General features: G+C 70.5%; 79 protein-coding genes and 1 tRNA gene (1 of these 80 running past the window's edge). 27 read left to right on the top strand and 53 right to left on the bottom strand.

The features are described from left to right. Positions 1-171 precede the first annotated feature (171 nt). The 5 genes from orn (at position 172) to ACFC1W_RS15920 (ending at position 2062) form a co-directional block, all read left to right on the top strand. Entirely contained in the window at positions 172-798 is a 627-nt protein-coding gene (gene orn / locus ACFC1W_RS15940) for an oligoribonuclease (RefSeq protein ID WP_375994566.1), read from the top strand. Positions 799-835: 37 nt separating this feature from the next. Next, positions 836-911 (top strand) — tRNA-His (locus ACFC1W_RS15935). Between the two features lie 25 nt (positions 912-936). After that, positions 937-1278: a metallopeptidase family protein gene (locus tag ACFC1W_RS15930; RefSeq protein WP_241110463.1), complete on the top strand. Its 342-nt coding sequence runs from the start codon at positions 937-939 to the stop codon at positions 1276-1278. Continuing rightward, complete coding sequence (clpS, locus tag ACFC1W_RS15925) at positions 1278-1577, top strand: ATP-dependent Clp protease adapter ClpS (RefSeq protein WP_375994563.1); 300 nt, start codon at positions 1278-1280, stop codon at positions 1575-1577. Before ACFC1W_RS15930 ends, clpS begins: the two co-directional genes overlap by 1 nt. Further along, complete coding sequence (locus tag ACFC1W_RS15920) at positions 1574-2062, top strand: DUF2017 family protein (protein WP_375994560.1); 489 nt, start codon at positions 1574-1576, stop codon at positions 2060-2062. The genes clpS and ACFC1W_RS15920 overlap by 4 nt, the downstream gene beginning before the upstream one ends. Here ACFC1W_RS15920 and ACFC1W_RS15915 read toward each other — a convergent pair whose 3' ends face one another. Genes ACFC1W_RS15915 through gatC form a run of 6 tightly spaced genes read right to left on the bottom strand, consistent with a single transcriptional unit; the run spans position 2063 to position 7657 of the window. Beyond that, a complete protein-coding gene (locus ACFC1W_RS15915; protein ID WP_375994557.1) occupies positions 2063-2656 on the bottom strand; it encodes a hypothetical protein in 594 nt (197 codons plus the stop codon). Further along, a complete protein-coding gene (locus tag ACFC1W_RS15910) occupies positions 2631-2951 on the bottom strand; it encodes a hypothetical protein (RefSeq protein ID WP_191766842.1) in 321 nt (106 codons plus the stop codon). Before ACFC1W_RS15910 ends, ACFC1W_RS15915 begins: the two co-directional genes overlap by 26 nt. 32 nt (positions 2952-2983) lie before the next feature. Continuing rightward, positions 2984-4246 carry a DNA polymerase IV gene (locus ACFC1W_RS15905; RefSeq protein ID WP_375994553.1) on the bottom strand — a complete coding sequence of 421 codons (1263 nt, stop codon included), beginning with the start codon at positions 4244-4246 and terminating at the stop codon, positions 2984-2986. A gap of 59 nt (positions 4247-4305) precedes the next feature. Continuing rightward, entirely contained in the window at positions 4306-5823 is a 1518-nt protein-coding gene (gene gatB, locus ACFC1W_RS15900; RefSeq protein ID WP_375994550.1) for an Asp-tRNA(Asn)/Glu-tRNA(Gln) amidotransferase subunit GatB, read from the bottom strand. After that, positions 5823-7349, bottom strand: coding sequence for an Asp-tRNA(Asn)/Glu-tRNA(Gln) amidotransferase subunit GatA (gatA, locus tag ACFC1W_RS15895; RefSeq protein WP_375994547.1), 1527 nt, complete (start codon positions 7347-7349; stop codon positions 5823-5825). The genes gatB and gatA overlap by 1 nt, the downstream gene beginning before the upstream one ends. A gap of 8 nt (positions 7350-7357) precedes the next feature. Further along, positions 7358-7657: an Asp-tRNA(Asn)/Glu-tRNA(Gln) amidotransferase subunit GatC gene (gatC, locus tag ACFC1W_RS15890; protein WP_375994544.1), complete on the bottom strand. Its 300-nt coding sequence runs from the start codon at positions 7655-7657 to the stop codon at positions 7358-7360. A 67-nt stretch (positions 7658-7724) separates the two neighbouring features. Here gatC and ACFC1W_RS15885 point away from each other — a divergent pair, with 67 nt between their 5' ends. After that, positions 7725-9425: a long-chain-fatty-acid--CoA ligase gene (locus ACFC1W_RS15885; protein ID WP_375994541.1), complete on the top strand. Its 1701-nt coding sequence runs from the start codon at positions 7725-7727 to the stop codon at positions 9423-9425. Here ACFC1W_RS15885 and ACFC1W_RS15880 read toward each other — a convergent pair. Further along, on the bottom strand, positions 9403-12372 hold the full coding sequence (locus tag ACFC1W_RS15880) for an AAA family ATPase (protein ID WP_375994590.1): 2970 nt from the start codon (positions 12370-12372) through the stop codon (positions 9403-9405). The two genes, ACFC1W_RS15885 and ACFC1W_RS15880, sit on opposite strands and share 23 nt — an antisense overlap. Before the next feature lie 21 nt (positions 12373-12393). Here ACFC1W_RS15880 and ACFC1W_RS15875 point away from each other — a divergent pair, with 21 nt between their 5' ends. Beyond that, positions 12394-12624 carry a hypothetical protein gene (locus ACFC1W_RS15875; RefSeq protein ID WP_375994538.1) on the top strand — a complete coding sequence of 77 codons (231 nt, stop codon included), beginning with the start codon at positions 12394-12396 and terminating at the stop codon, positions 12622-12624. A 72-nt stretch (positions 12625-12696) separates the two neighbouring features. On the opposite strand, the gene ligA is transcribed toward ACFC1W_RS15875, so the two are convergent. The 3 genes from ligA to ACFC1W_RS15860 all read right to left on the bottom strand — a co-directional run bounded on the left by ligA (position 12697) and on the right by ACFC1W_RS15860 (position 17442). Beyond that, positions 12697-14967, bottom strand: a complete 2271-nt coding sequence (ligA, locus tag ACFC1W_RS15870) for an NAD-dependent DNA ligase LigA (RefSeq protein WP_375994588.1) — start codon at positions 14965-14967, stop codon at positions 12697-12699. Positions 14968-15146: 179 nt separating this feature from the next. Then, entirely contained in the window at positions 15147-16244 is a 1098-nt protein-coding gene (gene mnmA, locus ACFC1W_RS15865; protein WP_375994535.1) for a tRNA 2-thiouridine(34) synthase MnmA, read from the bottom strand. A gap of 10 nt (positions 16245-16254) precedes the next feature. Next, complete coding sequence (locus ACFC1W_RS15860) at positions 16255-17442, bottom strand: cysteine desulfurase family protein (RefSeq protein ID WP_375994532.1); 1188 nt, start codon at positions 17440-17442, stop codon at positions 16255-16257. 109 nt (positions 17443-17551) lie between these two features. Here ACFC1W_RS15860 and glgX (ACFC1W_RS15855) point away from each other — a divergent pair, with 109 nt between their 5' ends. The 3 genes from glgX (ACFC1W_RS15855) (at position 17552) to glgB (ending at position 23959) form a co-directional block, all read left to right on the top strand. Further along, a complete protein-coding gene (gene glgX / locus ACFC1W_RS15855) occupies positions 17552-19636 on the top strand; it encodes a glycogen debranching protein GlgX (RefSeq protein WP_375994530.1) in 2085 nt (694 codons plus the stop codon). A gap of 163 nt (positions 19637-19799) precedes the next feature. Next, positions 19800-21785 (top strand): maltotransferase domain-containing protein, encoded by a 1986-nt coding sequence (locus tag ACFC1W_RS15850; protein WP_375994586.1) that lies wholly within the window; start codon positions 19800-19802, stop codon positions 21783-21785. Beyond that, the gene (gene glgB, locus ACFC1W_RS15845; protein WP_375994527.1) at positions 21782-23959 is read left to right on the top strand and encodes a 1,4-alpha-glucan branching protein GlgB; all 2178 of its coding nucleotides are present in this window, start codon (positions 21782-21784) and stop codon (positions 23957-23959) included. The genes ACFC1W_RS15850 and glgB overlap by 4 nt, the downstream gene beginning before the upstream one ends. 17 nt (positions 23960-23976) lie before the next feature. Here the strand turns inward: glgB and ACFC1W_RS15840 are convergent, their stop codons facing one another. Both ACFC1W_RS15840 and ACFC1W_RS15835 read right to left on the bottom strand, forming a co-directional pair. Next, complete coding sequence (locus ACFC1W_RS15840) at positions 23977-24921, bottom strand: tetratricopeptide repeat protein (protein ID WP_375994524.1); 945 nt, start codon at positions 24919-24921, stop codon at positions 23977-23979. Then, positions 24918-26777 carry a glycosyl transferase gene (locus tag ACFC1W_RS15835; RefSeq protein ID WP_375994521.1) on the bottom strand — a complete coding sequence of 620 codons (1860 nt, stop codon included), beginning with the start codon at positions 26775-26777 and terminating at the stop codon, positions 24918-24920. Before ACFC1W_RS15835 ends, ACFC1W_RS15840 begins: the two co-directional genes overlap by 4 nt. A gap of 177 nt (positions 26778-26954) precedes the next feature. Here ACFC1W_RS15835 and ACFC1W_RS15830 point away from each other — a divergent pair, with 177 nt between their 5' ends. Then, positions 26955-28016 carry an AI-2E family transporter gene (locus tag ACFC1W_RS15830; protein ID WP_241110447.1) on the top strand — a complete coding sequence of 354 codons (1062 nt, stop codon included), beginning with the start codon at positions 26955-26957 and terminating at the stop codon, positions 28014-28016. A 36-nt stretch (positions 28017-28052) separates the two neighbouring features. On the opposite strand, the gene ACFC1W_RS15825 is transcribed toward ACFC1W_RS15830, so the two are convergent. From ACFC1W_RS15825 to rpsB, 9 genes are all read right to left on the bottom strand, one after another. Further along, a complete protein-coding gene (locus ACFC1W_RS15825) occupies positions 28053-28781 on the bottom strand; it encodes an alpha/beta hydrolase (protein WP_375994518.1) in 729 nt (242 codons plus the stop codon). 26 nt (positions 28782-28807) lie between these two features. Continuing rightward, positions 28808-29092 (bottom strand): hypothetical protein, encoded by a 285-nt coding sequence (locus tag ACFC1W_RS15820; RefSeq protein ID WP_375994516.1) that lies wholly within the window; start codon positions 29090-29092, stop codon positions 28808-28810. 5 nt (positions 29093-29097) lie between these two features. Next, entirely contained in the window at positions 29098-29838 is a 741-nt protein-coding gene (locus ACFC1W_RS15815) for a lytic transglycosylase domain-containing protein (RefSeq protein ID WP_375994513.1), read from the bottom strand. 57 nt (positions 29839-29895) lie between these two features. Continuing rightward, on the bottom strand, positions 29896-30459 hold the full coding sequence (locus ACFC1W_RS15810; protein WP_241110443.1) for a DivIVA domain-containing protein: 564 nt from the start codon (positions 30457-30459) through the stop codon (positions 29896-29898). Further along, on the bottom strand, positions 30456-31622 hold the full coding sequence (locus ACFC1W_RS15805) for a phosphatidate cytidylyltransferase (RefSeq protein WP_375994510.1): 1167 nt from the start codon (positions 31620-31622) through the stop codon (positions 30456-30458). Before ACFC1W_RS15805 ends, ACFC1W_RS15810 begins: the two co-directional genes overlap by 4 nt. 5 nt (positions 31623-31627) lie before the next feature. Then, positions 31628-32182, bottom strand: a complete 555-nt coding sequence (gene frr, locus ACFC1W_RS15800) for a ribosome recycling factor (protein ID WP_241110441.1) — start codon at positions 32180-32182, stop codon at positions 31628-31630. 51 nt (positions 32183-32233) lie between these two features. Beyond that, entirely contained in the window at positions 32234-32953 is a 720-nt protein-coding gene (gene pyrH, locus ACFC1W_RS15795; RefSeq protein WP_241110440.1) for a UMP kinase, read from the bottom strand. 83 nt (positions 32954-33036) lie between these two features. Then, entirely contained in the window at positions 33037-33864 is an 828-nt protein-coding gene (gene tsf / locus ACFC1W_RS15790; protein WP_375994505.1) for a translation elongation factor Ts, read from the bottom strand. Positions 33865-33976: 112 nt separating this feature from the next. Further along, on the bottom strand, positions 33977-34900 hold the full coding sequence (rpsB, locus tag ACFC1W_RS15785) for a 30S ribosomal protein S2 (protein WP_375994503.1): 924 nt from the start codon (positions 34898-34900) through the stop codon (positions 33977-33979). Positions 34901-35206: 306 nt separating this feature from the next. On the opposite strand from rpsB, the gene ACFC1W_RS15780 reads away from it, so the two are divergent. Continuing rightward, positions 35207-35755 carry a murein hydrolase activator EnvC family protein gene (locus ACFC1W_RS15780; RefSeq protein ID WP_375994500.1) on the top strand — a complete coding sequence of 183 codons (549 nt, stop codon included), beginning with the start codon at positions 35207-35209 and terminating at the stop codon, positions 35753-35755. Positions 35756-35817: 62 nt separating this feature from the next. Here ACFC1W_RS15780 and ACFC1W_RS15775 read toward each other — a convergent pair whose 3' ends face one another. The 9 genes from ACFC1W_RS15775 to ACFC1W_RS15735 all read right to left on the bottom strand — a co-directional run bounded on the left by ACFC1W_RS15775 (position 35818) and on the right by ACFC1W_RS15735 (position 42995). Then, a complete protein-coding gene (locus tag ACFC1W_RS15775) occupies positions 35818-36729 on the bottom strand; it encodes a tyrosine recombinase XerC (RefSeq protein ID WP_375994497.1) in 912 nt (303 codons plus the stop codon). Positions 36730-36804: 75 nt separating this feature from the next. Continuing rightward, positions 36805-37995: a DNA-processing protein DprA gene (gene dprA / locus ACFC1W_RS15770; protein ID WP_375994494.1), complete on the bottom strand. Its 1191-nt coding sequence runs from the start codon at positions 37993-37995 to the stop codon at positions 36805-36807. Beyond that, the gene (locus tag ACFC1W_RS15765; protein ID WP_375994492.1) at positions 37992-39518 is read right to left on the bottom strand and encodes a YifB family Mg chelatase-like AAA ATPase; all 1527 of its coding nucleotides are present in this window, start codon (positions 39516-39518) and stop codon (positions 37992-37994) included. Before ACFC1W_RS15765 ends, dprA begins: the two co-directional genes overlap by 4 nt. Beyond that, on the bottom strand, positions 39515-39883 hold the full coding sequence (locus ACFC1W_RS15760; protein ID WP_375994489.1) for a YraN family protein: 369 nt from the start codon (positions 39881-39883) through the stop codon (positions 39515-39517). Before ACFC1W_RS15760 ends, ACFC1W_RS15765 begins: the two co-directional genes overlap by 4 nt. Before the next feature lie 101 nt (positions 39884-39984). Continuing rightward, positions 39985-40308, bottom strand: coding sequence for a DUF2469 family protein (locus ACFC1W_RS15755; RefSeq protein WP_191766815.1), 324 nt, complete (start codon positions 40306-40308; stop codon positions 39985-39987). A gap of 65 nt (positions 40309-40373) precedes the next feature. Beyond that, entirely contained in the window at positions 40374-41033 is a 660-nt protein-coding gene (locus ACFC1W_RS15750) for a ribonuclease HII (protein WP_375994487.1), read from the bottom strand. Next, on the bottom strand, positions 41030-41812 hold the full coding sequence (lepB, locus tag ACFC1W_RS15745; protein WP_241110416.1) for a signal peptidase I: 783 nt from the start codon (positions 41810-41812) through the stop codon (positions 41030-41032). The genes ACFC1W_RS15750 and lepB overlap by 4 nt, the downstream gene beginning before the upstream one ends. A 174-nt stretch (positions 41813-41986) precedes the next feature. Continuing rightward, positions 41987-42334, bottom strand: a complete 348-nt coding sequence (rplS, locus tag ACFC1W_RS15740) for a 50S ribosomal protein L19 (protein WP_109210763.1) — start codon at positions 42332-42334, stop codon at positions 41987-41989. Positions 42335-42503: 169 nt separating this feature from the next. Then, positions 42504-42995 carry an MFS transporter permease gene (locus tag ACFC1W_RS15735; protein WP_375994484.1) on the bottom strand — a complete coding sequence of 164 codons (492 nt, stop codon included), beginning with the start codon at positions 42993-42995 and terminating at the stop codon, positions 42504-42506. 118 nt (positions 42996-43113) lie between these two features. On the opposite strand from ACFC1W_RS15735, the gene map reads away from it, so the two are divergent. Further along, on the top strand, positions 43114-43896 hold the full coding sequence (map, locus tag ACFC1W_RS15730) for a type I methionyl aminopeptidase (RefSeq protein WP_191766811.1): 783 nt from the start codon (positions 43114-43116) through the stop codon (positions 43894-43896). 11 nt (positions 43897-43907) lie between these two features. On the opposite strand, the gene treZ is transcribed toward map, so the two are convergent. The 3 genes from treZ to glgX (ACFC1W_RS15715) are packed head-to-tail and all read right to left on the bottom strand — an operon-like array spanning position 43908 to position 50201. Further along, positions 43908-45641 carry a malto-oligosyltrehalose trehalohydrolase gene (gene treZ / locus ACFC1W_RS15725; protein WP_375994480.1) on the bottom strand — a complete coding sequence of 578 codons (1734 nt, stop codon included), beginning with the start codon at positions 45639-45641 and terminating at the stop codon, positions 43908-43910. Beyond that, positions 45638-47980, bottom strand: a complete 2343-nt coding sequence (treY, locus tag ACFC1W_RS15720; RefSeq protein WP_375994478.1) for a malto-oligosyltrehalose synthase — start codon at positions 47978-47980, stop codon at positions 45638-45640. Before treY ends, treZ begins: the two co-directional genes overlap by 4 nt. A 7-nt stretch (positions 47981-47987) precedes the next feature. After that, positions 47988-50201: a glycogen debranching protein GlgX gene (gene glgX, locus ACFC1W_RS15715; RefSeq protein WP_375994476.1), complete on the bottom strand. Its 2214-nt coding sequence runs from the start codon at positions 50199-50201 to the stop codon at positions 47988-47990. A gap of 332 nt (positions 50202-50533) precedes the next feature. On the opposite strand from glgX (ACFC1W_RS15715), the gene nirB reads away from it, so the two are divergent. Genes nirB through ACFC1W_RS15695 form a run of 4 tightly spaced genes read left to right on the top strand, consistent with a single transcriptional unit; the run spans position 50534 to position 55394 of the window. Continuing rightward, complete coding sequence (gene nirB, locus ACFC1W_RS15710; RefSeq protein WP_375994474.1) at positions 50534-53113, top strand: nitrite reductase large subunit NirB; 2580 nt, start codon at positions 50534-50536, stop codon at positions 53111-53113. Beyond that, on the top strand, positions 53110-53493 hold the full coding sequence (gene nirD, locus ACFC1W_RS15705) for a nitrite reductase small subunit NirD (RefSeq protein WP_375994473.1): 384 nt from the start codon (positions 53110-53112) through the stop codon (positions 53491-53493). Before nirB ends, nirD begins: the two co-directional genes overlap by 4 nt. After that, on the top strand, positions 53490-54245 hold the full coding sequence (cobA, locus tag ACFC1W_RS15700) for a uroporphyrinogen-III C-methyltransferase (RefSeq protein WP_375994470.1): 756 nt from the start codon (positions 53490-53492) through the stop codon (positions 54243-54245). Before nirD ends, cobA begins: the two co-directional genes overlap by 4 nt. 3 nt (positions 54246-54248) lie before the next feature. Then, on the top strand, positions 54249-55394 hold the full coding sequence (locus ACFC1W_RS15695) for a uroporphyrinogen-III synthase (RefSeq protein ID WP_375994468.1): 1146 nt from the start codon (positions 54249-54251) through the stop codon (positions 55392-55394). 18 nt (positions 55395-55412) lie between these two features. On the opposite strand, the gene trmD is transcribed toward ACFC1W_RS15695, so the two are convergent. Beyond that, the gene (trmD, locus tag ACFC1W_RS15690) at positions 55413-56090 is read right to left on the bottom strand and encodes a tRNA (guanosine(37)-N1)-methyltransferase TrmD (protein ID WP_375994583.1); all 678 of its coding nucleotides are present in this window, start codon (positions 56088-56090) and stop codon (positions 55413-55415) included. Positions 56091-56255: 165 nt separating this feature from the next. On the opposite strand from trmD, the gene ACFC1W_RS15685 reads away from it, so the two are divergent. Then, positions 56256-57677 carry an MFS transporter gene (locus tag ACFC1W_RS15685; RefSeq protein WP_375994466.1) on the top strand — a complete coding sequence of 474 codons (1422 nt, stop codon included), beginning with the start codon at positions 56256-56258 and terminating at the stop codon, positions 57675-57677. 159 nt (positions 57678-57836) lie between these two features. Here the strand turns inward: ACFC1W_RS15685 and ACFC1W_RS15680 are convergent, their stop codons facing one another. The 4 genes from ACFC1W_RS15680 to rpsP all read right to left on the bottom strand — a co-directional run bounded on the left by ACFC1W_RS15680 (position 57837) and on the right by rpsP (position 63395). Further along, the gene (locus ACFC1W_RS15680) at positions 57837-61961 is read right to left on the bottom strand and encodes a molybdopterin-dependent oxidoreductase (RefSeq protein ID WP_375994464.1); all 4125 of its coding nucleotides are present in this window, start codon (positions 61959-61961) and stop codon (positions 57837-57839) included. Positions 61962-62079: 118 nt separating this feature from the next. After that, positions 62080-62727, bottom strand: coding sequence for a ribosome maturation factor RimM (gene rimM, locus ACFC1W_RS15675; RefSeq protein WP_375994461.1), 648 nt, complete (start codon positions 62725-62727; stop codon positions 62080-62082). Between the two features lies 1 nt (position 62728). Next, positions 62729-62959: an RNA-binding protein gene (locus ACFC1W_RS15670; RefSeq protein ID WP_055965452.1), complete on the bottom strand. Its 231-nt coding sequence runs from the start codon at positions 62957-62959 to the stop codon at positions 62729-62731. 4 nt (positions 62960-62963) lie between these two features. Continuing rightward, a complete protein-coding gene (gene rpsP / locus ACFC1W_RS15665) occupies positions 62964-63395 on the bottom strand; it encodes a 30S ribosomal protein S16 (RefSeq protein ID WP_375994457.1) in 432 nt (143 codons plus the stop codon). A 194-nt stretch (positions 63396-63589) separates the two neighbouring features. On the opposite strand from rpsP, the gene ACFC1W_RS15660 reads away from it, so the two are divergent. Next, positions 63590-64753, top strand: a complete 1164-nt coding sequence (locus tag ACFC1W_RS15660; protein WP_375994455.1) for a glutamate--cysteine ligase — start codon at positions 63590-63592, stop codon at positions 64751-64753. A gap of 11 nt (positions 64754-64764) precedes the next feature. Here ACFC1W_RS15660 and ACFC1W_RS15655 read toward each other — a convergent pair whose 3' ends face one another. The 4 genes from ACFC1W_RS15655 to ACFC1W_RS15640 form a co-directional block, all read right to left on the bottom strand. Beyond that, the gene (locus tag ACFC1W_RS15655; RefSeq protein WP_375994453.1) at positions 64765-66468 is read right to left on the bottom strand and encodes a glycosyltransferase; all 1704 of its coding nucleotides are present in this window, start codon (positions 66466-66468) and stop codon (positions 64765-64767) included. Beyond that, a complete protein-coding gene (locus ACFC1W_RS15650) occupies positions 66465-67625 on the bottom strand; it encodes a hypothetical protein (RefSeq protein WP_375994450.1) in 1161 nt (386 codons plus the stop codon). The genes ACFC1W_RS15655 and ACFC1W_RS15650 overlap by 4 nt, the downstream gene beginning before the upstream one ends. 98 nt (positions 67626-67723) lie before the next feature. Next, positions 67724-69280, bottom strand: a complete 1557-nt coding sequence (ffh, locus tag ACFC1W_RS15645) for a signal recognition particle protein (RefSeq protein ID WP_375994447.1) — start codon at positions 69278-69280, stop codon at positions 67724-67726. A gap of 50 nt (positions 69281-69330) precedes the next feature. Beyond that, positions 69331-70320 (bottom strand): TetR family transcriptional regulator, encoded by a 990-nt coding sequence (locus tag ACFC1W_RS15640; protein ID WP_375994444.1) that lies wholly within the window; start codon positions 70318-70320, stop codon positions 69331-69333. A gap of 87 nt (positions 70321-70407) precedes the next feature. Between ACFC1W_RS15640 and lipB the strand changes: the two genes are divergently transcribed. Next, on the top strand, positions 70408-71049 hold the full coding sequence (gene lipB, locus ACFC1W_RS15635; RefSeq protein ID WP_375994442.1) for a lipoyl(octanoyl) transferase LipB: 642 nt from the start codon (positions 70408-70410) through the stop codon (positions 71047-71049). Between the two features lie 53 nt (positions 71050-71102). Beyond that, positions 71103-72071: a lipoyl synthase gene (gene lipA, locus ACFC1W_RS15630; protein WP_375994581.1), complete on the top strand. Its 969-nt coding sequence runs from the start codon at positions 71103-71105 to the stop codon at positions 72069-72071. A gap of 81 nt (positions 72072-72152) precedes the next feature. Here the strand turns inward: lipA and ACFC1W_RS15625 are convergent, their stop codons facing one another. The 3 genes from ACFC1W_RS15625 to ftsY form a co-directional block, all read right to left on the bottom strand. Continuing rightward, positions 72153-72584 carry an MSMEG_6728 family protein gene (locus ACFC1W_RS15625; RefSeq protein WP_375994440.1) on the bottom strand — a complete coding sequence of 144 codons (432 nt, stop codon included), beginning with the start codon at positions 72582-72584 and terminating at the stop codon, positions 72153-72155. A 4-nt stretch (positions 72585-72588) separates the two neighbouring features. Then, the gene (locus tag ACFC1W_RS15620; protein ID WP_375994438.1) at positions 72589-73089 is read right to left on the bottom strand and encodes a DUF2004 domain-containing protein; all 501 of its coding nucleotides are present in this window, start codon (positions 73087-73089) and stop codon (positions 72589-72591) included. An 89-nt stretch (positions 73090-73178) separates the two neighbouring features. Further along, complete coding sequence (ftsY, locus tag ACFC1W_RS15615) at positions 73179-74051, bottom strand: signal recognition particle-docking protein FtsY (RefSeq protein WP_191766791.1); 873 nt, start codon at positions 74049-74051, stop codon at positions 73179-73181. 54 nt (positions 74052-74105) lie between these two features. Here ftsY and ACFC1W_RS15610 point away from each other — a divergent pair, with 54 nt between their 5' ends. Then, positions 74106-76721, top strand: a complete 2616-nt coding sequence (locus tag ACFC1W_RS15610) for a DUF4062 domain-containing protein (protein WP_375994435.1) — start codon at positions 74106-74108, stop codon at positions 76719-76721. 6 nt (positions 76722-76727) lie between these two features. Here the strand turns inward: ACFC1W_RS15610 and smc are convergent, their stop codons facing one another. Continuing rightward, the gene (gene smc / locus ACFC1W_RS15605; protein WP_375994432.1) at positions 76728-80267 is read right to left on the bottom strand and encodes a chromosome segregation protein SMC; all 3540 of its coding nucleotides are present in this window, start codon (positions 80265-80267) and stop codon (positions 76728-76730) included. A gap of 497 nt (positions 80268-80764) precedes the next feature. On the opposite strand from smc, the gene ACFC1W_RS15600 reads away from it, so the two are divergent. The 3 genes from ACFC1W_RS15600 (at position 80765) to ACFC1W_RS15590 (ending at position 83273) form a co-directional block, all read left to right on the top strand. Then, a complete protein-coding gene (locus ACFC1W_RS15600; RefSeq protein ID WP_241110391.1) occupies positions 80765-81019 on the top strand; it encodes a hypothetical protein in 255 nt (84 codons plus the stop codon). 77 nt (positions 81020-81096) lie between these two features. Next, entirely contained in the window at positions 81097-82176 is a 1080-nt protein-coding gene (locus ACFC1W_RS15595) for a GNAT family N-acetyltransferase (RefSeq protein WP_375994430.1), read from the top strand. Then, positions 82173-83273: a GNAT family N-acetyltransferase gene (locus ACFC1W_RS15590; RefSeq protein WP_375994428.1), complete on the top strand. Its 1101-nt coding sequence runs from the start codon at positions 82173-82175 to the stop codon at positions 83271-83273. Before ACFC1W_RS15595 ends, ACFC1W_RS15590 begins: the two co-directional genes overlap by 4 nt. 34 nt (positions 83274-83307) lie before the next feature. Here the strand turns inward: ACFC1W_RS15590 and mutM are convergent, their stop codons facing one another. The 6 genes from mutM to ACFC1W_RS15560 form a co-directional block, all read right to left on the bottom strand. Continuing rightward, on the bottom strand, positions 83308-84231 hold the full coding sequence (gene mutM, locus ACFC1W_RS15585; protein ID WP_375994425.1) for a bifunctional DNA-formamidopyrimidine glycosylase/DNA-(apurinic or apyrimidinic site) lyase: 924 nt from the start codon (positions 84229-84231) through the stop codon (positions 83308-83310). Then, complete coding sequence (rnc, locus tag ACFC1W_RS15580) at positions 84224-84925, bottom strand: ribonuclease III (protein ID WP_375994423.1); 702 nt, start codon at positions 84923-84925, stop codon at positions 84224-84226. Before rnc ends, mutM begins: the two co-directional genes overlap by 8 nt. A gap of 16 nt (positions 84926-84941) precedes the next feature. Continuing rightward, complete coding sequence (rpmF, locus tag ACFC1W_RS15575; RefSeq protein ID WP_241110379.1) at positions 84942-85151, bottom strand: 50S ribosomal protein L32; 210 nt, start codon at positions 85149-85151, stop codon at positions 84942-84944. A gap of 2 nt (positions 85152-85153) precedes the next feature. Then, the gene (locus tag ACFC1W_RS15570) at positions 85154-85708 is read right to left on the bottom strand and encodes a DUF177 domain-containing protein (protein ID WP_241110378.1); all 555 of its coding nucleotides are present in this window, start codon (positions 85706-85708) and stop codon (positions 85154-85156) included. A gap of 73 nt (positions 85709-85781) precedes the next feature. Then, complete coding sequence (gene coaD, locus ACFC1W_RS15565) at positions 85782-86279, bottom strand: pantetheine-phosphate adenylyltransferase (protein WP_375994420.1); 498 nt, start codon at positions 86277-86279, stop codon at positions 85782-85784. A 13-nt stretch (positions 86280-86292) separates the two neighbouring features. Continuing rightward, positions 86293-88452, bottom strand: a complete 2160-nt coding sequence (locus ACFC1W_RS15560; protein WP_375994417.1) for an ATP-dependent DNA helicase RecG — start codon at positions 88450-88452, stop codon at positions 86293-86295. Between the two features lie 74 nt (positions 88453-88526). Here ACFC1W_RS15560 and ACFC1W_RS15555 point away from each other — a divergent pair, with 74 nt between their 5' ends. Together ACFC1W_RS15555 and rsmD are read left to right on the top strand one after the other, a co-directional pair. After that, positions 88527-89108 (top strand): 1-acyl-sn-glycerol-3-phosphate acyltransferase, encoded by a 582-nt coding sequence (locus ACFC1W_RS15555; RefSeq protein ID WP_375994415.1) that lies wholly within the window; start codon positions 88527-88529, stop codon positions 89106-89108. A gap of 22 nt (positions 89109-89130) precedes the next feature. Next, positions 89131-89709: a 16S rRNA (guanine(966)-N(2))-methyltransferase RsmD gene (rsmD, locus tag ACFC1W_RS15550; protein ID WP_375994412.1), complete on the top strand. Its 579-nt coding sequence runs from the start codon at positions 89131-89133 to the stop codon at positions 89707-89709. A 1-nt stretch (position 89710) separates the two neighbouring features. Here rsmD and thiL read toward each other — a convergent pair whose 3' ends face one another. Next, positions 89711-90307, bottom strand: the 3' portion of a protein-coding gene (gene thiL, locus ACFC1W_RS15545; RefSeq protein ID WP_375994409.1) for a thiamine-phosphate kinase. Its footprint extends 393 nt past the window's final position; the window shows 597 of its 990 coding nt (coding positions 394-990); its start codon lies beyond the right edge, outside the window — the gene reads right to left on this strand; the stop codon is at positions 89711-89713.

Raw genomic sequence — 90307 nt, 5'->3', positions numbered from 1 at the left:
CGATCACCCGATGCTTTGACATGCAACGGACTGTGACCTATGTCCCGACTCACCAGCGGCGTATCACCTGCGACATATGTCGTGAACTTGTACACTCCCGGAGGGGCGAGCACGCGCGTCGGCGCCCAGGCCCGTCCATCGGCGTCTGGGGCCGTCAATAGGATGGAGCGCATGGTGGGGGCATCCGAGAACGATCGACTTGTCTGGATCGACTGCGAGATGACGGGACTCGACCTCGCGGTCGATGAGCTCGTCGAGATCGCTGTCGTCGTGACCGACTTCGAGCTGCGACCGCTCGACGCCGGCTTCCAGGTGGTGATCAGGCCCGACGCTTCAGCGCTCGACAACATGAGCGAATTCGTCACCAAGATGCACGAGAAGTCCGGGCTGCTCGACGAGATCCCGAACGGGCTGAGCGTCGCGGACGCCGAGTTCCAGGCGCTCGAGTACATCCAGCGGTTCGTGCCGCTCGAGGGCAAGGCGCCGCTCGCCGGCAACACCATCGGCACCGACCGGATGTTCCTCGCGAAGTACATGCCGCGCATCGACCACTGGCTGCACTACCGCAACGTGGATGTGTCCAGCATCAAAGAGCTCGCGCGACGCTGGTACCCGCGCGCCTACATCCACGCACCCGCGAAAGACGGCGGTCACCGCGCCCTCGCCGACATCCTCGAGTCCATCCGCGAGCTCGCGTACTACCGCCAGGCGGTGTTCGTGCCCGAGCCCGGGCCGACCAGCGACGGGGCGCGCGCCGCGGCTGCCGCCGCCGTGTCGCTGTTCGCCCCAGAGGTGTGAGAGAATCGTCTGGTTGCCCGCGCAGGCGGGAGACATGGTGGGTATAGCTCAGTTGGTAGAGCGCTGGCTTGTGGTGCCGGATGTCGCGGGTTCGAGTCCCGTTACTCACCCCACGTACATCGAGGCATCATGATGGAGATGGATGCCGCGACCTTCGAGCAGCTCGTCATCGATGAGCTCGATCTGCTCCCCGACGACATGGTCGAAGGGCTCGACAACGTCGTGTTCGTCGTCGAAGACCGCGCCGAGGACGGCACTCTCGACCTGCTCGGACTCTACGACGGCTGGGCGCTGACGGAGCGGGATCGCTACGGCGTCGGCGAGCTCCCCGATCGGATCATCGTGTACCGCGAGGCGCATCTGGCCGTCTGCGACGACCTCGACAGTCTGCGCGACGAGCTGCACACGACCCTCGTGCACGAGATCGCGCACTTCTACGGGATCGACGACGATCGCCTGCATGAACTGGGGTGGGCGTGATGACACCGCTTCCGACACCCGACCTCGACGAGCGGATCGACGTCGGCGAACAGCTCGCCGCCGACCGGCCGTGGCAGACCGTCGTCTGGGACGACCCGGTCAACCTCATGAGCTACGTCACCCACGTATTCCGCGAGTACTTCGGCTACCCCAAGCCGCAGGCGCACGCGCTCATGCTGGCGGTTCACAACGACGGCCACGCCGTCGTAGCGGAGGGTGCGCGCGAGCAGATGGAGCTCCACACTCGCGCGATGCACGACTACGGCCTGTGGGCCACCGTTCGAAAGGCCCCGGAATGACCCCTCGCCTGGTGATCCTCGAGCTCACCCGACTCGAGGCGGCGCACCTCGCCGGCCTCGTCACCCAATTCGTCGAGCTCGTCGACGGCGCTGTGACGGACGACGGCGATCCCGCCATCGCACGGCTCGCGCCCGACGCCTACGACGAGCCGGGCGCAGCCGACGAGTTCCGAAGGCTGACCGAGGCCGATCTCCTCGACCGGCGCCGTGACGACGCTCGCATCGTCCTCGGCTCCCTGGCCGACGCGGCGCGCATCCCCGACGACCCCGACGACCCAGTGCTGCTCGAGGCGGTTCCGGTCGAGCTCGCGCCCGACGCGATCGGTGCGTGGCTGCGCACGCTCGCCGCAATCCGACTGGTGCTGGCGACCCGGCTCGGCATCACGGAGGAGGATCGACACTCCCCCGAGGATCCGCGGTTCGGCATATACGACTGGCTGGGCTACCGGCTCGACGGCCTCGTGTCGGCGGTCGAGGGCGACTGATCAGGGCACAGCGAACACATGCGTCGCCAGCCGGCTCGGCTGGTCGCGCGTGATGTGGGCGTCCTCCTGACGCGCCCAGCGCTCCCAATACGGACGATAGGCGTCGCCGTCGCGGCGGAGCGCGCGCGCCTTGCGCGACGGCGCCGGCGAGTCCACCCAGACTCGCACGTCGCTCAACCGCGCCGTCACGGGTGTGAGGATGCCCGCCCCCTCGACGACGAGCGGCAGGGAGGGGTCGACGGCGTGCGCCTCTGCCGGGGCCGCGGCATCCCAATCCCATCTCTGCCAGACACCGACGAGGCCCCGCGCGTGCGGTACCAGGATCTGATCGCGCGCCAGATCGACGCCGTCGGCGAGCCCGTCCCAGCCCGGGTAGAGCGAATCGAGCGCGACCAGCTGCACCCGGCCGGCAAGCGGCCAGCGCGCGACCAGGGCCCTCGCGAGCGACGTCTTGCCGGCTCCACTGCGTCCGTCGATGAGGACGACCGGGTTCGTCGCCGACAGTGCCGTGATCGCCTCGACGATCGCCGTCGTCGCGGCGTCGAGGGCGCGGGAGACCGGGTCTGAGCTACTTCTTGAGGGCGCGGATGACACGGCTGAGGGCACGCCCGGCGAAGAACACGAACGGGATGGCGACAGCGAGGAGCGAGACGATGTTCGGCTCGAACCGCAGGTCGTCGCCCCGGCGGATGTACGCGCCCACCGGGACCGCCCAGCCCCCGCCGCCTCCACCGCCGTTGCCGGACTCGTCCGATCCGCCGCCGAAACCGGACCACGTCAGCGCGACCGGGATGACGCGGATGCCGTCGACATCCTGCTGCTCGCCGTAAGCGCTCTTGACGCCGAAGTTCGCGGATTGCTTGCCGAGCTCGAGTGCGATGTTGGGCATGTCCCCACGCTACCGGCCTCGCGGCGCCGGTGTCAGCCCTGATCCGGCTTCGGCGGCGGGCTCGTGGGAAGCGTGCCGCCGCCGCGTGCTTTTCCGAGCAGCGTGCCACGCGTGACTGCGCCGCGACCGAACTTCGCCGCGGCTCCGTCGAGGGCGTCTTCGATGCGGCGCCACTCGGCGTCGTCGTCCCACAGCGCGAGCGGCGCCGAGCCGGCTGCGCGCAGCTTCTCGGCGCGCACGCCGATCAGGCGCACGGGCAGATGCCGCTCGACGGTGTCGAACAGCTCGTGCGCCGCGTCGCCGATCCGCTGGCCGACCGCTGTCGGCTCGGGGAGGGTCTGCGAGCGGGAGATCGTGGTGAAGTCGGCGAATCGCACCTTGATCGCGATCGTGGACGCCTCCCACCCGCCGCTGCGCAGGCGCGCACCCACTCGGTCGGCGAGCCGTCGCAGCTCGGTGCGCAGGATGCGCGGGTCGGCGATGTCCTCGTGGAAGGTCTCTTCGTGGCCGACGCTCTTCTCGACGCGCTCGGTGTCGACCGACCGCGCATCGATGCCCCGTGCCAGGTGCCAGATCCGCTCGCCCATGGCGGGACCGAGAGCCCGGTCGAGCACGTCGCGCGGGGTGTCGATGATGTCGCCGATCGTCCGGATGCCCCGGCCCTCGAGCGCCTCGGCGGCCTTCGGGCCGACTCCCCACAGTGCCCGCACCGACCTCGGCGCGAGGAAGACCGCCGTGTCGGCCTCGGCGATGACGAGAAGGCCGTCGGGCTTGCTGATCGTCGAGGCCATCTTCGCGACGTGCTTGGTCGCGGCGACCCCGATGCTGCACGTCAGACCGGTGTCGGCGTGGACGCGCGCGCGCAGGTCGCGCGCGATCACCGCCGGATTCCCCCACAACCGGCGCACGCCGCGCACGTCGAGGAACGCCTCGTCGATCGACAGCGGCTCGACCAGCGGGGTGACGTCGCGGAAGATCCGCATGACCTGGCCCGACAGCTCGAGATAGCGGTCGAAGTGGGGCGGCACGACGATCGCCGTGGGGCACAGCCGCAGCGCCTGCCCGACCGGCATGGCCGACCGCACGCCGAAGCGGCGCGCCTCGTACGAGGCGCTCGAGACCACCGAGCGGCTGTCAGGAGCGCCGATGATGATCGGCTTGCCCACCAGCGACGGGTCGTCGAGCTGCTCCACCGACGCGTAGAACGCATCCATGTCGACGTGGAGGATGCCGGTGCCGGTGTCGTCGGCGCCGTCGGGCGACACGAGCCGCCCGGTGCCGTCGCCACGTCCCATGGTCCGATCCTCCCCCTTCCCTCCGACGTCGCGCCAGGCGACGCCGGAGGGTGCGGGTCTCAGTCTGCGGAGGCGCGCTCCAGCACGAGCTCACGCACGCGGGCGGCGTCGGCCTGCCCCTTCATCGCCTTCATCACGGCGCCGATGACCGCGCCGGCGGCCTGCACCTTGCCGTCACGGATCTTGGCGAGCACATCGGGCTGCGACGCAAGTGCCTCGTCGATGGCGGCGATCAGCGCGCCGTCGTCCGAGACGACGGCGAGTCCGCGCGCGTCGACGACCTCCTGCGGCGTGCCTTCGCCGGCGATGACGCCCTCGAGCACCTGACGCGCGAGCTTGTCGTTGAGAGACCCTGCGTTCACGAGCGACTGCAGGGCTGCGACGTCGGCCGGCGTGACGAGGTCGGAGGCCTCGCGCCCCTGAGCGTTCGCGACGCGGGTGATCTCACCCGTCCACCACTTGCGTGCGGCGGCCGGCACCGCGCCGGCGGCGACGGTGGCCTCGACCTCGGCGAGGAGGCCGCCGTTGACGACGTCCTGGAACTCGAGGTCGGTGAAGCCCCAGTCCGCCTTCAGACGGCGCCGGCGCGCAGCCGGCGGCTCGGGCAGCGCGGCCCGGAGCTCCTCGATCAGAGCCGGCGCAGGTGCGACGGGGAGCAGATCGGGCTCGGGGAAGTAGCGGTAGTCGTCAGCGTCCGACTTCGGCCGTCCCGGCGAGGTGGTTCCGGTGTCCTCGTGCCAGTGGCGCGTCTCCTGGACGATCGAGCCGCCGGCGGCGAGGATGGCCGCCTGACGCTGGATCTCGTAGCGGACGGCGCGCTCGACCGACCGCATCGAGTTCACGTTCTTCGTCTCGGTGCGGGTGCCGAGCTTCTCCTGACCGCGCGGGCGCAGCGAGACGTTGGCATCGCAGCGGAGGTTTCCGCGCTCCATCCGCGCCTCGGAGATGCCCAGCGAGATCACGATGTCGCGGATCGTCTGGACGTACGCCTTCGCGATCTCAGGGGCGCGGTGCTCGGCGCCGAAGATCGGCTTCGTGACGATCTCGACAAGCGGCACGCCCGCACGGTTGTAGTCGACGAGCGAATACTCCGCGCCCTGGATGCGACCGGTCGAGCCGCCGACGTGCGTGAGCTTGCCGGCATCCTCCTCCATGTGCGCGCGCTCGATCGGCACGGTGACGATCGACCCGTCGGAGAGCTCGACGTCGACCTGCCCCTCGAACGCGATGGGCTCGTCGTACTGCGAGATCTGGTAGTTCTTGCCGAGGTCGGGGTAGAAGTAGTTCTTCCGCGCGAACCGGCTCGACGGCGCGATCGAGCAGCCGAGGGCGAGGCCGAGGCTGATCGAGTACTTCACGGCCTCGGCGTTCACCGTCGGCAGCGAGCCGGGCAGGCCCATGTCGACCGGTGCGACGAGCGTGTTCGGCTCGGCGCCGTGATTGTCGGCGTGGGCCGGGTTGGCGGCGCCCGAGAACATCTTCGTCTGCGTGTTGAGCTCGACGTGCACCTCGAAGCCGAGCACCGGCTCGTACAGCTCGAGGGCCTTGTCGAAGTCCATCAGCTTGTCCTTGGCCATCAGAGTGCCCCTCCCTGAGTCGAGCCGCCGAGGTGCGGTGCCCGCTCGAGCAGCGGCGCGCCCCACGAATCCACCAGCAGCGCTTCGAGTGCCGCGCCGACGCGATAGAGACGCGCGTCCTCACGAGCCGGAGCGAGGAACTGGATGCCGACGGGCAGGCCGTCCTCGTCGGCGAGACCCGAGGGGATCGAGATGCCGGGAACGCCCGCGAGGTTCGCGGGGATCGTCGTGACATCGTTGAGGTACATCTGCATCGGGTCGTCGATCTTCTCGCCCAGGCGGAACGCCGTGGTGGGCGCGGACGGCGTGGCGATGACGTCGACCGAAGCGAACGCGGCGTCGAAGTCCTGCTGGATGAGCGTGCGCACCTTCTGCGCCGAGCCGTAGTAGGCGTCGTAGTAGCCCGCCGAGAGGGCGTAGGTGCCGAGGATGATGCGGCGCTTGACCTCATCGCCGAAGCCCACGTCGCGCGTGCGCGCCATGACGTCCTCGACCGTGCCGCCGGGGACGTCGACCCGCAGGCCGAAGCGCACCGAGTCGAACTTGGCCAGGTTGCTGGATGCCTCGGCCGGCAGGATCAGGTAGTACGCCGCGACCCCGTACTCGAAGTGGGGCGCGCTGATCTCCACGATCTCGGCGCCCTGCGCCTCCATTGCGGCGAGGGCGCTGCGGAAGGACGCCGAGACGCCCGGCTGGAAGCCGGCGTCGGGCAGCTCCGTGATCACACCGACCTTGAGTCCCTTGAGCACATCGCCGCGCGCGCCCTCACGGGCGGCCTCGGCGAACGAGGGCCAGGCGTCGGACAGCGACGTCGAGTCGTGGGGGTCGTGGCCGCCGATCACATCGTGCAGCAGCCCTGCGTCGAGGACCGTGCGGGTGACGGGACCGACCTGGTCGAGGCTCGACGCCAGGGCGATCGCCCCGTAGCGGCTGACGCCGCCGTACGTCGGCTTGAGTCCGACGGTGCCGGTGACGTGCGCGGGCTGGCGGATCGAGCCGCCGGTGTCGGAGCCGAGGGCGAGCGGCGCCTCGAACGCGGCGACGGCAGCGGCCGACCCGCCGCCCGAACCGCCCGGAATGCGGTCGAGATCCCACGGGTTGCGTGTCGGACCGTACGCCGAGTGCTCGGTGGACGAGCCCATGGCGAACTCGTCCATGTTCGTCTTGCCGAGCGGTACCAGACCGGCGGCGCGAGAGCGCGCGACGACCGTGGCGTCGTACGGCGACATGTAGCCCTCGAGGATCTTCGATCCGCTCGTGGACGGCATGTCGGTTGTCACGAGCACGTCCTTGATCGCGAGCGGGACACCGGCGACCGGCCCGAGCGCCTCGCCTGCCGCGCGGCGGCGATCGATGTCGGCGGCCACCTCGAGCGCATGGTCGCTGACATGGAGGAAGGCGTGGACGTCGCCGTCGACGGCGGCGATCCTGTCGAGATGCGCCTGCGTCGCCTCGACGCTGGAGACCTCGCGGGCGGTGAGCTTGTCTGCGAGCGCGGCGGCGCTCAGCTTCGTCAGATCGGTCACGAGGGTCCTTACTGCTCTTCGCCGAGGATCGCGGTCACGCGGAAACGGCCGTCTGCGGCATCCGGAGCATTCTGGAGAACCTGCGCCGGCGTGAGCTGATCGCCCACGACGTCGGGGCGGAAGATGTTCTCCAGCGGTATGGGGTGGCTTGTCGCGGTCACCTCGGGGGTGGCGACCTCCGAGACCTTCGCGATGTTGTCGACGATCACGTCGAGCTGCCCGGTCAGGCGCTCGACCTCCTGATCGGACAGCTGGATCCGGGCGAGCACACCAAGATGGCGCACGAGATCGGGGGTGATTTCAGACACCACGACAGTCTAGTTCGACCGCGGCATCGGCCCGTGGCCATCGGACCCCGAGGCGTAGGCTGGCGACGTGACGACCTATGACCCGCCTCGCCCGTGGATCGCCAGCTACGCCGAAGGCGTGCCGCAGGACCTCGAACCCGTCAGCGGCTCGCTGGTCGACATCGTCGAGGAGTCCGCCAAGGACTATCCGGATGCTGTGGCCCTGCAGTTCTTCGGACGCGAGACCTCGTACCGGTCGCTGCACGAGCAGATCGAGCGCGCTGCCGCCGGGCTGCGGACGCAGGGCGTGCGGGCGGGAGATCCGGTGGCGATCGTGCTGCCGAACTGCCCGCAGCACATCGTCGCCTTCTACGCGATCCTGCGGCTGGGCGCCGTCGTCATCGAGCACAACCCGCTCTACACCCCGCGCGAGCTGCGCAAGCAGTTCGAGGATCACGGGGCGAAGCACGCGATCGTGTGGTCGAAGGTCGTGAAGACGGTGCAGGAGTTCCCCACCGACCTCGCGGTCACGTCGCTGATCTCGGTCGACATCACGCGCGCCATGCCGCTCACGACGCGCCTCGCGCTGCGCCTTCCGCTCTCGAAGGCACGCGAGGCGCGAACGGCGCTCACAGAGCGAGTCAGCGGCGCCATCGCGTGGGAGGACATCGTCGGGTCGGAGCCGCTGCCGGCGACGCATCCGAAGCCCGCGACCGACGATCTCGCGCTCATCCAATACACGAGCGGCACGACGGGGTCGCCGAAGGGCGCGTCGCTGACTCACCGAAACCTGCTGTCGAACGCGGCGCAGGCCCGTGCGTGGGTTCCGTCGATCGTGCGTGGCGAGGGATGCGTCGTCTACGCGGTGCTGCCGATGTTCCACGCGTACGGGCTCACGCTCTGCCTCACATTCGCGATGTCCATGGGCGCCCGCCTCGTCCTCTTCCCGCGCTTCGACCCCGACATGGTGTTGGAGGTGACGAAGAAGCATCCGGCCACGTTCCTCCCGCTCGTTCCGCCGATCGCCGATCGGCTGCTCAAGGCCGCGCGCGAGAAGGGGGTGTCGCTCCACGGGACGCAGGTGGCGATCTCGGGTGCCATGACCCTCCCCCACGAGCTCGTCGTGCCGTTCGAGGCGGCATCGGGCGGCTACCTCGTCGAGGGATACGGGCTCAGTGAGTGCTCCCCCGTGCTCATGGCGAACCCGGTCGCCGACAATCGCGTGCCCGGAACCGTCGGCCTGCCGCTGCCCGGCACGGAGTGCCGTGTGGTCGACCCCGATGATCCCACCCAGGACGTGCCGCACGGCGAGCGGGGCGAGCTCATCGTGCGCGGGCCGCAGGTGTTCGGCGGGTACTACGGCAAGCCCGAGGAGACCGAGGCGGTCTTCACCGACGGCTGGTTCCGCACCGGCGACATCGTCGTGATCGACGATGCCGGGTTCGTGCGAGTCGTCGATCGCATCAAGGAGCTCATCATCACGGGCGGGTTCAACGTCGCTCCGACGGAGGTCGAGACCGCCCTGCGTCAGCATCCCCAGGTCGAGGATGCCGCGGTCGTCGGCCTGCCGAGCGAGCACAGCGGCGAAGAGGTGGTCGCCGCCGTCGTGCTCGCCCCCGGCGAGGAGATCGACGTCGAGGCCGTGCGCGAGTTCGCGCGCGGCATCCTCACCCCGTACAAGGTCCCCCGCCGCATCTTCGTCGTCGACGAGCTGCCCAAGTCGCTCATCGGCAAGGTGCTGCGCCGCCAGGTGCGCGACCGCCTGCTCACGCTGACGACAGGGGCGTGACCGCCGCGGCGCGCCGCGCCAGGTCGATGCGGTTCGTCGACCCTGTCTTTCGCAGCACGTTCGAGATGTGCGAGCTGACGGTCTTCTCGCTCACGAACAGCTCTCCCGCGATCTCGCGATAGGTGCGTCCCGCCACGACGAGCCGCACGATCTCGATCTCGCGCGGAGTGAGGCCGTCGATGGAGGACGGATGGGGGCGACCGGGTGCCACGTCCCGCGCGCCCGACCCGGGCAGCGGAATCCGCGCCGAGCGCGCCAGCTGGTGCAGCGCGTCCGCGAGAGGCCGCGCGCCAAGACGGTCGGCGATGGCCGTGGCGTGGCGCAGCGGCGCCGCGGCCGCAGCCCGATCGGGACGCGACGCGATCAGCAACGCCACCGCTGCCTTCTCGCACGAGTACGCCTCCTCCCACGGCAGCTCGGCGGAGGCACACGCGGCGGCCGCCTCGAACCAGCGGTCGGCGGCATCGGCGGAGTCGGCGGCCCGGGCGAGCTCCGCGCGCTGGACGGCCGCGCAGACCGACGACCGGTCCCGCCCGTCGACCACCGCCCCCTTCGCGGCGACCGTCTCCCTCGCCGCTGCGCGCACCATCTGCGGCAGCGTCGCCTCCGGCCGCCCCGCCCGGACATGATCGGCGAGGATGCGCGCGGCGATGGGGATCGCTTCGACCGCCTCCGCATCGCTCGATGCCGAGACCGCGTCGACGACCCGAGCCGCCGCGACCGTGTCGCCGCGCGTCAGCAGGAGCTCGGCACGGCCCGACACGTCCTCCACGCCCCGGACCAGCCGGCCCTCCGCGATCAGCTCGTCAGCGCGCGCGAAGTGGGTGCTCGCGAGCTCCAGGCGACCCTGCCGGACGGCCAGCCAGCCGGCGACCGCGCGCGTGGCGACATCGGCGGCCCGGCCGGGGTACTCGCTCAAGGTGAAGCGGATCGCCTCGGAACAACGATCCCACCGCCCCAGGTGGAACCAGTCGGTCGCCTCCCACATGGCCAGCCAGGCGACGAAGGGGTGCGGCAGTCTGCCCGCCGCACCCACCCTCGCACGGTGGATCGCCTCGGCGAAGGCTGCCGGGTCTCCACCATGCATCGCGGACGTCTCGATGTGCGTGACCATGTTGTGCGCGAGGCCGTCGCCGACGCGGATCGCCGCATCCAGCGCTTCCGGTGCGAGGCTGCGCACCCGCGCTGTGTCTCCGGCGCGGTCGGCCGCCTGAAGACAGCCGACCAGGGACCAGGCCAGCACCGCATCGTGATCTGTGGTGCGAGCGAGGGAGAGCGCCTCCTCCGCGACCGACGTCGCCTCCGGGGGCGGCAGGAACAGGGACGCGACCGCCAGCGCGAACGCATCCTCCCAGCCTGCGCGATCGGGCTCGACGCGGGACCGCAGGGCGCGCACCTCGTCATCGGTGGGCGCGGGAAGCTGAGCCATGGCGCGCAGCAGCAGACGGCGCGATTCGAGAGCGAGCCGCCGTGCTCGGTGCTCCGGCGGGATGACCCCGAGGAGTCCCTCGACGGCCTCCAGCTCGGCATCGCTGCCGCATCCGGCGCCGGCCTGACGGCGCAGCTCCAGCAGCTCCGCGATGGACTCTCCGGGCAGATCCGCCTCAGTGCGCCACTCGAGAGCGCGGTCGGCGAATCGCAGCGCTTGGGCGAAGCTCCCGGCGGCGAGAGCCGCGCGGCACGCCGCGACGGCCGAGCGGTACGCATCGTCAGGGTGCCCAGACGCGAGAGCATGATCTGCGAGCCGGATGATGTCCTCGAGTGACCCCGATTCCGTCTGCTGCTGTGCCCGGCGGACGAACGCGGCATGCCAGGAGATCTGCTCAGGCTCGGAGAGCTCTCCTGCCAGCAGCTCCGCGGACAGTGGGTGCCGGAACCAGTGCGCACCGTCCGGACTGACGCCGGTCACGCCTGCCTCGGCCGCCGACGTGAGAGCACGATCGATGTCGGCCCGGCTGGGCGCCGAGTCTGCGACCACGACCTGCCGCAGTTCAGCCGCAGTCAACGGCCTCCCGGCGACGGCGAGGACGCGCAGCAGACCGGCGACCGTCTCACCCAGATCGTGTGCAGGCGCGAGCACCGCCTCGGCGAGACGCTCCGGCAGGCGGGGCGGCAGGTGACGCGCGTCGGGGTCGATTCCCTCGACCGTCAGCGCGGTGAAATAGGGATAGCCCCTCGTGTGCGCCCAGACCTCCTCGACGAGAGTCTGATGCGGCGAACGTCCCAGCAGGACGGTCAAGTGCTCCGTCGTGCCGGCCCGGTCGAGCGGACCCAGGGCGACGACGTCGCAGGACTCGACGTGTCGCGCGCTCGACAGCCAGCGGTCCACCGGCCGCGCAATGACGGTCGGCTCCTCGCGGACGGTCGACACGACGCTCACCCGGCGGTCCGGGGGTCCCGACATCAGAAAGAGGACAGCGTCGAGAGTGGCACTGTCAGCCCACTGCAGATCGTCGACGAGCAAGACCACATGCTGTTCCGCAGCTCGGTCGTCCAGCCATGCGTCGAGAGCGAGGAGCGCCGTGGCGGGCGCGGTGTCGAAGTCCACGAGAGCGCCAGGTCCGCTGCCGCGGAACATCGTGCGAAAGACCAGCATCGGCACGGAGACGGTCGACAGCGGGAGGCATGATCCGGCATAGACAGCGGGATTCGATATGCGCGAGACCGCGTCCTTGGCAAGCGTGGTCTTGCCGACGCCCGGCTCGCCGGTGAGGACGATCGAGCCGCCCCCGTTCGTCCCGGGCGGGTCCAAGCGCGCAACGATCCTGCGCCGGACGTCGTCCCGCCCGACGATCTGCCGTGTTGTGCCCGAATCGCGTGGGCCCACGTCCCCAGTGTGACAGCGAATGCGTCGCTCCGCCGGGCATCTGAGGATCAACGTGGCCGATCTGAGGGCCGGGCCCCGATGTGCCCGGCGGCCGGCCGGCGCACCGTGGATGCATCCCATCAAGGAAGAAAGGTCGACGTCATGAACGCGTCACACCACACAGCACGGGCGGTCATCGTGCTCCTCGCCGCAGGCGCGGCGGGCGCCGCCGTCGGATTCGCATCGTCGGCGTTCGCCGCCCCCGCGCAGCCCATCTTCGACCCGCCACTCAGCTCATGCGTCGAAGCGCCCGAGACCGACGACGTCGAGCTCGAGATGCCGCCCTCGGACTTCTTGCGCGGTACCGGGCGGACCGCGCCGGTCCCTCACTGATCGTGCGAGCGGGGCCGCCACGAGCGCCCAGCCCGACGAAGGGCAACGGGCCGCGTCGCGCCGGCGGGAGGCTCACCCCGCGTCGGGGTCGAGTGCGTCGAGCGCGGCGGGCCCTTGCGTGACGAGGATGTGGAACTGCGCCGCGTCGAGGATCCGCACGCCCAGCTCTTCTGCCTTGGCCAGTTTGGACCCGGCGCCCGGCCCTGCGGCGACGAAGTCGGTCTTCTTGGACACGCTCGACGCAGCCTTGCCGCCGGCCTGCATGATGGCCTCCTGCGCGCCCTCGCGGGTGTATCCCTCGAGGCTGCCGGTGGCGACGACGGTGAGGCCTTCGAGCACCCCGCCGGCCGCCTGCGCCGCTCCGGGACCCGGGTGTCCGGGAGTGGCGAGCTGAGCTCCTGCGGCGGCCCACTTCTCGACGATCTCCTGGTGCCAGTCCACGGCGAACCACTCGTCGAGCGAGTCGGCGATGATTCCGCCGACGCCTTCGACCGCGGCGAGCTCGTCCCGGGAGGCCGCACGGATTGCTTCGACGGAGCCGAACCACTGCGCAAGGGCACGCGCGGCGACCGGACCGACGTGGCGGATGTTGAGCGCGACGAGGAAGCGCCAGAGCTCTTTCGTCTTCGCGCGCTCGAGCTGATCGATCAGCGTCAGCGCCTGGGCCGACGGCTGCGGGCCGGTGACCCCGGCCTTCTTCTCGGCACCGCTCGGGTTGCGCCGGAACGGTGCCCGTCGCACCGGCTCCCCCGTCTTCTCATCGATGCGGGGCTCGCCGGTCTCGGCGTCGCGCACGACGACCTCGATCGGCACCAGCTGGTCGATCGTCAGGTCGAACAGCGTCGCCTCGGTCTGCAGCGGCGGGACCTCGGGCACCGACGGCTGCGTCAACGCGGCGGCGGTCACCTCGCCGAGGGCCTCGATGTCGAGGGCGCCACGCGAGCCGATGTGCTCGACCCGCCCGCGCACCTGTGCGGGGCAGGCGCGCGTGTTCGGGCACCGGAGGTCGATGTCGCCTTCCTTCGCCGGCGCGAGCGGGAAGCCGCACTCGGGGCAGTCCGCCGGCATGACGAACTCGCGCTCGGTGCCGTCGCGCAACTCGACGACCGGCCCGAGGACCTCGGGGATCACGTCCCCCGCCTTGCGCAGCACGACGGTGTCGCCGATGAGCACACCCTTCGCGCGGACGACGTCCTGGTTGTGCAGAGTCGCCTGGCGCACGACCGAGCCCGCCACTCGTGCGGGCGCCATCACCGCGAACGGGGTCGCCCGCCCGGTGCGGCCCACCGATACGACGATGTCGAGCAGCTTCGTGTTCACCTGCTCGGGCGGGTACTTGTACGCGATCGCCCAGCGCGGCGCGCGGCTGGTGGCTCCGAGCTCATCATGCAGCGCGAGCTCATCCACCTTGACCACGACGCCGTCGATCTCGTGCTCGACATCGTGTCGATGGTCGCCGTAGTGCGCGACGAAGTCGAGCACGCCGTCGATGTCGTCGAAGGTGCGGAAGTACGGGCTCGCCGGCAGTCCCCACTCCGCGAGCAGTCCGTAGATCTCGCTCTGCGACTCGACCGGCGGCCGTTCCCAGGCGCCGATGCCGTGCACGAAGAGGCGCAGCGAATCGAGCCGCGCCTGGCCCGCCTCGCGCTCGAGCCCGTCTTTCTTGTCGAGCTGCTGGCGCAGACCGCCCGACGCCGCGTTGCGCGGGTTCGCGAACGACGGGAATCGCCGCTCGGCGCTCGCCCGTGCCTTCGCCTCGTCGAACGCTCGGCCGCGGGCACGGCTCTCGGCGACGGCGCGGTCACGCATGTCTGCCTGGAGCTCGTTGAGCTTCGCGAACGCCGCGACCGGGATGAACACCTCGCCGCGCACCTCGACGATGTCGGGGTGGCCCGCGCCGCCGAGCCTCTGCGGGATGCCCGGCACCCGCACCGCGTTGATGGTGACGTCTTCGCCCGTGCGTCCGTCGCCGCGCGTCGCCGCCGAGGTCAGAACGCCGCGCTCGTAGCGGAGGCTGATGGCGAGGCCGTCGATCTTGAGCTCGGTGAGCCAGCGCACCCGGCGGCCGGCGCCGGTCTCTGCTTTCGCACACCATTCGCGAAGCTCGTCGAGGCTGAACACGTTGTCGAGGCTGAGCATGCGCTCGGCGTGCTCGACGGGAGCGAACATCGAGCTCTCGGCGGCGCCGACCGTCTGGGTGGGCGAATCCTGGCCCTGCAGCTCGGGGTGCAGCCGCTCGAGTTCTTCGAGCCGGTGCATCCAGCCGTCGTAGGTGGCGTCATCGACGATCTCGGCGTTGCGGCCGTAGTAGGCGTCGCGCGCACCGAGGATCCGCTCCGTCAGTTCCGCAGCCTCGGCGCGGGCGGCCGGGAGTCCGGGATCGGCGGGAAGAGCGGCCGCGGCATCGCTCGGGGTGGAGGCGGGCGTAGCGAGCTCAGCGTCATCCGTCACGCCGCCAGTCTAGGAGCGGTCACGGACAGCAGAAGGGGCTGGACGCCCGGCGCCGGGGCGCGGCATCCGCTCTACGCGTCGACGGGAACCGCCGAGACGGTGCGGTCGATCGTGAACTGGCCGATGACCCGCGTGCCGTCGTAGAGGACGGCCGTCTGCCCCGGCGCGACGCCGTCGAACGGCGTCTCGGGTACCACGGTCAGACGCCCGTCTGCGAGGGTCGCCCGGGCGGGAACGGGATCGGCGTGCGCGCGGATCTGCACATCGCAGTCGAAGTCGCCGGGCGCCTGTGGGCGTCCGGCCCACGAGTGGCGCTCTCCCGAGATCTCGGCGGTGGCGAGGGCCTCCTTGGGGCCGACCACCACCGTGTTGGTGACGGGGCGCACCTCGAGCACGAAGCGGGGCTTGCCGTCGGGCGCGGGAACGCCGAGCGACAGCCCGCGCCGCTGACCGACGGTGAAGGCGTGCGCACCCTCGTGGCGCCCGACCACCGCGCCGGTGCGGTCGACGACGTCGCCGCGCGCGGTTCCCACCTTCTCGGCCAGCCAGCCGCGTGTGTCGCCGTCGGGGATGAAGCAGATGTCGTGGCTGTCGGGCTTGTGCGCGACCGTCAGCCCGCGGGTCTCGGCCTCGGCTCGCACGATCGCCTTGGACGGGGTCGAACCGAGCGGGAAATACGTGTGCGCGAGCTGCTCGGCCGTGAGCACGCCGAGCACGTAGGACTGGTCCTTCGCGGCATCGGACGCCCGGTGCAGCTCCAGCCCCTCGCCGGTCTCGACCAGCGTGGCGTAGTGGCCCGTGCAGACGGCGTCGAAGCCGAGCTCGATCGCGCGCTCGAGCAGGGCGGCGAACTTGATCTTCTCGTTGCACCGCATGCAGGGGTTCGGTGTGCGGCCCGCGCGGTACTCCGACACGAAGTCCTCGATCACGTCATCGCGGAAACGCTCCGAGAAATCCCACACGTAGAACGGGATCCCGATGAGGTCCGCGGCGCGGCGCGCGTCCATCGCGTCCTCGATCGTGCAGCAGCCCCGGCTGCCGGTCCGCAGCGTGCCGCCGGCCCGCGAGAGCGCCAGGTGCACGCCGACGACGTCGTGCCCGGCCTCCACGGCCCGCGCCGCCGCGACGGCGGAGTCGACGCCACCGCTCATCGCCGCAAGGATCCGCATGGGCTCCAGTCTACGAGCGGCCGCCTGAGGACGACCCGGATGCCGCCCGGGCACGTTCCACCGCGGGCGGAAGCTCCGCGAGCACGCGGTCGACGTCGTCGTCGACGGTCGTGCGCCCGAGAGTGAGCCGCAGCACCTGGCGGGCCTCGGCATCCGACCGCCCCAGCGCCAGCACGACGTGCGAGGGCTCGGGGATGCCCGCCTGGCACGCCGATCCCGTCGAGACCGCGATGCCCGCCTGATCCAGCAGGAACAGCAGCGTCTCTCCCGAGGCGCCGGGGAACAGCACGTGGGCGTTCCCGGGGATGCGGTGGTCCGGATCGCCGAGCAGCTCAGCTTCGGGCACGGTGGACAGGATGCCGCGCACCAGCCGTTCGCGAAGCGCGGCCAGCCGCGCCGCCTCGGCCTCCCGCTCGGCTTCGGCCAGCTCCGCCGCCACAGCGAACGCCGCGGCGCCCGCCACGTCCTGCGTTCCGGCGCGGAGGCCCCGCTGCTGTCCGCCGCCGTGGAGGAGCGGAGCGAGCCGCGCGTGCCGCGACACGAGCAGGGCGCCCACACCGGCCGGGCCGCCGACCTTGTGCGCCGACACGCTCAACGCGCACAGTCCCGTGTGGCCCGTCGCATCCGCTCGCCATCGTCGGAAGCTGACCGGGAGGTGCCCGAACGCGGCCACGGCGTCGACGTGCAGCGGAACTCCGGCCTCCCCTGCCGCAGCGGCGAGGCGGACGACGTCGTTGACGGTTCCGACCTCGTTGTTGGCGGCCAGCGCCGTCGCGAACGCGGCACCGTCGAGGCTCGCGGCGAAGGCTTCCGGCTGGATCGCGCCGCGGGCATCGAGCGCGACGTGGCGCACCGCCGCGCCTTCCGCGGTGCGCAGCCACTCGATGGCGTCGAGGGTCGCGTGGTGCTCGCCGTCGGGGAGGACCACCGCGTCGGCCCCGGCCTCCCGCGCCCACCACAGCCCCTTCACCGCGAGGTTGACCGCCTCCGTGCCGCCCGATGTGAAGACGACCTCCATCGGGTCGCAGGCGAGCACCTGCGACAGCCGCTCGCGCGACTCCTCGAGCAGCCTGCGCGAGGTCTGGCCGTAACCGTGGATCGACGACGCGTTGCCGACGTCGGCGGACGCGCGCAGCCAGGCGTCGCGGGCTTCCGGCCGCAGCGGCGTCGTCGCGGCGTGGTCGAGGTAGACCTGCATCGTCCACCTCCTCCTGCCGCGGCCGGAGGACCGGCGCGACTGCGTCTCATGTGTGTGGGAACCGGGTGCCGTAACACCGCCGACTCACGCGCTTACTACTGTAGGTCGCATGTCTTCCGCTCCGTCCGCCGGGTCGACCCTCTCCGCGGGTCTGCTCAGCACCGACCTCGACGACCTCGGTGTCACGCTCGGGCCCGACGGCGGACGGCTGCGCATCTGGTCGGGCGCGGCGCAGGCGATGGAGCTGGTCGTATTCGACGACACCGACCTCGACTGGGCCACCGACAGCCTCCCGCTCGAGCCCGTCGGAGGCGGGGTGTGGGAAGTCACCACGCATCTGCTGCGCGCGGGTACGCGGTACGCCGTGCGCGTCGACGGCCCGCATGCCCCGGGCAACACCTTCAACCGCAACACCCTGCTCGTCGAGCCGTACTCCCGCGGTCTCGCCCGCGGCGGGTACGACGACTGGCGCTCGGTCGTCGTGGACGGTTCGTTCGACTGGGGTGGCGTGGAGAAGCCGGAGGTCCCGCTCGACCGCACGGTGCTGTACGAGGGGCATCTGAAGGGCCTCTCGAAGCGGCATCCCGGGGTCCCGCCCGCCCTCCATGGCACGTATGCCGGGCTCGCGCACCCGGCCATGATCGAGCACTTCCTCGCGCTCGGCGTGACGAGCATCGAACTGCTCCCCGTGCACGCGTTCGCCACCGAGCCGCGCCTGCTCCAGCACGGACTGTCGAACTACTGGGGCTACAACAGTCTCAACTTCTTCACACCGCACGCGCCGTATGCGACGGCGCAGTCGCGACGCGAGGGCCCCGAATCGGTCCTGCGCGAGTTCAAGGGCATGGTGCGGCTGCTCCACGAGGCGGGCCTCGAGGTGGTCCTCGACGTCGTGTACAACCACACCGCCGAAGAGGGCATCGGCGGTCCGCGGTCGAGCCTGCGTGGTATCGACAACCGCGCCTACTACCGGCAGCAGGACGACGGCGCCTACATCGACGTCACGGGCTGCGGCAATTCGGTCGACACATCGACGGATGCCGCGGCCCGGCTGATCCTGGATTCGCTGCGCTACTGGGCGAACGAGGTGCAGATCGACGGCTTCCGCTTCGATCTCGCCGCGACGCTCGGCCGCGACGCCGACCACCACTTCACCCCCGACCACCCGCTGCTGCGCGCGATCATCGACGACCCGGCGCTCGCCGGCGTCAAGAAGATCTCCGAGCCGTGGGACGTCGGGATGGGGGGCTGGCAGACGGGGAACTTCGGCGACGGCTGGAGCGAGTGGAACGACCGCTACCGCGACCGCGTGCGCAACTTCTGGCTGAGCGACGTCGACTACGCCCGGCGCGCGTCGGCTGCGCCGGTCGGCATCGGCGGCTTCGCCACACGGCTGGCCGGATCGGCGAACACCTTCTCGCAGGAGCGCGGCCCGCTCGCGAGCGTGAATTTCGTCACCGCGCATGACGGCTTCACGCTGCGCGACCTCGTGTCCTACGACGTCAAGCACAACCTGGGCAACGGCGAGCAGAACCGCGACGGGGCCGACACCAACCGCTCCTTCAACCACGGCGCGGAGGGGCCCACCGACGACGAGGGCATCCTCGCCACACGCCGCAAGGCGATGCGGAACCTGCTCGGGACGCTGCTGCTCTCCGCCGGCATCCCGATGCTGACGGCCGGCGACGAGTTCGGCCGCACCCAGCGCGGGAACAACAACGCCTACTGCCACGACTCGCCGCTGACCTGGCTCTCGTGGGAGCACGCCGACTGGCAGCGCGATCTGTTCGCCCACGTGCAGCGCCTCATCGCGCTGCGCCGCGAGAACCCTGCGCTGCGGCCCATCCGGTTCGCGCGGCTCGACGAGCACACGCCGTCCGCCTCGGTCATGGAGTGGTTCGACGAGCACGGCGAGACGATGTCGGGCGAACGCTGGACGAGCTCCTCGCACCGCACCCTCCAGTACGTCGCCGCGTCCACACCCGAGGTGGAGGAGTTCAACCGCATCCTTCTCATCGTGCACGGCACCGAGCGGGACACCGAGGTCACGCTTCCGGAGATCGACGGCGTCACGCGGTATGTCTCACTGTGGTCGAGCGTCGACGAGACCCCCGTCGACGATCGCGACGACCACGCTCCCGGCGATGTCGTCGCCGTGCCCGGAACGTCGATGCATCTCTTCCGCGCGGAGTGAGCATCCACGGAATGCGACCCGCAAGCTCCTATCGAGCCGTCATCACGGCCGGTAGGTTCGAACCGTGGCATCACCGACGCGTCCGACTCCCCCACGTCCGTGGCGGAGCCTCTCCGCCCTTCCCGTCCGTCCCGCCCCGCTGCGCGAATCGCACGTCGTGACGATGACGGGGCGCATCCCGCTCACCAAGCCTTCGCCGTCGATCTCGGGCGAGCCGTACCGGGCGAAGGCCTTCAACGGGGAGGCCGTGCCGTTCGGGGTGACCGCCTTCCGTGAGGGCCACGACCGGATCGGCGTCCATCTGCGGCTCTTCTCCCCGTCCGGCGACGAGTCGCTGCACGCAGTGACGCCGCTCGAGAACGGGCTGGACCGCTGGATGACCACCGTCGCCCTCCTCGAGGACGGCCTGTGGACGTTCCGGTTCGAGGCCTTCGGCGACGACTTCCTCACGTGGCAGCACGCCGCCGACGTCAAGATCGCCGCGGGCGTCGACGTGGGGCTGATGCGAGAGATGGGCGCACTGCTCTTCGACCGTGCGCGCACCGAGAAGGACCGCTCCGCGCCCGAGCGCAAGGCGCTCGCCGGCGCCGCAGCCCTGCTCCGCGACCCGGGCGTCGACAGCGCCGGAGCGCTCGCCGTCGTGCGGGATGCCGCGATCACCGGCTACTTCGCCCACCGTCCGCTGATGTCGATCGCGTCGATCGGCCCCACCCTCGAACTGCTCGTCGAGCGCGAGCGCGCCGGCGTGGGCGCGTGGTACGAGTTCTTCCCCCGCTCCGAGGGCGCGAAGCGCCTGAAGGACGGGCGCGTGAAGCCCGGCAATCTGCGCACCGCCCGTGCCCGTATGCCCGCGGTGCGCGACATGGGCTTCGACGTGCTGTACATCCCGCCGGTGCATCCGATCGGCACCACCAACCGGAAGGGCCGCAACAACACCCTCACGGCCGAACCGGGAGACCCGGGCTCGCCGTACGGGATCGGATCCGCCGACGGCGGCCACGACGCGGTCAGCCCCGAGCTGGGCTCGATGGCCGACTTCCGCGCGTTCGTGCGGGCGGCGCGCGAGAACGGCCTGGAGGTCGCGCTCGACCTCGCGCTCAACGCATCCCCCGACCACCCCTGGGTCATCGAGCACCCGGAGTGGTTCGTCACGCTCCCGGACGGCTCCATCGCCTACGCCGAGAATCCGCCGAAGAAGTATCAGGACATCTATCCGGTCTACTTCGACAACGATCCCGAGGGCATCTACGCCGAAGTGCTGCGCGTGGTGCGCCACTGGATCGCGCAGGGCGTGACGATCTTCCGCGTCGACAATCCGCACACCAAGCCTCTGGAGTTCTGGGAGTGGCTCATCGCGACGGTGAACGCGGATCGCCCCGACGTGATCTTCCTCGCGGAGGCGTTCTCCCGTCCGGAAGTCATGCAGACCCTCGCGAAGGCCGGCTTCCAGCAGAGCTACTCGTACTACACGTGGCGCAACACCAAGAAGGAGCTCGAGGAGTTCTTCACGTCGATCGCCACCGAGACGGCCGACTTCATGCGGCCGAACCTGTTCGTCAACACCCACGACATCCTGACGGAGTACCTCCAGTTCGGCGGCCGCCCGGCCTACGTCATCCGGGCGGCGCTCGCGGCCACGGCCGCGCCGACGTGGGGCGTGTACGCGGGCTACGAGCTGTTCGAGAATGTGGCCAGGCCCGGGTCCGAGGAGAACATCGACAACGAGAAGTACGAGATCAAGGTGCGCGACTGGGAGGGCGCCGAAGCGCGCGGCGACTCGCTCGCCCCGTGGATCCGGCGGCTCAACGAGATCCGCCGCGAGCACCCGTCGCTGCGCCAGCTCCGCAACATCACCATCCACTGGAGCGACGACGACGCGATCCTCGTGTACGCGAAGCATCTGCCGGCGGCCCTGTCGCCGACCGGCGTCAGCGACACCATCATCGTCGTGGTCAACACCGACCCGCACTCGGTGCGCCAGACGATGGTCCACCTCGACACCCGTGTGTGGGGCGTCCAGCCCGGGGACCCGTACGAGGTCGAGGACCTCGTCACGGGCGCGCGCTGGACCTGGTCCGACCACAACTTCGTCCAGTTGGATGCCTTCCGTGAGCCCGTGCACATCCTCCATGTCAAGGAGACGCGATGACGACGACCGATGAGGTGCTCGACGCGATCGCCGGGGGCGCCCACCATGACCCGCACAGCGTGCTCGGCATCCACGCCGGCCACGACGCCGAGGGCGGCACGCTGTGGACAGTTCGTGCCCGACGCCCGCTCGCCCGAAGCGTGACCGCGGTGTTCGTCGACGGCACGCGCGTGCCGCTCGAACATGTGCGAGCGGGAATCTGGGAGGGGACCCGCTCGGGCTCCCTGCGCCGCTACGAACTCGTGACCACGTACGACGACGGTCCCGACTACGTCGCCGACGACCCCTATCGCTTCCCGCCGTCGATCGGCGAGCTCGACCTCCATCTCATCGGTGAGGGTCGCCACGAGGAGCTCTGGCGCGTGCTCGGAGCTCATGTGCGCGAGTTCGAGGGCACGAGCGGCACCGCCTTCGCGGTGTGGGCGCCGAATGCCCGCGCCGTGCGGATCGTCGGCTCGTTCAACGACTGGGACGGCCAGGGCCATGCCATGCGCTCCATGGGCGGCAGCGGCGTGTGGGAGCTGTTCGTGCCCGGCGTCGGCGCCGGTGCGACGTACAAGTTCGAGCTGCTGAGCCGTTCGGGCGGGTGGGTCACGAAGGCCGACCCGATGGCCCGCTTCGCCGAGATCCCGCCGGCCACCGCATCGGTCGTGACGCATTCGTCGTATCGCTGGGAAGACGACGAATGGATGAAGCGCCGGGCGAAGTCGACGCCCGTCTCCTCGCCCATGTCGGTCTACGAGCTCCACCTCGGCTCCTGGCGACCGGGGCTGTCCTATCGCGAGGCCGCCGACCAGATCATCGAGTACGTCGGCGCGCAGAGCTTCACCCACGTCGAGTTCCTGCCTCTGGCGGAGCATCCCTTCGGCGGCTCGTGGGGCTACCAGGTCACCGGGTACTACGCGCCGACGAGCAGGTTCGGCCACCCCGACGACCTCCGCTACCTGATCGACCGCCTGCACGGCGCAGGCATCGGCGTGATCATGGACTGGGTGCCCGGGCACTTCCCGAAGGATGCCTTCGCCCTCGCCCGCTTCGACGGCGAGGCGCTGTACGAGCACCCCGACCCGCGGCGCGGCGAGCACCGCGACTGGGGCACGTACATCTTCGACTACGGTCGCAACGAGGTGCGCAACTTCCTCGTCGCGAACGCGCTGTACTGGTTCGAGGAGTTCCACGTCGACGGACTGCGGGTCGACGCGGTGGCGTCGATGCTGTACCTCGACTACTCGCGGGAAGACGGCGAGTGGGTGCCCAACGTGCACGGTGGGAGGGAGAACCTCGAGGCCATCCGCTTCCTGCAGGAGGTCAACGCCACCGCCTACAAGCGCTACCCGGGCATCGCGATGATCGCCGAGGAGTCCACGAGCTTCCCCGGGGTCACCGCTCCGACGAACCAGGCCGGCCTCGGCTTCGGCTTCAAGTGGAACATGGGCTGGATGAACGACTCGCTGCAGTACATCAAGCGCGACCCGATGTACCGCTCGCACCACGAGGGTGAGCTGTCGTTCTCGTTCGTCTACGCGTTCAGTGAGAACTTCGTTCTGCCGATCAGCCACGACGAGGTCGTGCACGGCAAGGGCAGTCTCATCGGACGCATGCCGGGCGACCACTGGCAGCAGCTCGCGAACATGCGCGCATTCCTCGCCTACATGTGGGGTCACCCGGGCAAGCAGCTGCTGTTCATGGGCCAGGAGTTCGGCCAGCTCTCCGAGTGGTCGGAAGGACGTTCACTGGACTGGTGGCTGCTGGATCAGCCCTCGCATGCGCAGCTGCACTCGTTCGTCGCGACACTCAACCGTGTGTACCGCGACCACTCCGCCCTGTGGGCGCGCGACAGCGACGGCGCTGCCTTCGTGCGACTGGGGGCGCCGTTGTGGAATCCCAACGTCATCGCGTTCGCGCGCCGCGACTGGCACGGCAACTCCGTCGCCGTGGTCTGCAACTTCTCGGGCGAGCCGATCACGTCGTACGAGCTGGATCTGCCGGAGCGCGGTGTCTGGCATGAGGTGCTCAACACGGATGCCGCGGCCTTCGGCGGCTCGGGTGTGGGAAACCTCGGCGTGGTCCACGCAGGCGAGGGCGGTCGCGCGAAGCTCGTGCTGCCGCCGCTCGGCGTGCTGTGGCTGCGGCATGACCCGCAGGCCCACATCCCTTCACCCACGCAGGGGTGACGGCGCCGCGAGCCGCGTCAGAACAGGAGCGAGGCCAGCTGCGCGCGAGCGCGCGTGACGCGCGGATCGGCGTCGCCGACGAGCGCGAACAGTTCGAGCAGGCGCTCGCGCACCGGCGGGCGCTGGTCGGACGGCAGCTGGGCGAACAGCTCGAGCAGACGATCGAACGCGTCGTCGACATGTCCGCCGGCGACGTCGAGGTCGGCCACGGCGAGCTGCGCATCGACGTCGGTGGGTGCGGCGGCAGCCGCAGCGCGGGCGGCCTGCAGATCCGCACCCTGCACACGGTCCAGCAGGCGAACCTGACCCAGCCCCGCGCGGGCATCCGCGTCGCGCGGGTTCTCCGCCAGCGCCTTCTCGTAGGCGGCGATCGCGCGTGGGTAGTCCCCCGCCTCGATGGCCTCGAAAGCTTCGGCGTGCAGCGGCGGCAGCGGAGGCTCGACCGGCTCGGGCGCCTCGGCCGCGGCATCCTCCGACACGCTCACCGTGCCGGTCACGCCGTTCTGCGCGGCGAGCTGGAGGAGCTGAGCGAAGACTTCGCGCACCTGCTGCTCGGGAACCGCGCCGGTGAACATCGGCACGGGCTGACCCGCCACGAGCGCGACGACCATCGGGATCGACTGCGCCCGGAACGCCTGCGACAGCTGCGGGTTCGCATCGACGTCGACCTTCGCCAGCACCAGGCGTCCGCCGAGCTCGGTGACCACGCGCTCGAGTACCGGGCTGAGCTGCTTGCAGGGTCCGCACCACTCGGCCCACAGGTCGATGACGACCGGGACCGTGCGCGAGAGTTCGAGCACCTGCGCGAACGTGTCGTCGGTGACGTCCATGACCAGGGAGGGCACGGACCCGGCGGGAGCCGCTGCCGGCTCCTGCCCCGCCGGCGTTGCGGCAGGCCGGTTGCGCAGAGCGGAGAGATCCACAGCGCCGCGCAGCGCGGCGCCCGAGGTGGGGTCGGTCACTTGATCACCTTCGCGTCGAGGATGTCGGAGGAGTATCCGAGCAGGCGGATCTTATCCGTCGAACCCTGCCCGGGAACGTAGAAGAACACCTGGTCGGTGAACGTCGTCGTGAAGCCACTCGCCGACTGATCGGCGCCTGCGAGGGTCTTCACCGTCGGGTTGTCGGGCAGCTTGATGACCGCGCCCGGGTCGGTCGGCTTGACCGTGTCGACCTCGATGAGGTTGACCGCCACGATGGCGCCGCTCTCCACCGTCGCGAGGGCGAGGGGCCCGAACTGGCCGGGACCCGACGAGAACGTCAGGCTGCCCGTCTTGGAGGCCGTCTCGTTGAAGGACTCGAGACGGCGCTGGCGGTCGGCGGCGATGCTCGCGCGAAGCTGGTCGCCCTCCGCCTCGAACATGTCGTAGTGCACGCTCTCCTCGCCCTTGTTGATGATGTCGGCGTAGGCCGCGGCGAGGTCCTCGGGCGCCATGATCAGGAACGGCGAGTCGGCGGCAGGCTCGACCGCGCCGATGTAGTACGGCGCGAGATCGGGCATCTCCGTCGACGCCTCGAGACCCGCGGAGTAGGAGAGCTTGTAGGGCGCCCACGCGTCCTGCTGCGTGAGCACCATGATGCTCGAGGTCTTGCTCTCCTGGTCGTCGACGACCGCCATCACCGAGCGCGGCCACGCGTCGTTCGACTCGGGCAGCACGATCTCGAGCGGCTTCGTGACGATCGGCGCGGGAGCCGCGTAGTCGGCGATCGAGGCGCGGAGCGTGTAGTTCGTCGTGCGTGCCGCGAGTGCGGCGCCGTCCAGACGGGTCGCGGCGAGGTCCTTGTCTTTCGACTCGTCGGCCTCGGCGACTGTTGCGGCGATGCGGGACAGGATGCGTTCGGCCTGCGGCTTGGTGACGGCGGGCGCCTGCTGACCCTCCTGATCGATCACCGTGGCTGTCGGGGTCGGAGTCGGAGTCGCCCCGAACTGCGGCCAGGCGTCGGCCGAGCAGCCGCTGAACATCAGTGCCGACACGGCGACCACGGGCAGCACGGCGAACGCGCGGCGGCCGCGGGTCACGGCGCGGCGCGTCGGGGGCGTCGAGCTGATGACGCCCTTGTCGGCGCCGTCTATCGCGAGATCGATCGGCTCGGTGACGGGCATCGGGAGGCCCTTGCGGCGCGGGCCGCGCGAACGGCGCGCGTGGCGGATGCCGAGGACGTACAGGAACACGCCGACGGCCATCAGGATGCCGCCGCCCACGATGAGCGGTCCGGCCCACGGCGTCGAGTTGGCGATCGGCCACGAGACCGAGACGTTCGACGGCGCCGGCAGCGTTCCGTCGCTCGCGACGAGCACGCTCATATCGGAGGGCAGCTGGAGCGGCGCGATCAGGATGTCGCTCTGCTGGAACTCGTCGAGCCACAGGTCGGAGCCGACGGGAGAGCGTCCGGGTACCTCGGTCGCCGTCTCGTCGACGACAGCCTCGCCGCCGGTCGCAGCGTCGCCCTCCGCAGCCGCCTCGCCCTCGGCAGGCGCCTCGGACGCGGGAGCCTCGGGTTCCACCAGCTCTGTCACGATCTCGCCCGCGTCATCGAGGGTCGCGACGTTGTAGGAGGTGTCGGCGAGCCAGGCCTGCATGTCGGCGGTGCGCCCGTAGGCGGCGAAGATGTTGCCGTCGCCCTGGGCGCGCAGCGTCTGCGCACCGGGAATCTCATTCAGGACGGTGCCGTCGATCACGAGGTACGGGGCATCCTCGTCGACCGAGATGGCGGCGATGTCGTTCTCGGGTCCCTGGAAGATCGTCCGCTGCGCGATGCCTGCCCCGATCATCACGGCGGCGAGCACGAAAGCCGCGACAGCCCAAACGAAACGCACGAATAACACCTCTCCCAGGCCCGCCGGACGGCGAAGGCCCTCGATTCGACATTTCAGACTAGCGAAGTCGACCTGAAAGGGGCCCGGGAGGGCGCAATCGCGGGCCTGGGCGTCCGCAGTGCGTATCCTGACGGAACGGAAGTCCGGCGCGCGCGCCGGGAGGGTCGGGAGGGCCGCATGAAGGTGCACAATCCGTTCCGGGTCGCGTTCGTCGCGACTCTGGGCGTCGGGCTCGGACTCGTGCTGATCGGCAGCATCCAGACTCTGTCGACGATCCTGCTCTACGTCGGGACGGCACTGTTCCTCTCACTGGGCCTCGACCCCATCGTGGCGTGGCTGGAGCGCCGCAAGCTCCCCCGGTGGGCGGCGGTGCTGATCACGATCCTCGCGGTCCTGGGCGTCTTCGCGGGCATCCTCCTCATGATCGTCCCGATCATCGTCGGCCAGATCACTCAGCTGGTCTCCGACATCCAGGACCTCATCCAGAAGGGGTGGAATCCGGTCGCCGAGGCGAAGACCTGGATGACCGAGACCTTCCCGAACCTCAACGTCGACGATGTCTTCACCTACCTCAACGACTGGTTCGAGTCGCTCGACGTGGGAGCCATCGGCGAGCAGATCGGCGGCGGCCTCATCGTGATCGGCGGCGCGGTTCTCGCGGGCTTCGCGGGCGCGTTCATCGTGCTGATCCTGACGATCTACTTCACGGCGTCCACGCCGAACCTGAAGCGCGCGGTGTACCAGCTGGTCCCGGCGTCGAAGCGGGCGCGGTTCATCGACCTCGGCGAGCAGATCACCGACTCGGTCGGCTACTACGTCATCGGGCAGCTCAGCCTCGGCGTGATCAACGGTGTGCTCAGCGCGATCTTCCTGTCGATCATCGACGCTCCGTTCCCCGCCGTGCTCGCGGTGATCGCGTTCTTCTTCTCGCTGATCCCGCTGGTCGGAACGCTCACCGGCTCGACGATCATCGTGCTGTTCTGCCTCGGGCTGGGCTCGCCCACGACCGCCCTCATCGCGGCGATCTACTACCTGATCTACATGCAGATCGAGGCGTACGTGATCTCGCCGCGCATCATGGGCCGCGCCGTCTCGGTGCCCGGCGCCGTCGTCGTGATCGCCGCCCTCGCCGGCGGTGCGCTGCTCGGTCTGCTCGGCGCCCTCGTCGCGATCCCCGTGGCGGCGAGCATCCTGATCATCTACCGCCAGGTGGTCATCCCGCGCCAGAACGAGCGGTGAGCGGATGCCGCGTCCCGGCGGCCCTCGGGCGCGGCGTCAGGACTCGGCCACCCGCGCGTCGTCCCACTCGGTCGGAAGCGGGAGCGCATCGGGGTTGACGGCGGCCACGATCTCGGTGAGCACCCGGCGCGTCTGGTTCTCACCGACCCACAGGTGCTTGCCGCCCTCGACGGGGATCAGCACCGCATGCGGCACACTTGCGAATCGCTCGGCCGCGGCATCCGGCCGGAGATAGTCGTCGAACTCGGGGACGAGCACCACCATCCGCCGGCCGTCGGCGGCCCAGGCCGCCACCTCGGCGTCGCTGGCGCGGTGCAACGGCGGCGAGAGCAGCACGACTCCCTCGACGTCGTGGTCGCGGCCGTACTTGAGGGCGAGCTCGGTGCCGAACGACCAGCCGACCAGCCACGGCGCGGGAAGGCCGCGCTCACGCACGAAGTCCATCGCCGCGGCGACGTCGAACGCCTCCGCGCGACCGCCGTCGAACGCGCCCTCGCTCGTGCCGCGCTGCGACGTCGTGCCGCGCGTGTTGAACCGGAGGACGGCGAGGTCGGCGAGGGCGGGCAGCCGGCCCGCGGCTTTGCGGAAGATGTGCGAGTCCATGAACCCGCCGGCCGTCGGCAGCGGGTGCAGCGTCACGAGGGTCGCGACGGGGTCGCGGCCCTCGGGCAGGGCGAGCTCGCCGACGAGCGTCAGCCCGTCGAGGGTCTCGAACTCGATGTCCTCCCGACGAGCGGGCAGGAGCACAGGTCCGCGGATCTCCATGTCAACCGGTCCTCACGCGCGGGCCGTCAGGCCACTTTCCAACAATGCTGATGCCAGTGCCGGCGCGCAGCGAGATCGGCGCTGTCGCCGAGAACGCCGTCGGCGCGCCACGCCACGAGGTGCGCGACGCCGGCGTCGATCGTCCGGCCGCACCCGGGGCACACGTAGCTCTTCTGCGCCTGCGCGGCCGAGACCGGCTGAATCGTCCACTCCACGCCGCGCCGCACCTCGGTGCGCTTCCAGCCTGCGAGCAGGCGCTCGAAGGAGTCGTCGCCGCTCGACGCGGGGCGACGTCTGTTCGACCGCGGCATCGCGGTCAGTACCACCCGACGCGCTGCGAGTGCCCCCAGGCGCCGCACGGCGTGCCGTAACGGCCGCCGATGTAGCCGAGGCCCCACGAGATCTGCGTCGCGGGGTTGGTCTCCCAGTCCGCGCCGGCGCTGCCCATCTTGCTGCCAGGGAGCGCCTGCGGGATGCCGTAGGCGCCGCTGGAGGCGTTGTAGGCGTTGACCCGCCAGCCGGACTCCTTGTTCCACAGCGCCACCAGGCATGAGAACTCGCTGTCGCCCCAGCCGCGGTCCGTGACCATGCGGTACGCGATGGCCTGCGCGCTGCCGGGGTCGGGCGTCACGAAGGGCGGGGCCCAGCCGGTGGACGAGGTCGACCCGGACGACGTCTCGACGGGCTTGGGCTTCGGCTTCGGCTTCACATAGACCGTGTACCCGCCGCGATCGAGCGAGCGGGGTTCTTGCTCAGCGTCGTCGGTCTCGACGACCGCGCGGGTCTGGATGTCGCCCAGCGAGCTCGCGTAGAGGGTGATGGGCGCGGCTTCCTGCGCGTTCGCCTGCGACATCGCCATGCCGGTGGGCCCGATGTAGGCGACCACGAAACCGATCGCCGCGAACCCGGCGAACACGCCGAGGACGCCACGACGGCGCGACCAGCGCGGCGCCGGAGCCGCCGCACGACGGGGCAGGGCGGCGGGTGCATCGGCAACGGTCGACACGGACTGACGACGGGAGCGCCGAGTCGGGATCAGGTCGTTTCCGGAAGTCACAGTTCCCCGAGTCTAGCGATCGTCATCGGCAGGTGCCATCCGGATCGAGGCGCGGCGTCACGTCACCGCGAGCATGATCTCGACGACGGAGTCCAGCACGGCATCGACCTGCGTCTCGCGGTAGCCGCCGCGCTGCATACGGAAAGCCACCGACCGCACCTGCTCGACCGTCACCGACTCCCCCGACTCGATGAAGCGCGAGACCTTGTCGGCGACGAGATCCACCTCGTCGACCCGGTAGCCGTAGCGCAGCATCGACACACGATCGAAGCGTCGACCGCGAGGGCGGGACAGCCGGTCGAGGACGACCTGTGCGGTCTCGCGGGTCTTGCCCACCCAGGCGTGAGCGCCGTGGTCGGACACCGCCGCCTCGCGCTCGCGGGCGGCGAACGCGTCTTCGATGCGACCGAGGGCGGCGTCGACCGATGAGATCACGTAGCCGCGACGGACGAGCGGGAAGGCGACGCGGCGCACGTCGGCTGCGGTGAGCCGCTCTCCCCCTGCCTCGAAGGCCGTGCGGGCGCGGGCGAGGAAGTCGTCGACGGCCTTCTTGTCGTAGCCCTTCTCGCGTCCACGGGTCTCGGGGAACGCCGCCGGAGGGCCGGCAGGTTCAGTCGTCATGATGCCACCAGGGGGGTGAAGAGGTAATAGAGGGCCAGCGCGGCAGCCGCCGACGGCAGGATCGAGTCGAGTCGATCGAGCACACCGCCGTGACCGGGCAGCCAAGAGCTCATGTCCTTGATGCCGAGGTCGCGCTTGATCATCGATTCTCCCAGGTCGCCGGCGGTGGCCGTTCCCAGGATGATGACGCCGATGACGATGCCCGCCCACCAGCTGAGCCCGAGCATGAAGATCCCCAGCAGGACGCCGGCGATGATGACGGCGACGACAGCGCCCGCGAAGCCCTCCCAGGTCTTCTTGGGGCTGATGCGCGGCGCCATCGGATGCTTGCCGAACATGATTCCCGCGGCGTAGGCGCCGGTGTCGGCGGCGACCACGACCGCGATGAACGCCAGCACCCACCACTCTCCGCCGTCCTGCGCGAGCAGCACCACGCACAGGCTGGCCAGGAACGGGACGTAGAGCTGGATGAATCCGCCGATCAGCACGTCGCCCAGCACCGCACCGTACGTGCGGCCGTCGCGCGCGGTCATCTGAGCGAGGAGCCGCCACACGACCACGAGTGCGATCGCGACGAAGACGACCACCCAGTGCAGCCACAGCTCGAAGAAGTAGCCCGACAGCACGATGATCCCGCCCGCGACGAGCTGCGGGACCAGATCGATCTTGCGGCCGGCCGCGACGAGTGCCCGCGAGAACTCGAAGACGCCCAGGAGCACGGCGGCGAGGGCGAACACCACGAACAGCTGCTTCACGAAGATCAGCGAGCCGACGAGCACCGCTCCGGCGGCCACGCCGATGAGCGTGGCCAGGATCAGATCGCGGCCGGTGCGCGCCTTGATGCGCTCGTTGGCCTCTTCGAACTCGGCACGCGCATGGGCGACCTGGGTCTCGAACTCCGCCCTCGCGTGCGCCACCTGCGTCTCGAACTCCGAGCGCTTGGCGCGGAGGTGCGATTGGACGACGGGCCCGGAGTCTGCGGGCTCGGATGAGGCCGGCACGGCGGACGCAGCGGCGTCCGGCGCGGTGTCGGCGACGACCTCGTTCTGGGCGACGACCTCGGTGTCGGTGTCTCGGCGGGCCTCAGCCGCCTCGCGACGGGTCAGCGGAGCCGCAGGGAGTGACGAGTCACCCCCCGCAGGCTCTCCGGGTGCATCGGACATCAGGTTCAGACCTCGAGCAGCTCGGCTTCTTTGCGCTTGAGCGCCTCGTCGATCGCGTCGACGTGCGCCCGCGTGAGGACGTCGAGCTCCTTCTCGGCGCGATTGAGCTCATCCTCGCCGAACTCGCTCTTGAGCGCGTCGATGTCGTCCTTCGACTTGCGACGGATGCCGCGCAGGTGCACCTTGTGGTCTTCGCCCTTGGAGCGAACGAGCTTGACGTACTCCTTGCGGCGCTCCTCGGTGAGCTCGGGCATCGTGACACGCACGATGTTGCCGTCGTTCGTGGGGTTCACGCCGAGATTCGGGATGTCGCGGATGGCCTGCTCGATCGCCTTCAGCGCCGACTTGTCGTACGGCGTGATGATGAGCGAGCGCGCCTCGGGGTTGTTGATCGACGCCAGCTGCGCGAGCGGCGTCGGGGTGCCGTAGTAGTCCACCAGCACCTTCTGGAAGAGCTGGGGGTTCGCACGCCCGGTTCGAACCGTGGCGAAGTCATCCTTCGCAGCTTCGACGGCACGGTCCATGCGTGCTCCGGCATCGGCCAAGACGTCCGCGATCACTGTGTCTCCTTCATCGGGGTGGGGCCTGATCAGTCTACTCAGCGGCGCGATTCACGCCGTGACGAGCGTGCCGATGGACTCGCCGAGCAGCGCGCGCGTGACATTGCCTGCAGGCTCCATGCCGAAGACCCGCATGTCCATCTTGTTGTCCATGCACAGGCTGAAGGCGGTCGAGTCGACCACTTTGAGGCCGCGCTGGAGCGCGTCGAGGTAGGTGATGCGGTCGATCTTGGTGGCCGAGGCATCCGTCTTCGGATCTGCCGTGTAGACGCCGTCGACGCCGTTCTTGGCGACCAGCACCTCCTGGGCGTCGATCTCCAACGCGCGCTGGGCGGCGACGGTGTCGGTGGAGAAGTAGGGCAGGCCCGCGCCGGCCCCGAAGATCACCACGCGCCCCTTCTCCATGTGGCGCTCGGCGCGCCGCGGGATGTAGGGCTCGGCGACCTGGGTCATCGAGATCGCCGACTGCACGCGCGTGGCGGCACCTGCCTGCTCGAGGAAGTCCTGCAATGCGAGGGCGTTCATGACGGTGCCGAGCATGCCCATGTAGTCGGCACGGCCGCGGTCCATGCCGCGCTGGCTCAGCTCGGCGCCACGGAAGAAGTTGCCGCCGCCGACGACGACGGCGATCTCGACGCGGTCGACGGCTGCCGCGATCTCACGGGCCATCTGGCTGACGACGTCGGGGTTGACCCCCAGCTGCCCGCCGCCGAAGGCTTCTCCGGACAGCTTCAGGAGGACGCGGCGGCGCCCGGTGGTCTCAGTGATCACGACGATCCTCTCGTTGGGGACAAACTACCTAAGGGCATGAGAAAAGGCCCGCATCGGTGTTCGATGCGGGCCTTCTCGAGATGTTACGCGCCGACCTTGAAGCGGGCGAAGCCCGTGAGGGTCAGACCGGCGTCCTTGGCGACCTGGGCCACGGACAGCTTGTTGTCCTTGGCGTAGTCCTGGTCGAGCAGGGAGACCTGCTTGAAGAACGCGTTCACGCGGCCTTCGACGATCTTCGGGAGGGCGGCCTCGGGCTTGCCCTCGTTGCGGGAGATCTCGGTGACGATCTCGCGCTCCTTCTCGACGTCGGCCTCGGGGACCTCGTCGCGCGAGAGGTACGACGGGTTCGCGAACGAGATGTGCTGCGCCAGGCTGCGCGCGGTCTCCGCGTCGTCACCCGAGTACGCCAGGACCACGCCGACCTGCGGGGGCAGGTCCTTGCTGGTCTTGTGCAGGTAGACCTCGAACTTGTCGCCGGTCAGCGTGCGCACGCGGCGCAGCTCGACCTTCTCGCCGATGATCGCGGCCTCGTCGTCGATGAGCTGGGCGACGGTCTGCGAACCGGCGGGGGCCGCGAGAGCGGCCTCGACCGAGTCGGCGGACGCGGCGGCCGCGGCATCCGCGACCTTCTCGGACAGCGCGATGAAGCGGTCGTTCTTCGCCACGAAGTCGGTCTCGCACGCGAGCTCGATCAGCGTGACCTTGCCGTCCTGCTCGCGAGCGGCGACGAGACCCTCGCTGGTGGAACGGTCGGCGCGCTTGGCGTTGCCCTTCGCGCCCTTGAGACGCAGGATCTCGACGGCCTTCTCGACGTCGCCGTCGGCCTCTTCGAGAGCCTTCTTCGTGTCGACCATGCCCGTGCCGAGCTGGTCGCGCAGCGCCTTGATGTCGGCGATCGTGAAGTTTGCCATGGGTGGCGGCTCCTTGATTGTGGTGAGTGCTGAGGATGCCTCGGCGGGACCGGCCTGAGCGCGGTGACTCAGTCCGATCCCGCCGGGGCGGAGTTCATGCGGCAGTGCCGAATTACTTGGCGGCCTCGGCGGCGGCAGCGCCCTCGGCGTCGGCGGTCGACTCGGTCGCGGCCTCGCCCTCGGCGGCCTGCTCGGCCTCGACGGCGTCGGCCAGGTCGGCCTCCGCGATCGACTCGTCGGCGACCTTCTCGGTCTCGGCGGAGGACTGCTCCGGCGCGCTCTGCTCGAGCAGCTCGCGCTCCCAGTCGGCGAGGGGCTCGGCGTCGGCCGACTCGTCGGTCGGCTGGTGACGCTGGATGAGTCCCTCGGCGGCGGCGTCGGCGATGATGCGCGTGAGCAGGCTCACCGAGCGGATCGCGTCGTCGTTGCCGGGGATCGGGTACTGGAACTCGTCCGGGTCGGCGTTCGTGTCGAGGATGCCGATGACCGGGATGCCGAGCTTCGTGGCCTCGTCGACTGCGAGGTGCTCGCGCTTGGCGTCGATGACCCAGATGGCCGAAGGGGTCTTCTGGAGGTTGCGGATGCCGCCGAGCGACTTGTGGAGCTTGTCGAGCTCGCGCTTCTTGATCAGCAGCTCCTTCTTGGTGAAGCCGCTCGCAGCCGGGTCGTCGAAGTTGAGCTCTTCGAGCTCCTTCATGCGCGCAAGGCGCTTGGACACCGTCTGGAAGTTGGTGAGGAGGCCACCGAGCCAGCGCTGGTTGACGTAGGGCTGGCCGACGCGGGTCGCCTGCTCCGCGACGATCTCCTGGGCCTGCTTCTTCGTGCCGACGAAGAGGATGGTCCCGCCGTGGGCGACGGTCTCCTTGACGAAGTCGTACGCCTTGTCGATGTACGTCAGCGACTGCTGCAAGTCGATGATGTGGATGCCCGAGCGCTCCGTGAGGATGAAGCGCTTGACCTTCGGATTCCACCGGCGGGTCTGGTGTCCGAAGTGGACGCCGCTGTCGAGCAGCTGGCGAATGGTGACGACGGCCATAGCCGTTCTCCTGTTCCGGCGCTCACGCGCCTCTTGCGGTTGTGTTCTGCCGGCGGGAGCCGACGAGCCTGGTGCCCGGCACACGCCCGCTCGCAGAAGCTCTGTGAGACCGTTGGGAGTGGATGCCGCGCCGCGGGATCGGGTGGATCGCCGCCGCGCTCTGGGCACGCGGAGTCATCCCGACAAGCGGGATGCAGGGTCCAGTGTAACAGCAGCCCCTTCTCCCCCGCGCGCCGTCGGGCCGTCCCCTCCACCGGCATGCCCTGCAGTCGTCGCGCACGGCGCTGCGCGCGACATCGTCGAGGGGTGCACACCCCGGCCCCCGCTCCGCTGCGCGGACGACGTGCGGTCGCTGTGATCGCCCTCGCGATCGCGCTGACGTCGTCCGCCGTCTCCGCGCAGGCGCTGCGCGACGAGGTGGATGCCCGGCACACCGCCGGGCTCGCGGATCGCGGGTGGGTCTGGCCGAGCGCCGCGTTCCGCCTGGTCCGGCCGTTCCAGGCTCCGGCCCACGCCTACGGCGCCGGCCATCGCGGGATCGACCTCGAGGCCGTGTACTCGCTCGAGCTGCGGTCGCCTGCCGCGGGCACGGTTGCCTTCTCGGGCCCGGTCGCCGGGCGCGGCATTCTGACCATCGAGCACGGCGACGGGCTGGTGACGACGCTCGAGCCCATCGACACCGATCTGCGACCCGGCGCGAGGCTCAGGTCGGGCGACCCCGTCGGCACGATCGCCCTCGGCGGGCACACCGCGGCGGGCGCCCTGCACTTCGGGGTGCGGCTGCACGGCGAGTACGTCAACCCCATGCTGCTGCTCGGCGGCGTGCCGCGCGCGGTCCTCCTCCCCTGCTGCTGATCGCTGCGTCCGCCGCTGATGGCTGGGTCCCGCGTCAGCCGGCTCGCGGGGAACCCGTGCGGTCAGGCGCGGGGGTGCGCGAGGCGATAGGTCGCCGTCAGCCGCTCGCTCGAGACGTGCGTGTAGATCTGCGTCGTGCCGAGGCTGGCGTGGCCGAGGATCTCCTGCACCGCGCGCAGATCCGCCCCGCCGTCGAGGAGGTGCGTCGCGGCGGAGTGCCGCAGCGCGTGAGGCCCGACGGCGGCGCCGAGCTCCGGACCGAGCACGCGCGAGACGACGTCGTAGACGGCGCGCGTGCCCATGCGCCCGCCCCGCACCCCGAGGAACACCGCTGCGGTCGCCGGCGCACGGCCCTCCGCCGCACGAGCGAGCAGCGGCGGGCGCCCCCGGATGAGGTACGCGTCGAGAGCGCGACCGGCGGCGCCGCCGAACGGCACGACGCGCTCCTTCGAGCCCTTGCCGAGCACGCGGACCGTGCGTCGCTGAGCGTCGATGTCATCGAGGTCGAGCCCGCACAGCTCGGAGACGCGCACGGCGGCGCCGTAGAGCAGTTCGAGCAGCGCGTGATCGCGAAGGGCCACCGGATCGCCCTCTGCCGCGGCCTCGCGCAGCAGATCGAGCAGAGCGGTGAGCGAATCGGATGCCGCGACCTTCGGCAGGGTGCGCCCGCGCTTGGGTGCGACCAAGCGCAGGCTGGGGTCGGTGTCGAGGAGGTGCTCCTCGACCGCCCACGCGAAGAACCCCCGCGCCGACGAGGTACGACGGCCGATCGTCGACCGCGCGTCGCCGCGCTGCGTCGCCTGCCACAGCCAGTCCCGGAGCTGCTCGAGGTCGATGTCGGTCAGCTCGGCGTCACCACTGGCCGCCGTGAGGTCCGCGAGGTCGGAGCGGTACGCGCGGACGGTCGCGGGCGCGAGCCGACGGACGTCGGCGAGATGCGTGGCGTACGTCTCGGCTGCCCGGCTGATCCTCACTCCCCCAGCTTGCCCCGGCCCGCGCCGAGCGGCGCCGCGGCGCACCGCGCCGGCGCGACGCGTCGACGGGAGGCGTCATTCCCGACGGCCGGCCCTGCGCCAGCCGCCGGGGGCACGGGCGACGCTCCCCTCGAGACTGAGCAGGCCGAGGATCGCTTCGACCTCGTCGGGTGCCATTCCGGCTCGGCGGGCCACGTCGGCCGTCTCGCGCCATGCCCGCACGCTGAGCGCGTCGCGGACCCGGGTGGTGTCGTCGGTACGGCCGCCTGCGTCGGGCATCGCGCCGAACGGCGCGGTGCCCTCGAAGCCGATCATCTCGCGGATGTCGGCGGCGCTCGTGATGCAGTGAGCGCCGTACTCGCGCAGCAGCCGGTGCGTGCCCGCCGATGCGGCCGAGGTGATCGGTCCCGGAATCGCGCCCAGCGGCCGGGACAGCGCCGCCGCGTGGCCCGCGGTGTTGAGCGAGCCGCTGCGCCATCCGGCCTCGACCACCACTGTGGCGCCGGCAAGGGCCGCGATGAGCCGATTGCGCTGCAGGAACCGCCACTTCGTCGGCGCCGAGCCGCAGGGAACTTCGCTCACGACGGCACCGGACGCCGCGATGCGATCGATCAAGCCCGCGTTCCCCGCAGGGTAGGCGCGATCGACGCCGCCCGCGAGGAGGGCGACCGTCAGTCCGCCGACGCTCAGCGTCGCCCGATGTGCCGCACCGTCTATGCCGTACGCGCCGCCCGAGACGACCGCGATCCCACTGCCGGCCAGGTCGGCGGCGAGCTCGATGGCGACATGCTCACCGTACGATGTCGCCGCCCGGGCGCCCACGACGGCGACGGAGGGACGCAGCTCGCTGAGCCGCACCGCAGCGCCGCGCACCCACAGGCAGACCGGCGCGTGCAGTCCGAGATCGTCGACCTGCTCGGGCCATTCGGGATCGCTCCGCGTGACCAGCTGCACACCCGCCTTCGCCGCGCTGTGCAGCGCATCGCCGACGTGCGCGAGCGAGAGCCTCGGCAGCCAGCGCTTCCGTGCCGTCGCGAGTTCCGTCTCACTGAGGAGCGCGGTGGTGCCGTCGCCGACCGCGAGCCGCAGCGACTCCGACGGACCGAGTCCCGCGAGGAGCCGCCCCGCCACCGAGTCGCCGGGCTCGAGCAGATGGCACCACACGACGGTCGCCAGACGGTCCACCACCGCGTCATCGCCTGCGGCGGGCGCAAACGGTCCGAGCAGTCTGCGTGCCGTCGCCGGCGAGAGGTCGAGCGCGGTCATAGGGCGATGCCCTTCTTCAGGTAGAGCGCACGGCCGATGTGCTCGGTCCCGAGCTGCGGGCTCGCGTCGAGGTCGGCCAACGTCCACGCGACGCGCAAGACCCTGTCGTAGCCGCGCAGGGTGAGGGCACCACGATGGAGCGCCGCGTCCAGCGGCCGGCGCACCGCCGGCGGAGGCGCAACGGGGCCGTCGCGCAGCCAGGCTCCTGAGACCTCGGCGTTCAGCCGCCACGGCGTTCCGGCCAGCCGGCGCGCCGTGCGGACTCGGGCCTCGGCCACGTGCTGACGCGCGGTCGCCGTCGTGAGGGCGGCCGTCGACTGCTCCCGCTGCGCCACCGACACGCGGGCGAGCGTCAGCTCGATGTCGATGCGATCGAGCAGCGGGCCGGAGAGCCGTCCGAGGTAGCGGCGTATGGCGGCGGGCGGACACGTGCACGTTCCGCCGCGGATGCCGTAGTCGCCGCATGGACAAGGATTCGTCGCCATCACGAGCTGGAACCGGGCGGGGAACTCGGCGGTCGCGCTCGCGCGATGGATCGTGATCGACCCGTTCTCGAGCGGCTGTCGCAGTGCATCGAGCGCGCTGGCCTGGAACTCCCCCGCCTCATCGAGGAACAAGATGCCCTCTGTCGCGCGGGCGATCGCCCCCGGCCGTACGGTGCGGGTTCCGCCGCCGACCAGCGCAGCGACGCTCGCACTGTGGTGCGGCGCTTCGAAGGGCGGCGTGCGCGAGAGCTCCACGACACGGGCCCCGGACAGGCTGCGGATCGACGCGCTGGTGAGCGCCGCCCGGTCGTCGAGCTCGGGAAGGATCCCCGGCAGCCGCCGCGCGAGCATCGTCTTGCCCGCGCCGGGTGGCCCGCACATGAGCAGATGGTGTCCGCCCGCCGCCGCGACCACCAGCGCGTCGACCGCCTCACGCTGGCCTATGACGTCGGCGAGATCGGGCTGTTCGGTTTCGGGCACCTCGTCGTCGGGCAGGTCGACAGGCTCGTCGTCGGGCACGACCACGTCGGCGCCGTGCCACGACGCCGCCTGCGCGAGGTTCACGGCGGCGATGACCTCGATCCCCTCCACCAGGCCCGCTTCGTCGCGGTTCGCCCACGGCACGATCACGGCACGATGCCCGGCGCGGGCGGCGGCCAGGACCGCCGGCAGCACGCCCGGGATGGGGCGCAGGCGGCCGTCGAGCCCGAGCTCGCCCAGGTGGACCGTCGAGGCGACGGATGCGGCATCCATCGGCACCTCCGTCGCCAAAGCGGCGACCGCGATCGCCAGATCGAACCCGGACCCCTGCTTCGGCAGGCTCGCCGGCGAGAGGTTCACCGTCAGCCTGCGGCGCGGCAGCGGGATGCCGCTGTTGGCGCACGCGTTGTGCACGCGCTGCACCGCCTCGCCCAGCGCCTTGTCGGGGAGTCCGATGATCTTGAACTCCGGCGTCTGCTGCGACAGGTCCGCCTCGACCTCGACCGGCTCGCCCGCGGCGCCGACGAGCGCGACGGCCCACGTGCGCGCGACGCTCACGGCACCTCGACGTCGACGAGGTGCTCCAAGCACGCAGTCCGCGGATCGGCGCCCGTCAGGCCGATCGCGTCGATGCGCAGCCGACGGCCCTGCACGCTGTCGCGATGCGACGCGGTCCACGCCACCGCCAGACGCCACAGCCGCGCCCGCTTGCGGGCATCGATCGCCTCGAACGGGTGCCCGAATCCCTCGCCCCGGCGGGTCTTGACCTCGACCACGACGATGTCGCCGCCGCGGGCGACGACGAGATCGATCTCGCCTTCGCGGCACCGCCAGTTGCGCGCGAGAACGGTGTAGCCGTGCTCTTCGAAGTAGTGGGCGGCGCGTTCCTCGCCCGCCCGCCCCAGGACGTCCTTCTCTGCCATGAAGGGATCGTCGCGCGCGCGGCGGTCCGGCTCACGTCGGGGTGGAGCATCCGTTCACTGCTCTCAGCCGATCGTGGCTGGGGAGGAACCGGCGCAGCCGATCAGGTGTCGAGCGACAGTTCTTCCGGAAGATGGAAGTCGCGCCGTTGGAGCTCTTCGACGTTGACGTCCTTGAAGGTGAGCACTCGGACTGCCTTGACGAAGCGGTCGGCGCGATAGATGTCCCACACCCAGACGTCGGCCATCGAGATCTCGAAGTAGAAATCGTGCTCGGTGTCGCGGCGCACGACATTCACCTCGTTGGCGAGATAGAAGCGCCGCTCGGTCTCGATCACATACTGGAACTGCGAGACGACGTCGCGGTACTCGCGGTAAAGGGCGAGTTCTAGCTCACGGTCGTAGTCCTCGAAGACTTCGTCATCCATGGTGAGTCCATCCTATGGGCGCGAGCGGATGTCGCGACGCGCGTCCGCCACCGGCGGACAGCCGATCAGAACAGGGTCGGGGCGTCGGCGATCGACCATGACGCCCGGTGGTGCGCGCTGATGCCATGCTCGCGGATCGCCTCACGGTGATCAGGACTCGCGTAGCCCTTGTTGCGCGCCCAGTTGTAGGCGGGCAGCTGATCGTGCAGCTGCGTCATCAGTGCGTCGCGGGCGACTTTGGCGATGACGGATGCCGCGGCCGCGGACGCGCAGTCCCTGTCGGCCTTGATGACCGGGGTCACCCGCAGCCCGGTCGCGCCCGCCGCGGTGATGTAGTCGTAGTTGCCGTCGAGGATCACGATGGCGTCCTCGGGGACGACCCCGTGCGCGCGCAGGTCCGCCAGGGCGCGGATCGATGCGAGGCCGAGGGCGCGCATGATGCCGATCTCGTCGATCTCGGCGGAGCTCGCCCAGCCGACGGCACTCGCTGACACCCAGGACGCGGCGCGGGCGGCCACATCGGCGCGCCGCGGTTCGGGAACGAGCTTGGAGTCCCGCAGGCCCTGGGGGATGCGCTTGCGCGATCGGGGTGCGTCGATCACGGCCGCGCCGACGGCGACGGGCCCGGCGAGAGCGCCGCGGCCGACCTCGTCGCAGGCGATGACGAGCGCGTGCTCACGCAGGAGCCGACGCTCGAGCGTGAGGCGCGGCTCGGCCACCGTCATGGCGCGGGCTCCTCCTCGGAGGGCGCGGGCACACCGGCGAAGTCGTCGTGGTGGAAGTCGAGCGTCCCGAAGCGGTCGAGCGGCCACGTCACCAGGAACGCGCGCCCCACGACGTTCTCGAGGGGGACGAACCCGTCACCCGGCTGATCCTGGTTGTAGCGCGAGTCCTTCGACTGGTACCGGTTGTCGCCGAGCACCCACAGGCTGTCGGCCGGAACGGTGATGTCGAAGGGGTCGCCGGAGGCCGCCGACTCCCCCGTCGGGACGACGATGTAGTCGGTCTCGTCGATGGGCACGCCGTTGACGGTGATCTGGCCCAGCGCGTTGCAGCACACGACGTGATCGCCCGGCATCCCGATGATGCGCTTGACGAGGTGGTCGTCGCTGTCGGGCGCCGAGAGCCCGACGAGCGCCAGGACCCAGTCGATCGCCTCGACGACGGGCGGGCGGGCGGGGTCGGTGCTCGGCGGAAGCCAGCCGCCCGGGTCCTGGAACACGACGATGTCGCCGCGTCCGTAGCCGCCGAAACGAGGAGTGATCTCGTCGACCAGAATGCGGTCGTCGACGTGCAGCGTCTCCTTCATCGATCCCGACGGGATGTAGAACGAGCGCACCAGGAAGGTCTTGACGAGGAACGAGACCAGCACCGCGATCAGGATGATCACGATCACATCGCGCAGGAACGTCAGCCAGCCGCGCCGGCGACGGTGGATCGCGGCGTCGCCTCCCGACCCGGAAGCGGGGGCCGGTTCGGCCTCAGCCGTCTTCTCGGTCGTCATGCACGTTCCTTCACCCGGCACGCCGTCGATCGGAGGGCCTCCATCAAGGTTCCCACATTCCGCAGGTCACGACATGCCGGGGTCCACGCTTCGGGGGACGTTTCCAGCCGAGCAGACTTCCTCGTGAGACGACGAAGCCCCGGACCGCAGGTCCGGGGCTTCGTGACGGAGAACTCAGTTCTCGCGCTTCTCCTTGATCTTGGCCTTCTTGCCACGGAGGTTGCGCAGGTAGTAGAGCTTCGCGCGGCGGACGTCACCGCGGGTGACGACCTCGATGTGGTCGATCACGGGGCTGTGGACGGGGAACGTGCGCTCGACACCGACCTGGAAGCTGATCTTGCGGACCGTGAAGGTCTCGCGGACCCCATCGCCCGAGCGGCCGATGACGACGCCCTGGAAGACCTGGATGCGCGAGCGGTTGCCCTCGGTGATGTTGACGTGCACCTTGACGGTGTCACCGGGAGCGAAGGCGGGGATGTCGGAGCGGAGCGAGGCCGCGTCGACGGCGTCGAGGATCTGCATGATCGTTTCTCTCTGCGGCCGCCACAGGTCGACCGCGGGAAGTGTTGGAAAGGATGTCGTGTGCCCGAGGCCACCGGCTGAGAGCCGAACGGCGGATTCCCCTGAGGCAGAACCTGGTCAGGGCACAAACAGCCATTCTGCCATGGATGCCACGCCCCGCCAAAACGGGTCAGGGCGCCGGCGGCCGCTGCTTCTCGGTGACGATGATGATGTCCTGGACGGATGCCTCGGCGCGCTCCGCCGCCGGCGGGATGTACGCCATGCCCTCCGTCGTGCGCAGGACCATCCGAGACGGCTTCGCCTCGCTCCACAGCTGCCACAACGAGAGCCAGAAGAGCGCGACTCCGACCAGGACCGTGAGGACCATGAGCGGCGTCCACCACGCCTGGTTGTAGAACCCGAGCGAGATGACCATCAGGTGCCACACGGTGAGGCCGAGCACGTCCCACCACGACACCGCCCGATGCGCGCGGACCGTGCCCCGGGCGCGCACGAGCAGGGAGATGAGGAGCTGCCAGAGGAAGACGCCGGGAATCGCGAAGATCATCCACAGGAAGGCCCAGCCGCCGGCTCCGGCGATGAGCCAGCCGACGAACAGCCACAGGGGCAGGACGAAGGCGGCGGGGATGAGCCAGCCGAAGAAACCGCGTCGCAGCCACATGCTGTGAATGGTACGCCGGTCGAGCGCGGCGTGGCACGCGGTCGTCGAGGTGCGGAGCATCCTCCCAGCCCCGTGCGTCCGCGTCAGACAGAATGGATGCGGACGAAAGGGAGCACCGATGATCGAGCTGCGCACACCCGCCGAGATCGAGGCGATGAGGCCGGCAGGGCGATTCGTCGCCGAGACGCTGGCGACGCTGCGCGACGAGACGAAGGTCGGCACGAACCTGCTCTCGATCGATCGCCGCGCGCACGACATGATCCGGCGCGCGGGGGCCGAGTCGTGCTACATCGACTACCACCCGTCGTTCGGCGCGAGCCCGTTCGGCAAGGTGATCTGCACCTCGGTGAACGACGCCGTCCTGCACGGGCTCCCCTTCGACTACGTGCTGCGCGACGGCGACCTGGTGTCGCTCGATTTCGCGGTGTCCGTCGACGGCTGGGTCGCCGACTCGGCGGTGTCGTTCGTGGTGGGCACGCCGCGTGATGAGGACCTCGCCCTGATCGACACGACCGAGCGGGCATTGGATGCCGCGATCCGGGCCGCGACGGTCGACCACCGCATCGGCGACATCTCCGCCGCGATCGCGGCCGTCGCCCACGCCGACGGCTACTCGATCAACACCGACTTCGGCGGCCACGGCGTCGGACGCATCATGCACGGCGACCCCCACGTGCCCAACGACGGCAAGCCCGGCCGTGGCTATCCGCTGCGCGCGGGACTCGTCGTCGCGCTCGAGCCGTGGTTCCTTCAGACGACCGACCGGCTGGTGACCGACCCCGACGGATGGACGCTCCGCTCGGTCGACGGCTCCCGCGGGGCGCACTCCGAGCACACCATCGCGATCACCGAGGACGGTCCGATCGTGCTCACCGACCGGTCCTGGCTCGGCGTCGCCTGACCGCTGCGCGCTCAGTCGCCGGGAGGCACGAGCACCGCCGCCGATCGTGCCGGCAGGCGCAGGCGCCCGCCGGTCGCCGCTGTCGCGCCGTCGGTGGCGAGCGCGATGCGAGCCGACGCATCGATCGGAAGGACGACCTCCGCCGGCCCGAAGTTCACGACGATCTCCGACGACGCGCGCCGCAGCCGAAACCAGCGCCGCTCCTCGTCGGCGTCCGCGCTCAGCGAGCGGAAGTCGGGGTCGGTGAAGTCGGCGACCCTCCGGCGCAGCGCGAGGAGCTCGCGGTACAGCGCCAGCATGCCGGAGTGGGGCGCAGCATCCCGCTCCTCCCAGCGAAGAATGGAGCGCTCGAACGTCGCCGGATCCTGCGGGTCGGGCACGGCGGACTCGTCCCAGCCCATCCGGGCGAACTCGGCCTTTCGGCCGCGGCCCGTGGCCTCGCCCAGTTCCTTCTCGGGATGCGACGTGAAGAACTGCCACGGCGTCGTCGCGGCCCACTCCTCCCCCATGAAGAGCATCGGCGTGAACGGCGCGAGCACCGTGAGCACCGCGGCGATCGCGAGGCCGCCCGGGTCGAGGGACTGAGAGAGGCGGTCCCCGGCGGCGCGGTTGCCGATCTGGTCGTGGTCCTGTGCGAACGTCACGAGCCGCCAGGTCGGAAGACGCGGATCGATCGGGCTGCCGTGCGGGCGCCCGCGGAACGACGAGAAGGTCCCGTCGTGGAAGAACCCCTGCGTCGAGGCTTTGACGAGCGCCGACAGCGGGGCGAAGTCGGTGTAGTACCCGGTCGTCTCTCCGGTGAGCGCGACATGGAGCGCATGGTGGTAGTCGTCGCTCCACTGGGCGGTGAGTCCGAACCCGTCGGCCTCACGGGCGGTGACGAGTCGGGCGTCGTTCAGATCGCTCTCCGCGATCAGCGTCAGCGGCCTGCCCACGTGCGCGCTCAGCGCGTCGACGGACTCGGCGAGCTCCTGCAGGATGTGCGTCGCGGAGCGGTCGTGGAGCGCGTGGACGGCGTCGAGGCGCAGCCCGTCCACGCGGAAGTCGCGCAGCCACATGAGGGCGTTCTCGACGACATAACGCCGCACCTCGGCCTCGTCGAGGTCGACCGATGAGCCCCAGGCGGTCGCCTCGGCGTCACGCAGGTACGGGCCGAACTCGGGCAGGTAATTGCCGCTCGGTCCGAGGTGGTTGTAGACGACGTCCTGGATCACGCCGAGCCCTGCGCGATGGCACGCCTCGACGAAGCGCTGGTACGCGGACGGTCCGCCGTAGGGCTCGTGCACCGCGTACCAGAGCACCCCGTCGTATCCCCAGTTGTGCACGCCGTTGAAGGCATTGACCGGAAGCAGCTCCACGAAGTCCACGCCGAGGTCGACGAGGTGATCGAGGCGCCGGGCCGCGGCATCCAGCGTCCCCTCCTTCGTGAAGGTGCCCACGTGGAGCTCGTAGACGACCCCGCCGGCCAGCTGCCGTCCCCTCCAGCCGGTGTCCTGCCACAGGTGGCGAGAGGGATCGAATGCCGCACTCAGCTCGTGGACGCCGCGCGGCTGCCATCGCGAGCGTGGATCGGGCCGGGCGGAATCGGAGTCGCCCAGGACGAAGCCGTACTCCTCGCCGTGGTCGAGCGACAGTGGCGCGTGCCACCATCCGTCGTCTCCGCGCCGCATCCCCACGTCGGCGCCCCGCGCGGGCACGCGGAGTGCGACGTGTTCCGCGCGCGGCGCCCACACCGAGGGGGTCATGACGAGCCCGCCGTGAGCAGCGCCACCGGGTACACGGCGAGGAGCTCCGCCACCGGGATCGCCCCGCCCCGGTAGGTGCGGCCCGTGAAGACGTCGGTCGTGGGGCCGGCGTGGCGCAGCAGCACGGTGTCGTGCCACGGCGATCCGGATGCCGCGCCCCGGCGCGCGAGCGCGACGGGAAGGCGCGTCGCGACAGAGAGGGCGCCGCCGCGATCGACCGCGACGACGTGGTCGGCGGCGGGTCCGACGACGGTCGCGGGCGTGTACCGGGTGAACAGCTCGGGTCGGTCCCGACGCAGGCGCAGGGTGCGAGAGGTCACGAGCAGCTTCGCGGCGCCGGACCGGTCCACCGGCGGCTGGAGGCCGGCGTCGAGGTCGGCGAGCAGTCGCCGGCGCTCGGCGAAGTCGACCGGCCGCCGGTTGTCGGGATCGACGAGGCTCTGCTCCCACAGCTCGCTCCCCTGGTACACGTCGGGCACGCCCGGGCCGGCGAGCTGGAGCAGCTTCGCCGACAGTGCGTTCGACCACCCCGCCGGCTCGATCTCGGCGACGAAGGACTCCACGCGCGCAGCCACGTCGGCGTCGTCGAAGACCGCGTCGATCAGGCCGCCCACGCGCGCCTCGAACGCGCCATCGGGGGCGAGCCACGACGTCGCCTCCCCCGCCTCTCGTGCGGCCTTCTCCGCGTACGCGCGCAGTCGCTCACGCGACGCGGGCCACGCACCGACGACGGCCTGCCAGAGCAGGGCGTCGAGGGGACCGTGCCCGGTGGACGCGGCATCCCGCAGCTCTTCGAGCACCTCCGCCCAGCGCTCGGGGATCTCCGCGAGCACAGCCAGCCGGGCCCGTACATCCTCGCCACGCTTCGTGTCGTGGGTCGACAGCGTCGTCATGCTGCTCGGCCACGACGCATGACGACGCGCCTGCGCAGCATGAAAGGCGTCCACGGACAGCGCGAACTGCGACGGGTCGGCGCCGACCTCCGTCAGCGTGCCCAGACGCGTCGACCGGTAGAACGCGGTGTCCTCGACGCCCTTCGCCATCACCATGCCGCTCGTCTGCGAGAACCGCTGGGCGGCGGGGTGCCGCGGATCGGCGAGCAGAGGCACGAGACGGTCGAGCACGCCGGCGAGTTCGGGACGCGCGGCCCGAGCGGCGCGGTGCGCGTGGTCGAGGTGCTCGCGCCCGGCCGGCAGGTACGAGCGGTATACCGGGAACCACGCCAGCAGTTCGGCGAGGGCGTCCTCCGTCGCCGGGTCGTCGGTGGTTCCGAGATCGCGAGCGAGGCGCCGGACCTCGGAGTGCAGGATGCCGTCGGCCACCGCACGCTTGGTTCCCGCGATGAGCTCCGGCCAGGGCTCTGCGGCGGGCAGGCCCGTCGCGGTGCGCAGCGCCGCGTCGAGGGCGTCGAGGCGCTCCTCACCCGAGGGGTCGACGAGCACCCGGTCGATCTCCGCGAGGGCGTCGTAGCCCGTCGTCCCGTCCGCGGCGAAGAACTGCGGCAGTGCCTCGCCCCGCTCGAGGATCTTCTCGGCGACGACGTATGCGCTCTCCGTGACGCGGTCCAGCCGCTCGAAGTAGCCGACCGGGTCGCGCAGACCGTCGGGATGGTCCACCCTCAGCCCGTCGACGAGCCCCTCGCTGAACCAGCGGGCGACCTCCACGTGGGTGCGGTCGAACACCTCGGCGTCCTCCACACGGACGGCGGCGAGGCTCGAGACGGCGAAGAAGCGCCGGTAGTTCAGGTCGTCCGCCTCCCGGCGCCAGTCCATCAGCTCGTAGTGCTGACGAGAGAGGACCGTCGCGACGTCGTCGCCGTCGGACCAGGATCCGGGCGCCAGGGGGAAGCGGTGCTCGTGATACCGCAGTTCCCCGTCCTCGACCCGCAGAGCACCGGACGCAGCGGCGTCCGTCATCGTCTCTCCCAGCACGGGAGGGCGCACCTTCCCGCCGCCGAAGTCCCAGTCGATGTCGAACGTGCTCGCCCATGCGGATGCTCGGCCGTGCGTGAGCACGTCCCACCACCACGCGTTCTCCGCGGGGCGGGCGACGCCGACGTGGTTCGGCACGATGTCGACGAGAACGCCCAGGCCCGCCGCGTGGAAGGCGGCGCTCGCCCGGGCGAGCCCGTCCGCTCCGCCGCGTGCGGAGTCGACCGTCGTCGGATCGACCACGTCGTAGCCGTGGTCGGACCCCTCCGAGGAGGTCAGGATGGGTGAGAGGTAGACCCAGCCGACCCCGAGGTCCACGAGGTAGTCGGCCAGCGCCGCCGCGTCGTCGAGGGTGAACGACGGCCTGATCTGCAGTCGATACGTCGAGACCGGCACCTTCGCGGGCACGTCCGGTTCACCCGCCCAGCTCGGCCCGCGGCGCCGCGCCCGGCACCTCGTCCGGTCCGGCGACGGATGTGACGGCGAGGGATGCCGCGACCGTATGACCGATCGCCGGCTCGGGCACCTCGTGCTCGCGCAGCACCATGAGCGACCGGCCGTGCACCGGCAGTCCGGCGCCCGGCTCGAGGGGCTCGGTGTCGGCGTGCTCGCCGGCCGTGTCGACCACGACGTCCCACTTCGGGCTGAACTCCACGTCGGGCACGACGAAGTCCACGACGTCGTCGCCCGCGTTGAACAGCACCATGAAGTGGTGGTCCGATATGGGCTCGCCCCGCCGGTCACGTTCGCGGATCCCGTCGCCGTTGAGGAACACCCCGACGGCGCGACCGAAGCCGGAACCCCAGTCCTCGGGCTGCATCTGCGTGCCGTCGGGCCGGAGCCACACGATGTCGGGGATCGGCGCGCCCTCTTCGCGCCGCACCGGCCGCCCGTTGAAGAACCGGCGCCGGCGGAACGTCGGGTGCTCGCGCCTCAGCCGTGCGAGAGCCGCCGTGAACTCGACGAGCGGCTGGTCGACGGCGGACCAGTCGACCCACGTGATCTCGTTGTCCTGCGCGTAGCCGTTGTTGTTGCCGCGCTGGGTGCGGCCGAGCTCGTCGCCATGGAGCAGCATGGGCACCCCCTGCGACAGCATCAGCGTCGCGATGAAGTTGCGCTGCTGGCGAGCGCGGAGCGTGAGCACCGCGGGATCGTCTGTCGGGCCCTCCACTCCCCCGTTCCATGAGCGGTTGTCGTCGGCCCCGTCGCGGTTGTCCTCGCCGTTGGCCTCGTTGTGCTTGTCGTTGTACGAGACCAGATCGCGAAGGGTGAACCCGTCGTGGGCGGTGACGAAGTTGATGGATGCCACGGGCCGGCGACCGGAGTGCTCGTAGAGGTCGGCCGACCCGGTGAGCCGTGAGGCGAACTCGCCGAGCGTCGCCGGCTCACCGCGCCAGAAGTCACGCACCGTGTCGCGGTACTTCCCGTTCCACTCCGTCCACTGCGGAGGGAAGTTCCCGACCTGGTACCCGCCCGGCCCGACATCCCACGGCTCGGCGATGAGCTTCACCTGCGATACCACCGGATCCTGCTGCACGAGCTCGAAGAACGTCGCCAGCCGGTCGACCTCATAGAACTCGCGCGCGAGCGTCGAGGCGAGGTCGAACCGGAACCCGTCGACATGCATCTCGAGCACCCAGTACCGCAGCGAGTCCATGATGAGCTGCAGGGTGTGCGGGTTGCCGACGTTCAGGCTGTTCCCGGTGCCGGTGTAGTCGGTGTAGAAGCGCTTGTCGTCGTCTTCGAGCCGGTAGTAGGCCTCGTTGTCGATCCCTCGCATGGAGAGGGTGGGTCCCAGGTGGTTGCCTTCGGCGGTGTGGTTGTAGACGACGTCGAGGATCACCTCGATCCCCGCGGCGTGCAGGGCTTTCACCATCCCCTTGAACTCCTGCACCTGCTGACCGCGCTGACCGCTGGAGGCGTACGTGTTCTGCGGGGCGAAGAAGGCGATGGTGTTGTAGCCCCAGTAGTTGGACAGGCCGTTCTCCTCGAGCACCGAGTCGTTGACGAACTGGTGGACGGGCATGAGCTCGATCGCCGTCACGCCCAGCTTCTGCAGGTGCTCGATGATCGCGGGATGGGCGATGGCGCTGTACGTGCCGCGGATCTCCTCGGGCACGGCGGGATGCAGCTCGGTGAGTCCACGCACGTGCGCCTCGTACACGAACGACTCCGAGTACGGCGTCTTCGGCTGGCGGTCGCCGCTCCAGTCGAAGTACGGGTTCACGACGACGCCCATCATCTGGTGCGACGCCGAGTCCTCGTCGTTGCGCGAGTCGGGGTCGTCGAAGTCGTAGCCGAATACCGGCTGCCCCCAGGTGACCTGTCCTTCCACTGCTTTGGCGTAGGGGTCGAGCACCAGCTTGTGGGGATTGAACCGCTTGCCCGAGGCGGGGTCGTGCGGGCCGTGCACGCGATAGCCGTAGCGCTGCCCGGGCTGGACCGCGGGAAGGTAGCCGTGGTGGACGAATGCGTCGACGTCGCGCAGCTCGACGCGCGTCTCGGTGCCGGCGTCGTCGAACAGGCAGAGTTCGACGCGCTCGGCACCCTCGCTGAACAGAGCGAAGTTGGTGCCGTTGCCATCGAACGTCGCTCCGAGCGGGTAGGCGGAGCCTGGCCAGGTGTGCATTGGACCTCCATGTCGGCGGGTCTTCACGATATCGAGCACGACCACCGGAAGTCCGGCCTGGCGTGGACGCGCGCGGTGAGGTAAGCCGGCGCGGTTCTCACTTCCGGCGCGACGGCGGTGTGAGGGAAACGTTCGCCGGAGGTAACCGGCGCCCGCCGCACGGCGAAACACTGCGCTCCTAGCGTGGCGGGCACCGACAGCCGTTCCGTCGAGCAGGAGACGCCATGACCGAGGAAGCCCCCCGCACCGCACCGGAAGACGCGCGCCCCACCGTCAAGAGCCGGAAACACGACGCTGACTCGCCTGCAACATCGCACGCGTACCGTGACGGAATGAGCTCCACCGCATCGGCTGTCACGCACGTCGTCGTGGTGGGCGCCGGCATGGTGGCGCACCGGTTCGTCGAGAGCCTGCTCAGCCGCGGCGACGAGTCGTGGCGCATCACGCTGTTCGGCGAAGAGGGACGACACCCCTACGACCGCGTCGGTCTCACCGGCTTCTTCGGCGGCGCGACCCCCGACGACCTGACCCTCGATCGTGCCGTGCTCGACGACAAGCGGGTGCGCTTCGTGGGCGGGGATCCGGTTGCGCGCATCGACCGCACGGCACGACGGGTGACCACCAGGAGCGGCCTCAGCGTCGCCTATGACCGGCTCGTCCTTGCCACCGGCTCATACGCCGCGCGACTGGCCGTCGACGGCTTCGGACTCGAAGGATGCTTCGTCTACCGCACGCTCGACGACGTCGAGCGCCTGCGCGCATTCGTCGGGAAGCGCTCGGCGGAACTCGGGCGCCCCCTCACCGGGACGGTGATCGGCGGCGGTCTGCTCGGCCTGGAGGCGGCCGGGGCGCTGCAGGGGGTGGATGTGGCCTGCACGGTCGTGCAGTCCTCCGACAGGCTCATGTCGGCGCAGCTCGATCTCCCCGGCGGGGACGCCCTCCGCCGCATCATCGAGTCTCGCGGCATCCGCGTCCTGACCGGCACGAGCACCACGAGGCTCGACCCCGACCGCACCGGGCAGGTGACCGGGCTCGAGTTCCGTGACGGCAGCTACGAGCGCACCGATGTCGTCGTCTTCACGGTCGGTGTCCGTCCTCGCGACGAGCTCGCACGGGGCGCCGACCTGGCCGTGCATCCGCGCGGCGGCGTGTTCATCGACGCCGGATGCGCGACCTCCGATCCGGGCATCCTCGCAATCGGCGAGGTCGCCAACTTCGACGGCGCCTGCGTGGGGCTGGTGGCCCCCGGCTATGCGATGGCGGAGGTCGCCGCCACCCGGCTGCTCGGCGGCGATGCATCCTTCCCCGGCTACGACCTGTCGACCAAGCTCAAGCTCTCCGGCGTGGATGTCGCCAGCTTCGGCGATGCGTTCGGCGAGACCCCCGGCGCGCTCGACGTCGTCTATGCCGACCCCGTCGCCGGCGTCTACAAGAAGCTGGTGCTCTCGGACGACGCCAAGACGCTCCTCGGCGGCATCCTCGTCGGCGACGCGTCGGCATACGGCTCGTTGCGCCCCCTGGTCGGCGGAGCTCTCGGCGGCGATCCGGCGGCCTACCTCCTGCCCGAGGACGGCGTCGCCGCCCCGACCGGCGACCTCCCCGACGCCGCACTCGTCTGCTCGTGCAACAGCGTCACCGCCGGGGCCATCCGCCACGCCGTGCACGAGGACGGCTGCACCGATGTCGCCGGGATCAAAGCGTGCACCAAGGCCGGGGCCGCATGCGGCTCGTGCGTGACGATGGTCAAGAAGATCGTCGGCGCCGAGCTCGCGAAGACCGGCACGGCCATGAGCAGCGCCCTGTGCGAGCACTTCGACATGTCGCGCCGGCAGCTCTTCGACGCGGTGCGCGTGTCAGGCCTGCGCACCTTCAGCGCCGTGATCGATCGTTTCGGCGCGGGCCGCGGCTGCGACATCTGCAAGCCCGCGCTCGCGAGCATCCTGTCCACCCTCGTCGGCGCGCACGTGCTCGACGGGGAGAACGCGGCCCTTCAGGACACCAACGACCACGTGATGGCCAACCTTCAGAAAGACGGCAGCTACTCGGTCGTCCCCCGCATCCCCGGCGGCGAGATCACACCGGAGGGCCTCGTCGTCATCGGCGAGGTGGCGCGCGATTTCGGCCTCTACACGAAGATCACGGGCGGTCAGCGCATCGACATGTTCGGCGCCCGGCTCGAGCAGCTGCCCGAGATCTGGAGGCGGCTCGTCGACGCGGGCTTCGAGTCCGGCCACGCGTACGGCAAGTCGCTGCGCACCGTGAAGTCATGCGTGGGATCGACCTGGTGCCGGTACGGCGTGCAGGACTCGGTCGGCATGGCCGTGCAGCTCGAGCTGCGCTACCGCGGCCTGCGCTCGCCGCACAAGCTCAAGCTCGGCGTCTCGGGCTGCGCGCGTGAGTGCGCCGAGGCGCGAGGGAAGGACGTCGGCGTCATCGCGACCGAAGCCGGCTGGAACATGTACGTGGGCGGCAACGGAGGATTCACCCCTCGGCACGCTGTGCTGCTCGCCGAGGGGCTGAGCGACGCCGAGCTCCTCACGGCGATCGACCGGTTCCTGATGTACTACATCTTCACCGCCGATCGGCTGCAGCGCACCGCTCCGTGGTTCGAAGAGCTCGAGGGCGGGATCGACGGGCTGCGCGCCGTCATCTTCGACGACAGTCTGGGCATCTGCGCCGACCTCGACGCGGCCATGGCGGTACACGTCGGCGCGTACGAGGACGAGTGGAAGGCCACGCTCGACGACCCCGCGAAGCTGCGCCGGTTCGCGTCGTTCATCAATGCGCCGACGACCCCCGACCCGTCACTCGCCTACACCGCCGAGCGCGGTCAGGGCCGGCCGGCCACCGCGGCCGAGCGCGAGAGCGGTGGCGTCCTCATCGCCGGAACGATCCTGGAGGTGCGCCGATGACGCTCGTCGACCCGCAGCCCACCGCAACCGCGGTCCCCGAAGGGTGGGTGCGTGTGTGCGCGGTCGCCGATCTGGAGGTCGAGCGCGGGCGCGCCGCCCTCCTCGGCGGCACGCAGATCGCGCTCTTCCTGCTGCACAACGGGCGGGTGCACGCCGTGTCGAACTTCGACCCGTACAGCCGCGCGAACGTGATCTCGCGCGGCATCGTCGGAACCCGGCAGGATGCCCCGACCGTCGCCTCTCCGATGTACAAGCAGGTGTTCGACCTGCGCACCGGCGCCTGTCTCGACACGCAGGGGAAGGAACCCGCTTCCCTGCACGTCTGGCCCGCTGCCGTGAGCGACGGGGATGTGCTCGTGCGATGGGAGGCGCAGGCATGACCGGCCGCGTGGATCTGGTGGGCGGCGGCCCGGGACCGATCGACCTCATGACCGTTCGTGCCTGGCGCCTGCTCGTGCAGGCCGACGTCGTCGTGATGGATCGCCTCGGCCCGACCGAGATCCGTGCGCACCTGCGCCCGGACGCCGAGCTCATCGACGTCGGCAAGCTCCCCGGGCACCACGCGGTCCCGCAGCACGAGATCAACGAGATCCTCGTCGACCGCGCCCGGGCCGGGAAGCGGGTCGTGCGGCTCAAGGGCGGCGATCCGTTCGTCTTCGGCCGCGGTGGCGAGGAAGTGATCGCCTGCGTCGCCGCCGGCGTCCCCGTCGACGTCGTGCCGGGGGTGACGAGCGCGGTCGCGGTGCCCGAGGCCGCCGGCATCCCGGTCACGCACCGCGGAATCGCGTCGGCCGTCCACATCGTCAACGGCCAGTCCGAGATGACCGCCGCGACCCTTGCCGCCCTCGGGGACGACGACGTCACCACCGTGATCCTCATGGGCGTGGGGGCGCTCCCCCGCCTCGTCGCCGATGCCCTGCGAGCCGGCGTGCCACGCACGCGCCCGGTCGCGATCGTCGAGCGCGGTCACCACCCCGACCAGCGCACCACGCACAGCACGCTCGGCGAGATCGTGGTCGACGCGGGTCGCATCGGCGTGCGCAACCCCGCGGTCATCGTGGTGGGCGAGGTCGCCCGCGCCGGTATGCTCGTGCCGCAGCTGGTCGCCGCGCGCTCCGGAGCGGGCGGCTGACCCGTGGCGCTCCCCCACCCCGCTCTCTCCGCCGCCCTCGACGGCTGCACCATCGTGATCGCCGTCGATCGACGCTCGCTCGAGCTCGCAGCCGCGCTGGAGCGTCACGGTGCGACGGTCCGCCACGCTCCCGCGCTGACGATCGTGCCCCACATCGACGACGATGCACTGATCGCCGCGACCCGCGAGCTCATCGCGCATCCGCCCGAGATGGTCGTCGCCAGCACGGGCGTCGGCTTCCGCGGCTGGATGGAGGCCGCCGACGAAGCGGGGATGCTCGACGAGCTCCATGCCGCCCTCGCCGGTGCGCAGATCGTCGCCCGCGGTCCCAAGGCCCGCGGCGCCATCCAGCAGGCGGGGCTCACGGCGGATTGGGTCGCCGAGTCCGAGACCTCCGTCGAGCTGGGCGAGTACCTCCTCGCCGAGGGTGTCACCGGCCGGCGCATCGCGGTGCAGCACCACGGCTCGGGGGCCGACGGGCTCGACGAGCTCTTTGAGCAGGCGGGCGCGGACGTCGTGAGCCTCACCGTCTACCGGTGGGGTCCGCCACCGGACGCCGCGGCCGTGAGCCGTTCGGTGGTGGCCACCGCCCAGGGCGAGATCGACGCTGTGCTCTTCACGTCCGCTCCCGGAGCCGCCGAGTGGCTGGCCGCGGCCTCTCGCGAAGGCGTGCTCGACGACATCGCCGATCTCGCCGGCAGCGGACGCGTGCTGATGGCCGCGGTCGGACCGATCACCGCCGCGCCACTCGTCGACGTCGGGATCACGCCCCTCATCGCCGAGCGCGGCCGGCTCGGCTCGCTCGTGCGGGCGGTCGTCACGCACTTCGGCGGCGGTCATGTGACGTCTCTCGCCACCACCGCCGGACGCCTCGAGCTGCGCAGCACGGGCGCCGTGCTTGCCGGCGTGCACGTGCCGCTGTCGCGGACCGGGACCGACATCCTCGCCTCGCTCTTCGATGCCGGCGGGGGCGTCGTATCGCGTCAGCGACTGCAGAACGCTCTGCCCCGCTCAGGCGCGAACACCCACGCCGTCGAGATGGCGGTCGCCCGGGTGCGCGAGGCCCTGGGCGTGCCCGACCTCATCAAGACCGTCGTCAAGCGCGGCTACCGGCTCAACGTCCTCGACCCGGCCGAGGCATCGGCCTGAGCCCGGTACGCGCCCAGGTCAGGCGAGCAGGTCCGGCCGGTTCGCCCGCGTGCGCTCGAGGCTCTGGTCGCGCCGCCACACGGCGATCGCACCGTGGTTGCCGCTGAGCAGCACCGGCGGCACCTCGTGGCCGCGCCAGACGGCGGGCTTGGTGTAGCTCGGGTACTCGAGCAGCCCATCCTCGTGCGACTCCTCGACGAGGCTGTCGGGATTGCCGACGACTCCCGGGATCAGCCGCGAGACCGCCTCCACGACGGCCATCGCCGCGACCTCACCGCCGTTGAGCACGTAGTCGCCCAGGCTCACCAGGCGCACGCGCCCGCGCTCGGCGTAGTGATCGACGACGCGCTGGTCGATCCCCTCGTACCGGCCGCACGCGAACACGAGGTGCTTCTCCTCGGCGAGTTCGCGGGCCATCGCCTGCGAGAACTGCTCACCGGCCGGAGAAGGCACGAGCAGGACGGCGTCGTCGGAGAGCAGGGTGTCGAGGGCCTCGCCCCAGGGCTCGGGCTTCATGACCATGCCGGCACCCCCGCCGTAGGGGGTGTCGTCGACCGTGCGGTGGCGGTCGTGGGTCCAGTCGCGCAGATCGTGGACATGCATGTCCAGGATGCCGCGATCCCGGGCCTTGCCGATGAGTGAGACGTCGAGCACGTCGAAGAACGCCGGGAAGATCGTGACGATGTCGACGCGCATGGTGTCGAGTCTAGGCATCCGCTCATGTTTCCGACGTGTGACCGGACCCTAACCGCACCCCTCCGGGCGCGGTGACGGAACCTTGACGGAGAAGTAACCGGAGCGGTCGCAGGACGGAAACACCCCCTTCCTACGGTGAGAGCACACTTCACCTGAGGAGGCGTCATGACCACGACCGTCACCCCGTCGACGACGGAGGTCTCAGCTTCGCACCCGGCCCTCGCGCCGGTCTCGCTCACCCACCGCCCCGGCCGCTGGATCGACGGCTGGAACCCCGAGGACTCGGGCTTCTGGCAGTCGACCGGCCGGACGATCGCCCGTCGCAACCTGGGCTGGTCGATCTTCGCCGAGTTCCTCGGCTTCATCATCTGGCAGCTGTGGTCGATCGTCGTCGTCATGCTGCCCGCGGCCGGGTTCGACCTGTCGAGCTCGCAGCTGTTCTGGCTCATCTCGCTCCCGAGCCTCGTGGGGGCGACGCTCCGCTTCCCCTACACGTTCATGGTGGGCGTCTTCGGCGGCCGCAACTGGACCATCGTCTCGGCCGCGCTCCTCCTGATCCCCGCCGTGCTGCTGGGCTTCGTCGTGTCGCAGCCCGACACCCCGTTCGGCGTCCTGCTGCTCGTCGCCGCGCTCGGCGGCGTGGGCGGCGGCAACTTCGCCAGCTCGATGGCGAACATCACCTACTTCTTCCCGCAGAAGGAGAAGGGCTGGGCGCTCGGCCTCAACGCCGCAGGCGGCAACCTCGGCACCTCGGTCGCCCAGTTCGCCGTTCCGATCGCGGTCACCATCGGCGCCGGCGCCACCCTCAACATCGCGCTCGCCGGATGGATGTGGATCCCGCTGATCCTCGTCGCCATCTGGGGCGCGTGGCGCTACATGGACAACCTGTCGTCGGCGAAGGCGGACTTCGCCGGCTCCGCCGCCGCGATGCGGGAACCGCACCTGTGGCTCATGGCGCTGCTCTACATCGGCACGTTCGGCTCGTTCATCGGCTTCGCCAGCGTCTTCCCCAAGCTCATCGCCGATCAGTTCCCGCAGTTCTCGACGTTCCAGGTCGGGCAGGCTGCGGTGTCGCTGGCATTCCTCGGCGCCCTCGTCGGATCTCTGGCCCGGCCCTACGGCGGCCGGCTCGCCGACCGGTTCGGAGGTGCACGCGTCACCGTCGGAGCGTTCGCGGTGATGGCACTGGGTGCGCTGTCGCTGATCTGGACGCTGCCCCTGCAGAGCTTCTGGATCTTCCTCGCCTGCTTCCTGCTGCTCTTCGCCGCCACCGGCACGGGCAACGGCTCGACCTATCGCATGATCCCGAACATCTTCGCGGCGCGCGGCCTGGCCACCGGAGCGCTGCCCGGCACGCCCGGCGGCGAGCAGGTGCAGCGCAAGGCCGCCGCCGCCCTCGGGCTGATCTCCGCCATCGGCGCCTACGGCGGCTTCCTGGTGCCGCAGGTGCTCAACGCGTCGCAGCTGGCCACCGGCGGCTACTCGGCCGCCTTCTACGGCTTCGTCGCCGCCTACGTCGCGCTCATGGTCGTCACCGTGCTCGTGTACGTCATCCCGCGGCGCGCGCTCGCCGGGCAGCGCATCTGACGGATCCGCGGAACGGCGGGCCGCCCCTGGTGGGCGGCCCGCCTTGTCGTGTGAGACGAATCGGGGCCGTCGTCGGGCGACACGCCCCCATCGCCTGCGCGCCGACGCCGCCGCGCGGCGTGTCTCCTGACACGGGCACGCGGGCGACGTCAGACGATCTCAGTAGACGTCGCGGACGTAGCGCCGCTGGGCCACGAGCCCCTTGCGGTACTCGACCGCGGTATCCTCCGACAGGCCGCCGTGCCGGCGAGCGATCGTGACGAGCGTGTCGTCGACGTCCTTGGCCATGCGGCTCGCGTCGCCGCACACGTACAGGTGCGCACCGTTCTCCAGCCATCGCCAGAGCTCCAGTCCGTGCTCGACCATGCGGTCCTGCACGTAGATCTTCTGCCGTTGGTCGCGCGAGAAGGCGACGTCGAGGCGGGTGAGGAACCCGTCGGTCCGCATCGACTCGAGCTCCTCCCGGTAGTAGAAGTCGGTCGCGGCGTGCTGCTCGCCGAAGAAGAGCCAGTTGCGCCCGGTGTGCCCGTCGGCGCGGCGGTCGTGCAGGAATCCGCGGAACGGCGCGATCCCGGTGCCGGGACCGATCATGATCATCGGAGCGTCCGCGGCAGCCGGTGGACGGAAGTGCGGCGACTTCTGCAGATAGACGGGCACCGGCGCCGCGTCGGCCTGATCGGCGAGGAAGGTGGACGCGACCCCGCCGCGCCGCCTCCCGGTCTCGGTCTCGAACCGCACGACCGAGACGGTGAGCTGCACTTCGCCGGGCGACGTCTTGGGGCTCGATGAGATCGAGTACTGCCGCGGCTGCAGACGCTTGAGCACCGGCATCCATTCCCCCGCCTCGGCCCGCACCGGGAACGCGCGGAGCAGGTCGACGGCGTGCATGCTCCACAGGTACTGCTCGAGTCGTCCTTTGTTCTCGCGCCGCAGCAGCGTCGCCAGCGTGGGGTCGGGGTTGCGCTCGGCGACGAATGCGAGCAGGTCGGCGCCGATGCGCGTGATGTCGAGGTCGGCGAGGGCGTCTTCGAGGAACCGTTCGCGCCCCTCCACCTCGACGACCGAGTGCCGCGACAGCCCGGTGACCTCCAGCCACTCCGCCACCATGCCCGGTGCGTTCGCGCACACGACGCCGAGCGAGTCGCCCACCTCGTACGTCACGCCCGCGCGCGCCAGGTCGAAGCCGAGCTGCCGCACCTCCTTGGCCGACCCCGCGCCGCTGAGCAGCCGGTTCGTGACGAGCGGCGCGAGCACCGGGTTCCCCCGAGTGAAGAGACGTCGGGTCGGCGGCGGGGCGGTGTCGACTGCGGTGACGGATGCCGTCTCACCGGCGGTGAGCGTGCGGATGACCTCCTCGAGCCACACGGCGGCAGGCTCGGCGTAGTCGGGCTCGCAGTCCACGCGCGGCAGCAGCGCGGTCGCGCCGAGCGCCCCGAGACGCGTATCGATGCCGCGGCCGTGGCCGCAGAAGTCGTCGTAGCTCGAGTCGCCGATCGCGAAGACGGCGTAGTCGAGCTCGGGCAGTCCGGGCGCCGCGTCGCCGTTGAGGTCCGCCCAGAGATCGGCCCCGTTGTCGGGCGGTCCGCCGTCCCCGAACGTCGAGGTGACGACGAGGAGCTTCCGCACCGCTGCCAGGTCGGTGAGGGTCATGTCGACCATGCTGACCGTCCGAGCCGGGATGCCGCGGGCCGTGAGCGTCGCCGCGCACGTCGAGGCGACCTCCTCGGCGTTCCCGGTCTGCGACCCCCACAGCACCGTCACCTCGTCGGTGCCCGTCGCAGGCGCGACGGGACGTCCGAGCGGCGTTCGCGAGAAGAGACCGGCGAGGACGCCGTCGAACCACGCGCGGGACTCCTCACGCAGCGGCGCGCCCGGAGGAAGCACGGGCACGAGCCCCGGCGCCACCGGCGCCGCCTCCAGCGCCGCCAGGAAGCCGGAGACGTACCGCCCCTCGGCCTCACTCAGCGCCGGGGCGGCCCCGATCTGGACCCCGGTCCCGGCGAGCACCGCCCGCGCGGCGCCGGGCTGCGGCATCCCGTTCCCACTCGCTTCGGCGGCGACCCTCTCCGACGACGGACCCACCCTGCGCAGCGCGACCGCGGCGTACTTGAACTCGGGCTGGAGCGACGCCGCGTCCACCGCGTCGCTCGTCACCGCGTTGACGGCGAGGTGCTCGCCGTGCTCATCGTTCCAGTGGAACGGCGTGAAACAGCATCCCGGCCTCACCCGATCGGTGACGACCGCCGGCAGCACCGCGCGTCCCCGGCGCGACGAGACCTCGACCTGATCTCCTTCGGAGATGGTCAGGCGCTCCGCGTCGAGCGGATGCACCTCGACGAACGGCTTCGGGTTGAGCCGCACGAGCTTGTCGACCCTGCCGGTCTTCGTCATCGTGTGCCACTGGTGCTGCAGCCTGCCGGTGTTGAGGATCCATGGATAGTCGTCGTCGGGCAACTCGCTCGGCCCCAGGTGCGGTCGCGCGAAGAACTGCGCCCGGCGGCTCGGCGTCGCGAACGCCAGTCGGGGCGTGGTGCCGTCCGCCTCGCGATGCGGTGCCTGGCTCACGCCGTCATTCAGGTAGCGGATCGGATGCCGGGCCTCGGCGTCGCCGGGAGGCGCGGGCCACTGGACCGGCCCGTGACGCAGGCGTTCGTAGTCCACGCCCCGGATGTCCCACCCGGTCTGCGGGTTCCAGAACCGTCGGATCTCGTCGAACACCTCGGCGCTGCTCTCGAAGTCGAAGCCCTCGTCGAAGCCCATGGCCCGGGCAACCCGGCAGATCACGAGCCAGTCCGGGTGCGCATCGCCGGGGGCGTCCGCAGCGCGCTGCATGAGGGTCATCGTGCGGTCGCTGTTGACCATGACACCCTCCGACTCCACCCACAGGGTCGCGGGAAGCAGGATGTCGGCGTACGCGTTCGTGGCGGTCTCGGTGAAGACGTCCTGCACGATGACCAGCTCCGCGGCTTCGAGCCCCTCGATCACCGTCGATCGGTTGGCCACCGAGGCGACCGGATTCGTGCAGATGATCCAGGCCGCCTTGATGTGGCCGGCGGCCATCGACCGGAACATGTCGATGGTCCCGCTGCCCGCTTCGTCGCGGATGGTCCCGGGCGGGAGTCCCCAGACGTCCTCGACGAAGGCGCGATCAGCCGGGTTGAAGACGGCGCGCTGACCCGGCAGTCCGGGCCCCATGTAGCCCATCTCCCGTCCGCCCATCGCGTTGGGCTGCCCGGTGAGCGAGAAGGGACCGCTTCCGGGGCGGCAGATCGCGCCGGTGGCGAGGTGCAGGTTGCAGATCGCGTTGGTGTGCCACGTGCCCTGCGTGGACTGGTTGAGTCCCATCGTCCACAGCGTCATCCACTCGCCCGCCTCGGCGATCCAGCGGGCCGCGGTGCGGATGTCGGCCTCGGCGAGCCCGGTCACCTCGGCGACGCGCGCCGGGTCGTACTCGGCGAGGAACTCCGGCATCGCCTCCCAGCCCTCGGTGTGCGCGGCGATGAACTCGCGATCGATCGCCCCGTCTGCGACGAGCAGGTGCAGCAGGCCGTTGAGGAGGGACAGGTCCGTGCCGGGAGCGATCGGGAGGTGGAGATCGGCGCGGTCAGCGGTGGCCGTGCGGCGCGGGTCGACCACGATGAGCTTCGCCCCCTGTTTGAGCCGATCGGCCATGCGCAGGAAGAGGATCGGGTGGCAGTCGGCCATGTTGGACCCGATGACGAAGAACAGATCGGCCCGGTCGAGATCCTCGTACGATCCGGGCGGACCGTCGGCTCCGAGGGACTGCTTGTAGCCGGTCCCTGCCGAGGCCATGCACAGCCGCGAGTTCGACTCGATGTGCACACCCCGCAGGTAGCCCTTGACGAGCTTGTTCGAGAGGTACTGCGCTTCGATCGACATCTGACCCGAGACGTAGACGGCCACGGCGTCCGGCCCGTGCTCATCGACGATCGCCCGCAGCCGCCGGCCCGCCTCGGCGATGGCGGTGTCGAGCGGCGCCGGAACGATCTCCTCGCCGCGCGCAGGGCGCAGGTACGCCGACGACAGGCGCCCGGGCGCGTGCATCAGCTCGACGTGCGTCGCCCCCTTCGTGCACAACCGCCCGGCGTTCGCGGGGTGCGCCTTGTCTCCGGCGACCTTCGACACGACGAGGCCGTCTCCTGTCGCAGTGGGCTCGGACGTGACGCTGATCCCGCAGCCGACACCGCAGTACGAGCACACCGTGCGCAGACCGGCCGTCGGCGCGCTCGAACGCGGGCCCGCCGGAAGTGCGATGGTGCTCATCACCCGATGATCGCGGAGGCATGTTCCGCCGGGCGGCACGGGGTGTTACGCCCGGATCACATCACGCTCACGGCGGGACGGGGAGAACAGTGAGCGGATGCCGCACCCTGCGGCGTGGTCAGTCCTCGGTGTCCTGCGCGTCGGCGTTGCCATCCGGGGTGTCGTCGCCCGGCAGCTCTTCGAAGAGGCCGGCGGGAGGGGTGACCACGAGACGGCCGCCGGCGACGTCGACCTCGGGGACGATCGCCTTGACGAACGGCACGAGCACCTCGTCGTCACCGGGCGTGCGGACGATCAGGAGATCCTGCGCCGGCATGTGGTCGACACGGATGACGCGTCCGACGGTCGCCCCGTCGCGGACGACGTCCAGGCCGACGAGCTGGTGGTCGAACCACGCGTCGTCCTCGGCGGACGGAGTCTCGGTGTCCTGGTCGATCCACAGGATCGCGCGAATGAGGCCTTCCGCCGCATCGCGGTCGTCGACGCCTTCGAAGAACGCCACCGGGTGGCTGTTCATCCAGCGGAACTCGCGGACCGTGAGCGGCTTGCCGTGCCACGGAGAGGACACGGGGACTTGAAGAGTGAACGTGGCCCCGGGCACGAACCGGCCCTCGGGGTCGTCGGTGTAGAGCTCGAGCTTGATGGCGCCCTTGAGGCCGTGCGCTTTGACCAGGCGTCCGACGCGCAGCTGCGTCTTGCCGGACGGTGCCGGAGCGGGGCTCCTCGACGCGGAGTCGGCGTCCGCGCCGGCGGTGTCGTCTGCCACCTCAGTCGTCCGCGACGTCGACGCGGACGCGCCTGCCGTCGGCGAGTGCGCTGATGAGAGTGCGCAGGGCTTTGGCCGTGCGGCCGCCGCGCCCGATCACGCGACCCCGATCGTCGGGGTGGACGTGCACCTCGAGCACGTCACCGCGAGGCGACGTGGACGAGTCGATGCGCACGGCGTCGGGGTGATCGACGATCCCCTTGACGACGTGCTCGAGCGCGGCGGCGAGCAACGGATTACTCGGCGGACTCGGCGGCCCCGTCGGCCGCGTCGGTCGCCTCGTCGGCGGGAGCCTCGGCGGGCTCCTCTGCCTTCTTCTCGGCCTTGGGCTTGATGACCGACTTCTTCGAGGAGTCGACCTCGAAGTCGGCCTTGGCCTCACGAGTCTTCACCGTCGAGACGGCGTCCTTGTCGCCCTTGAACTGACCCCAGTCGCCGGTCAGCTTGAGGAGCGCGCGGACCTGCTCGGTCGGCTGTGCGCCGACCGACAGCCAGTACTGCGCACGCTCGGAGTCGACCTCGATGAACGAGGGCTCCTCGGTGGGGTGGTACTTGCCGATCTCCTCGATGACACGACCATCGCGCTTGGTGCGCGAGTCGGCCACGACGATGCGGTAGTACGGCGCACGGATCTTGCCGAGGCGCTTGAGACGGATCTTGACAGCCACGATTCTCCTGAATGTGTGGAAAGTGATTGAACCGATCGCCTGGGGAGTGGGGTGCACACCCGGCGGAAGCTCTGAAGGGAGGATCTCCGCGCTGGATAGAGGGTCGAGCGGGTGATCCAGCGTTCTATTCTGCCAGATGACATCGCATGCCGCGAACACGCAGCCGGATGGCTCGCGCGTGTCAGACTGTGGAAATGACGGTGCCCTTCGCGACATCCGCCCGCTCGTCCGTAGGCCTGGAGTGGGAACTCATGCTCGCCGACGGCGCGACAGGAGACCTCGCGCCGCGGGCGCCCGAGATCCTGCGCGAACTCGAGGAGAGCACCGCCCTCGAACGCTATACCGTCACGGGTGAGCTGCTGACGAACACCGTCGAGGTGACCAGCGGCATCGGAGACACCGTGGCCGCGGCCGTCGACGACATCGCCGACGCGATCGCCGCCGTGCGTACGGTGAGCGACCCGCTCGACGTCGAGCTGCTGTGCGCGGGCAGCCATCCGTTCGCCCAGTGGTACGACCAGCAGGTCACCGACAAGACGCGTTACAACAAGCTCATCGAGCGCACCCAGTGGTGGGGGCGCAACATGATGATCTGGGGCATCCACGTGCACGTCGGCGTCGACGACGTCGCGAAGGTCTTCCCGATCATCAACGCCCTCACGGTCTACCTCCCGCACCTGCAGTCGCTGTCGGCCTCGAGCCCGTTCTGGGCCGGAGAACGCACCGGCTACGCATCCAACCGCTCCCTCGTCTTCCAGCAGCTCCCGACCGCCGGTCTCCCCTGGCCCCTCGACACGTGGAGCCAGTTCGAGGGCTACCTCGACGATCTCGTGGGCACCGGCGTCATGGAGGATGCGACCGAGGTGCGCTGGGACATCCGCCCGGCACCGCGCTGGGGCACGATCGAGGTGCGCGCGTGCGACGGCATGTCGACACTGCCCGAGCTCGCGGCGCTGGCGGCGTTCATCCAGGTGCTGGTCGAGCACTTCTCCCGCGAGCTCGACGCGGGCCGCGAACTGCTCACGCTGCAGCCGTGGTTCATCCGCGAGAACAAGTGGCGCGCAGCGCGGTACGGACTCGACGCCCGCGTGATCGTCGACCGAGCAGGCACGCAGGTGCCGGTGACCGAGCACATCCGCGCGAAGCTCGACGAGCTGGCCGACATCGCAGTGGAGCTCAAGTGCGCGCGCGAGCTCTCGGGGATCGAGACGATCCTGAGCCAGGGCGCGAGCTACGCCCGTCAGCTCGTCGTGGCCGACGCCGCCGACGGCGACCTGCGCGAGGTCGTCCAGCATCTCATCCGCGAGTTCCGGTCTGGCCCCACGCTGCGAGAGCACCTCTCCGCGCTCGGACACTGACGCGGTCGGGATCAGTTCGCGGCCGCCCCGCGCACGCTCTCGGGCGCCGAAGGCGTGCCGTCCGCCGGGTCGGCGAGGGTGAAGTGCGACATGCCGTGCTCGGTCTTCTGCCAGTAGTGGGGCTTGGTGATCAGCTGCCACAGCGCCTTGTAGGACGCGATCGAGTGCAGGAGCCAGTACACGGGGTTGAGGATCGCCCACCCGACCAGCCAGAACGCACCGCGCTTGTACGGTCCCATCATGTTCAGGTAGACCATCAGCGCATTGCCGACGAGGAAGTTCGCCAGACACAGCCACAGGATCACCGGCGGGAACACCGCCGACAGGTCGGCCCAGGGCAGGAAGAACGACGCGATCGTGAGGATCGTGAACGGGATCACCCCGAGAAACGTCAAGGGTGTGCCGGCGATGAGCAGCGTGAACGCGGCGAAACGCTGTATGCCGATCCGGCGGATGAGGGCGAAGGGCTGGCGCGCATGGACGAGCGCCGTCTGCATGTACCCCTTGATCCACCGGCTGCGCTGGCCGATGAAGATCCCGAGGCGCGATGTCGCCTCCTCCATCGTCGTGGAGTCGACGACGCCGACGCGATAGCCGAGAGCGCTCGCCCGGATGCCGAGATCGGCGTCCTCCGTGACGTTGTACGGATCCCATCCGCCGAGCTGCCGCAGCGCCTCGGTGCGGAAATGGTTCGACGTGCCGCCGAGCGGGATCGGGAGATCCCTCACGTCCAGACCCGTGAGCATGTAGTCGAACCAGTAGCTGTACTCGAGCGAGAACATGCGGGTGAGGACGTTCTCGCGCGCGTTGAAGTAGTTGAGGGCCGCCTGCATGACCACGACGGACGGATCGGCGCGAGCGAAGGCGATCACCGTCTTCTTCAGCTGGTCCGGCTCGGGCGCATCCTCGGCGTCGTAGATGACCAGGAAGTCACCTCGTGCGACGTCGAGGCCGACGTTGCACGCACGCGGCTTCGTCTGGGGGGAGCCTTTCGGGACCGTCACGACGATGAAGTGGTCCGGCGGATGAGATTCGGCGATCGCGTCCCGGGTTTCGGCGTCCTCCTCCTCCACGAGGATGATCACCTCGAGTTTCGCCGTCGGATAGTCGAGCCGACCGAGGTTCTCGACGAGGCGTCCGACGATGCGCGCCTCGCGGAAGACCGGCACCAGGACCGTGTACACGGGCAGGTCATCGTCTCGCAGTGCATCGATCTCGTCACGGCGCACGCGGTCCACGAGGTCGTATCGCGAGCCCCGCAGGGCGACGAAGAACTTGAAGAGGGTACTGGCGAGGAATACGACGCTCGCGACGCCGATCAGCCCCATCAGCGTGGGCACGGGCCAGATGACCGCCAGGACGACGAGAGCGAGCAGGAGCATCAGTCCGATGACCTTCTGCGAGCCGGAGAGCACGTGCCGCGCCGAGAGCACCGGATTCGTGCGATAAAGCCCGTCGGCGGCCTGGTCGGCGAACTCGGCGCGGAGCCGGTCGGTGAGCGCGGCGACGATCGCCGCCTGCGAGGCGGGTCTCTCCCGGATCCGTCCGCCCAGGATGCCCTCGATGCGCGCACGCCGTCGTGGGCTCAGAGCCGTCACCGTGGCGACCTCGATCTCCGAACCCGCACGGCGGAGGGGCAGCCAGCCCTCCGTCGCGTACCTCGTCCGCAGCGCCGGATCGAGCAGGCCGGCGTCGACGTCCAGCGACTCGGTCACGACGCACCACCGATCAGGACGTTCATCCACGCGCTGACGGCGTCGTTGTCGAAGGCCTGCGCCCATCCGATGGCCCACAGCACGACGGACGTGGCACAGACGACCGCTGCCTGCGGGATCGTCGTGGGTCGCGGCACGACCGCCACCGCCAGCAGGAGCATCAGGAGGTAGTTGATCCCCGCGAGGCCCGGAGGAGTCAGGCCGACGATGTACGCCAAGAGGATCATCGCCGTCATCACCGGGGCGACCAGACCGACGCCGGGGTATCGCAGTACCAGGGCCGTGAGCACGACGACCGCCGTCGGTGCGAGGTAGAGCAGCCCCGACGGGCTCAGCAGGAGTTCCGCGACGGCGCTCGCGCGGGCGTCGTCCCACACCAGGTCACCCCGGATCATCGCCAGGGGTCCGAGGCGGAAGGCGACGCCGAGGAGCATCAGCGCAGCGAGGAGCGCAAGAGTCGGGAACACCACCACGAGCGCATTGGCCAGGCGCGACGATGCCCGGGACCGGACGATGAACGTCGCCGCGATCGCGGCGACGACGGCGACGAAGAGGCCCGTGGAGTCCGAGAGAGCGGAACACGCGAACAGCAGGCCCGCGCGGAAACCCGCCTGCGTGTTGGCATATGTCACGAAGCGGACGAGATCGATCATCCCGAGCCCGAAGAATGTCAGGCCGAGAGACGCCTCCAAGCTCGTCGTCACGACGTACGCGAACATCGGGGTCAGGCCGAGCGTGAGGATGAAGACCAGTCGCACGGGCAGCGGGAAATCCTTGCGCTGCATGGACTGGACGATCAGCTGCAGCATCACGCCGCCCACCAGAGCGCCGGCGATGGCCAGTCCGAGTGCCCCGCCGGGGATGAGGACGGCGAGCAGGCTCGTGATGATCGGATAGAGCTCGGCCAGCGCGGCGACATCGGCTGAGCCCCAGGGAAGGCCTGCTACGCGCTCGGCCAGCGCCCCGTTGGCAGTCCCGGACCAGTCGCCTCCTGAGGCGATCGCGAACCACACGGCCAGCGCGATGTACGGCACCGCGGCTGCGAGCCGCACACCCCAGCGCAGCCACGTGTTGCGCGGGTACCGGTCGATGTGGCCCGACTCGCTCTCGAGATACCGGGGCGAGTCCCTCGCGAAGACGCTCTCAGCCGTCGTCACCCATCTCCGCCGATCCCCCCAGCTCCTGTCGCCGGCGCATCCGCGCCGGACGGGTCCACGTTACCGACCGGAACGCCCTCAGCGCACGCGGCGCAGCCTCACCCCTTGCCGAGGAGCTTCTGCAGCTCGGCCAGGTCAGCCTCGCTCGGTGTGCCCTTCGCACCGCCCAGGCCGAAGCCCGAGCCCGTCGGAGTGGCGGGAGCCGCCGCGAGGCCGGCGTTCTCGGCGGCGCGCTTGGCGGGATTGCCGGAACGCGAGCCCTTGGCCTTCTGCTGCTTGCCGCGCTTGGACGACGCGCCCGGGCGGCCGGCGCCGGGGACGGGCCCCATGCCGGGGATGTTCGGCACGCCGCCGCGGGCGACGGTCTTCATCATCTTGGCCGCCTGCTCGAACCGCTGGACCAGCTGGTTCACGTCGGTCACCGTCATGCCCGATCCGCGCGCGATGCGCAGACGGCGGGACCCGTTGAGGAGCTTGGTGTTGCGACGCTCCGCGGGAGTCATCGAGCGGATGATCGCCTCGGTCCGGTCGATCTCGCGCTCGTCGAAGTTCTCGAGCTGATCCTTCATGGAGCCCATGCCCGGGAGCATCCCGAGCATCTTCTTCATCGAGCCCATCTTGCGCATCTGCTGCATCTGCTCGAGGAAGTCCTCGAGCGTGAACTGCTCGGTCGCGAGCTTCTCGGCCATCTTCATGGCCTCTTCCTCATCGAAGGCCTGCTGGGCCTGCTCGATGAGGGTCAGGATGTCGCCGAGGTCGAGGATGCGGCTCGCCATGCGGTCGGGGTGGAACGCCTCGAGGTCGTCGAGACCTTCACCGGTCGACGCGTAGATGATCGGGCGCCCGGTGACCGAGGCCACCGACAGGGCGGCACCGCCTCGCGCGTCTCCGTCGAGCTTCGAGAGCACGACGCCGGTGAAGTCGACGCCGTCCTGGAAGGCCTTCGCGGTGTTGACCGCATCCTGTCCGATCATCGCGTCGATGACGAACAGCACCTCGTCGGGATCCGTCGCGGTGCGGATGTCGGCCGCCTGCTTCATGAGCTCCGCGTCGACGCCGAGTCGTCCGGCGGTGTCGATGATCACGACGTCGTGCTGCTGACGACGCGCCACCTCGACGCCGTCGCGCGCGACCCTCACCGGGTCGCCGACGCCGTTGCCGGGCTCGGGCGCGTAGATCGCGGCGCCGGCACGCTCGGCGACCACCTGGAGCTGATTCACGGCGTTGGGGCGCTGAAGGTCGGCGGCGATGAGGAGCGGCGTGTGGCCGTCCTTCTCGAGCTGGTGCGCGAGCTTGCCCGCGAACGTGGTCTTTCCCGAGCCCTGGAGACCGGCGAGCATGATGACGGTGGGCGGGTTCTTCGCGAACTGCAGGCGTCGCTGCTGTCCGCCGAGGATCGCGACGAGCTCTTCGTTCACGATCTGCACCACCTGCTGTGCGGGGTTGAGCGCCCGGTTCACCTCGTCGCCGAGGGCGCGCTCGCGCACCTTGGCGGTGAAGTCCTTGACGACGGGCAGCGCCACGTCGGCGTCGAGCAGCGCGCGCCGGATCTCTCGGACGGTGCCGTCGACGTCCGCGGGCGTGAGCTTGCCCTTGGTGCGGAGGTTGCGGAAGGTCTCGGTGAGCCGGTCGGAGAGAGTGCCGAAAGTCGCCATGGTCCCCCGATTCTACGTGAGCGGATGCCGTGTCCCGCCGCGCCCGCGGCTCACTCCGGTCCGAGCTCCTGGAAGAGCGTGAGCTGCAGATCCGCCGGGCCGCGCAGGCGGGAGTTGAGCGAGCGCCAGGGAGTCTGGCGAGCGGATGCCTCGACCTCGGCGCCGGCGGCCGCCAGCCGGCCAGTCGCGCCGGCGGTGTCGTCGACCTGGAGGGCGAGCCGGATCGGGTCGCTCGTGACGCCGTCGGTCTCGACACGGTCGATGAAGTCGACCTGGGCGGGATTGGATAGCTCGAGCGTGGCGCGGCCGGCGTCGAGGATCGCCACCCGTGCTCCGCCCTCGGCCTCGTACGCCTCGGACTGCGGCATGCCCACGACGTCGCGGTAGAAGACGAGCGCCTGCTCGAAGTCGGCGGCACGCACGACGACACGCAGCTGCCGCACCTCCCCCGGCGGCGGCGTCTGGGTCACCGACCCCGCCGCGTGCGCCGCCCGGCTCAGGAAACGTGCGAGCGAGGTGACGCCCGCACCGTCGTGCGCCCAGGCCTCCACCGCGGCGAGGACGGCGCCGCCCCAGGCCGCGCCGGCGACCTCCGCATGCAGCCGGTCGGCTCCGCCGCGGGACAGCCGCTCGGCCACCGCCCGCCCGATGCGGGTGCGGCGCAGCGCCCCTTCGCGGTCGAGCTCGCTGTCGAGTCCCATCGCGGTGGCGTTGACGATCGCGAGCGCCAGGCTGTCGGGGGCGAACTCGGAGCCGAGGGCGAGCACGGCGGCCCGGACGCCGGCCGAGGCATCCGCTCCCTCGTCCTTCGCGAGCCGTCCCTCGAGCGACGTCAGCCGCTCGTCGAGCCCCGCCCACAGGATGTCGGACTTCGAGGCGAAGTAGTTGAAGAAGCTCGAGCGGCTCACTCCGGCACGCGATGTGATGTCGGCGATGGAGGTCGCCTCGAACCCCTGCTCGAGGAACAGCTCACAGGCCGCTTCGGCGAGCGTCTCCTTCGACGACGCCTTCGGCCTGCCCACACGTCCCGCGCTGTTCACCCTGGACAGGCTAGCGGGAGTGGTGGATCGCCCGCCGTGGCGTAATGTTGGACGCGATCTATCAATTGTTGCAAGCGAAGGTGCCCGATGATCGAGATCCAGACGGTGGGCCTCTCCCCCGACTACGTCCCGTACCTGGACGGGTGGGCGATGCAGCGCAGCATCCACTCCCAGGTCGTCGCCGGCTCTCGGCCCGACGCACTGCTGCTGCTCGAGCACGAAGCGGTCTACACCGCGGGCGCCCGCACCGCCCGGCATGAGCGCCCGGCCGACGGCACGCCGGTGATCGACGTCGACCGCGGCGGCAAGATCACGTGGCACGGGCCCGGTCAGCTCGTCGGCTACCCGATCGTGCGGCTCGCCGAGCCCGTCGACGTCGTCGCGCACGTCCGACGGCTCGAGCAGCTGCTGATCGACGTGCTGCAGGTTCACGGCGTCGACGGCTATCGCGTCGAAGGACGCAGCGGCGTCTGGGTGCGCCGACCGCTCGGCGAGGACAAAGTCGCAGCGATCGGCGTGCGCGTCCAGCAGGGCGTCACGATGCACGGCTTCGCACTGAACTGCGACAACACCCTCGCGGGCTTCCGCGGCATCATCCCGTGCGGCATCACCGACGCAGGCGTCACCACGGTGAGCGAGATCGTGGGAGCGGACGTCGCGCCCCGCGATGTGATCGGAACAGTGGCTGAGGCGTTCCGCGCCGAGTACGCGAGCGAGGTCGCCGCGTGAGCGCGTGCGGTACCGGGCCCGCTGCGCCGGCGAGCGGCCCCGACGGGCGCAAGATGCTGCGCCTCGAGGTGCGCAACGCCCAGACCCCGATCGAGCGCAAGCCGGAGTGGATCAGGACCAAGGCGAAGATGGGGCCGGAGTACCAGGCGCTGCACGCCCTGGTGAAGACCGAAGAGCTCCACACTGTCTGCCAGGAGGCGGGCTGCCCGAACATCTACGAGTGCTGGGAGGACCGCGAAGCCACCTTCCTCATCGGCGGCTCGCAGTGCACGCGTCGGTGCGACTTCTGCCAGATCGACACCGGCAGGCCCGCCGAATACGACACCGACGAGCCGCGCCGCGTCGCCGAGAGCGTCGTGCGCATGAACCTGCGCTACGCCACGGTCACCGGCGTCGCGCGCGACGACCTGGCCGACGGCGGCGCGTGGCTGCACGCCGAGACGGTCCGCCAGATCCACGCGATGAACCCGAACACCGGCGTCGAGATCCTCGCGACCGACTTCAACGGCGATCCGGCGCTCCTCGCCGAGGTGTTCGACAGCCGTCCCGAGGTGTTCGCCCACAACGTCGAGACGGTGCCGCGCATCTTCAAGCGCATCCGCCCCGCGTTCCGCTACGAGCGCTCTCTCGGCGTGCTGACGCAGGCGCGCGAGGCCGGGCTCATCACCAAGTCGAACCTCATCCTCGGCATGGGCGAGGAGTCCGAGGAGGTCGTGCAGGCGCTCCAGGATCTCCACGATGCGGGCACCGACATCATCACGATCACGCAGTACCTCCGCCCCTCGCCGCGGCACCTGCCCGTCGCGCGCTGGGTCAAGCCGCAGGAATTCGTCGAGTTCAAAAAGGAGGCCGAGCGCATCGGCTTCCTGGGGGTGCTCGCCGGTCCGCTCGTGCGCTCGTCGTACCGCGCGGGACGCCTGTGGGCGCAGTCGATGCTGTCGAAGGGGCACGAGATCCCCGCTCACCTCGCGCACATCGCCGAGGACGTCCATGTCGAGCGGGGGTTCGCGCAGGCGGTCTGACCGCCTGCGCGAACGAACGGTTGTCGAGTGCGGGCGAAGCGCGTGTGTCGAGACACGCGCAGGCGGTCTGACCGCCTGCGACTACGGCGTCGGCCAGATGTACGGCAGATCGTCGGGAACGTCGCCGAACCGGGGTCGATAGAACTCGGGGTCCTTGCGCACCAGGTTCGAGCGGTGCGACAGGTGGAAGGCCGCATCGCCCAGCCACCGCGGCATCTCGATGTCCGACTGCGGCAGGCCGTCGACCTCGGGCGCGAACTCGAGCAATTGCGCGCGGACCCTGTCGGCGCGACCGAGCGCGGTCCAGGCATCCGTCATCGCCAGTCCGTACGCGACGAGGGCCGGAAGCCGGCCCGCCCACATCTTCGCCGCGGGATGATGGCGCCAGCCGTAGCCGGGCACGGTGTTCGCGCGGAGCAGCTGGAGGGTCTCGACGCGCTGCTTGCCGAGGCGGGCCGGATCGAGCGCGGCAGCGGAGTCCCGGAACGAGGGATACGGCAGGAAGGTCTGCACCCGGTCACTCGGCGCTGGTGACCGACAGCACCCCGCCCTCGGAGTCGAGGTTCACCAGCAGCACATCGTCGGTCGCGTCGGGGTCGAGCGCGTACTCCAGCACCGCGAACGGATCGGCTCCGCCGTGCTCGTCGGCGAGGATCGTCATGCTCATCAGCTGCAGCGAGCGGATCACGTCGATGTGCACATCGCCGGAGATGTCGACGAGGAGGTCTTCGAGATCGTCCCCCAGCGCGTCCTGCTGCTGCAGGATGTACTCCGTCACCTCGCTGGTGCGATCGCTCAGCTCGTTCACCATCGAATTGCGGGCGCTGCGGTCGATGTCCTCGATCGCCGAGATGAGGCCTGCGGCGACGTCGAGCGCCGTCTCCGACACGTCGTCCTGGTCGGGTGCAGTCAGGTCGACCGTCACTGACTGATCTCCCAGTTCGACGCTCTCGGACCAGAAGATCGAACCGTCGGGACCCGACTCGAGGAGTCCGAAGTAGTCGTGCTCGATCGCCATGACCCCATGAAACCAGCCTGCGCGCTCAGGCGGTAGCCCTTGCCGCGCGTCGCGCGGATCCGTTACACGCGCGTCATCCGGCGGTGTCCTCAGTCGACGAGGGACGCGGCGAAAACGTGCGGCGTGAACCCCGTCAGGTCGCCGATCCCCTCGCCCTGACCGAGCAGCTTCACGGGGATTCCGGTGCGCTCCTGCACGGCGAGGACGAAGCCGCCCTTGGCCGAGCCGTCGAGCTTCGTGAGAACGAGACCGGTGACCCCCGCGTGCTCGAGGAACGCCTGCGCCTGCATCACACCGTTCTGGCCCGTGGTCGCGTCGAGCACGAGCAGAACCTCGCTGATGGGCGCCTGCTTCTCGATCACGCGCCGGATCTTCGTGAGCTCGTCCATGAGCCCACCCTTGGTGTGGAGGCGCCCCGCCGTGTCGACCAGGACGATCTCGGTGCCGGTGCGCTTCGCGTAGTCGATGGTCTGGAAGGCGACGGATGCCGGGTCCTGGCCCTCCTGCTGCGGCCGCACGATCTCCGCCCCGCCGCGCTCCGCCCACGTCGCGAGCTGATCGACGGCGGCGGCCCGGAAGGTGTCGGCGGCGCCGACGACGACCGAGCGTCCGTAGCGCTGCAGGAACTTCGCGAACTTTCCGATCGTCGTCGTCTTCCCTACGCCGTTGACGCCGACCACGAGCACGACCGCCGGGCGCTCGGTGAGGCGCAGGGTCGTGTCGAACTTCGCGAAGTGCTCCTCGAGGGTCTCCTTCAGCATGCGCTGGAGGTCCTTCGGATCGGTCGTGCGGAAGCGGTCGACCTTCTCGCGAAGCTCTTCGACGATGCGCTCGGAGATGTCCGGCCCGAAGTCGGCGGTGATGAGCGCGGTCTCGAGGTCGTCCCATGTGGTCTCGTCGATCGTGGGTTTGACGAACATCCCGCGCAGCGCGCGACCGAGCGACCAGGAGCTTTCAGCCATGACGTCCAGCCTATTCATCGCGCGCGGCGTCGGCGTTCACGGCATGATGAGGGAATGTCGCCCGACGAGAGTGCGGTGATCCGCACGCCGGACCAGCGCCTGCGGGTGTTCGTGAGCTCGACGCTGGCCGAACTCGCAGAGGAACGGGCCGTCGTCGCCCGGGCGATCACGTCGCTCGGCCTTGCCCCCGTGATGTTCGAGCTGGGCGCGCGCCCGCATCCACCTCAGGAGCTGTACCGTGCCTATCTCGCGCAGTCCGACGTGTTCATCGGGCTGTACTGGGAGAGTTACGGCTGGGTCGGGCCCGGGATGGACATCTCCGGCCTGGAGGACGAGTTCCGCCTTTCCAGCGGGCGCCCGCGGCTGCTCTACCTGAAGGCGCCGGCACCTGAGCGGCAGCCTCGCCTCGAAGCGATGATCGACGAGATCCGCGCGCGGGGGACGGACGCGTACCGCACGTTCCGCAGCACGCGCGAGCTCGGCAAGGTGGTGCGCGACGACCTCGCACTGCTGCTCAGCGAACGGTTCGTCAGCAGTGCGCGTGCGGCCTCGGCGCCGCGCACGGAGGCCGCAGCCGACGCGCCCGCGCCGGTCACGCCACGCCGGACGCTCCCCGTGCCCGCGACATCGCTGGTCGGGCGCGACGACGACGTGGCCGCGATCGCGGCCATGCTGCGCGCGCCCGACGTGCGTCTCGTGACCCTCACCGGACCCGGCGGGATGGGCAAGACCCGCGTCGCCATCGCCGTCGGCGAAGCACTCACGGAAGCCGCCGCACCTCCCCTCCTCTTCGTGCCGCTGGCCGATGCCACCGACGAGAGCGAGGTGCTCCCGCGCATCGCGTCGGCTGCCGACGTCGTCATCGAGGGCACGAGGTCGATCCGGGAGATCCTGGTCGACCACTTCTCGTCACGGCCGACGGTGCTGATCCTCGACAATCTCGAGCAGGTCACGGGCATAGCACCCGAGCTGGATGCCCTGCTGGCATCCTGTCCCGGCCTGAAGATCCTGGCCACCAGCCGCATCGCCTTGCGCCTGCGCGCCGAGCACGAGTACGTGCTCCCGCCGCTCGAGACGGGCGGCGAGCCGGGAGATCGACTGAGCATCGATGACGCGCTCCTGCTTCCCGCCGTGCAGCTCTTCCTCGACCGCGCCGACGCCGTCGGGCGTCGCGTCGACTCCTCGCCGCGCAGCATCGGGGCGGTGCTCGAGATCTGCCGTCGGCTGGACGGCCTGCCGCTGGCCATCGAGCTCGCCGCGGCGCGGACGCGACTGCTCGATCCGGTCGCGGTGCTGGCGCGCCTCGAGAACGTGCTCGATGCGCTGGGCAGCGGACCGGTGGACCTGCCCCAGCGTCAGCGCGGGCTGCGCGCGACCGTCGAGTGGAGCGTCGGTCTGCTCGGCGAGGACGAACGGCGGCTGCTGGCCCGGCTGTCGGTCTTCGTCGGCGGCTGGACGGTCTCCGCGGCATCCGCTGTGGCCGGGATCGACGAGGACGCCGCGCTCGAGCTGCTGGACCTGCTCGTCGGCAACAGCCTGGTCGTGGTGACCCTCGGTGACGACGAGCCGCGATTCCGCATGCTGACCGCGGTCCGCGAGTATGCGGCCGAGCTGCTGATCGGCGAGGACCGCGCCGAGGCGGAGCGGTGCCATGCGCGGTACTTCGCCGAGCTGGCCGAAAGCGACGTGGACGCCGCGGACCGGTCAGCCTGGGGCGAGCAGCTTCACACCGAGGAAGACAATCTCCGCGCGGCGATCCGCTGGTTCTTCGCCCACGACCTCGCCCGGCTGCCGCACCTCTTCCGTGCCCTCTGGCTCTACTGGCAGGTCTTCGACCGGATGTCGGAGGCCCGGCGTCTCGCCGGAGAGCTCCAGCGCGTCGTGCGCCCCGGCGATCTCGACGAGCGAGCGGAGACCGAGCTGCTCTTCACCATCGCCGTCACCTCGACCGAGGTCGGCGACGATCAGGCCGCGCTGGATGCGGTCGACGCGATCGCGCAGCGCATGCCGGCGCTCGACGATCCCGAGCTTCGTGATGCGCTTCTGCTCGCCGATTCCTGGGTGCGTCCGCTCCGCGGCGACATCGACGGTGCGCTCGCGTCCGCCGAGGCCGCCTACGCCGGCTACGCATCGCGCGAAGACCTCTTCGTCGCCGCCGCCGCGCTGACGATCGGCATGCTCCGCATGGCGGTCGGCGACGAGGACAGCGCCCGTCGCCACCTCATGGAAGTCGGCGAGTTCGGCGGCCGGCTCGACATCCAGTGGCTCACGGCCGCCGGCCTCACCCACCTCGCGATCATGGATGTGCGCTCCGACGCACCGGATGCGGCGCGTGACCGCCTGCGTCAGTTGCTGAGCCGTCTCGACGACGACCGGACCGTGACGCTCTCGGCGAGCCTCATCCTCGCGGCGTTCGGGGATCTCTCCCTGGCCGAGGGGCGGGCCGAACCCGCTGCCACGGCGCTCGGCGCCATCGACGGACTGCGCCGCCGCACCGGAGTGGCGCCATGGCCGAACTCGCGCGGCCACGAGGAGGATCTCCGCCGCCGGGTCCGCGCTGAGATGACCCCCGCAGAGTGGGATCGCGCCTACGACGCGGGCGCCGCCCTGCGCCTCCCCGACGCCATGGCGGTCGTCCGCGAGGCCGTCGGCGCGGCCGCGGGAGCGTAGCCCGCGTCAGCTCGCAGCGCGGTCACCCAGCCGCTGGCCGACGACGGCGGACACGCCGTCCTGGCGCATCGAGACCCCGTACAGGGCGTCGGCGATCTCCATCGTCCGCTTCTGATGCGTGATGACGATCAACTGGCTCGACTCGCGCAACTGCTCGAAGACCCCGAGGAGGCGACCGAGATTGGCGTCGTCGAGGGCGGCCTCGACCTCGTCCAGAATGTAGAACGGGCTGGGACGGGCCTTGAAGATCGCGGTCAGCAGGGCGACCGCCGCGAGCGATCGCTCACCGCCCGACAGCAGCGAGAGCCTCTCGATCTTCTTGCCGACCGGGCGCACGGCGACCTCGATCCCCGTCGTCAGCGGGTCGTCCGGGTTGGTCAGCGAGATGCTGCCCGAGCCCCCCGGGAAGAGGATCGGGAACACCTCGCCGAATGCCGTCTTGGTGTCTTCGAACGCCGCGAGGAAGATCACCTGCATCCGCTCGTCGAGCTCCTCGATGATCGTGATCAGGTCCTTGCGCGTCTGCGTGAGATCGGCGAGCTGCTCGGTGAGGAACTTGTGGCGCTGCTCGAGCGCCGCGAATTCCTCGAGCGCGAGCGGGTTGACGCGGCCGAGCTGCGTGAGCTTGCGCTCGGCCTCCTGCAGCCGACGGCGCTGCTGGGCGCGATCGTAGGAGACGGATGCCTCCGACTCGGCCTCCTCGTCGCCGTCCGCAGCAGATTCGATCGGAACCGGCTGGTCGGGGCCATATTCCGAAACAAGAATGTCTTCGTCGAGACCGAGTTCGGAACTCACCCGCTCGAGGAGTCCCGTGACGTGAAGGCGCTTCTCGTGGATCTGCAGCTCGAGGCTGTGGACGGTCTCGGTGAGTCCGGCAAGACGCTCGCGCGCCCCGGCCTCCTGGCGACGCAGCTCGCCGAGCTCGGTTGTCAGCGCGGTGCGCTCCGACTCGGCCTGGGCGAGCTCCGACCGCGCCTGCACGAGGGACCGCTCCACCGAGTCGAGCACAGCGGGCAGCTGGGCTGCGACCCCTGCCGCCGTCTCGCGCTGCGCGCGCCGCACGACGGCGCGACGTGCCGCTTCGGCCGCGGCCTCGCGCTCGCGTTCCCGCTGGCGCTCCAGTCCCGCGACCCGGGCCTCGCCGGCCCGGATGCGCTCCTTGAGGGTCTCGACGTCGAGGCGTGCCCGCATCTCGGCGTCGCGCGCCGCCTCGAGCGCGCCGAGCATGCCGTCGCGCGCCGACGCATCGAGGATGGGTCGCGGTGCTTCGAGCGCCGCGGTGAGCTGGTCGCCGGCCGACCGGGCCGACGCCTCCGCGTCCTCCACGGCCGACGCCGCCTGCGCGAGGCCTGCCGCGAGGCGATCGCATTCCGCCACCGCGGCCTCGTAGCGCACGGTCGCGCGGTTGACCTGCTCCGTGTGCGCGGCCAGCGCCGCGTCGTGCTCGCGCAGGGTCGTCAGCGCCGCCTTCGTGCGGTGGCGTGCAGCCTCGAGCGCACGCGCCGCGTCGGAGAGTGCATCGCGCAGCGAGTCGGCGACCACGGTGATCTCGTCCCTGCGGTCGGCCGCGGCATCCCGCTCCGCCGCCAGTTCCAGGCGCGAACGGCCCTGCCCGGAGCCGGCGCGCACGGTGTAGTCGGTGACGACCTCGCCCGACCTCGTCACCACGGTGACAGGACCGCCCACGTCGGCGGCGGCGATCGCGGGGCCGGCGGCGAGGGCTGCGTCGAGATCGTCGGCGATCACGACGAACGACAGGATGCCGAGCACGCCGTCGGGTGCGGAGACCACGTCGCGCGCCGGGACGACGCCCGCGATGGACGGGAGGGCGGGCACCAGGGCGCCGGTGTCGGCGATCGCGATGTCGACCGTGCCGAGGTCGCCATCGCGCACCAGGCGCGCGGTCTCGACGGCGTGCTCGCGACTGTCGACCAGGATGCCCTCGACGAGGGGGCCGAGCGCTGCGGCGATCGCCGCCTCGTACCCGGTGGTGATCTTCACGGCGTCGCCGAGCAGGCCGCGTACACCGGCGGCGCCGCGTTCGACGATCTCGGCGGCCGCGTTGCGCCGGTCGAGCGCCCTGCCGAGCGCCGAGGTCTGGGCGGTGAGCGCCTCCACCTCGCGCTCGGCCGCGTGCAGCCGCTCCCGCAGCGTGCCCACCTCGGCCTCGGCCTCGGTCGCCTCGCGCTGAGCGCGCTCGTAGGCGGCGGCGTACTCCGCGGCCGAGCCCTCGGGAACCAGATCAGGGTCGACGCCTGCCAGGGTCTCCTCAGCCTCGGCCCGACGGGCCAGAGCCGCGTCCAGCGCGCGCTGCTGCCGCTCCACGGCGGCACGCACGGCGGCGAGGGCGGACTCGGCGGCCTCGGCCGATCCGCGCAGCGCGGTGATCCGCATGTCGTGCTCGGAGACCAGAGCGCTCTGAGCGGAGATGTCCGCGTCGAGCGCGTCGAGCTCGGCGCGGGCGCGCATGACATCGCGGGATGCCTCGGCCGCGGCATCCTGCGCGCCTCCGAGTCCGTCCGCGATCTGCTGGATCTCGGCGCGGGCCTCGTCGATCATCGCCTGAGACACCGTGGTGAGCTCGATGCGATCGTCGTCTTCGGCCTCACCGAGGAGGGCGAGACGCTGGCCGGCGAGGGCGTACAGGCTGCGCAGTCGCTCCTGCACGCGCTCCAGCCCGTAGGTGACGCGCCGAGCCTGATCGACTCCCTCCGAGCGCTGCTGCGCCTCGAGGAGCTCGATGCGGGTGCGGGCGTTGTCGAGCCGGTCCTGCAGCACGAGGCGCTCGGCATGGCGCTCGTGCTCGTTCTGGGCGTGCGACGCGAGCTGGGCGCGCAGGCCGACGATCTCGTCGGCGAACAGACGCGCCTTCGCGTCGCGCACGACGGCGGCGATCGTCGCTGCCTCGCGCGCGATCTCGGCCTGTCGGCCGAGGGGCTTGAGCTGCCGGCGGAGCTCGCCGGCGAGATCGCTGAGGCGCGTGAGGTTCGCCTCCATCGCCTCCAGTTTCCGGAGGGTCTTCTCCTTGCGACGGCGGTGCTTGAGGATCCCCGCGGCCTCCTCGATGAAACCCCGGCGATCCTCGGGCGACGCCTGCAGCACGCTGTCGAGGCGACCCTGTCCGACGATGACGTGCATCTCGCGGCCGAGGCCCGAGTCGCTCAGCAGCTCCTGCACATCGAGCAGCCGGCAGACCTCGCCGTTGATCGCGTACTCGCTGGCCCCGTTGCGGAACAGCGTCCGGCTGATCGTGACCTCGGAGTACTCGATCGGCAGCGCGCCGTCGCTGTTGTCGATCGTGAGCTGCACCTCCGCGCGGCCCAGGGGACCGCGCGTGGCGGTGCCGGCGAAGATGACGTCCTCCATCTTCCCGCCGCGGAGCGTCTTCGCGCCCTGCTCACCCATGACCCAGGCGAGGGCGTCGACGACGTTCGACTTTCCGGATCCGTTGGGACCGACGATGCACGTCACGCCGGGTTCCAGCGCAAACGTCGTCGGCTGCGCGAACGACTTGAACCCTTTGAGCGTCACGCTCTTCAGGTGCATCTATCGTCCTCCAGCCCGGTCGACTACCGCCCTACGCTACCCGAGGTCCGCGCTTTCCCCCTCGAGGCGAGCCGCACACTCCGCAGCCGTCGCGACACGCCCGTGGTTCGGCGAATCTGCGAGAACGCTTGACGCCGACCACGGGACCGCGCTAGTGTCACTCTCCGCGTCTAGAAGTCGAGAAAGGAGGTCCCCGAAATGATGCACATGAACACCACCGGAGTCACCACGCCCATCGGCGTTGCGGCTCGTGTCTGCGCGTCGGGGACCCGCTCCTTCGGCGCGACTCAGAACAGCGGCTTCCACACCGCCGGCTGATCCCCGCAGGGGAGAACTCTGCCCTCTCGAGGGCACGATCCTCCTGCGCCGCCCCGAAGACCGGGTGCTGAGCGCATCTTCCTGCCGTCATCCCCGTCGTGCTGCGGCATGACATCCCCCGCCCGACCGCGCGTGGTTCCGGGCATCCACCTCCACCCATCCGGAAGAGAACAATCCTCATGAACACCACCTTTGCGCCGCAGCGCCTCTCGGGCGTCCCCGATACGCTGCGGCTTCAGAGCCGCGACACCCGCACGCCCTTCGTCGACCGCATCGCCCTCCACCTCGGCCTGCGGCTTCTGATCTGGGGCAGCCGGACTCCGCGGCTGACCGACGACCGCGAGCGTCATGCTCGCGCTCGCCGCGTGAGCACCGCGAACGCCGCGCGTGAGCACGCCTATCTCCGCGAGGCACTCCTCGCGCCCCGGCCGTGACGGCCACCGGGTCCGCCGCCCGCACCGGGCGGCGGACCCCTCCCTCCACTTCCTCCGCATCCACCGAAAGACGCATCATGAAGACACTCACCGACATCGAGTTCCGGCCTCTGGTCATCCCGGAGTCCATCGCTGCACCCGACGCCGCCGACTTCCTCGAGATGACGCGCGTGCGCAACATCGTCTACCGCGAGATCTCCGGTCACGGCGACCACAGCATCCCGGCCGACGAGCTGCTCCCCCACTTCCAGCCGAACGAGTACGAACGACGTCACATGTGGCTGATCGTGGAGGACGGCGCCGTCATCGGGCGGGTCGGATGCGACCTCCCGCTCGAGAACGGCTCGAAGGTCGCGTTCTGGCTCATCGAACTGCTCCGTGAGTCGTGGGGCCGAGGCGTCGGCTCCGCCGCGTACGAGCTGCTCGAGCGCTTCGCGCAGGAGAACGGACGCAACGTGCTGCAGGCCTGGGCGGAGCATCCTGCCGCTGACGGCCCGCGACTCGCTCCGCCCACCGGCTTCGGAGACATCCCCGAGGATCACGGCGCCCGGTTCTTCCAGCGGCACGGCTACACGCTCGAGCAGGTCGAGCGCTGCAGCGCCTTCGACCTGCGGGCGCCGTTCGACACCGTCGAGCGGCTGATGACCGAGTCGCAGGCCGCGGCATCGGACTACCGCGTCGTCCAGTGGTTCGCCCCGACACCGCGGGAGTACGTCGACGGCTACGCGTGGATGAAATCCCGCATGGTCACCGACGCCCCGTCCGCGGGGCTGGAGTTCGACGAGGAGACCTGGGATGCCGCGCGCATCGCCGAGCACGACTCCAAGTACACCGATTCGGGTCGCACCATCCAGGTGACCGCGGCGCAGCACATCGCAACCGGTGAGCTGTGCGCCTTCAACGAACTCGTCGTCGGCAAGGACCGCACCGAGGCCAGCCATCAGGAGGACACCCTCGTCCTCAAGGAGCACCGCGGCCACAAGCTGGGCACTCTCGTCAAGTGCGCCGGTTTGCTGTCGTGGCGCGACATCGCGCCCGATTCGCCTCGGGTCATCACCTACAACGCAGAAGAGAACCGCCCGATGCTCGACATCAACGAGGCGATCGGCTTCGTGCCGATCTCGTACGAGGGCGCATGGAAGAAGGTGCTCTCATGAGCAGTCTCACCGAGGCTCCGGCCATCACCGTCCGGCCGATCGTCGTCCCCGACTCCCTGGATGCCGCCGACGCCGGCCCGTTCCTCGAGCTGGTGCGCATCGGGAACGCGGTGTGCCTGCACGACGCGGGTCACGACTACCTGCGCGAAGAGCCCGAGGAGATGCTCGGGTTCATGCAGGACCAGTCGGACTGGACCCAGCCGGCATTCGCCGCCGAGCGCGGGGGCGTGATCCTCGGCGCCGTGCGGATGATGATCTCGAACGAGCCTGACGCCCAGGCGCTCGAGTTCGACCTCATGGTCGACCCGCCGGTGCGAGGGCAGGGTGCCGAAGAGCTGCTGCTGGCGGAGGTCGAGCGCGAAGCGCGTGACCGCGGGCTGGCGATCATCCAGACCTGGACGCTGCATCGCCCGGGCACCCCGGGGCGGAAGCTCGCTCCGTCGACCGGTTGGGGCGAGATACCGGCCGACGACGGTCCGACGCTCTTCGCGCTCGCGAACGGGTTCAGCCTCGAGCAGGTCGAGCGCAACAGCGTCTTCGATCTGACCGGGGACTTCTCCCTCGTCGAGCGCATGCTAGGCGAGGCTCGGGAGATCGCCGGCGACGAGTACCGCCTGATCACCTGGACCGCTCCGACCCCGCCCGAGCACCGCGACGGGTTCGCCGAGGTGCTCGCGCGGATGTCGACCGACGCGCCGAGCGGCGGCATGGTCGTCGACGAGCAGCACTGGGATGCCGCGCGCGTCGAGCGTCGCGACGCCCGCCAGCGGGCACAGGGGCTCACCGTCTCGGTGGCCGCCGTGCAGCACGTCCCGACCGGCGCCATCGCGGCGTACAACGAGCTCGTCATCTCGGAGGACCACTCCGGTGCGACGCAGCAGTACGGAACGCTGGTGCTCAAGGAGCACCGGGGACGCCGCCTCGGAACGATCGTGAAGTGCGCGAACCTGCTGCGCTGGCGCGAGGTCATGCCCGGGTCACCTCGGGTTTCGACGTTCAACGCCGAAGAGAACCGCCACATGCTCGACATCAATGAGGCGATCGGCTTCGTGCCGGCCTCGTACGCGGGTGCGTGGAAGAAGACCCTCGTCCTGTGAGGGCGTGTCGGTGGGGACGCGGTGCGTCGCGTCCTCACCGGCCCGTGGGCCTCGGCACCCGCTGACAATGCGGGCAGAAGTGGCTGGATCGGTTCGTGAAGGACACGCGCACGATCGGGCGACCGCAGCGTGGGCAGGGCTCCCCCGTGCGGCCGTACGCGTTGAGCGAGTGGGCGAAATAGCCGGCCTGACCGTTCACGTTGACGTACTGCGCATCGAAGCTCGTGCCGCCCTCGGCCAGCGCCTTGTCGAGCACGTGGCGCACTTCGCCGAGAAGACGGTTGACGGCCCGCGTGGCGAGGTCGGCCGCACGTGTCTCGGGATGGATGCGGGCCGCCCACAGCGACTCGTCGGCGTAGATGTTGCCGACGCCGCTGATGACCGTCTGGTCGAGCAGCACACGCTTGATCGCGGAGTCCTTCCGCATGAGGGCGCGGCGGAACGCGGCATCCGCGAACGCCGGATCGAGCGGATCGCGCGCGATGTGCGCGACTTGACGAGGGACGGATGCCTCGGCCGCACCGAGCCCGCCGGGAGCCCCGTCCGGCGTCGCGATGAGCTCGTCGATCGCGAGCGACCCGAATGTGCGCTGGTCGGCGAACACGACGGAGACCTCGCCGTGCGTCGGGTGCTCGAGATCGATGCGCACGCGCTCATGGCGCTCCGGCGCGGCGCCCGGCGCTCGTAGCAGCAGCTGACCGCTCATGCCGAGGTGGCCGACGACCGCCTCGAGCGGTGCTCGTCCGCCGTCGTCCTCGAGCGGGAGCCACAGGAACTTGCCGCGTCGGGCGGCGGCGCGGATGGTGCGCCCGGTGAGCGCGGTCTCGAACTCGGCTCCGGTGCCGGCGTGGCGCGTCAGCGCGCGATCGTCGAGCACCGTGACACCCCGCACGACCGCGCCGGTCACCGCGGGTGCGAGGCCGGCGCGGACGACTTCGACCTCGGGGAGCTCAGGCACGCCCGCTGAGATCCTGCCAGGCGCGCAGCGCCGCGGCCATCTCGGCCTGCTTCTTGCTCGTCCCGGCGCCCTGCGCAGTGACGTCACCGACCACCACGGTGGCTGTGAACTGGCGGTCGTGGTCGGGGCCGGTCGACGAGACGGAATAGGCCGGAGGCTGGATGCCGGCGTGTGCGGCCAGCTCCTGCAGGCTCGTCTTCGGGTCCATCGCGGCGCCGTAGCGCTCGGGGTCGGCCAGGAGCGGTTCGACGAGACGAAGCACCAATCCGGTCGCGGCGTCGGGGCCGGCCGACAGATACGCCGCGCCGATGATCGCCTCCGTGGTGTCGGCGAGGATCGAGTCCTTGTCGCGACCGCCGGTCAAGTCTTCACCGCGGCCGAGCTTGAGGTGCGCGCCGAGGCCGATGCCGCGCGCGATCTCGGCGAGGGCCACGGTCGAGACGACGCTCGCCCGCCGCTTCGCGAGGGCGCCCTCTTCGAGCTCGGGATGCCCGGTGAAGAGGCGCACCGTGACGGCCTGCCCGAGCACGGAGTCGCCGAGGAACTCGAGGCGCTCGTTGTGCGGGACCTGCCCGTTCTCGTAGGCCCAGGACCGGTGCGTCAGGGCAAGCGACAGAAGCTCGGGGTCGATGTCGACCCCGAGCTTCTGCGTGAGCTCGGTGAGCGCGGCGCGCTCATCCATGACGTCGGTCATGTCGCCAGGGCGGCGATCAGACGTCGGCGACCTTGCGGCCCTTGTACTCGAGGAACAGCTCGGTGCCCTGCGAGTCGGTGACGACCTTCGCCTGGTGAGGACGGCTGTAGACCTTCTTGCCGTTCTCGACGGTGGTGGTCAGCGTGATGGGCGCCGCCTTCCACTGGGCGCGACGCGAGCGCGTGTTCGAGCGGGAGACCTTCCGCTTCGGGGGGTTACCTGCCATGGCTAGCTCTCTTCTGTGTTCTCGACGCGGAGGCGCGGTGCTTCTTCGTCGTGGTCTGTGGTGTAGTCCTTGAGCGCGGCCCAACGCGGATCGAGGGACTCGCCCTGCTCTGGGCCGGTGCTGCCGGTCAGTCGCTCACCCGTGGCCGGATCGAGGCCGGGGCAATCCGGCTGACACACCGGCTGAAACGGAAGCGACAGGACAATCGCATCCCTGACCAGAGTTTCAAGATCCACGTGGTCGTCTTGAACCTCGAAGTCAGTTGCTTCCTCACCAGGATACGCGAAAAGCTCCTGAAACTCGACTTGGAGCGGCTCGGTGATGTCGGTGAGGCATCGTCCGCAGACGCCCGAGTACTCCGTCGCTGCGCTTCCCGAGACCAGGATGCCCTCGTGGACGGACTCGAGCCGGACGTCGAGGTCGAGCGGCACGCCGGCGTCGACCGACACCAGTCCCTCGCCCCATTTCTCCGGCGCGGGGGCCTCGAAGTCGAACTCCCGCATCTCGCCGGGACGGCGGACGATGTCTCTCACGCGGATCACGAACGGACCCGTCACATGCTGTCTGGCCACGATGAACCATCGTAGCGTCGCGGTCCTGTGCGAAGGCCGCGTGCACCCGTCGGGCGGGTCAGAGGTCGCGGGAGCCGGTGTCGAGGAAGCGCGCGACCGCCGGCGGCACGAACGGCGACACATCGCCGCCCAGCGAAGCCACCTGGCGCACGAGCGAGCTGGACACGAGTGCGTGCGCGGGATCGGGCAGCAGGAAGACGGTCTCGACGTGCGCGAGGTGCCGGTTGACGATCGCCATCGGCGTCTCGTACGCGACATCGACCTGCGAGCGGATGCCCTTCACGAGCACTCCGGCATCGACGTCCGTGGCATAGTCCACGAGCAAGCCCATGCTCCACGATGCGACGACGACATCGCCGTCGATATCGCTCTCGGCGATGGACTGCTCGAGCAGAGTCAGGCGCTGAGCGATGGGCAGCATCGCCTCCTTGCCCGGGTTGTGCACGACGAGCACGTGGAGCTGGTCGTAGAGCGAGGCTGCGCGTCGGATCACGTCGAGGTGACCGAGGGTCGGCGGATCGAAGGATCCGGGGACGACGGCGATCCGGCTGTTCATTCGGCCAGCCTATTCAATTCTTCGCGAGGGCCGCGCGCTCCTCCATGCCGACGCGGCGCTCGAGCGCAGCGGCGAGACCGGGGTGACGGCTGAGCGCGGGGTCGTCGGCCAGCACCGCCTCGGCGGCGATCCGCGCCTCGGCGATGATGTCGGCGTCCTTCACCACGCGCAGCAGCCGCAGTGACGAGCGCGCACCGGACTGCGCGTCACCGAGCACATCGCCCTCGCCGCGCAGTTCCAGGTCGACCTCGGCGAGCTCGAACCCGTCGAGGGTCGCGGCGACGGCGTCCACTCGCTCCCGCGCTGGAGAACCGGCTCCCGCCTCGGTCACGAGCAGGCACAGACCCGGCACTCCGCCTCGTCCGACGCGGCCGCGCAACTGGTGCAGCTGCGACACGCCGAAGCGGTCGGCTTCGAGGATGGCCATCGTGGACGCGTTCGGCACGTCGACGCCGACCTCGACCACGGTCGTCGCGACCAGCACGTCGACCTCACCGCGGGCGAACGCCTGCATCACCGCGTCCTTCTCATCGGACGGCATCTTGCCGTGCAGCATCTCGACCCGGATGGCCGAGAACGCGGGATGCCTCGACAGCAGGTCGGCGACCTGCACGACGCCCCAGCGGGTGCGGGGGGCGCCGGCGTCGTCGGGTACCGGCTCGTCGGCGGTGTCGTCCTTGGTGAGCTTCTCGGCGTCGATCGCGGGGCACACGACGAACGCCTGCCGGCCCTGCGCGACTTCCTCGGCGATGCGGTCCCACACGCGCCCGAACCAGGCCGGCTTCTCGGCGAGCGGCGCGACGAACGTCTGGATGCCCGCACGCCCGGCCGGCATCGTGCGGATCGTCGACACGTCGAGGTCACCGAACACCGTCATCGCGACGGTGCGCGGGATCGGGGTCGCGGTGAGCACGAGCGCGTGCGGAGACGAGCCCTTCGCGCGCAGGGACTCGCGCTGCTCCACCCCGAAGCGGTGCTGCTCGTCGACGACGACGAGGCCGAGGTCGGCGAACGTGGTGCTCTCGCTCAGCAGCGCGTGGGTGCCGACGACGATGCGCGCCTGGCCCGACGCGACCCGCAGCGCCGCCTTGCGTCGCTCGGCCGCGGGCATCTGCCCGGTCAGGAGCGTCGGCATGAGCTCCGGAGCGAGCTGCGGACCGAGCATCCGCGCGATCGAGCGCAGATGCTGCGCTGCGAGCACCTCGGTGGGGGCGATGAGTGCCGACTGACCGCCGCTCTGCGCGACCTGCAGCATCGCGCGCAGCGCGACGAGCGTCTTGCCCGAGCCCACCTCACCCTGCACCAGCCGGTTCATCGGCCAGTCGCCCTGGAGGTCGCGCTCGATCTGCTCGCCCACGCTGACCTGGTCGGGGGTGCGCGGGAACGGCAGCGCCTCATCGAAGCGCTCCTGCAGGGCGCCGGGTGCGCGGCGCGTGGCCGACAGCGCGCGGACGAACGCCCGCTGCTGCAGCAGCGCCGCCTGCAGCACGAACGCCTCGTGCATCCGCAGCGTGCTGCGCGCGCGCTCGATCTGGTCCTCGAAATCGGGACGGTGGATGCGCTCGATCGCCTCACGCGCCTCCAGCAGACCGTGCCGCACCCGCAGCTCGTCGGGAAGCGGATCGGGTACGGGACCCAGGCCGTCGAGCACGAGCTCGATGATCTTCGTCAGCTGCCAACTGGCGATCGTGCTGGTCGCGGGATAGATCGGGATCGGGAGGTTGGCGTTGGCCGCGGCCGTGAGGCGCGCGGTCGCCTCGTCGTCGAACAGCTCGTAGTCGGGATGCGCCAGCTGCTGCGTGCCGCGGTACTCCCCCACCTTGCCCGCGAAGATGCCGCGCCGCCCCGGCTGCAGCTCTTTCAGGCGCCACGACTGGTTGAAGAAGGTCAGCGCCAGATCGCCGTGGCCGTCGCTGATCGTCACCTCGAGGATCGAGCCCTTGCGATTCTGCATGCGGCGCTCGTTCGCGCGTCGCACCTCGGCCACGATCGTGACGGGCTCGCCGACGGGCAGCGACGAGATGGGAGTCAGCTCGCCGCGCTTGGCGTAGCGGCGAGGGTAGTGCGCCAGCAGGTCGCCGACGGTGCGCATGCCGAACGCGCGCTCCAGCGCCGACGCGGTCTTGCCCCCGACGGCGCCGTCGAGACGGGACTCGAGGGAGAACGACGGCATGCGTCGAGTCTAGATTCGACCGGCGACCCCGCCGAGTTCGGCGTCAGCCCAGGCAGTCGGCTTACGGTGGCGGGATGCTCCGACTCATCTCCCGCGTGTACTGGGCCTGCAGCCGCTGGACCCTGTCCACTGAGCCGGCCCCCACCCGGCCGACCGTCCTCCTCGGGGTGCCGCACACCTCGAACTGGGACTTCGTCCTGATGCTCGGAATCGCGTGGCGCCTGGGCATGCACGTGCGCTGGCTCGGCAAGTCCAGCCTCTTCCACGGCTGGCGCGGACCCGTCATGCGCAAGCTGGGCGGCATCCCGGTCGACCGCTCCGACCCGTCGCGCGTCGTCGGCGACGTCGTCGCGCGCATTCGCAGCGGCGAGACGTTCGGGCTCGTCGTCACCCCCGAAGGCACGCGCGGCACGGGCGACTACTGGAAGTCGGGCTTCTACCGCATCGCACGCGACGCGGGCCTGCCGGTCACGCTCGGCTACGTCGACCGCACGACGATGACGACGGGCCTCGGACCGACGATCGAGCTGACCGGCGAGGTCCGTGCCGACATGGACGTCATCCGCGCGTTCTACGCCGACAAGTCGGGACTCCGGCCGGAACTGCGCACCGAGCCTCGCCTGCGCGAGGAGGACTCGCCGTCCGCGGCGGCCTGACCGGCGCGGCTATCGTGGGCGTGTGACGCGCATCATCGCCGGACGGGCCGGATCCCTCACGCTCGAGGTCCCCGACGCCGGCACCCGGCCGACGAGCGACCGCGTGCGCGAGTCCCTCTTCGGTGCGCTGGAGTCCGCCGACGCCCTGCGCGGCGCAGCGGTGCTCGACCTCTATGCCGGGTCGGGCGCACTCGCGCTCGAGGCGATCAGCCGCGGCGCGGCGCGCGCCGACCTGGTCGAGAAGGCACCGCGAGCGGCCGGAGTGATCCAGCGCAACATCGCGCGCGTGGCGAAGGCGCTCGGATCCCGCGACGCCCCGATGGCCGTGCACCGCACGTCCGTCCTCGCCTACCTGCAGACGGCGACCGGCCCGTTCGACCTCGTGTTCATCGACCCGCCTTACGATCTCGGCGAGCATGAGCTCACCCATGCGCTGGAGCTGCTCGCTCCCGCGCTCTCCACGCACGCGACCGTGGTCGTGGAGCGCGCGAAGCGCTCCCCGGAGCCGACCCTTCCGGCGGGACTCGTCGCGCATCGCATGAAGCGCTACGGCGACACCGCACTGTGGTGGTCGCGGCCGGCGGAGCCGGGCAGCGGCTGACTCACCCCCGGCCGGCGTCCCAGTCGCGGTAGGGATCCCAGCCGCTGCGGCCGTCGAACGGCCTCCCGTCGACGATCACCGGATCGGCGCCGCGAGCCCGGACCTCGCCGATCGCCCGGAAGCCGTCCGGCAGCGACGCGCCCGAGGGGAAGGTCGCGAGCAGTCCATGGTCCTCGCCGCCCGAGAGCGCGGAGGCGGCGTCGGCCCCGAGGGCGGCGGAGTCGAGAGAGACGGTGACTCCGGATGCCGCGGCCATCCGCGACGCGTCGAGGACGAGCCCGTCCGACACGTCCATCATCGCGGTCGCCCCGGCGTCCGCCGCCAGAGCGCCGAGCGCAACCGGAGGTGACGGTCGCAGCTGCACGGCGAGATCGGCCCGCTCGTCCGCCGACAGGATGCTCTCGTCGACGGGAACGGGCGTGCCCGCGGCATCCGTGAATCGATCGAACAGCACGCGCAGCCCGCGCTCGGCCTTCCCGAGCGTTCCGGCGACCGCGACGACGTCGCCCGGGCGCGCACCCGACCGGAGCACGGGCGTCCGCCCGTCGAGCGACCCGAGCGCGGTCACGGCAATCGTGAGCGTGTCCGACGCGGTGAG

The sequence above is a fragment of the Microbacterium sp. NPDC056003 genome, assembly GCF_042274785.1.
Classification (GTDB): domain Bacteria; phylum Actinomycetota; class Actinomycetes; order Actinomycetales; family Microbacteriaceae; genus Microbacterium.
This window is presented reverse-complemented; position numbering and strand designations above follow the sequence as displayed.

Coding starts and splice junctions, on each gene's coding strand:
- ACFC1W_RS15920 (WP_375994560.1), top strand. CDS start 1,574: ATGACCCCTCGCCTGGTGATCCTCGAGCTCACCCGACTCGAGGCGGCG.
- ffh (WP_375994447.1), bottom strand. CDS start 69,280: ATGGCGACTTTCGGCACTCTCTCCGACCGGCTCACCGAGACCTTCCGC.
- ACFC1W_RS15620 (WP_375994438.1), bottom strand. CDS start 73,089: ATGGCGATCGAGCACGACTACTTCGGACTCCTCGAGTCGGGTCCCGAC.
- ACFC1W_RS15825 (WP_375994518.1), bottom strand. CDS start 28,781: ATGGAGATCCGCGGACCTGTGCTCCTGCCCGCTCGTCGGGAGGACATC.
- ACFC1W_RS15555 (WP_375994415.1), top strand. CDS start 88,527: ATGCTCCGACTCATCTCCCGCGTGTACTGGGCCTGCAGCCGCTGGACC.
- glgB (WP_375994527.1), top strand. CDS start 21,782: ATGACGACGACCGATGAGGTGCTCGACGCGATCGCCGGGGGCGCCCAC.
- ACFC1W_RS15880 (WP_375994590.1), bottom strand. CDS start 12,372: ATGGGATGCATCCACGGTGCGCCGGCCGGCCGCCGGGCACATCGGGGC.
- nirB (WP_375994474.1), top strand. CDS start 50,534: ATGAGCTCCACCGCATCGGCTGTCACGCACGTCGTCGTGGTGGGCGCC.
- clpS (WP_375994563.1), top strand. CDS start 1,278: ATGACACCGCTTCCGACACCCGACCTCGACGAGCGGATCGACGTCGGC.
- lepB (WP_241110416.1), bottom strand. CDS start 41,812: ATGACGACCGAGAAGACGGCTGAGGCCGAACCGGCCCCCGCTTCCGGG.
- glgX (WP_375994530.1), top strand. CDS start 17,552: ATGTCTTCCGCTCCGTCCGCCGGGTCGACCCTCTCCGCGGGTCTGCTC.
- ACFC1W_RS15805 (WP_375994510.1), bottom strand. CDS start 31,622: ATGTCCGATGCACCCGGAGAGCCTGCGGGGGGTGACTCGTCACTCCCT.
- nirD (WP_375994473.1), top strand. CDS start 53,110: ATGACGCTCGTCGACCCGCAGCCCACCGCAACCGCGGTCCCCGAAGGG.
- rnc (WP_375994423.1), bottom strand. CDS start 84,925: ATGACCGACGTCATGGATGAGCGCGCCGCGCTCACCGAGCTCACGCAG.
- orn (WP_375994566.1), top strand. CDS start 172: ATGGTGGGGGCATCCGAGAACGATCGACTTGTCTGGATCGACTGCGAG.
- rpmF (WP_241110379.1), bottom strand. CDS start 85,151: ATGGCAGGTAACCCCCCGAAGCGGAAGGTCTCCCGCTCGAACACGCGC.
- ACFC1W_RS15680 (WP_375994464.1), bottom strand. CDS start 61,961: ATGAGCACCATCGCACTTCCGGCGGGCCCGCGTTCGAGCGCGCCGACG.
- ACFC1W_RS15875 (WP_375994538.1), top strand. CDS start 12,394: ATGAACGCGTCACACCACACAGCACGGGCGGTCATCGTGCTCCTCGCC.
- ACFC1W_RS15905 (WP_375994553.1), bottom strand. CDS start 4,246: ATGGGACGTGGCGACGGCACCGGGCGGCTCGTGTCGCCCGACGGCGCC.
- rpsB (WP_375994503.1), bottom strand. CDS start 34,900: ATGGCCGTCGTCACCATTCGCCAGCTGCTCGACAGCGGCGTCCACTTC.
- ACFC1W_RS15810 (WP_241110443.1), bottom strand. CDS start 30,459: ATGACGACTGAACCTGCCGGCCCTCCGGCGGCGTTCCCCGAGACCCGT.
- gatB (WP_375994550.1), bottom strand. CDS start 5,823: ATGGCCAAGGACAAGCTGATGGACTTCGACAAGGCCCTCGAGCTGTAC.
- ACFC1W_RS15610 (WP_375994435.1), top strand. CDS start 74,106: ATGTCGCCCGACGAGAGTGCGGTGATCCGCACGCCGGACCAGCGCCTG.
- ACFC1W_RS15660 (WP_375994455.1), top strand. CDS start 63,590: ATGACGGTGCCCTTCGCGACATCCGCCCGCTCGTCCGTAGGCCTGGAG.
- ACFC1W_RS15820 (WP_375994516.1), bottom strand. CDS start 29,092: ATGCCGCGGTCGAACAGACGTCGCCCCGCGTCGAGCGGCGACGACTCC.
- coaD (WP_375994420.1), bottom strand. CDS start 86,279: ATGAACAGCCGGATCGCCGTCGTCCCCGGATCCTTCGATCCGCCGACC.
- ACFC1W_RS15750 (WP_375994487.1), bottom strand. CDS start 41,033: ATGACGGTGGCCGAGCCGCGCCTCACGCTCGAGCGTCGGCTCCTGCGT.
- cobA (WP_375994470.1), top strand. CDS start 53,490: ATGACCGGCCGCGTGGATCTGGTGGGCGGCGGCCCGGGACCGATCGAC.
- ACFC1W_RS15830 (WP_241110447.1), top strand. CDS start 26,955: ATGAAGGTGCACAATCCGTTCCGGGTCGCGTTCGTCGCGACTCTGGGC.
- rplS (WP_109210763.1), bottom strand. CDS start 42,334: ATGCAGATCCTCGACGCCGTCGACGCGGCCTCGCTCCGCTCCGACATC.
- ftsY (WP_191766791.1), bottom strand. CDS start 74,051: ATGGCTGAAAGCTCCTGGTCGCTCGGTCGCGCGCTGCGCGGGATGTTC.
- glgX (WP_375994476.1), bottom strand. CDS start 50,201: ATGCACACCTGGCCAGGCTCCGCCTACCCGCTCGGAGCGACGTTCGAT.
- ACFC1W_RS15735 (WP_375994484.1), bottom strand. CDS start 42,995: ATGTGGCTGCGACGCGGTTTCTTCGGCTGGCTCATCCCCGCCGCCTTC.
- ACFC1W_RS15755 (WP_191766815.1), bottom strand. CDS start 40,308: ATGGATGACGAAGTCTTCGAGGACTACGACCGTGAGCTAGAACTCGCC.
- tsf (WP_375994505.1), bottom strand. CDS start 33,864: ATGGCAAACTTCACGATCGCCGACATCAAGGCGCTGCGCGACCAGCTC.
- mnmA (WP_375994535.1), bottom strand. CDS start 16,244: ATGCGGATCCTTGCGGCGATGAGCGGTGGCGTCGACTCCGCCGTCGCG.
- ACFC1W_RS15560 (WP_375994417.1), bottom strand. CDS start 88,452: ATGCCGTCGTTCTCCCTCGAGTCCCGTCTCGACGGCGCCGTCGGGGGC.
- ACFC1W_RS15860 (WP_375994532.1), bottom strand. CDS start 17,442: ATGCAGGTCTACCTCGACCACGCCGCGACGACGCCGCTGCGGCCGGAA.
- ACFC1W_RS15930 (WP_241110463.1), top strand. CDS start 937: ATGGATGCCGCGACCTTCGAGCAGCTCGTCATCGATGAGCTCGATCTG.
- ACFC1W_RS15600 (WP_241110391.1), top strand. CDS start 80,765: ATGAACACCACCTTTGCGCCGCAGCGCCTCTCGGGCGTCCCCGATACG.
- smc (WP_375994432.1), bottom strand. CDS start 80,267: ATGCACCTGAAGAGCGTGACGCTCAAAGGGTTCAAGTCGTTCGCGCAG.
- trmD (WP_375994583.1), bottom strand. CDS start 56,090: ATGCGCGTCGACATCGTCACGATCTTCCCGGCGTTCTTCGACGTGCTC.
- ACFC1W_RS15910 (WP_191766842.1), bottom strand. CDS start 2,951: ATGCCCAACATCGCACTCGAGCTCGGCAAGCAATCCGCGAACTTCGGC.
- ACFC1W_RS15760 (WP_375994489.1), bottom strand. CDS start 39,883: ATGGCAGAGAAGGACGTCCTGGGGCGGGCGGGCGAGGAACGCGCCGCC.
- map (WP_191766811.1), top strand. CDS start 43,114: ATGATCGAGCTGCGCACACCCGCCGAGATCGAGGCGATGAGGCCGGCA.
- ACFC1W_RS15685 (WP_375994466.1), top strand. CDS start 56,256: ATGACCACGACCGTCACCCCGTCGACGACGGAGGTCTCAGCTTCGCAC.
- lipA (WP_375994581.1), top strand. CDS start 71,103: ATGCTGCGCCTCGAGGTGCGCAACGCCCAGACCCCGATCGAGCGCAAG.
- ACFC1W_RS15590 (WP_375994428.1), top strand. CDS start 82,173: ATGAGCAGTCTCACCGAGGCTCCGGCCATCACCGTCCGGCCGATCGTC.
- lipB (WP_375994442.1), top strand. CDS start 70,408: ATGATCGAGATCCAGACGGTGGGCCTCTCCCCCGACTACGTCCCGTAC.
- ACFC1W_RS15595 (WP_375994430.1), top strand. CDS start 81,097: ATGAAGACACTCACCGACATCGAGTTCCGGCCTCTGGTCATCCCGGAG.
- treZ (WP_375994480.1), bottom strand. CDS start 45,641: ATGACCCCCTCGGTGTGGGCGCCGCGCGCGGAACACGTCGCACTCCGC.
- dprA (WP_375994494.1), bottom strand. CDS start 37,995: ATGACCGCGCTCGACCTCTCGCCGGCGACGGCACGCAGACTGCTCGGA.
- ACFC1W_RS15850 (WP_375994586.1), top strand. CDS start 19,800: ATGACGGGGCGCATCCCGCTCACCAAGCCTTCGCCGTCGATCTCGGGC.